This is a genomic window from Luteococcus sp. Sow4_B9, assembly GCF_052116585.1.
In the GTDB taxonomy this organism is placed as follows: Bacteria; Actinomycetota; Actinomycetes; order Propionibacteriales; family Propionibacteriaceae; genus Luteococcus.
Genome location: NZ_JBQKKT010000001.1, coordinates 1 through 113131 on the forward strand (window position 1 = coordinate 1; position 113131 = coordinate 113131).

The 113131-nt window shown below is 66.6% G+C and carries 102 protein-coding genes, 1 tRNA gene and 1 other RNA gene (1 of these 104 cut by a window edge); 63 read left to right on the top strand and 41 right to left on the bottom strand.

Annotated features, from left to right (window positions below; genetic code table 11):
- The first annotated feature begins 68 nt into the window (after positions 1-68).
- The gene (locus ACTQ49_RS00005) at positions 69-2345 is read left to right on the top strand and encodes a DNA translocase FtsK 4TM domain-containing protein (protein ID WP_441826032.1); all 2277 of its coding nucleotides are present in this window, start codon (positions 69-71) and stop codon (positions 2343-2345) included.
- 47 nt (positions 2346-2392) lie between these two features.
- Here the strand turns inward: ACTQ49_RS00005 and ACTQ49_RS00010 are convergent, their stop codons facing one another.
- Positions 2393-2827, bottom strand: a complete 435-nt coding sequence (locus tag ACTQ49_RS00010) for a hypothetical protein (RefSeq protein WP_441825794.1) — start codon at positions 2825-2827, stop codon at positions 2393-2395.
- A gap of 117 nt (positions 2828-2944) precedes the next feature.
- Between ACTQ49_RS00010 and rimO the strand changes: the two genes are divergently transcribed.
- The 4 genes from rimO (at position 2945) to ACTQ49_RS00030 (ending at position 6088) form a co-directional block, all read left to right on the top strand.
- A complete protein-coding gene (gene rimO, locus ACTQ49_RS00015; RefSeq protein WP_441825795.1) occupies positions 2945-4411 on the top strand; it encodes a 30S ribosomal protein S12 methylthiotransferase RimO in 1467 nt (488 codons plus the stop codon).
- Between the two features lie 89 nt (positions 4412-4500).
- Positions 4501-5112, top strand: coding sequence for a CDP-diacylglycerol--glycerol-3-phosphate 3-phosphatidyltransferase (gene pgsA, locus ACTQ49_RS00020; RefSeq protein WP_441825796.1), 612 nt, complete (start codon positions 4501-4503; stop codon positions 5110-5112).
- 20 nt (positions 5113-5132) lie between these two features.
- Positions 5133-5639, top strand: a complete 507-nt coding sequence (locus ACTQ49_RS00025) for a CinA family protein (protein ID WP_441826033.1) — start codon at positions 5133-5135, stop codon at positions 5637-5639.
- 182 nt (positions 5640-5821) lie between these two features.
- A complete protein-coding gene (locus ACTQ49_RS00030; protein ID WP_441825797.1) occupies positions 5822-6088 on the top strand; it encodes a helix-turn-helix domain-containing protein in 267 nt (88 codons plus the stop codon).
- Between the two features lie 133 nt (positions 6089-6221).
- Here ACTQ49_RS00030 and ACTQ49_RS00035 read toward each other — a convergent pair whose 3' ends face one another.
- Entirely contained in the window at positions 6222-6986 is a 765-nt protein-coding gene (locus ACTQ49_RS00035; protein ID WP_441826034.1) for a DeoR/GlpR family DNA-binding transcription regulator, read from the bottom strand.
- Positions 6987-7145: 159 nt separating this feature from the next.
- Positions 7146-11741, bottom strand: coding sequence for a DEAD/DEAH box helicase (locus ACTQ49_RS00040; RefSeq protein WP_441825798.1), 4596 nt, complete (start codon positions 11739-11741; stop codon positions 7146-7148).
- Between the two features lie 118 nt (positions 11742-11859).
- Here ACTQ49_RS00040 and ACTQ49_RS00045 point away from each other — a divergent pair, with 118 nt between their 5' ends.
- The 4 genes from ACTQ49_RS00045 to rny all read left to right on the top strand — a co-directional run bounded on the left by ACTQ49_RS00045 (position 11860) and on the right by rny (position 15992).
- On the top strand, positions 11860-12054 hold the full coding sequence (locus ACTQ49_RS00045) for a DUF3046 domain-containing protein (protein WP_441825799.1): 195 nt from the start codon (positions 11860-11862) through the stop codon (positions 12052-12054).
- A 237-nt stretch (positions 12055-12291) separates the two neighbouring features.
- Positions 12292-13347, top strand: coding sequence for a recombinase RecA (gene recA, locus ACTQ49_RS00050; RefSeq protein WP_441825800.1), 1056 nt, complete (start codon positions 12292-12294; stop codon positions 13345-13347).
- Between the two features lie 2 nt (positions 13348-13349).
- Entirely contained in the window at positions 13350-13910 is a 561-nt protein-coding gene (locus ACTQ49_RS00055) for a regulatory protein RecX (protein WP_441825801.1), read from the top strand.
- Positions 13911-14150: 240 nt separating this feature from the next.
- The gene (rny, locus tag ACTQ49_RS00060) at positions 14151-15992 is read left to right on the top strand and encodes a ribonuclease Y (RefSeq protein ID WP_441825802.1); all 1842 of its coding nucleotides are present in this window, start codon (positions 14151-14153) and stop codon (positions 15990-15992) included.
- A gap of 57 nt (positions 15993-16049) precedes the next feature.
- Here rny and ACTQ49_RS00065 read toward each other — a convergent pair whose 3' ends face one another.
- A complete protein-coding gene (locus tag ACTQ49_RS00065; protein ID WP_441825803.1) occupies positions 16050-16844 on the bottom strand; it encodes an amino acid ABC transporter ATP-binding protein in 795 nt (264 codons plus the stop codon).
- Complete coding sequence (locus ACTQ49_RS00070; protein WP_441825804.1) at positions 16837-17760, bottom strand: aldose 1-epimerase family protein; 924 nt, start codon at positions 17758-17760, stop codon at positions 16837-16839. The genes ACTQ49_RS00065 and ACTQ49_RS00070 overlap by 8 nt, the downstream gene beginning before the upstream one ends.
- Before the next feature lie 96 nt (positions 17761-17856).
- On the opposite strand from ACTQ49_RS00070, the gene miaB reads away from it, so the two are divergent.
- Complete coding sequence (gene miaB, locus ACTQ49_RS00075) at positions 17857-19347, top strand: tRNA (N6-isopentenyl adenosine(37)-C2)-methylthiotransferase MiaB (protein ID WP_441825805.1); 1491 nt, start codon at positions 17857-17859, stop codon at positions 19345-19347.
- Positions 19348-19437: 90 nt separating this feature from the next.
- Here miaB and ACTQ49_RS00080 read toward each other — a convergent pair whose 3' ends face one another.
- Positions 19438-19707 (bottom strand): antitoxin, encoded by a 270-nt coding sequence (locus ACTQ49_RS00080; RefSeq protein WP_441825806.1) that lies wholly within the window; start codon positions 19705-19707, stop codon positions 19438-19440.
- Positions 19708-19823: 116 nt separating this feature from the next.
- Between ACTQ49_RS00080 and miaA the strand changes: the two genes are divergently transcribed.
- The 4 genes from miaA to ACTQ49_RS00100 all read left to right on the top strand — a co-directional run bounded on the left by miaA (position 19824) and on the right by ACTQ49_RS00100 (position 25322).
- A complete protein-coding gene (gene miaA / locus ACTQ49_RS00085) occupies positions 19824-20750 on the top strand; it encodes a tRNA (adenosine(37)-N6)-dimethylallyltransferase MiaA (RefSeq protein ID WP_441825807.1) in 927 nt (308 codons plus the stop codon).
- 71 nt (positions 20751-20821) lie between these two features.
- Positions 20822-21655, top strand: coding sequence for a diaminopimelate epimerase (gene dapF / locus ACTQ49_RS00090; RefSeq protein WP_441825808.1), 834 nt, complete (start codon positions 20822-20824; stop codon positions 21653-21655).
- A gap of 121 nt (positions 21656-21776) precedes the next feature.
- Positions 21777-23267, top strand: a complete 1491-nt coding sequence (gene hflX, locus ACTQ49_RS00095) for a GTPase HflX (RefSeq protein ID WP_441825809.1) — start codon at positions 21777-21779, stop codon at positions 23265-23267.
- Positions 23268-23381: 114 nt separating this feature from the next.
- Positions 23382-25322 (top strand): ATP-dependent DNA helicase, encoded by a 1941-nt coding sequence (locus ACTQ49_RS00100; RefSeq protein ID WP_441826035.1) that lies wholly within the window; start codon positions 23382-23384, stop codon positions 25320-25322.
- 40 nt (positions 25323-25362) lie between these two features.
- On the opposite strand, the gene lexA is transcribed toward ACTQ49_RS00100, so the two are convergent.
- Positions 25363-26169, bottom strand: coding sequence for a transcriptional repressor LexA (gene lexA, locus ACTQ49_RS00105; RefSeq protein WP_441825810.1), 807 nt, complete (start codon positions 26167-26169; stop codon positions 25363-25365).
- Between the two features lie 294 nt (positions 26170-26463).
- Between lexA and ACTQ49_RS00110 the strand changes: the two genes are divergently transcribed.
- Positions 26464-26841, top strand: coding sequence for a hypothetical protein (locus ACTQ49_RS00110; protein ID WP_441825811.1), 378 nt, complete (start codon positions 26464-26466; stop codon positions 26839-26841).
- A gap of 173 nt (positions 26842-27014) precedes the next feature.
- Here ACTQ49_RS00110 and ACTQ49_RS00115 read toward each other — a convergent pair whose 3' ends face one another.
- Complete coding sequence (locus ACTQ49_RS00115) at positions 27015-27779, bottom strand: RDD family protein (RefSeq protein ID WP_441825812.1); 765 nt, start codon at positions 27777-27779, stop codon at positions 27015-27017.
- A gap of 232 nt (positions 27780-28011) precedes the next feature.
- Between ACTQ49_RS00115 and ACTQ49_RS00120 the strand changes: the two genes are divergently transcribed.
- From ACTQ49_RS00120 to ACTQ49_RS00130, 3 genes are all read left to right on the top strand, one after another.
- Positions 28012-28413 carry a DUF2752 domain-containing protein gene (locus ACTQ49_RS00120; RefSeq protein ID WP_441825813.1) on the top strand — a complete coding sequence of 134 codons (402 nt, stop codon included), beginning with the start codon at positions 28012-28014 and terminating at the stop codon, positions 28411-28413.
- Positions 28414-28710: 297 nt separating this feature from the next.
- Positions 28711-29166, top strand: coding sequence for a transcriptional regulator NrdR (gene nrdR / locus ACTQ49_RS00125; protein WP_441825814.1), 456 nt, complete (start codon positions 28711-28713; stop codon positions 29164-29166).
- A 131-nt stretch (positions 29167-29297) separates the two neighbouring features.
- Positions 29298-32189, top strand: coding sequence for a vitamin B12-dependent ribonucleotide reductase (locus ACTQ49_RS00130; RefSeq protein WP_441825815.1), 2892 nt, complete (start codon positions 29298-29300; stop codon positions 32187-32189).
- Positions 32190-32309: 120 nt separating this feature from the next.
- Here the strand turns inward: ACTQ49_RS00130 and ACTQ49_RS00135 are convergent, their stop codons facing one another.
- Positions 32310-33176 (bottom strand): inositol monophosphatase family protein, encoded by an 867-nt coding sequence (locus ACTQ49_RS00135; RefSeq protein ID WP_441825816.1) that lies wholly within the window; start codon positions 33174-33176, stop codon positions 32310-32312.
- A 25-nt stretch (positions 33177-33201) separates the two neighbouring features.
- Positions 33202-33720 carry a ferritin gene (locus tag ACTQ49_RS00140; RefSeq protein ID WP_441825817.1) on the bottom strand — a complete coding sequence of 173 codons (519 nt, stop codon included), beginning with the start codon at positions 33718-33720 and terminating at the stop codon, positions 33202-33204.
- A gap of 82 nt (positions 33721-33802) precedes the next feature.
- Between ACTQ49_RS00140 and ACTQ49_RS00145 the strand changes: the two genes are divergently transcribed.
- From ACTQ49_RS00145 to ACTQ49_RS00160, 4 genes are all read left to right on the top strand, one after another.
- Positions 33803-34750 (top strand): AEC family transporter, encoded by a 948-nt coding sequence (locus tag ACTQ49_RS00145; protein ID WP_441825818.1) that lies wholly within the window; start codon positions 33803-33805, stop codon positions 34748-34750.
- 118 nt (positions 34751-34868) lie between these two features.
- Positions 34869-35828, top strand: a complete 960-nt coding sequence (locus ACTQ49_RS00150; RefSeq protein WP_441825819.1) for a T3SS (YopN, CesT) and YbjN peptide-binding chaperone 1 — start codon at positions 34869-34871, stop codon at positions 35826-35828.
- A gap of 78 nt (positions 35829-35906) precedes the next feature.
- Positions 35907-36305, top strand: coding sequence for a pyridoxamine 5'-phosphate oxidase family protein (locus ACTQ49_RS00155; RefSeq protein WP_441825820.1), 399 nt, complete (start codon positions 35907-35909; stop codon positions 36303-36305).
- A gap of 106 nt (positions 36306-36411) precedes the next feature.
- Positions 36412-37287: a universal stress protein gene (locus ACTQ49_RS00160; RefSeq protein ID WP_441826036.1), complete on the top strand. Its 876-nt coding sequence runs from the start codon at positions 36412-36414 to the stop codon at positions 37285-37287.
- 15 nt (positions 37288-37302) lie between these two features.
- Here the strand turns inward: ACTQ49_RS00160 and ACTQ49_RS00165 are convergent, their stop codons facing one another.
- Both ACTQ49_RS00165 and ACTQ49_RS00170 read right to left on the bottom strand, forming a co-directional pair.
- Complete coding sequence (locus ACTQ49_RS00165) at positions 37303-37818, bottom strand: GNAT family N-acetyltransferase (RefSeq protein WP_441825821.1); 516 nt, start codon at positions 37816-37818, stop codon at positions 37303-37305.
- On the bottom strand, positions 37811-38425 hold the full coding sequence (locus tag ACTQ49_RS00170; protein WP_441825822.1) for a MerR family transcriptional regulator: 615 nt from the start codon (positions 38423-38425) through the stop codon (positions 37811-37813). Before ACTQ49_RS00170 ends, ACTQ49_RS00165 begins: the two co-directional genes overlap by 8 nt.
- 75 nt (positions 38426-38500) lie before the next feature.
- Between ACTQ49_RS00170 and ACTQ49_RS00175 the strand changes: the two genes are divergently transcribed.
- Positions 38501-39088, top strand: coding sequence for a DUF4188 domain-containing protein (locus ACTQ49_RS00175; protein WP_441825823.1), 588 nt, complete (start codon positions 38501-38503; stop codon positions 39086-39088).
- A 2-nt stretch (positions 39089-39090) separates the two neighbouring features.
- Here the strand turns inward: ACTQ49_RS00175 and ACTQ49_RS00180 are convergent, their stop codons facing one another.
- Together ACTQ49_RS00180 and ACTQ49_RS00185 are read right to left on the bottom strand one after the other, a co-directional pair.
- Entirely contained in the window at positions 39091-39618 is a 528-nt protein-coding gene (locus ACTQ49_RS00180; protein WP_441825824.1) for a DUF1697 domain-containing protein, read from the bottom strand.
- 256 nt (positions 39619-39874) lie between these two features.
- Positions 39875-40630, bottom strand: a complete 756-nt coding sequence (locus tag ACTQ49_RS00185; protein ID WP_441825825.1) for a S1 family peptidase — start codon at positions 40628-40630, stop codon at positions 39875-39877.
- 223 nt (positions 40631-40853) lie between these two features.
- Here ACTQ49_RS00185 and hrpA point away from each other — a divergent pair, with 223 nt between their 5' ends.
- Complete coding sequence (gene hrpA / locus ACTQ49_RS00190) at positions 40854-44843, top strand: ATP-dependent RNA helicase HrpA (RefSeq protein WP_441825826.1); 3990 nt, start codon at positions 40854-40856, stop codon at positions 44841-44843.
- Between the two features lie 35 nt (positions 44844-44878).
- On the opposite strand, the gene ACTQ49_RS00195 is transcribed toward hrpA, so the two are convergent.
- A complete protein-coding gene (locus ACTQ49_RS00195; protein WP_441825827.1) occupies positions 44879-45784 on the bottom strand; it encodes a LysR family transcriptional regulator in 906 nt (301 codons plus the stop codon).
- 69 nt (positions 45785-45853) lie between these two features.
- On the opposite strand from ACTQ49_RS00195, the gene ACTQ49_RS00200 reads away from it, so the two are divergent.
- The 3 genes from ACTQ49_RS00200 to ACTQ49_RS00210 are packed head-to-tail and all read left to right on the top strand — an operon-like array spanning position 45854 to position 48340.
- Positions 45854-46837: a YeiH family protein gene (locus tag ACTQ49_RS00200; RefSeq protein WP_441825828.1), complete on the top strand. Its 984-nt coding sequence runs from the start codon at positions 45854-45856 to the stop codon at positions 46835-46837.
- Between the two features lie 19 nt (positions 46838-46856).
- On the top strand, positions 46857-47720 hold the full coding sequence (locus ACTQ49_RS00205) for an acyl-CoA thioesterase (protein ID WP_441825829.1): 864 nt from the start codon (positions 46857-46859) through the stop codon (positions 47718-47720).
- A gap of 5 nt (positions 47721-47725) precedes the next feature.
- Positions 47726-48340 carry a GNAT family N-acetyltransferase gene (locus ACTQ49_RS00210; protein WP_441825830.1) on the top strand — a complete coding sequence of 205 codons (615 nt, stop codon included), beginning with the start codon at positions 47726-47728 and terminating at the stop codon, positions 48338-48340.
- A 146-nt stretch (positions 48341-48486) separates the two neighbouring features.
- Here the strand turns inward: ACTQ49_RS00210 and ACTQ49_RS00215 are convergent, their stop codons facing one another.
- Together ACTQ49_RS00215 and ACTQ49_RS00220 are read right to left on the bottom strand one after the other, a co-directional pair.
- Positions 48487-49407, bottom strand: coding sequence for a sigma-70 family RNA polymerase sigma factor (locus ACTQ49_RS00215; protein WP_441825831.1), 921 nt, complete (start codon positions 49405-49407; stop codon positions 48487-48489).
- Positions 49408-49609: 202 nt separating this feature from the next.
- Positions 49610-51772: a S9 family peptidase gene (locus ACTQ49_RS00220; protein ID WP_441825832.1), complete on the bottom strand. Its 2163-nt coding sequence runs from the start codon at positions 51770-51772 to the stop codon at positions 49610-49612.
- A 149-nt stretch (positions 51773-51921) separates the two neighbouring features.
- Between ACTQ49_RS00220 and ACTQ49_RS00225 the strand changes: the two genes are divergently transcribed.
- Both ACTQ49_RS00225 and ACTQ49_RS00230 read left to right on the top strand, forming a co-directional pair.
- A complete protein-coding gene (locus ACTQ49_RS00225; RefSeq protein WP_441825833.1) occupies positions 51922-53439 on the top strand; it encodes an RNA polymerase sigma factor in 1518 nt (505 codons plus the stop codon).
- An 86-nt stretch (positions 53440-53525) separates the two neighbouring features.
- The gene (locus ACTQ49_RS00230) at positions 53526-54038 is read left to right on the top strand and encodes a GNAT family N-acetyltransferase (protein WP_441825834.1); all 513 of its coding nucleotides are present in this window, start codon (positions 53526-53528) and stop codon (positions 54036-54038) included.
- Positions 54039-54064: 26 nt separating this feature from the next.
- On the opposite strand, the gene ACTQ49_RS00235 is transcribed toward ACTQ49_RS00230, so the two are convergent.
- Positions 54065-55489 (bottom strand): FUSC family protein, encoded by a 1425-nt coding sequence (locus ACTQ49_RS00235; protein ID WP_441825835.1) that lies wholly within the window; start codon positions 55487-55489, stop codon positions 54065-54067.
- Positions 55490-55612: 123 nt separating this feature from the next.
- Here ACTQ49_RS00235 and ACTQ49_RS00240 point away from each other — a divergent pair, with 123 nt between their 5' ends.
- On the top strand, positions 55613-56659 hold the full coding sequence (locus ACTQ49_RS00240; protein ID WP_441825836.1) for a glutathione S-transferase family protein: 1047 nt from the start codon (positions 55613-55615) through the stop codon (positions 56657-56659).
- Between the two features lie 32 nt (positions 56660-56691).
- On the opposite strand, the gene ACTQ49_RS00245 is transcribed toward ACTQ49_RS00240, so the two are convergent.
- Together ACTQ49_RS00245 and ACTQ49_RS00250 are read right to left on the bottom strand one after the other, a co-directional pair.
- Positions 56692-57228, bottom strand: coding sequence for an NUDIX domain-containing protein (locus tag ACTQ49_RS00245; RefSeq protein ID WP_441825837.1), 537 nt, complete (start codon positions 57226-57228; stop codon positions 56692-56694).
- Between the two features lie 10 nt (positions 57229-57238).
- On the bottom strand, positions 57239-57685 hold the full coding sequence (locus ACTQ49_RS00250) for a pyrimidine dimer DNA glycosylase/endonuclease V (RefSeq protein WP_441825838.1): 447 nt from the start codon (positions 57683-57685) through the stop codon (positions 57239-57241).
- An 86-nt stretch (positions 57686-57771) separates the two neighbouring features.
- On the opposite strand from ACTQ49_RS00250, the gene ACTQ49_RS00255 reads away from it, so the two are divergent.
- The 3 genes from ACTQ49_RS00255 to ACTQ49_RS00265 all read left to right on the top strand — a co-directional run bounded on the left by ACTQ49_RS00255 (position 57772) and on the right by ACTQ49_RS00265 (position 61412).
- Positions 57772-58788 (top strand): LLM class flavin-dependent oxidoreductase, encoded by a 1017-nt coding sequence (locus ACTQ49_RS00255; RefSeq protein ID WP_441825839.1) that lies wholly within the window; start codon positions 57772-57774, stop codon positions 58786-58788.
- Positions 58789-58917: 129 nt separating this feature from the next.
- A complete protein-coding gene (locus tag ACTQ49_RS00260) occupies positions 58918-61227 on the top strand; it encodes a carbon starvation CstA family protein (protein WP_441825840.1) in 2310 nt (769 codons plus the stop codon).
- Positions 61224-61412 (top strand): YbdD/YjiX family protein, encoded by a 189-nt coding sequence (locus ACTQ49_RS00265; protein ID WP_441825841.1) that lies wholly within the window; start codon positions 61224-61226, stop codon positions 61410-61412. Before ACTQ49_RS00260 ends, ACTQ49_RS00265 begins: the two co-directional genes overlap by 4 nt.
- Positions 61413-61509: 97 nt before the next feature.
- Here ACTQ49_RS00265 and ACTQ49_RS00270 read toward each other — a convergent pair whose 3' ends face one another.
- Complete coding sequence (locus ACTQ49_RS00270) at positions 61510-61707, bottom strand: DUF7455 domain-containing protein (RefSeq protein WP_441825842.1); 198 nt, start codon at positions 61705-61707, stop codon at positions 61510-61512.
- A gap of 222 nt (positions 61708-61929) precedes the next feature.
- On the opposite strand from ACTQ49_RS00270, the gene ACTQ49_RS00275 reads away from it, so the two are divergent.
- The 3 genes from ACTQ49_RS00275 (at position 61930) to ACTQ49_RS00285 (ending at position 64949) form a co-directional block, all read left to right on the top strand.
- Positions 61930-64026: a DNA gyrase/topoisomerase IV subunit B gene (locus ACTQ49_RS00275; RefSeq protein WP_441825843.1), complete on the top strand. Its 2097-nt coding sequence runs from the start codon at positions 61930-61932 to the stop codon at positions 64024-64026.
- A 96-nt stretch (positions 64027-64122) separates the two neighbouring features.
- A complete protein-coding gene (locus ACTQ49_RS00280) occupies positions 64123-64728 on the top strand; it encodes a hypothetical protein (protein WP_441825844.1) in 606 nt (201 codons plus the stop codon).
- Positions 64728-64949: a helix-turn-helix domain-containing protein gene (locus tag ACTQ49_RS00285; protein WP_441825845.1), complete on the top strand. Its 222-nt coding sequence runs from the start codon at positions 64728-64730 to the stop codon at positions 64947-64949. The genes ACTQ49_RS00280 and ACTQ49_RS00285 overlap by 1 nt, the downstream gene beginning before the upstream one ends.
- A 165-nt stretch (positions 64950-65114) precedes the next feature.
- Here ACTQ49_RS00285 and ACTQ49_RS00290 read toward each other — a convergent pair whose 3' ends face one another.
- Positions 65115-65579, bottom strand: coding sequence for an SRPBCC family protein (locus ACTQ49_RS00290; protein WP_441825846.1), 465 nt, complete (start codon positions 65577-65579; stop codon positions 65115-65117).
- Between the two features lie 126 nt (positions 65580-65705).
- Between ACTQ49_RS00290 and ACTQ49_RS00295 the strand changes: the two genes are divergently transcribed.
- On the top strand, positions 65706-67049 hold the full coding sequence (locus ACTQ49_RS00295; protein WP_441825847.1) for an MFS transporter: 1344 nt from the start codon (positions 65706-65708) through the stop codon (positions 67047-67049).
- 205 nt (positions 67050-67254) lie between these two features.
- Here the strand turns inward: ACTQ49_RS00295 and ACTQ49_RS00300 are convergent, their stop codons facing one another.
- The 4 genes from ACTQ49_RS00300 to ACTQ49_RS00315 all read right to left on the bottom strand — a co-directional run bounded on the left by ACTQ49_RS00300 (position 67255) and on the right by ACTQ49_RS00315 (position 72972).
- Entirely contained in the window at positions 67255-68523 is a 1269-nt protein-coding gene (locus tag ACTQ49_RS00300; protein ID WP_441825848.1) for a cytochrome P450, read from the bottom strand.
- Between the two features lie 142 nt (positions 68524-68665).
- Entirely contained in the window at positions 68666-69160 is a 495-nt protein-coding gene (locus ACTQ49_RS00305) for a beta-class carbonic anhydrase (RefSeq protein WP_441825849.1), read from the bottom strand.
- A gap of 63 nt (positions 69161-69223) precedes the next feature.
- Entirely contained in the window at positions 69224-71833 is a 2610-nt protein-coding gene (locus tag ACTQ49_RS00310) for a DNA gyrase/topoisomerase IV subunit A (RefSeq protein WP_441825850.1), read from the bottom strand.
- An 89-nt stretch (positions 71834-71922) separates the two neighbouring features.
- Entirely contained in the window at positions 71923-72972 is a 1050-nt protein-coding gene (locus ACTQ49_RS00315) for an App1 family protein (RefSeq protein WP_441825851.1), read from the bottom strand.
- On the opposite strand from ACTQ49_RS00315, the gene ACTQ49_RS00320 reads away from it, so the two are divergent.
- From ACTQ49_RS00320 to ACTQ49_RS00345, 6 genes are all read left to right on the top strand, one after another.
- Positions 72971-73606 (top strand): DUF5998 family protein, encoded by a 636-nt coding sequence (locus ACTQ49_RS00320; protein ID WP_441825852.1) that lies wholly within the window; start codon positions 72971-72973, stop codon positions 73604-73606. The genes ACTQ49_RS00315 and ACTQ49_RS00320 overlap by 2 nt on opposite strands.
- Complete coding sequence (locus ACTQ49_RS00325) at positions 73603-74763, top strand: alkaline phosphatase family protein (protein WP_441825853.1); 1161 nt, start codon at positions 73603-73605, stop codon at positions 74761-74763. Before ACTQ49_RS00320 ends, ACTQ49_RS00325 begins: the two co-directional genes overlap by 4 nt.
- Positions 74764-74771: 8 nt before the next feature.
- Positions 74772-75440, top strand: coding sequence for a thymidine kinase (locus tag ACTQ49_RS00330; RefSeq protein WP_441825854.1), 669 nt, complete (start codon positions 74772-74774; stop codon positions 75438-75440).
- Positions 75427-76287 carry a sulfurtransferase gene (locus ACTQ49_RS00335; protein WP_441825855.1) on the top strand — a complete coding sequence of 287 codons (861 nt, stop codon included), beginning with the start codon at positions 75427-75429 and terminating at the stop codon, positions 76285-76287. Before ACTQ49_RS00330 ends, ACTQ49_RS00335 begins: the two co-directional genes overlap by 14 nt.
- A gap of 131 nt (positions 76288-76418) precedes the next feature.
- Positions 76419-79184, top strand: coding sequence for a pyruvate dehydrogenase (acetyl-transferring), homodimeric type (aceE, locus tag ACTQ49_RS00340; RefSeq protein ID WP_441825856.1), 2766 nt, complete (start codon positions 76419-76421; stop codon positions 79182-79184).
- A 237-nt stretch (positions 79185-79421) separates the two neighbouring features.
- Positions 79422-79799: a DUF3052 domain-containing protein gene (locus ACTQ49_RS00345; protein ID WP_441826037.1), complete on the top strand. Its 378-nt coding sequence runs from the start codon at positions 79422-79424 to the stop codon at positions 79797-79799.
- Positions 79800-79825: 26 nt separating this feature from the next.
- Here ACTQ49_RS00345 and ACTQ49_RS00350 read toward each other — a convergent pair whose 3' ends face one another.
- Entirely contained in the window at positions 79826-81619 is a 1794-nt protein-coding gene (locus ACTQ49_RS00350; RefSeq protein ID WP_441825857.1) for an ABC transporter ATP-binding protein, read from the bottom strand.
- A 164-nt stretch (positions 81620-81783) separates the two neighbouring features.
- Here ACTQ49_RS00350 and ACTQ49_RS00355 point away from each other — a divergent pair, with 164 nt between their 5' ends.
- Both ACTQ49_RS00355 and ACTQ49_RS00360 read left to right on the top strand, forming a co-directional pair.
- Positions 81784-81933 (top strand): hypothetical protein, encoded by a 150-nt coding sequence (locus ACTQ49_RS00355; protein WP_441825858.1) that lies wholly within the window; start codon positions 81784-81786, stop codon positions 81931-81933.
- Positions 81926-82714, top strand: a complete 789-nt coding sequence (locus ACTQ49_RS00360; protein WP_441825859.1) for a carbon-nitrogen hydrolase family protein — start codon at positions 81926-81928, stop codon at positions 82712-82714. The genes ACTQ49_RS00355 and ACTQ49_RS00360 overlap by 8 nt, the downstream gene beginning before the upstream one ends.
- A 31-nt stretch (positions 82715-82745) precedes the next feature.
- Here ACTQ49_RS00360 and ACTQ49_RS00365 read toward each other — a convergent pair whose 3' ends face one another.
- The 6 genes from ACTQ49_RS00365 to ACTQ49_RS00390 form a co-directional block, all read right to left on the bottom strand.
- The gene (locus tag ACTQ49_RS00365) at positions 82746-84695 is read right to left on the bottom strand and encodes an amino acid transporter (protein ID WP_441825860.1); all 1950 of its coding nucleotides are present in this window, start codon (positions 84693-84695) and stop codon (positions 82746-82748) included.
- Between the two features lie 90 nt (positions 84696-84785).
- Entirely contained in the window at positions 84786-86387 is a 1602-nt protein-coding gene (locus ACTQ49_RS00370) for a catalase (protein ID WP_441825861.1), read from the bottom strand.
- Between the two features lie 169 nt (positions 86388-86556).
- Complete coding sequence (locus ACTQ49_RS00375) at positions 86557-87936, bottom strand: glycosyl hydrolase family 28-related protein (RefSeq protein ID WP_441825862.1); 1380 nt, start codon at positions 87934-87936, stop codon at positions 86557-86559.
- Positions 87937-87956: 20 nt separating this feature from the next.
- Positions 87957-88033, bottom strand: a tRNA-Val gene (locus tag ACTQ49_RS00380).
- Positions 88034-88100: 67 nt separating this feature from the next.
- Positions 88101-88568 (bottom strand): GatB/YqeY domain-containing protein, encoded by a 468-nt coding sequence (locus ACTQ49_RS00385; RefSeq protein ID WP_441825863.1) that lies wholly within the window; start codon positions 88566-88568, stop codon positions 88101-88103.
- 33 nt (positions 88569-88601) lie between these two features.
- Entirely contained in the window at positions 88602-89738 is a 1137-nt protein-coding gene (locus tag ACTQ49_RS00390; protein WP_441825864.1) for an acyltransferase family protein, read from the bottom strand.
- 159 nt (positions 89739-89897) lie between these two features.
- On the opposite strand from ACTQ49_RS00390, the gene prfB reads away from it, so the two are divergent.
- From prfB to ssrA, 9 genes are all read left to right on the top strand, one after another.
- A complete protein-coding gene (gene prfB / locus ACTQ49_RS00395; RefSeq protein WP_441825865.1) occupies positions 89898-91010 on the top strand; it encodes a peptide chain release factor 2 in 1113 nt (370 codons plus the stop codon).
- A 161-nt stretch (positions 91011-91171) separates the two neighbouring features.
- Positions 91172-91858, top strand: a complete 687-nt coding sequence (ftsE, locus tag ACTQ49_RS00400; protein WP_441825866.1) for a cell division ATP-binding protein FtsE — start codon at positions 91172-91174, stop codon at positions 91856-91858.
- Between the two features lie 28 nt (positions 91859-91886).
- Positions 91887-92789, top strand: a complete 903-nt coding sequence (gene ftsX / locus ACTQ49_RS00405) for a permease-like cell division protein FtsX (RefSeq protein ID WP_441825867.1) — start codon at positions 91887-91889, stop codon at positions 92787-92789.
- A 40-nt stretch (positions 92790-92829) separates the two neighbouring features.
- Positions 92830-94320, top strand: a complete 1491-nt coding sequence (locus ACTQ49_RS00410; RefSeq protein ID WP_441825868.1) for a M23 family metallopeptidase — start codon at positions 92830-92832, stop codon at positions 94318-94320.
- 140 nt (positions 94321-94460) lie between these two features.
- Complete coding sequence (gene smpB / locus ACTQ49_RS00415; protein ID WP_441825869.1) at positions 94461-94940, top strand: SsrA-binding protein SmpB; 480 nt, start codon at positions 94461-94463, stop codon at positions 94938-94940.
- The gene (locus tag ACTQ49_RS00420; RefSeq protein WP_441825870.1) at positions 94937-96763 is read left to right on the top strand and encodes a DUF2207 domain-containing protein; all 1827 of its coding nucleotides are present in this window, start codon (positions 94937-94939) and stop codon (positions 96761-96763) included. Before smpB ends, ACTQ49_RS00420 begins: the two co-directional genes overlap by 4 nt.
- Positions 96764-96811: 48 nt before the next feature.
- Positions 96812-97180 carry an FKBP-type peptidyl-prolyl cis-trans isomerase gene (locus ACTQ49_RS00425; protein WP_441825871.1) on the top strand — a complete coding sequence of 123 codons (369 nt, stop codon included), beginning with the start codon at positions 96812-96814 and terminating at the stop codon, positions 97178-97180.
- An 85-nt stretch (positions 97181-97265) separates the two neighbouring features.
- Positions 97266-97916, top strand: a complete 651-nt coding sequence (locus ACTQ49_RS00430; protein ID WP_441825872.1) for a DUF1707 domain-containing protein — start codon at positions 97266-97268, stop codon at positions 97914-97916.
- A gap of 124 nt (positions 97917-98040) precedes the next feature.
- Positions 98041-98410: a transfer-messenger RNA gene (gene ssrA, locus ACTQ49_RS00435) on the top strand.
- Between the two features lie 81 nt (positions 98411-98491).
- On the opposite strand, the gene ACTQ49_RS00440 is transcribed toward ssrA, so the two are convergent.
- Positions 98492-98950, bottom strand: coding sequence for a cytidine deaminase (locus tag ACTQ49_RS00440; protein ID WP_441825873.1), 459 nt, complete (start codon positions 98948-98950; stop codon positions 98492-98494).
- Between the two features lie 359 nt (positions 98951-99309).
- Here ACTQ49_RS00440 and ACTQ49_RS00445 point away from each other — a divergent pair, with 359 nt between their 5' ends.
- Positions 99310-99570, top strand: coding sequence for a helix-turn-helix domain-containing protein (locus tag ACTQ49_RS00445; RefSeq protein WP_441825874.1), 261 nt, complete (start codon positions 99310-99312; stop codon positions 99568-99570).
- A complete protein-coding gene (locus tag ACTQ49_RS00450; RefSeq protein WP_441825875.1) occupies positions 99563-100780 on the top strand; it encodes a type II toxin-antitoxin system HipA family toxin in 1218 nt (405 codons plus the stop codon). The genes ACTQ49_RS00445 and ACTQ49_RS00450 overlap by 8 nt, the downstream gene beginning before the upstream one ends.
- A 248-nt stretch (positions 100781-101028) precedes the next feature.
- Here ACTQ49_RS00450 and ACTQ49_RS00455 read toward each other — a convergent pair whose 3' ends face one another.
- The 6 genes from ACTQ49_RS00455 to ACTQ49_RS00480 form a co-directional block, all read right to left on the bottom strand.
- Positions 101029-101868, bottom strand: coding sequence for a hypothetical protein (locus tag ACTQ49_RS00455; RefSeq protein WP_441825876.1), 840 nt, complete (start codon positions 101866-101868; stop codon positions 101029-101031).
- 266 nt (positions 101869-102134) lie between these two features.
- Positions 102135-102608 carry a GNAT family N-acetyltransferase gene (locus ACTQ49_RS00460; RefSeq protein WP_441825877.1) on the bottom strand — a complete coding sequence of 158 codons (474 nt, stop codon included), beginning with the start codon at positions 102606-102608 and terminating at the stop codon, positions 102135-102137.
- 17 nt (positions 102609-102625) lie between these two features.
- The gene (locus ACTQ49_RS00465; RefSeq protein ID WP_441825878.1) at positions 102626-102886 is read right to left on the bottom strand and encodes a Txe/YoeB family addiction module toxin; all 261 of its coding nucleotides are present in this window, start codon (positions 102884-102886) and stop codon (positions 102626-102628) included.
- Positions 102887-102889: 3 nt separating this feature from the next.
- On the bottom strand, positions 102890-103144 hold the full coding sequence (locus ACTQ49_RS00470; protein WP_441825879.1) for a type II toxin-antitoxin system Phd/YefM family antitoxin: 255 nt from the start codon (positions 103142-103144) through the stop codon (positions 102890-102892).
- A gap of 219 nt (positions 103145-103363) precedes the next feature.
- On the bottom strand, positions 103364-104227 hold the full coding sequence (locus tag ACTQ49_RS00475; protein ID WP_441825880.1) for a TatD family hydrolase: 864 nt from the start codon (positions 104225-104227) through the stop codon (positions 103364-103366).
- Positions 104228-104254: 27 nt separating this feature from the next.
- Positions 104255-105013, bottom strand: a complete 759-nt coding sequence (locus ACTQ49_RS00480; protein WP_441825881.1) for a tRNA threonylcarbamoyladenosine dehydratase — start codon at positions 105011-105013, stop codon at positions 104255-104257.
- Between the two features lie 128 nt (positions 105014-105141).
- On the opposite strand from ACTQ49_RS00480, the gene ACTQ49_RS00485 reads away from it, so the two are divergent.
- From ACTQ49_RS00485 to hpf, 6 genes are all read left to right on the top strand, one after another.
- Complete coding sequence (locus ACTQ49_RS00485; protein ID WP_441826038.1) at positions 105142-105702, top strand: YqgE/AlgH family protein; 561 nt, start codon at positions 105142-105144, stop codon at positions 105700-105702.
- Between the two features lie 86 nt (positions 105703-105788).
- Positions 105789-106490 carry an MtrAB system response regulator MtrA gene (gene mtrA, locus ACTQ49_RS00490; protein WP_441825882.1) on the top strand — a complete coding sequence of 234 codons (702 nt, stop codon included), beginning with the start codon at positions 105789-105791 and terminating at the stop codon, positions 106488-106490.
- A gap of 37 nt (positions 106491-106527) precedes the next feature.
- Entirely contained in the window at positions 106528-108051 is a 1524-nt protein-coding gene (gene mtrB / locus ACTQ49_RS00495; RefSeq protein WP_441825883.1) for an MtrAB system histidine kinase MtrB, read from the top strand.
- Positions 108048-109787, top strand: coding sequence for a GerMN domain-containing protein (locus ACTQ49_RS00500; protein WP_441825884.1), 1740 nt, complete (start codon positions 108048-108050; stop codon positions 109785-109787). The genes mtrB and ACTQ49_RS00500 overlap by 4 nt, the downstream gene beginning before the upstream one ends.
- Before the next feature lie 252 nt (positions 109788-110039).
- Positions 110040-110636 carry a ComF family protein gene (locus ACTQ49_RS00505; protein WP_441825885.1) on the top strand — a complete coding sequence of 199 codons (597 nt, stop codon included), beginning with the start codon at positions 110040-110042 and terminating at the stop codon, positions 110634-110636.
- A gap of 130 nt (positions 110637-110766) precedes the next feature.
- Positions 110767-111363, top strand: a complete 597-nt coding sequence (gene hpf / locus ACTQ49_RS00510) for a ribosome hibernation-promoting factor, HPF/YfiA family (RefSeq protein WP_441825886.1) — start codon at positions 110767-110769, stop codon at positions 111361-111363.
- A 67-nt stretch (positions 111364-111430) separates the two neighbouring features.
- Here hpf and ACTQ49_RS00515 read toward each other — a convergent pair whose 3' ends face one another.
- The gene (locus ACTQ49_RS00515; protein ID WP_441825887.1) at positions 111431-112129 is read right to left on the bottom strand and encodes a type 1 glutamine amidotransferase; all 699 of its coding nucleotides are present in this window, start codon (positions 112127-112129) and stop codon (positions 111431-111433) included.
- 100 nt (positions 112130-112229) lie between these two features.
- On the opposite strand from ACTQ49_RS00515, the gene ACTQ49_RS00520 reads away from it, so the two are divergent.
- On the top strand, positions 112230-113131 hold the 5' portion of the coding sequence (locus tag ACTQ49_RS00520) for a winged helix-turn-helix domain-containing protein (RefSeq protein WP_441825888.1). It continues 325 nt past the right edge of the window; only the first 902 of its 1227 coding nucleotides appear in the window; its start codon is at positions 112230-112232; its stop codon lies beyond the right edge, outside the window.

Consider the following 113131-nt stretch of genomic DNA (forward strand, 5'->3'; position numbering starts at 1 on the left):
CCCCCCCCCCCCGCCCCCCCCCCCCCCCCCCCCCCCCCCCCCCCCCCCCCCCCCCCCCGGAGCCGGATCTGCGGCGCGACGGTGTGGGTCTCGCGCTGATCGGCCTCGGCATCCTGGTTGCTGCTCGGTTCTGGTTCCTGCTGCCCGGCCCGGTCGGGGGAGGGATCGAGGTGGCCGTTGCCACCGTCTTCGGCGGGCTCAGCTTCACGGTTCCGTTGTTGGCCTTTGCCATGGCGTGGCGAACGCTGCGGCATCCGGAGAACAACGGCAGGGCCGGCCGTCAGGCAGTCGGCTGGAGCTCCTTCCTGCTGGGTCTGCTCGGACTGCTCAACATCGCTTACGGGCTGCCGCGCCCCGGCGAGCCGGACCGGCTGCGGGAGGCCGGCGGAATGCTCGGCTACATCTCGTCGAGCCTGCTGGCTGACCTGCTGACCGTCTGGGTGGCCGTCCCGCTGCTGGTGCTGCTGACGCTCTTCGGCGTCGTCGTGATCGTCGGCGTCCCGCTCTACGAGATTGCTGATCGCTTCCGCGATGCCCGCCTGGCTGCTGCGGAGCGCAGAGCCAGTCGTCCCCGCGGGGACATCGAGTACGGCGTCGACGAAGCCTACGACACCCCCCTCGTCACGGGTGGGACGGATCAGGGGGCCACGGAGGTCTTCGACGTGGAAGCCGTGGAGGAGCGCGAGGGCAAGGGACGAACTGCAAAGGGCTCCAAGGCGCCCGTCACGGCTGGTATGCCCGCAGACAAGGCAGCCGCCGTTCCCGTAGAGAAGACCGAGGAGAGCGGCAAGGCGGCCACCTTTGAGGTCGCCACACAGCTGGAAGCCCCCAACCACAGCCCCATGCCGCAGCGGGTTGAGCAGCTGACCCTCTCGGGGGACGTGCAGTACGTGCTGCCCGACGCAAGCGCCCTCAAGCCAGGCAGCGTGCCCAAGGCACGTTCGGAGGCCTCCGACCAGATCGTCGGCCGACTGAGCGAGGTCCTCGACCAGTTCGAGATCGATGCCCAGGTCACCGGCTACACCCGGGGCCCGACCGTGACCCGCTATGAGGTGGAGCTCGGCAATGCGGTGAAGGTGGAGAAGGTCACCGCCTTGAGCAAGAACATCGCCTACGCGGTTGCCTCGCCTGATGTGCGCATCCTGTCGCCCATCCCTGGTAAGAGCGCGATCGGCATCGAGATCCCGAACCTCGACAAGGAGGTGGTGAGCCTGGGCGACGTGCTGCGTTCCAACAAGGCTCGCAATGACCACCACCCGATGGTCGTTGGCCTGGGCAAGGACGTCGAGGGCGGGTTCGTCATCGCCAACATGGCCAAGATGCCTCATCTGCTGGTGGCCGGTGCCACCGGCTCGGGCAAGTCCTCCTTCGTGAACTCACTGATCACGTCGATCATGATGCGCGCCACGCCCGACGAGGTCCGGCTGCTCCTGGTCGATCCCAAGCGCGTCGAGCTGAACCAGTACGAGGGAATTCCCCATCTGGTCACGCCCATCATCACCAGCCCCAAGAAGGCCGCGGAGGCCCTCCAATGGGTGGTGAAGGAAATGGACATGCGCTACGACGACCTGGCTGCCTTCGGCTTCCGCCACGTCGACGACTTCAACAAGGCGGTCCGCGCCGGTCAGGTGAAGGTGCCGGAGGGCAGTGAGCGGGTCCTGGCGCCGTATCCCTACCTGCTCGTGGTGGTCGACGAGCTGGCCGACCTGATGATGGTCGCTCCTCGAGACGTCGAGGACTCGATCGTGCGCATCACGCAGTTGGCGCGAGCCGCCGGAATCCACTTGGTGTTGGCCACCCAGCGCCCGTCGACCGATGTCGTCACTGGTCTGATCAAGGCCAATGTGCCTTCGCGGCTGGCCTTCGCCACCAGCTCCATGACCGACTCCCGCGTGATCCTGGACCAGCCGGGCGCGGAGAAGCTCGTGGGCCAGGGTGACGGCCTCTTCCTGCCGATGGGCGCAGGCAAGCCCATCCGTGTCCAGGGCTCCTGGGTCACCGAGGCCGAAGTACGCACGGTGGTGGCACACGTCACCGAGCAGCTCAAGCCCCAGTACCGCGAGGACGTCACGGCAGCGGCCGAGTCCAGCAAGAAGGTCGCCGAGGACATTGGCGACGATCTGGAGCTGGTGCTCGATGCCGCCCGTCTGGTGGTTGAGCTGCAGCTGGGCTCCACCTCGATGCTCCAGCGCAAGCTGCGCGTTGGCTTCGCCAAGGCGGGCCGGCTCATGGACATCCTGGAGACTCGCGGGATCGTTGGTCCTTCCGAAGGCTCCAAGCCGCGCGAGGTACTGGTGCAACCCGACGACCTCGAGGAGGTCCTGGCGAACCTCGCTGCGGGCTGAGGCGGAGCCCCTCCGCAACTGGCCCTGACCCGGACGCCGTGGCTGCCTCACGCAGCCGCGGCGTCCTCGTCATCCAGGCGGACGATGCCGGTGGGCGTTGCCAGGTAGCAGCCCAGGTCGACCACTCCCTGCTCCTCGCAGGCGAGTCTGAGCGCACTGCGCCACTGCCGGTCCCAGTGCGCCTGCACCACCATGCCGCGTCGTCCGATGGCCAGGGCGAGACCGCACCCGGGGGCGGCCTCCCTGGCCGCCGCGACGATGGCATTGACGGTCTGGTGTTGTTCGAAGGCATCGCACCCGACGGGCAGGTTGTCCACCTGGAGAGGTTGCAGCAGGCGCAGCTCGTCGTCGGTGACGAGAGCGAGCAATGCGCCCCGGTCCCTGTCTCGCACGCGCAGGAAGAGGTCGATCACGCCGGCTGCGAGGGCGTCATCGTCAAGGGAGAGTGCTGGCCAGTCCTCTGGCAGTTCGTCGAAGTTCATACCAGCCATTCGACCTCGGCCACGGTGACTGGCCAAGGTGTCCAAGGTCACCTGTGGATGGATCCTCGAAATGGACGATTCTGTGCACAATCCCAGCACGGCGATAATGGGTGCATCATGACTGACACCTTCAAGGTGAGCCTCTCTGCTCCCCAACCCCTGACCTCCGTCCATCTGGTGAGCCTTGGCTGTGCTCGCAACGAGACCGATTCGGAGGAGCTCGCGGCTCGACTGGAGGCGGGTGGCTTCCGGCTGGTCGACGACCCCGAGGCTGCCGATGCCGTCATGGTGAACACCTGCGGCTTCATCGAGCAGGCCAAGAAGGATTCGGTCGACTCACTCCTGGCTGCTGCCGACCTCAAGGAGGACGGCAGTGTGAAGGCCGTGGTGGCGGTGGGGTGCATGGCCGAGCGCTACGGCAAGGACCTGGCCGAGGCGCTTCCCGAGGCAGACGCCGTCCTGGGTTTCGACGACTACGGCGACATCTCGGATCGTCTCAACGCCATCCTGAACGGCGACAAACTGATCTCGCACGTACCGCGGGACCGGCGCGAGCTGCTGCCCGTCACACCGGTCAAGCGACGAGAGGCCTCCTCTGACGTCTCCGTGCCGGGCCATGCGGATCTGCCCGAGGGAATTGCCCCCGCGACGGGCCCACGGGTCCTGCGGCGCCGGTTGGGCAACAGCCCCAGTGCGCCGCTCAAGCTGGCCTCCGGCTGTGACCGTCGCTGCGCCTTCTGTGCCATCCCGTCATTCCGGGGCTCCTATCTCTCCCGCCCGGCGGCCGACGTGGTGGAGGAGGCTCGCTGGTTGGCCGACCACGGGGTCCGGGAACTCTTCCTGGTGAGCGAGAACACCTCCAGCTACGGCAAGGACCTGGGCGATCTGCGCAGCTTGGAGAAGTTGCTGGGTGATCTCTCGACGATCGCCGGGATTGACTGGATCAGGGTCAGCTATCTCCAGCCTGCGGAGCTGCGGCCGTCGCTGGTGCAGGCCATGGCGAGCACGGAGAAGGTGGTGCCGTACTTCGACATCAGCTTCCAGCACGCGTCAGCGGCGGTCCTGCGCCGGATGCGACGGTTCGGTGACCCGGACAGCTTCTTGGCGCTGCTGGAGCAGGTGCGTTCGCTGGCACCCACCGCAGGCATCCGTTCCAATGTCATCGCCGGTTTCCCCGGTGAGACTGAACAGGATGTCCAGATCCTCAAGGACTTCCTGCAGGCCGCCCGCCTGGATGTGGTGGGTGTCTTTGGCTACTCCGACGAGGAGGGCACCGAGGCTGAGGGCCTGGACGGTCACATCGACACGGAGGAAGTGGAGGCTCGCCGCGGGGAGTTGGCCGACCTTGCGGCCGAACTGTGCGACCAGCGTGCCGAGGAGCGCATCGGGGAGCGCGTGCAGGTGCTGGTGGAACAGGTCTCCTCCGAGGATGAAGACGGGGTCGTCGGCCGTGCCCAGCACCAGGGGCCGGAAGTCGACGGAACGACTCGCCTGCTGGACTGCGAGGTCGCGGTGGGCAGTTTGGTCGACGCAGTGGTGGTTGGCAGTGAGGGCATCGACCTGGTGGCGCGTGTCCAGTCCTGACCACGGGACAGCCGATAGGCTGGTCGAACACCTCCCACCCCCGGAAAGCAGCTGGGCCATGACGAGCAGCTGTGGAAGAACGGAGAACAATGAGTGCCGAGTCCAAGGCCCCAAGCCAGTGGAATGTCCCCAATGTGCTGACGGGTGTCCGGATGGCCCTGGTGCCGGTCTTTGCCTGGATGCTGCTCAGTCATCCTCACGAGAATGACTGGCGCTGGTACACGACCCTCGTCTTCTGCATCGCGATCGCGACGGACTTCGTCGACGGAAAGATCGCGCGCAAGTACAACCTGGTCACGAATTTCGGCAAGCTCTGGGATCCCATCGCGGACAAGGCGCTCACCGGGATGGCCTTCATCGGGCTCAGCATCCTGGACGAATTGCCCTGGTGGGTGACGATCATCATCCTGGTCCGGGAGTGGGGGATCACCATTCTCCGCTGGGGAATCATGAAGTACGGGGTGATGGCCGCAAACCGCGGAGGGAAGCTCAAGACCTTCATGCAGTCCCTGGCGCTGATCCTCTACCTGCTCTGGCTGCCGCAACTGCCCACGGCGGTGCAGTGGTTGGCCTGGGCCCTGATGGCCGCCGCCTTCATCCTCACAGTGGTGACCGGTCTGGACTACCTGCGGGAGGCAGCGAAGATGCGACGCGAGGCCTTGACGCGTTGGGCCGCCGAGGGACATCCCGGGCGCCCGTGACGACGACGGGCGATCTGGAAATGCCGGCCCCGTGGGGGCGGCTGGTTGCCGAAGCTGGCGAACTGCTCGGTGAACTCGAGCGGCGGGGCCTGACACTCGGAACGTGCGAGTCGCTGACCGGTGGGGGGTTGGCAGCAGCCATCACCTCCGTTCCGGGAGCGTCAAAGGTCTTCCGCGGTGCCCTGGTCACCTATGCCAGTGACTTGAAGTGTTCGCTTGCGGGCGTGTCGGCGCGCCAGGTGGCCGAATTGGGAGTGGTCAACGAGGCGACGGTGGCGGCCATGGCGACTGGTGCCCAGAAGCGGTTGCAGGCGGACATGGCCCTTGCCTGCAGCGGGGTCGCGGGACCGGCATGGCAGGACGGTCAGCCGCCGGGCACGGTCTGGGTGGCCGTGGCTGGCCCCGGTCAGGGACCGATCAGGGTGGAATGCCTCCGTTTGGGTGGTGGACGTGCCGAAATTCGATGCGATACTGGTCGTGCGCTGATCCGCATGGCGCGTGATCTCATCGGGGAATTCCCCGTGTGATCGCGTGCGGCTGCGCCGCTTGACCTAGACCCGCCCCGTCCAGTCTCCAGCCGCACGGCCTTGCCATGGCCGAAAGCTGAGCATCAGCTGAACCAAGCACTTTGGAGCGGAATCGACAGTCCAAGCTGTCTGTTGAATAACTGGAGCCCCAGTGGTTGGGGCCTGGAGAGGCTGGAGGCCGCGTGAAGCCCGTACTGCTCCGAGAGCTGCTTGGTGAGACTCTGCGCGAACAGCGCTTTGCCCAGGGGCGGACGCTCCGTGAGGTCTCCATGGCCGGACGGGTGAGTCTGGGATACCTGTCCGAGGTCGAGCGTGGGCAGAAGGAGGCATCCAGCGAGCTGCTGGCCTCGATCTGCCAGGCGCTCGAACTCCCCATGTCCTCGGTCCTGGCCACTGTCAGCAACAAGTTGGCACTGGCTGAGGGTCAGAAGGTGACCACCGCGGCTTGAGCATGATCTCCAGCGCACAGCTGGCACCCGAGCATCACTGGGCCGGATCGATCTGACGATCCGGCCCAGTGTCGTTGCCGGCCTCGCGCCAGTGCAGTCAACGCGCCAGCACGTCGGCCTATCGCGGGGCGTGTCAGGTTCCGGCGCCCCCGGAGACGACCCGCACGTCGACGCCGTGGTCGCGGATACGTTGCAGCTCGTTGCGATCCGCGGCCCCATCCGTGACCAGGACGTCCACCTCGTCCATGGTCGCCAATCTGGCCAGGGTCACCCGGCCGATCTTCGACCCGTCGGTCACTGCGATCACCTTCTGGGCCCGCTCGATCATCGTGTGGTTCGTGTTCGCCTCGATCTCGTCGTGAGTGGTCAGGCCGCCCTCGAGGCTGATCCCGTCGCAGCCCACGATCGCTGTTCCGACGTTGATCTGTCGGAAGGTGGCCTCGGCCAGCGTGCCGACCAGTTCGAGCGAGTTTGGTCGGAGGATTCCCCCGGCGATCAGGACCCTCGACTGCCCCTGCGCGGCGGCCTCCAGCGCCAGTCCGACCGAATTGGTGATGATCGTGAGGTCATGACGGTGGTGGAGAGCGCGGAGCACTTCCGTGGTGGTGGTACCTCCGGTGAGCGCGATGGCGTGCCGGCCTTCGGGCAACATCTGGAGCACTTCCTGCGCGATGGCCTGTTTCGCAGCCCGGTGGCGACCATCGCGGAGGTTCACGGGCAGTTCTCGAGTGGCCGAGCCCAGAGCCTGCACCCCGCCATGGGTTCGGGTCAGCAGGCCCTGATTGGCAAGGGAGGCGACGTCGCGCCTGATGGTGGCCGGGGATGCACCGAGTTGCTGGGCGAGCTCGCTCAGTTGCAAGTGCCCCTGCTCTGCCAGAGCGGACAGAATGGCCACCATCCGCTCAGAGCGTTTGGCGGAGTGCGCGTGATCGGTGCTCATGCTGTCCTCCACGACGATCGCCCAGTCGGCTGACCCAGCGAAATGAGCATTCGCTCATCGGAGGTGATCATACTGCCGGTGGTTCCGACACTGGACGCCGCCGTCGAGCACCTCAGGTCAGCCCAGACCGGAACCGCGTCGCAGTCTGAAGCCCTGAGGCGTCATCACGAAACCCGCATCCGTGAGCTCCTTGCCCAGCTCCCGTTGCTGGAGTGCTGGTGTCTGGTTGATCCGATCAATCGTCAAGGGCTCCAGGCTCCCGTCCTGAACGGCGCGTGCCAGGCAACGAAGCGCTTTGCGGAGTTCGTCACCGGACGAGGACGTCCCGTCGGACTGCGTGAAGGTGACCATCGTGCGCACACCGCGCTCGAGATAGAGCTGTGGTTGGCCGTCATGCAGCACGACGAGGGCGCCTGCCTTGCGCGTGGGGCGGTGGCCGTCGCTCGACGGCCAGGGCAGCGATGCCCCGAACGGATTCGCCGGATCACACGCCGCCAGCAGGAGCGTCGAGGTCGTGTTGCTCTCGCGCAGCCGGTCGACCGCCCCGGGCAGGGCGAACTGGGCGGCGCCAAGGCCCTCCACGAAGTAGCCCCGTCGCACGGCACCGCTGGTCTCCATCGTCATCAGGGCGCGGTAGGTCTCCGAGAAGTTCCGGCCGAAGGACTCGGTCAGGACACTGCCACGCGTCAACACCCCATAGCGCGCGAGCTGGTAGTCGATCTCGGCCAGCCGGACTTCCGTGGGTTCCGCGAGCGAGGGGCGCACGATTGACCAGCGACCCGGCAGGGTGGCGCCGGGCGTGCGCTGACTGGCCAGTCGAGCCTGTCTCAGGGCGCTGCGCCGGGAAGGGCGCGGCTGCGGGCGGTGTTTCAGGGCACCACGCGTGCTGGACGCCCGCAGGCCCGCCAGGCTGTCGCACGTGACAAGGCCCGCCCATACGAGTTCCCACAGGGCGTCGTGAACTGCGGTCCGGTCTGTCTCCTCGGGAAGCAGGTCACTGGAGCGCCAGGCGCCCCCGCCGGTCAGGGCCTCGAGCAACTCGCCGGCCCGAGGACTGAGTTCCGGTCCGTGCTGCGTGGCAGCGTCCTGTGGATCCGGGGCCAGGACGCAGTCCGAGGGCCACAGGCGAATCCAGCCGTCCGTGCGACCGAGCGCGCCGGCACCCGTCCAGACGACATCTCCATTCGTGATCAGCTCGTCGAGCATGCTCGGTTGGTAGTCGGCAACACGCGCAGGCAGAATCAACGAGTCAACCATCGAGACAGGGACCGGATAGCCAGCCAGCAGCTCCACCGCAGCCGCCACAGCCTCGATGCCGTGGCCGGGTGATGTGAGCTCGTGCCAGTCTGCGAGGAATCGGCTGAACTGGCGTGGATCCACAGCCTCCACACTGGCGCGCAGCCGTGCCAGTGTCCTGCGACGGACGATCCCCAGGATTTGTTGCCCCATGTGCTCCGGGCCTCTGGCCGAGGAGCCATTGGGGTCACTCACCACCAGTCTTCCCCGGGCAACCTGTCGATCGAGGGCACGAGCGACCGTGGATCCGGGTAGTCCAAAACGGACGACGAGGTCCTCGCTGCGCATGACGGGGTGGCTCTGGCTCCATCTGGTTGCCAGACGATCAATGGCGTCGTCGGTCGTCAGCGTCTCGGCGGGTGTGGCGATGCCCGCGGGAACCGGAATGCCAAGGGCGTCGCGCAGGATTGCGAAGTCGTCGGCGACCGCGAACATCTCTTTTCCTCCGATGTGGCATCGCCCCACCCGCCCGCTGGCAAGAAGCTCCTCGAGCCACTCGGAGGGATCGCTCGTACAGCGTTGTGCGCACTCCTCAGCCGTCAGGGGGCCGATGGTTCGCAGCATGTCCCACAGTGGCTCTGGGCCGTGGCTCTTGCGGTCGTCCACGAGGTGCTGCAACTCCAAGGTGAGCTCCTCGATGACGTCGGGGGCGAGCACCTGACGTGCGCCCTCCCGTCCCAAGAGTTCCGCCAGCATCGTCGGGTCGAGGCTCAGCGCGGCCAACTTGCGCTCGGCCAAGGGCTGGTCGCCGTCGTAGATGAACTCGCCCACATATCCGAACAGGAGGCTGCGCGCGCGAGGCGATGGTTGATCCGTCTCCACCTCCACCAGCCGGATCCGACGGGACGCGATCCCGGTCAACAGCTCGGTCACCGCCGGGAGGTCGAAGACATCCTCCAGACACTCGCGCATCGTCTCCAGAATGATGGGGAAGTCCGCATGCTGGCTCGCGACGGACAACAGCTGTGCCGACCGCATTCTCTGCTGCCACAGGGGCGATCGACGGCTGGGGTCGCGGCGGGGAAGGAGCAGGGCGCGGGCGGCGCATTCGCGGAAGCGGGAGGCGAACAGGGCGGAACCGAAGACCTGCTGTGTCACAAGCTCTTCGATGTCTGCCGGATCCACCACGATCAGGTCTGCGCCCGGCGGGGCGTTGTCGATGTCAGGGATGCGCAGGACAATGCCGTCATTGCTGGCAGTGGCCTGGGCTTCGACGCCATGTCGCTCCCGGGCCCTGGCCTCGATGACGAGGGCCCACGGTTGCAGCACCGCGCGCCCGGCGCTGGAGTGGACGCAGACCCGCCAGTCGCCGAGTTCGTCGCGAAAACGCTCCACCACGATCGTCGATGCGTCGGGCACCACTCCCGTGGCTCGTTCCTGTTCGGTGAGATGGGTCATCAGGTTCCACCGCGCCGAGGAATCGAGCCCCAACAGCTCGGGGCCAGCGCTGTCCTTGGACCTGGCCAAATCACCAGCGAACCTGCCGATCGCCTCACCCAGTTCGGCGGGGCGGCGGGGCTGGTCGCCATGCCAGAAGGGGAGTCGGCCCGGTTGGCCCGGTGCTGGCGTGACCAGCACCTGGTTGGGGGTGATCTCGTGGATTCGCCAGGCGCTGGTACCCAGGGTGAAGACATCCCCGACCCGTGATTCGTAGACCATCTCCTCGTCCAGCTCGCCCACACGCCGCCCCGCTTCATGCTTGCCGCTGGCGGACCCTTCGCCCACCAGGAAGACGCCGAAGAGGCCACGATCCGGGATGGTTCCACCAGAGGTGGTCACGAGGCGGCGAGCGCCGGGCCTGCCCTGCAGGGTGCCGTTGACCCGGTCCCAGACCAGCCTCGGGCGCAATTCTGCGAAATCCTCGCTGGGGTATCGGCCGCTCAGCATGTCCAGAACGCCTTCCCATGCCGAATCAGGCAAGGTGCGGAAGGGGGAACTGCGACGAACCAGGGCCAGCGCTTCCTCAATCCTCCAGACCCGGTCGACGCACATGCTGACCAGGTGTTGGGCCAGCACGTCCAGGGGATTTCGCACCAGGCGCACGTGCTCGATCAGCCCGGTGCGCATGCGATCCACCACCGTAGTGGCCTCCAGCAGGTCCTGTCGGTGCGTCGGGAGGACCACGCCACGACTGGTGGCGCCCACCTGGTGTCCCGCCCGACCGATGCGCTGCAGACCACTGGCCACAGATGGGGGAGCAGAAACCTGGATGACGAGGTCCACCGCACCCATGTCAATGCCGAGCTCCAGGGAACTGGTGGCCACCACACAGGGGAGCGTGCCGGCCTTGAGTTCCGCCTCGATCAGCGTGCGCCGATCTTTGCTGACGGATCCGTGGTGCGCCCGGGCGATGACCGGTGAGATGCTGTCATCCACACCACTGCTCTGACCGGACTGGGCCATCATCTGCGCCGGTGGGCGCGATCCCGGGGCAGGATCTCCGGCACCGTCGCCGCCCGTTCTGGCCGCATGGAGCTCGTTGAGGTGGGCGGTGAGTCGTTCCGCGACGCGACGGGAGTTCACGAAGCAGATGGTGGAGCGGTGCTGATCCACCAGCTCCAGGATTCGATGTTCGAGAAAGGGCCAGATGGAGTTGGAGACCGTGGCCTCGTCATCATCGGGCGAACTGCCAGGAGGGTTGCTGAGTTCCGTCATGTCCTCCACTGGAACCTCGACCGTCAGCTCCCACGACTTCTCGCTCGGCGGATCCACGATCGTCACGGGGCGATCTCCCGCGAGAAAGGCAGCAACCTGCTCGGCGGGCCGGACGGTTGCCGAGAGACCGATGCGCTGCGCCTCCCGCCAGTCGGCGTCTTCACCCTGACGCGGGGCGCGGAGGGCATCCACACGCTCCAGGCTGAGCGCGAGGTGGGCGCCGCGTTTGGTGCCCGCGAGCGCGTGGACCTCGTCGACGATGATGGTGTCCACTTCGTCGAGCATCTGTCCGGCCTGACTCGAGAGCATCAGGAAGAGGGATTCCGGGGTGGTGATCAGGATGTCGGGTGGGTTGTTCTGGAGCCGCCGGCGTTCCGCTGGGGGCGTGTCACCCGATCGAACTCCCACCCGGATCTGGGGCCCGGTCTGTCCCAGCCTCGCGGCAGCCAGCTCGATCCCGCGCAGCGGAGCGCGCAGATTGCGTTCCACATCGGCAGCCAGGGCCTTCAGCGGAGAGATGTACAGGACTTTCACCTTGCCAGTCGGCTGCTGGCTGGCGAGGCGGTCGATCGAGTGGAGAAAGGCAGCGAGGGTCTTGCCTGATCCGGTGGGGGCGATGACCAGGCAGTTCTGACCCGTGGAGATGGTCCGCCAGGCGGCTTCCTGGGCTGCGGTGGGGGCCTCGAAGACCGACTCGAACCACGTGCGCGTCACGGATCCGAAGACGGACAGCGAGGACCCGTCGCTCTGCAGATGTGGCATGCAGTCATTCTGGCGCGTCCCTCTGACACTTCTGGCCGGGGGAGTCCCACCGCCTCGGGCTCGGCCGCGTCCCGTGTTGGAGCCTGACGGGCACGGCTGGCGGACTATCGTGGGGGCAATGAGCGAGACTGAACTCTGGCGCCGGATGGGGCGCCACCTGCCGCCCGGACGCCTGGAGGTGTGGTCGGAGACCATCGCTCTGCGGGAACTCGACGGACTGACCGTGCGGGAGGCCCTCGACGCGGGTGTCCCGGTGCTGCGCATCTGGCGAGCCGTCTGGAGCATGTTGGAGCTGCCCGACGAACTGCGGTGAGGTGTCCGCCTGGAAGCCGCTTACAGGTTGATTGAATCGAACGAGTGTTCTACTCTGGTGGTGTGATGGCAGCTGGGGCCGGCTCATGTCCGGCCCCCTCAGTTCTCCACAGGCCAGGTTTTCCACAGTCCCGGTCATGGCATGAATTTTTGTCAGAGGCGATTCCTAGAGTCTCTGGTGTTGGTTCGACGACAAAGTCTCGACCGGGCAGGACCCGGGCAAGGAAGGAAGGCCGTCATGGCTGTTGCAGATCGTCAGAAGGCCCTGGAGGCTGCACTCGCCCAGATCGAGAAGCAGCACGGCAAGGGCACCGTCATGCGGTTGGGGGAGGAGACCCGCCTGCCCATCGCATTCATCCCCACCGGCTCCGTCTCGCTCGACATCGCCCTGGGGATCGGTGGGCTGCCGCGCGGCAGGATCGTGGAGATCTACGGTCCCGAGTCCAGCGGCAAGACCACGGTGGCACTGCATGCCATCGCCAATGCCCAGCGTGAGGGCGGCATCTGCGCCTTCATTGACGCGGAGCACGCTCTCGATCCCGACTATGCCCAGAAGTTGGGAGTCGACACGGACGCGCTGTTGGTCAGCCAGCCTGACAATGGTGAGCAAGCGCTGGAGATTGCTGACATGCTGGTTCGCTCCGGAGCGCTGGCGCTGATCGTCATCGACTCGGTTGCAGCGCTGACGCCTCGCGCCGAGATCGAGGGCGAGATGGGTGACAGTCATGTGGGTCTGCAGGCTCGCCTGATGAGCCAGGCCCTGCGAAAGATGACCGGTGCGCTCAGCCAGGCCGGAACCACCGCCATCTTCATCAACCAGCTCCGCGAGAAGATCGGTGTCATGTTCGGTTCGCCGGAGACCACCACGGGCGGCAAGGCCCTGAAGTTCTACTCGTCCGTGCGTCTGGACGTGCGTCGCATCGAGACACTGAAGGACGGCACGGAGCCGGTGGGCAACCGCACTCGTGTGAAGGTTGTCAAGAACAAGGTGGCCCCGCCCTTCAAGCAGGCGGAGTTCGACATTCTCTACGGCCAGGGAATCAGCCGTGAGGGCAGTCTGATCGACATGGGTGTCGAGCATGGGGTGATCCGCAAGGCAGGTGCCTGGTTCACCTATGGCACCGACCAGCTGGGGCAGGGCAAGGAGAATGCCCGCAACTTCCTCAAGAACAATCCTGAAGTGGCGGCAGAGATCGAGGGCAAGATCCTGGCGGCGCTCGGGATGGGCGAGAATTCAGCCGAGGAAGCGGTGCCGGAAGGCGTCGATCCCGTCACTGGCGAAGTTGCCTTCTGAGGGTGACATTCCAGCAACGTCGCCGTCGGCCTGCGGAGGAAGCCCCTTCGCAGGCCCACGGGCCGGACGCGAACCCGATGGATGTTGCGCGGGAGATGGCGCTGCGCATCCTGACCCTGCGGGACCATTCGCGCCAGGAACTGGGCGACAAGCTCTTGGCAAAGGGCGTCCCCGAGGATGTGTGCGGGGAGATGCTCGACCGCTTTGAAGACGTGGGCTTGCTCAACGATCAGAATTTTGCGGAGCAATGGACCAGATCCCGGCGGAACAGTCGAAAGTTGTCCCGCATGGCGGTGCGCCGAGAACTTCAAACCAAGGGCGTCGACCGTGACGTGATTGACCAAACTCTCGAGGGAATCGGGCACGACGACGAAGTGCAGTTGGCCACGGAACTGGCCCAGAAGAAGTGGCGACAGGTGAAGTCGCTGCCGCGCGAAGTGGCCTATCGCAGACTCGCTGGTGCGCTCGCTCGAAAGGGTTACTCGTCCGCAGTCGTGGGGCAGGTTGTCCGGGATGTGATGGATGAGGGATCGGACGACTCGCTCGGAGACGAGTTCGAATGAATGACCTTGCACGTGGGTGACCTTGCACGCTGGCGAGGGCGGCAATAGCCTCGCAGGTGGAGAAGCGCTTCACTTCGACTGGTGATCGGGCCCGACAGGGTCCGACAGTTCCTTTCCTGCCCACCGCCGGTGAGCAGGACGATATGACTCGGTCCCGAACCGTACCCCCGGGTCACTTGCCCGGGGCAGTCTCGGGCAACCCGTCGCCTTGACGTCGCCTTCCACCGACAAGGAGGAAAGATGACCTGGCTCTGGATTGGGCTTGCCCTGGTGGGGCTTCTGATGATCGTGGTCCTGGGGCTGCTGGTGCAGCTCCTGCGGCGGACTTCGCAGAGCGATTCGTCGCAGGCTGTCATGGCGGCGAACCTGCATGACGAACAACACCGGCGTGAGCTCGCCGAACGGGACGAACGGCATCGAGCTGCGCTTGCAGAGCGAGAGGATCTGCACCGGGCCGAACTGCTGATGCGCGACGAGAGGCACGAGGCGACCGTTGCAGGTCTGCGAGAAGCGGTTGAACGGTTGCAGAACCAAGCGGCAGAGGGGGATCGTGAACTGCGTGCCCTGGGGCGGGAACGCAGCCAGCTGGAGGAGCAGCTCTCAGCAGACCGAGCGCGGCATGACAGCGTCCTGGCCCAGCAGCGCCTGGAGCAGGAGGAGACCCGTCGGCAGTTCCAGGATGCCCAGCACGTCGCCGAACTCGCAGAGGGCCAACTTCAGCAGGAGCGGGAGGAACTCGCTCAGCTTCGCGCGACGCTCGACACGCGCGAAGTGCGGCTCGGCGAACGAGAACAGCGGCTCCTGGCAGAGAGCCAGAGCCTCGAGGCCCGGTCCACCCAGCTGGTCGAGCTACGCGCCCAGGCCCAGGAATGGCAGGACAGGGCACAGGAGGAGCTGGTGGAGGCTCGCCGGGAACGTGAGATGGGCGGTGTGCAACTGCAGACAAAACTGGAGAGGGTCGCCGGTCTCGACGTGGCACAGGCGCGAGCCGAGATGATGGCCCGGGTCGAGCACGAGTCGCGTCTGGAGGCGACAGCACTCGCGCGCGACATCGAGCAGACAGCTCGTCGCGACGCGGAGGCGCGTGCCCGCGGCATCATCGTCACTGCCATCCAGCGTCTGGCGGCTGAACAGACCTCCGAATCAGTGGTCAGCACCCTCGACCTGCCCAGTGACGAGATGAAGGGCCGCATCATCGGGCGCGAGGGCCGCAACATCCGCCATTTCGAGCAGGTCACCGGTGTCAATGTGATGATTGACGACACGCCGGGATCGGTGCTGCTGAGCTGTTTTGACCCGGTTCGCAGGGAGATCGCCCGCATCACGCTGGCGGAGCTGGTCGCCGATGGGCGAATCCACCCCGCGCGCATCGAAGAGGTTCACGAGCGCTCACGTCAGCGGATCGAGGACAAGATCCTCCGCGCTGCCGAGGATGCCCTGGCCGAGGTGGGGATCTCTGACCTCGATCCCGCGCTCCTTCCGATCGTTGGGGCCTTGCGTTACCGCACCAGCTACGGCCAGAACGTGCTGCGACACCTGGTTGAATGCGCCCACATCGCCGGCATGATGGCCGCCGAGCTGGGGCTCGATGTGGCCGTCTGCAAGAGGGCTGCCTTCCTGCACGACATCGGCAAGGCGCTGACCCATGAGGTGGAGGGCACCCATGCCATGGTGGGGGCGGAGCTCGCCCGCCGCCACGGTGAGAGCCCGGACATCGTGCACGCCATTGAAGCCCACCACAATGAGGTGGAACCCAGCACCGTGGAGGCCGTCCTCACCCAAGCGGCCGACGCGATCTCCGGTTCCAGACCGGGAGCTCGACGAGAATCGCTTGAAGCCTATGTGCAGCGCCTCGACCGGTTGGAGGAGATCGCCGCCGCCCATGAGGGAGTGGACAAGGTCTTCGCCATGCAGGCTGGGCGTGAGGTTCGCGTCATGGTGAGCCCGGACCACGTCGATGACAATGCTTCGCATGCCCTGGCCCGCGACATCGCGCACGAGATCCAGGAGGAACTCACCTATCCCGGCCAGATTCGTGTGACCGTGGTTCGGGAATCCAGGGCCACCGAAGTCGCCCACTGAGCGCCCCCAGCACGGGAACAGTGGTGCGCCTGGTCCCGTTGCCTCACGGACCCGTCATCAAGCCTGCAGGTTCGCCAGGAAGTCCCTTGCCCTGGGCGTGCGGGGCGACGCGAAGAAGTCCTCGGGGGCGCCCTCCTCGAGGATCTTCCCGTCGGCGAGGAAGACGATGCGGTCCGCCGCGCGACGGGCAAAGGACATTTCATGGGTGACGGCCACCATCGTCATTCCCTCCGCCGCGAGGCCGAGCATCACGTCCAAGACCTCGTGCACCATCTCCGGATCCAGAGCGCTGGTCGGCTCGTCGAGCAGCATCAACTTGGGCTCCATGGCCAGCGCTCGAGCGATGGCGACCCGCTGTTGCTGACCGCCGGAGATCTCTGAGGGCATCCGGTCTGCCAGAGCGACGAGTCCCACGCGGTCCAGATGCGCGAGAGCCTCCTCTCTGGCCTGCTCTGGCGATAGTCCGCGCACCCTGACCGGGGCCAGGGTGACGTTCTGGAGCACGGACAGGTCGGGAAACAGGTTGAAGGTCTGGAAGACCATGCCGATGGAGGTCCGGACCCGGGCCAGCCCGGCCGAATCGTGGGGGAGAGGTTCGCCGTCGATCAGGATCTGACCACCCTGAATCGGCTCAAGCCCATTGATCGTTCGCACCAGGGTGGACTTGCCGGAACCGGATGGTCCGAGCAACACGACCACCTCACCCGGGGTGATGTCCAGATCGATCCCGTCCAGCACCCGGGTTGGCCCGAAGGACTTGCTCACCCCGCGCAACTGGACCACGGGCTGATTCGTGGTCCTCCCGCCGGCTTCGAGGGAAGCGAATTCCTCGGGATCTGGCTGCTCACTCATCGTCGCCGCCCTCACCATGTGCCTCGTCCCGCAGGCCCCAGGAACAGTGCGCTACTTGACCGGGTGCCAGGTGCACCAGGTCGGCGTGGGTGGGGCCGGGGTTGAAGGCATCTGGTCCGCAGGTCATCGGCTCCACGGCCACGCTGCGGCCGTCGCCCGGCGTGTAGAGCTGGAGCCAGGGCATCGCCTGGTCACCCCACAGGACGGTGCATCGTCGTCTGCCTGACAGTCTGACCTCCCAACGGCCGTCAACCTGCACGGGCTCGGTGAATGCCGTGTCCAGGCGAACGCCCGCCAGCAGCGGTCCTTCTCGCAGGTCTGCGACGCTGCCCTCGACGCTGCGCAGCGCAACGGGCAGCAGCCGCTGGTCCACGGTCAGCAACTGCTCGAAGGGAACCTGCAAGGTGCAGTCATCCAGATTCTCCTCCGGCGCCTGCAGATAGGGGTGCGCCCCGTAACCGAAGGGCACCGTCACGTCGCCCACATTGTTCGCCACAACATCCACCCGCAGCCCTGTCTGGTCGAGGCTGTGCGTCACCAACAACTCCACCACGCCGGGCCAGCCCGGTTGCGGGTGCAGCAGGTAGCGCTGGGTGATGCTGGCGTCATCCTGGGCGACCGTGGTCCACGGCACCCAGCAGACCAAACCGTGGATCGCGTTGTGCCGTTCCGGCTCGCTGAGTGGGAGCTGCAGCTGGACCCCCTCGTGTACCCAACGGCCGTCCCGGACCCGATTGGGCCACGGCATGAGGTGCTGGCCCTGACAGCCCAACGGGGAATGTGTCACGTCGAAGGTGGTGATGATGGGGCGACCGTCCACCTCATAGCTGCGCAGCGTGGCGCCGAGTTCGGTGACGACGGCACGCTGGTTCCCGTGGACGAGCTCATGCTGGATTCCCGTGGGCGACAGTGCCATGGTTCTGCTCCTGGTGTGGACGGCTGGAGTGGAGCCTATCGGCACAGTTCACAGGATTCTGTGCCTCGGGCAGGTCCGAACTAGAGTTGGCGCACCATGTCGAATGCCAGTTCCGCCACCCAGACGCCGCGCACCTACCAGGTGATCACCTACGGCTGTCAGATGAATGTCCACGACTCCGAACGGATCTCCGGCCTGCTCGAGGGCGCAGGTCTCGTGCGCAGCGATCGCGAGGCGGCCGAGGACGGGGGTGCCGACGTCGTGGTCTTCAACACCTGTGCCGTCCGCGAGAATGCCGACAACCGGCTCTACGGAACCCTGGGCCACATGGCGGCCGTCAAGCGCACCCGGCCCGGCATGCAGATCGCCGTCGGCGGTTGCATGGCCCAGAAGGACCGAGATGTGATCATCGGCAAGGCGCCCTGGGTGGATGTCGTCTTCGGGACACACAATGTCGGCAAGCTGCCCGTGCTGCTGGAGCGCGCGCGGGTTGAACAGGCGAGTCAGGTGGAGATTGTCGAGGCGCTCGAGACCTTCCCGTCGAATCTCCCCGCGCGACGGGAGTCGCCGTACTCGGCCTGGGTCAGCATCTCCGTTGGCTGCAACAACACCTGCACCTTCTGCATCGTGCCGCAGCTGCGAGGCAAGGAGACCGATCGTCGCCCCGGCGACATCTTGGCGGAGATCCAGGCGCTGGTGGACGAAGGCGTCCAGGAGGTCACGCTGCTGGGCCAGAACGTGAACACCTATGGCGTCGAGTTCGGCGACCGGGGCGCCTTTGCCAAACTCTTGCGTGCCTGCGGTGAGATCGAGGGTCTGGAGCGGGTCCGGTTCACCAGCCCCCACCCGGCCAGCTTCACCAGCGACGTCATCGACGCCATGGCCGAGACGTCCAATGTGATGCCCAGCCTGCACATGCCGCTGCAGTCTGGATCGGACAAGGTCCTGCGTGAGATGCGCCGCAGTTATCGCAGCGAGAAGTTCCTGCGCATCCTCGACGAGGTGCGTGAGAAGATCCCGCACGCGGCGATCACCACGGACATCATCGTGGGTTTCCCAGGGGAGACCGACGCGGATTTCGAGGACACCATGCGCGTGGTGGAGCGTTCCCGGTTCAGTGCTGCCTTCACCTTCCAGTACTCGATCCGCCCTGGGACGCCGGCCGGTGTGATGGACAACCAGGTGCCGAAGCCCGTCGTGCAGGAGCGCTATGAGCGCCTGTTGGAGCTGGTGAACCGAGTGGCCTGGGAGGAGAACCGGAAGCTCGAGGGGCAGACCGTGGAGGTGATGTTCGCCGCTGGTGAGGGCAAGAAGGATGCCGAGACACATCGGCTGACCGGCCGTGCCAGGGACAACCGACTCGTGCACGTCGCCGTTCCGCAGGAGCCAGCGCTGCGGCCACGTCCCGGTGACATCGCCGACGCCGTGGTGAGCCATGCCGCACCGCACCACCTCAATGCGGACGGCGGGATCACCAACCTGCGTCGGACCCGGGGCGGGGATGCGTGGCAGGCGCGGCACGAAGCTCCAGCAGCAGCGCCGGGCGTCGCGCTCGGGATGCCGACCATTGGGGTGCCGCAGGCCTGAGCCGCCGCCACGGGTCCGGGACAACAGGAACGCGGGTGACAGCCGTGGCTGTCACCCGCGTTCCCGCGATCTCGGAAGAAAGTTCGCGGATCAGAGGTTTCCGGTCTTGTCCTTCAGGAAATCCTGACCCTGGTCAACCTTGTCGGCGTACTGGCCCCCGGTGCGGCCATCGACGGCGTCGCCCGCCTTGTCGATGCCCTGGTCGATCTTGGCCTCGTGCTGGTTGATGGCGTCGCGAGCCTTGTCAGCGCTGCTGCCCTCGCCCCCGTTGAGCGCGTCCTTGGCCTTGTCGAAAATTCCCATGGTGTCGATCCTCTCGTTGGCCACCCCCTCGGGGTGGTTCGTGGTGACCTGCCTCACACTGCACCCCTGAGGAGGTCCGGGCAAGGATCGAGCCTGATTCTCCGCTGGGAGCTGAATCGCATTCCGGACGGAGCTGAATCGCGCCGCGTGAGGATCGAGGGGAGAATGGCGAGGTGAATCCACCTCTGGTTGTCATCAACGGCCCCACGGCGTCGGGAAAGTCCAGGCTTGCGATCGATGTGGCACTGCGTCTGCAGGAGACCGGCCAGCCGAGCGAGATCGTCAATGCCGATTCGATGCTCGTCTACCGCGGCATGGACATCGGCACGGCGAAACCCACCCGCGCGGAGTTGGACCTGGTGCCGCACCACCTGGTGGACACGAGTTCAGTCACGGAGACTGCATCGGTCGCGGACTTCCAGAACTTGGCACGCGAGACCATTGCCGCGCTCAGGAAGCGCAGGATCCTGCCCCTCCTGGTGGGGGGGTCGGCCCTGTACGTCCACGCGATCCTGGACGAGTTCAGTTTCCCCGGGACGGATCCTGCAGTGCGGGCGCGTCATGAGGCGCGCCTCGCGGAGATCGGCTCGCAGGCCCTCCATGCCGAACTGGCGCAGCGCTCAACGCAAGCAGCAGCGGGCATCCTGCCCGGGAACGGGCGAAGAATCGTGCGCGCCCTCGAGGTGCTGGACCTCACCGGGGAGTTCACGCCACAGTTGCCGGAGTGGACCTATGCCCTGGACGGAGTCCTGCAGTTCGGGCTGGAATTGGAGCGGGGGGAGATGGATCGTCGCATCGATCACCGCGTGGACCAGATGTGGCGGGATGGCTTGGTTGACGAGGTGCGCGGCCTGCTGGGTGAGGGCCTGCGAGAGGGGCTCACGGCCTCGCGAGCACTCGGCTACCGACAGGTGGTCCAATTCCTGGACGGTGAGATCTCGGAAGACGAGGCTATGGCCCGAACCAAGTCCGGAACCCGACGGTTCGCGCGCAAGCAGCTGGCATGGTTTCGTCGCGATCCTCGTGTGACATGGCTTTCCGCAGGGGCAGAGGGGAATGTCGATGCCATTGTGGCGGCCGTCAGACAGCATGCTTGGTGAGCCGAGCAAGCGGCTCGTGCAGCGGTCACAAGTTGACCTGTTGAGGGAGTGACTCGCTACCGTGGTCAGCCATGAGGACCTGGAAGTTCGCCAAGGGACACGGGACGATGAACGACTTTGTCATCCTGCGAGACCGGCATGCCATGGTGAAGCTCACTGATGACGATGTGCGGCAACTCTGTGACCGACGCGCGGGAATCGGCGGAGACGGGCTGCTGCGGGTGACCTTGGCCTCTTCCATCCCCGGTTGGCAGGGTGATCCGGATCTCTGGTTCATGGACTACCGGAATTCGGATGGCTCCATCGCGGAGATGTGTGGCAATGGACTGCGGGTCTTCGTGCGCTACCTGCTCGAGGAAGACCTCGCCAGCGGCGAGGAGATCGTGGTTGCCACCCGGGCTGGCGTCAAGCGGGCCTGGCCGCTGATGGACGGTCGGATTCGCACCGATCTCGGCTCCGTCTCGTTGGCCGACGCACCCGTCCGGGTGGTCCTGGGCGCGCTCTCCTGGGATGCAACCGAGGTCAACGTGGGCAACCCCCATGCAGTTTGTTTTGTCGAGGAGTCTCAGCAGCTTGCGACCCTTGACCTCTCGCACGCCCCGCAATGGCAGCCGGCTGAGCGGTTCCCGGATGGGGCCAATGTCGAGTTCGTGGAGGTCCTGGCCGACGACCACATCCGAATGCGTGTGCACGAGCGAGGCTCCGGTGAGACGATGAGCTGCGGTACGGGAACCGTAGCTGCTGCCGCCGCCCACTGCCGACGGCTCGGCATCACCAGTGCCGAGGTTCGGGTGGACATTCCGGGCGGCTGGCTCGAAGTGGGGCTCGATGATGGGCAGGCCACCCTCACGGGGCCAGCAGTGCTCGTCGCCCATGGGGAGGCCCAGCTCGCCGACCTGTCCTGACCGGGGCAGTCGAAGCCAGCTGACGTCCCTCGTCGGCGCGCCGTCACAGAAGGCTCCGTGCGGCTCGCCGTCGGGGAATTCGCTGGTCTGATGCGCAGTCAGGTGACAAGCTTGTCCAACGATGACACGACGCCCCAAGCCCAGCCCTGGCCACGAGCCCGGTGACTTCGACGATTTCGACGACTACGCGCAGGACGAAGCCCTGCTCGATCCCTATGGTGCAGACCCTGAGGAGAATCACGACGGCCTGCAGCTCGACCTTGCCGAGCGGCTCTCGCTCAAACGCGTGGCGGGTATGTCCACCCAGGTGGATGACATCAGCGAGGTCGAGTACCGCGATCTCCAGCTGGAGCGGGTCGTGCTGATCAGCGTCTGGACCACCGGTTCCGAGAAGGATGCCGAGAATGCGATGACGGAGCTGAAGCTCCTGTCCGAGACAGCCGGTGCGCAGGTGCTGGAGGGCCTCATCCAGCGTCGCAAGTCGCCGGACCCTGCCACCTACATCGGCCGCGGCAAGGTGGACGAACTGCGTGAGGTGGTGGTGGCGACCGGAGCCGACACCGTCATCTGCGACGGGGAACTCCAGCCCGCACAGCTGCGAAATCTGGAGGACCGCGTCAAGGTCAAGGTGATCGACCGGACCGCACTGATCCTTGACATCTTTGCCCAGCATGCCAAGAGCGTCGAGGGCAAGACCCAGGTGGAGCTCGCGCAGTTGCAGTACCTGCGGCAGCGACTGCGCGGTTGGGGTGGCAACCTGTCCCGGCAGGCCGGTGGTCAGGCGGCCGGGGGTGCCGGCATCGGTGGCCGCGGCCCCGGTGAGACCAAGATCGAGACGGATCGCCGACGGATCAACACCCGGGTGGCCATCCTGAGGCGTCGCATGCGGGACCTGGACGCCACTCGTGAGAACAAGCGCGCTGATCGCCGTCGCAATCGCATCCCGTCGATCGCCATCGTCGGCTACACCAATGCCGGCAAGTCATCCCTGCTGAACCGGATCACCGATGCCGGTGTCCTGGTGGAGAATGCGCTCTTCGCGACGCTGGACCCCACCACTCGCCGACACACCACACCGGACGGTCGCGTGTACACGCTGACCGACACGGTCGGCTTCGTGCGGCACCTGCCCCACGATCTGGTGGAGGCCTTCAAGTCCACCCTGGAGGAGTCTGCAGAGGCAGACCTGCTCCTGCACGTGGTGGACGGTTCCGATCCGGACCCGGTGGGACAGATCAATGCAGTGCGTACGGTGCTGAACGACATTGAGGCCAATGAGGTCCCCGAGCAGCTGGTGATCAACAAGATCGACGCGGCAGAGCCGGAGACCCTGCAGATGCTGCGCACCCAGTACCCCGATGCCGTCTTCGTGTCGGCCCGAACTGGGCAGGGGATCGCCGAGCTCAAGGCCATCGCCGAGAGTCGCCTGCCGAGCCCCGAGGTGAGCATCACAGCTCTCATTCCCTATGAGCGGGGAGACCTGCTGGACAGGATCCACCGCAATGGGCAGCTGGTGACACTGGAGCACACGGGTGAGGGCACTCGGGTCGTCGCGCGAGTGCACCCGGACCTGGGGGGAGAGCTCAAGCCTTTCGAGGTGCCTGCCGGGTAGTGTTGGCTGGTGCCTGAAATCCAGAAGAACTCCGGTGGCAGCGCCACGTCCACCGACGTGTTGCGGGCGGCAGTGGAGTCGATCGGCGGCACGCCCCGCGCTGGGCAGCAGGCGATGGCCAGCGCCATCGAGCAGTCCATCGAGACTGGCGAGCACCTCCTGGTGCAAGCCGGCACGGGTACCGGCAAGTCGCTCGGGTACCTGGCGCCTGCACTCCTGCACGTCCAGGGGACCAAGCAGCGCATCGTGATCGCCACGGCGACCCTCGCGCTGCAGGCACAGCTGGCCACCACAGACATTCCCAATGCCCTGAAGGCGGTCCGCAAGGTCACGGGCGGTGAGCCTGCCCACGCGATCCTCAAGGGCCGCACGAACTATGCGTGCCTGCTGAAGACCAGGGAAGGGATTGCCAACGAGCAGGACACCTTGTTGGGTGGTGCAGAGCTGGCGGACAACCTCAAGGATTCGAGCGCGGACGCGGAGTCCGTGTTGGGCGCCGAGGTCCTGATGTTGAGGGAGTGGGCCGAGGAGCAACTGGCTCAGGGAGGGCTGGCGGACCGCGACGATGCCCCTGCCCACACTCCTCGAGCCTGGGGGCTGGTCTCGATGCCGGTGCGCGAGTGTCTCGGGGCGCAACGTTGCCCGCACGGTCAGGAGTGTTTCGTCGAGGCCTCCCGGGAGAAGGCCCGAGTGGCCCAATTGGTTGTCACGAACCATGCGCTGCTGGCCATCGATGCCATGCACGGCGGAACGGCCCTGCCGGAGCACGAGATCGTCATCATCGACGAGGCCCACGAATTGGTTGGTCGCGTCACTGGCGCGGCCAGTGCAGAACTCAGCCCCCAACTGGTCGATCGGGTGGCCAAGCGCACACTGCCCTGGCTGAGCGATGATCTGGGACTGGAGTTCCTGGAATCAGCAGACATCCTGCGCGCCGCCCTCGATGACACGGAACCGGGCAGGATCGAGGACCCGGGTGTGATGACCACTGCCTTCGAGTCCATCCGTGATGTCAGTCGACGGGTGGTGTCCGGCCTTGGCGGAAAGGCTGGTGACAAGGGCCGCAAGGACGTTGATCCGGAACAGCAGCAGGCCTCGGCCGCCGCCAAGGAGGTCTTCGACATTGCGGAGCGGATGGCCGATCTGTCCACGAATGACGTGGTGTGGGTCAGCGAGAGCGAGCGCTTTGGTCGGCAGGCACAGGTGGCGCCCCTGAGCGTGGCTGGCCTCATGCGGGAAAGGATCCTGTCCGAGACCACGACGATCATGACGTCCGCAACCCTGAAGATCGGTGGCGACTTCAACCAGGTGGCCCATCAGATCGGCTTGCGCAAGGCAGATCGTCTGGAAGGTGACCGACACGATCCGGACAATCCGCTCGCGTGGCGAGGGCTCGATGTGGGCACGCCATTCGACTACCAGCGTCAGGGGATCCTGTACTGCGCAACCCACCTCCCCAATCCCCGGCGCGAGGGAATCACTCCCGAGGCACTCGACGAGATTGCCGAACTGGTCTGGGGAGCTGGCGGTCGAACGCTGGGGCTGTTCGCGTCCCAGAAGGCTGCCGAGACGGCAGCTCGGCACGTGCGTCAGCAACTTCCCAAGATGACGATCCTGTGCCAGGGCGACGCGCAGCTCTCGGAGCTGACCAGACAGTTCATCGCAGAACCCGAGGTGAGTCTGTTTGGCACTGTCTCGCTGTGGCAGGGCGTCGATGTTCCGGGGGAGACCTGTGAGTTGGTGATCATCGACAAGATCCCCTTTCCCCGGCCTGATGACCCCCTGATGCAGGCGCGGCAGAAGGCAGTGGCGGAGGCCGGCGGAAATGGATTCATGGCGGTGCCGGCGACCCATGCGGGGCTGCTGATGGCCCAAGGGGCGGGCCGGTTGATCCGACGGGTGAGCGACCGAGGGGTTGTGGCCGTGCTTGACCCGCGACTGGTCACCGCGCGCTACGGGTCCTTCCTGCGGGCATCGATGCCGGACTTCTGGATGACTCGCGATCGTGAGGTGGCGGTACAAGCCCTGCGCCGTCTGGGGGAGGCCCGCGGCTGAGGGTGATCGGCCGCGAGACATCCGCCATGGGCGGACCGCGTCAGATGCGACGCATGACTGCGACCACCTTGCCCAGGATGCTGGCGTGGTTGCCGTCGATGGGGGAGTAGGCCTCATTGTGGGGCAGGAGCCACACCTGCCCGGGCTTCTTCTGCAGGGTCTTCACGGTCGCCTCGTCATCGAGCAGTGCCGCCACGATGTCTCCATTGTCCGCATCGGGCTGCTGGCGCACCACGACCCAGTCCCCGTCGCAGATGGCTGCGTCCACCATCGAGTCCCCATGCACCTCGAGCATGAAGGTCGTGCCGCTGCCCACGAGCTGCTGGGGGAGGGCGAAGACCTCCTCGACATGCTCCTCGGCCAGGATTGGGCCGCCTGCTGCGATCCGACCAACCATCGGGACGTTCACCGCACTCGGGAAGGCGTCATTGATCCCAGTGGTGTCAAAGGCGCCCTCCGACGCAGCTGCAGGGGTCGGCTTCGGCTGCATCGAGGGGGGTAGATGGATCTCCATGGCGCGTGGCTGGCCGGGGGTCCGGCTGATGAACCCCTTGATCTCCAACTGCTTCAGCTGGTGGGCCACGCTCGACGAGCTGGCGAGGCCAGCGGTGTCCCCGATCTCTCGAATGCTCGGGGGGTAGCCACGTTGTGCCGTTGTGTCGCGGATGATCTCGAGCACACGCCGCTGACGAGGGGTGAGTCCGTCGACGTCGGCAGGGCCGTCGGGCAGTGCCTTGGGGCGTCCGGGACCGGACAGCTCGCGCCTGACGTCCTCGTCCGAGGGTCGTCCGACCGGTCGGCGCGTCGATCGACGCGGCGTGCTCTGCTTCTTCTCCCCAGTGGCCATGGAAGAAGAATAGTTGGCGCAGGCGCCGCAATCAAACATCTGTTCGAAGTTGCTGTGGGTGTGGGCAGTGATGGGTCGCCGAAGCGACTGGGGGATTGTGGTCGAGCGCACCCCGGGAGCGAAAACTGTCAGAGGCTGCTGGTTGGCTCATGAGTGCTCGAACGATGCCGAGGATCGATCTCATTAGAACAGGGGTTTGATTCAAGTGTTCGGACGGGCTACCTTAGATCCATCGAACATCTGTTCGAGGCGCGGATGGCGTCTCGGGCGGTTCGCCAAGACAGAGGAGCACTCATGAACGCAACGTTGACCAAGGTTGGCACCGTCACCCCGGTGAAGCACCGTCGGCGCGGGCGCAACCAGCTGCGTGGGCCCATCGCCCATCCGCAGCGAGTGGTGTCTCCGGGAGGGCGTCCGGTGGGGGTTCCGGTGCCCACGGGAGTGGGGCTTCCTGTTGAAGGATTCCCCAAGCCCCACCGCGGTGGTGGAGTGCACGCTGCGCAGGGCGGGGTGCGGCTGACGGATCGGGGGGTCGCCGTGGTCGTGGCTCTGCTGGCGGCGATTGCCCTGGCTGCCGTCGTGATCGGTGTGTCGCAATTCCTGTCGATCAGCAATGCGCCGATCCAGGACGATGCGCCATCCGGTGCGGTCGTCTCCTCTCAGCGCGCCTGATCGTCGCCCCGTTCCCATCGTCTGGGCTCGGGGCAGCTCAGTTTCTTCTGGTCGAGGGTGCGGGCCGGCCGGTCCCTGGTTGTCCGGTGAGCGACGAAGGGCCCCGGCGGTATGCCGAGGCCCCTCGTGGTGCAGGAGGGTGGAGCGGGGTCCGTATGTGGTTTCGGGGTAGGTCAGTCGTCGACGACGACCGTCTTCATGATCTTGTCGGCGAAGGTCTGGCGCTTGGAGTCCCAGATCGGAAACAGATAGCCCAGATTGCAGATCACTTCGTCGAGTGTGTGGACGATGTCGCGCAGGAAGGCCTTGCCAACCCCGATCGGCTCGCCGGTCGCCTCGGCGACCAGTCGGTTGTTCATCACCTGACGGCCAATGGACTTGCCCGTCTTGCCTGCGCGGTACCAGCGATTCCAGAAGTTGAAGGCGAAGGCCGCGAGGAAGAAGATCGCCACGATCACCGGGTTGCCCGCCGAGATGACCTCGCCCGTGACCTCGTCGGTCCGGGGCAAGGAGACGGAGCCGATGCCTGCCAGGATGCCCGTGGGGATGGTGTCGATGAGATAGCCCAGGACTCGCCGGAACCATCCGGTGAGGTTCTTGGTTGGGCCCTGCTGGTAGGGGTACTGGCCGTAGTCAGCGTGTCCGTACCTGGTCTGTGCGGCGTTGGCCTCGAAGGGGTTCTGGCCATACGGGTTCTGTCCGTAGGGGCTCTGTCCGCCTGGGGACTGGTCGTACTGGCCTTGCTGATACGAATTCTGGTTGGCCGGGGGCTGCCCGTAGGTGCCCGGTGTGGCCTCTGCGTAAGGGTTCGCGGTCGGCTGCTGCGGAGCATCGAACTGGGGGCCCGTCGACTCACCCGACGAGGCATAGGGATTGCTCGGTGGCTCACCTTGTGGGTTCCAGGGGTTCGTGTCCGGATTCTTCGGGGAATCGGTCATGGTCATCTCCAGTCGGGATTTGGGGTACTTGTGATGGTAAGGGGCTGTGGGGACAGCGGACCGCGGGACGCTCCGTGGGGTGGGCGCTCCACAGGCGCCGAACAGCCTGGACGTGAGCGGGTCCGTTCCTGTGCGATGGTTTGCTGTCGGCGTGGGAGAGGAGGGCAGGATCGACACGAATCCTGCGTCCTGGCCCACGCAGGGCAGGGGCCTCGTCTGGAAGACTGGGTCCGTGGAGACCCCCGGCCAGCCCTTCGAGCCGGCTCGTGCGCTGCGCGGAGTGCTTGGCCTGCTGGCTGTCGGTGGCGTGCAATTGGCGTCAGTTGCGGTCTTCGGGCGAGGCCTTCCCTGTCCCCTGCGCGAGTTCACGGGGCTCTTGTGTCCGGTCTGCGGGGTGACCACCGCGGCAATCCACCTCATGCATGGGGACTGGGTGGCCGCTTGGTGTGCCAACCCCTTCATGATGGTGGTTGGGGTTGTTCTGGGAGCCTGCACGGTCGCCTGGCTCGTCGCACTCGCTGGCGGCCCCGCACTTCGTCCTCCTGCTTGCTGGGGGCGGTTCACCATGGACAGGGTGCTCCTGCTGCTTCTGGGGCCAGCACTCGTCTTCATGGTCATGCGCAACGTCGTCTGATGGGCCGCGGTGGCGGGATTTTCGGTGCTGTGACCACGCTCGTCAAGCAGGCTCGCGGTCAGGCAGCCGAACTCGCCGCTGGCCACCCGACACGCCGCCGAACACGCCCTCGATTGGGTTTGATTGTCCGACGAGCTGGTCCTAGAGTGTCCATATCTTGTGGTTGGGGCTCGGGGTTCTCACCACAACTAGTGGTTCAAGCGTTCGCCTGTCCACGGCGTCATCCACATCGCAAGGCCGCCGACGGGGGGTTCCCGTCGTCCTCGCCATGCCCAGATCCCGAGAGGAGTTCGTAACGTGCACTGCCCTTTCTGTCGGCACCATGACTCACGCGTTCTCGACTCCCGCGCCACTGACGACGGCTGCAGCATCCGACGTCGCCGTCAGTGCCCTTCCTGTGAGCGGCGCTTCACCACCATCGAGCAGATGCAGCTCTCCGTGCTGAAGAAGACTGGCGTGGTGGAGCCCTTCAACCGCGACAAGGTGGTCTCCGGTGTGCGCAAGGCCTGCAAGGGTCGGCCGGTCAGCGAGGCCGACCTTGCCCGATTGGGGCAGCGCGTCGAGGAAACCCTACGGGCGAGCGGACTCGCTGAGATCCCCACCGACGAGGTGGGGGTGGCCATCCTGGAACCGCTACGTGAACTCGACCAAGTCGCCTATCTCCGCTTTGCCAGCGTCTACAGACATTACGCCGGAATAGAGGACTTCGAGGAAGAGATCCGTCGTCTTCGCGACGGTCTGGCCTCCTCCTGATCCACCACGACCCCTCAACGGCTGGGAGCCGTCCGGCCCCCGGCACCAGCAAGACCCGCACCAACCGCCATCAAGCCTCGCCGCCACCAGGCGGCCGCCACAACGATTCGCCCCGAGGATAAGGAAGCAGCATGACCGACAACACCAGGACGGCACGTCGCCAGCCCGCCAAGAAGGCCGCGGGTCTGACCATCGAGCGTGTCTTCTCCACCGAGGGTGTGCACCCCTATGACGAGGTGACCTGGGAGAAGCGCGATGTCGTGCAGACCAACTGGAAGACGGGGGAGACCGTCTTCGAGCAGAAGGGCGTGGAGTTTCCGGAGTTCTGGAGCCTGAACGCCTCCACCATCGTCACCACGAAGTACTTCCGCGGCGCTCTGGGAACCGAGCAGCGCGAGACCGGGCTCAAGCAGCTCATCGATCGCGTGGTCAACTCGTACTCGAAGGCCGGTCTGGAGCACGGCTACTTCGCCACCGCGAACGATGCCCAGATCTTCGAGGACGAGCTGCGCTGGATGCTGCTGCACCAGTACTTCAGTTTCAACTCGCCGGTCTGGTTCAACGTCGGTACCTCCAGCCCGCAGCAGGTCAGCGCCTGCTTCATCCTGAGCGTGGATGACTCCATGGACTCGATCCTCAACTGGTACAAGGAAGAGGGCTTCATCTTCAAGGGCGGCTCTGGGGCCGGTCTGAACCTGTCGCGAATTCGTTCCTCCAAGGAGCTGCTGAGCTCCGGCGGAACCGCTTCCGGTCCCGTCTCCTTCATGCGCGGCGCTGACGCCTCCGCGGGAACCATCAAGTCCGGCGGCGCCACCCGACGCGCCGCGAAGATGGTCGTCCTGGACGTCGACCACCCGGACATCGAGGAGTTCATCGAGACGAAGGCGCGTGAGGAGGACAAGATCCGCGCCCTGCGCGATGCCGGCTTTGACATGGACCTCGGCGGCAAGGACATCACCAGCGTCCAGTACCAGAACGCCAACAACTCGGTGCGCGTCAGCGACGAGTTCATGGAGGCCGTCGAAGCCGATGCACTCTTCGGTTTGAAGGCCCGCGGTGACGGTCGCGTCATCGAGGAGGTCAAGGCCAAGGAGCTCTTCGAGAAGATGGCCCGTGCGGCGTGGGAATGCGCTGATCCCGGCATTCAGTACAACGACACGATCAATGACTGGCACACCAATCCCGTCACCGGGCCCATCACCGCCTCGAACCCGTGCAGCGAGTACATGAGCCTGGACAACTCGTCCTGCAACCTGGCCAGTCTGAATCTGCTGAAGTTCCTGGGAGAGGACGACGTCTTCGACGCCGAGCGCTTCACCAAGGCCGTCGAGATCATCATCACTGCGATGGACATCAGCATCTGCTTCGCTGACTTCCCGACCGAGGCGATCGGCGAGACCACCCGCAACTTCCGCCAGCTGGGCATCGGTTACGCCAACCTGGGCGCCCTGCTGATGGCCCTGGGGCTGGGCTATGACTCCGAGGGTGGCCGCAAGCTGGCCGCTGCCATCACGTCCTTGATGACGGGCACCTCCTACCGTCGCAGCGCCGAGCTCGCTGCCGTCGTCGGCCCGTACAACGGCTATGCGGAGAATGCCCAGGCGCACCAGAAGGTGATGCGCAAGCACCAGTCGGCCAACGATGCGCTCAAGCCGCTGCACACGAACGACAGTGTCGTGACCAAGGCAGCGACCGAGCAGTGGGAGCAGGTTGTCACGTTGGGAGCCAGCAATGGTTTCCGCAATGCGCAGGCCTCCGTGCTCGCCCCCACCGGCACGATCGGCTTCATGATGGACTGCGACACCACCGGTGTCGAGCCCGACTTCAGCCTCGTGAAGTTCAAGAAGCTGGTCGGCGGCGGGTCGATGCAGATCGTCAACCAGACCATCCCGCGTGCGCTCAAGAACCTGGGCTATGGCACCGAGGATGCGCAGCAGATCGTCGACTACATTGCCGAGCACGGCCACGTGATCGACGCTCCGGCGCTCAAGCCCGAGCACTACGAGGTCTTCGACTGCGCAATGGGAGCCCGCGCCATCGCTCCCATGGGGCACGTGCGCATGATGGCGGCCGTCCAGCCCTTCCTGTCCGGTGCCATCAGCAAGACCGTCAACCTGCCCGAGTCGGCCACGGTGGAGGAGATCGCCGACGTCTACATGCAGGGTTGGAAGCTCGGTCTGAAGGCTCTTGCCGTCTACCGTGACAACTGCAAGGTCGGGCAGCCGCTCTCGGATGGCAAGAAGGATGCGGGCAAGGCAGACGTGGTCGAGGCTGCCGCCGCACCGGCACCGGCCCCCGAGGTGCGCGTGGAATACCGTCCGCGTCGCCGTCGCCTGCCCAAGAGCCGCGCCGGACGCACCACGTCCTTCACGGTTGCCGGGGCGGAGGGCTACATGACCTCCAGCGAATACCCCAATGGTGAGCTGGGTGAGGTCTTCCTCAAGCTTGGCAAGCAGGGTTCCACCCTGGCCGGTGTGATGGATGCCTTCTCGATCGCGATTTCCATCGCCCTGCAGTACGGCGTTCCGCTGGAGACCTATGTCCAGAAGTTCACGAACCAGAAGTTCGAGCCCGCCGGCATGACCGACGATCCGGATATCCGCATCGCCCAGTCGATCATGGACTACATCTTCCGTCGCCTGGCGCTGGACTACCTGTCCTTCGACGAGCGGTCCGAGCTGGGCATCTACACCTCGGCGGAGCGTGCTCGCTATGTCGAGACCGGCTCGTACATCAGCGAGGAGGACGAGGCCGCCATGCCTGAGTCCGAAGCGCTCAAGAATGACGCCGGCGACGACATTCGCACCGACGAGGGCGGCCCGGTCCAGCCGTCGCTGATCCAGGCCACCCCGCGGGTTGAGCAGGAGACGGTGGGATCCGCACACACCACGACGGAGATGATGGAGGGCCTGACGGGCCACGCCATCGACGCTCCGCTGTGCATGACGTGCGGCACCAAGATGCGCCCCAGTGGCTCGTGCTACGTCTGCGAGGGCTGCGGCTCCACCAGCGGCTGCAGCTGACCCCGACGCGCCAGGCGCCCGGTCCCCAAGCCAGTGGGGCCGGGCGCCCGACCGTTCGCGCGGCGGGTGGGCGGCCTGCCGGCCGAGCAGGGCGGTTCTGTGGCGACCCCGCGCCGAGAGTCAGGATCCGTGCACCAGGCGGGCGATCTGTTCAGCGGTCCGGACAGAAGCGACGATCGTCGTGCCGTCCGGATACTCGTGGTCCAGACCACGGACCACGGCACCGGCCTCGGTGCATATGAGGGTGGCGGCGGCGATGTCCCAGACGTGCACGCCCCGCTCGTAGTAGGCGTCGAGCTGCCCGCTGGCCACGTGGCAGATGTCCAGGGCCGCCGCACCCGCCCGCCGGATGTCGCGGACCTGAGGCAAGACGCGCGTCAGCACCTCGGCCTGCTGCGCGCGCACCGACGACTCGTAGCCAAAACCGGTCGCCACCAGGCTCTGGTCGAGCGTCTGGGCCGGCGTGAACCGCAGCTCTGTCGCGTGATCGTCGCGCCACTGCCGGGCACCACCGCCCCGGTGGGCGCTGAAGGCCTCGCCGAGCAGGGGAGCGACCACCGCTCCGGCCAGCGGTTCCCACGCGCCGTCAACCGCGGGATCGCCCAGAACGGCCGCCACGGAGACGCAGAAGGACGGGATTCCATAGAGGTAGTTGACGGTTCCGTCGATGGGATCCACCACCCAGGTGACGCCCTCCTGCACGGTGTTGCGCAGACCCTCCTCCCCGAACTGTCCATCGTCGGGGCGCAGCTCGGTGAGCATCTGGGAGGCCAGTTCCTCGCAACGCCGGTCCATGATGGTCACCACGTCAGTGGCCGAGGACTTGGTGGCCGCGACGTCCAGCGCCTCCGGGCGTTCCTCGGTGACCAGCCGGGCACAGGCCTGCGCCACCTCGAGGGCGACGTGCTCCAGCGCCTGCAGGTCGATCGTCGCCGAGTGAGCGCGGCCGTGATCGGAAGGGGTGGGATTCTGGTGGCGATTGCTCATGCCACCATCATCGCCTGCCCGGTGCTCAGTTGCCGTTCTCGGTGCTCTCCACCGGACGCTGCGAGAGCTCCTGGTCGAGACGAAGGAGTCCGGGGCCGTCGTCGTTGATCATCGTGATGCGCCCGATGATCTCGCTGACCGTCGACTCCTCTTCGAGCTGCTCGGTGAGGAACCAGTTGAGCAGTGGACGGGAATCCAGATCGCCCGCCGCCTCGCACTCCCGGTAGAGGTCGCGGATGGAGTCCGAGACCTTGTTCTCGTGGTCCAGAGCGGCTTGGAAGACGTCCAGCGGGCTCATGGACGCCTTGGTCTTGGGAGCTGCCACCGCACCGATGCGAGGATGGTTGTCGCGATCCAGCAGGTGGTCGATGAACTTGTTGGCGTGCACGATCTCCTCGTCGGCCTGGTGCCTGAGCCACGCTGCCATGCCGGGCAGGTCCTGGGCATCCATCTCGATGGCCAGCTGCCGGTAGACCGTGGAGGCCTCCAGCTCGAGGGTGATCTGGGCGTTGAACTTGGTCTCGAGTTCCTTGGAGAGCTTCATGTTCCAAGCCAACCATCATGGTGGGCGCAGGTCGATTGATTCGCCCCAGAGCGAAGGGGCGGCCCTCCACTAGGGTGGAGCAATGGCGAGTGTCCTGGGCGGTTTCTTCACGATCTGGGCCGTGGTCGCCGTCGGGTGGCTGCTGGCCCATCTCCGCGTGCTGGATGCGAGTTCCCAACTGGTCCTGAGCAAACTCAGCTTCTATGGCGGCAGCCCCGCGTTGATGCTCACGATGATGGCCACCGCGGACGTGCGGCGGATCTTCGCCTGGAATCTGTTGGTGACCGTGCTGGCCACCGTCCTGACAGGTCTGCTGACGGTGGCGCTGCTGCAGTGGGTCCTGCGCGGTGAGGACGGCCAACCACACGGGCTGGGGCACCGGGCCATTGCCACCTTCTGCGCCTGTTACGTGAATGCCGGCAACATGGGTCTGCCCATCGCCGCCTACGTCCTGCATGACGTGACGTGGGTCGCGCCCCTGCTGCTGGTCCAGGTGGCGGTGCTGCAGCCCTTTGGGCTCGCCTTCCTGGACATCGATGCCGCCCGACGCGACGGCAACAGGTTGTCACTGATGGCCAACCTCACGCTGCCCCTGCGCAATCCCATGACGATGGGGGTGCTCCTGGGACTGGCGATCAACCTGCTCGGCCTGCGGATCCCGGACTTGCTCAACCAACCGCTGCTGATGCTGGGCGGCCTGACGGTGCCGACCATGCTGATCGGTTTCGGCGTCTCCCTCCGGCTGGGGCCGCTGCCGGGCAAGGGACCGCTGTTCACGGAAACCCTCGTCCTCAGCGGCATCAAACTTTTCGTCCAGCCGATGCTCGCCCTGGTCCTGGCCCGGATCTTCCAGCTGGACCAGACCACGACCCTGGCGGTGCTCGTCCTGGCCGGACTGCCTACGGCGCAGAACGTGTTCAACCATGCCGTGCGGTACCAGCGGTCCGTGGTGCTCGCCCGAGACATCGTGTTCATCACGTCGATCCTGTCCATCGTCACGATCTCCGTCATGGCGCTCCTGGTGGGCTGAGCCCGCCACATTCCGGCGATGCGCTGGCGGGCCAGGCGCCCACCTGTCTGTGCTGGCAGGACAGTGCACTAGGTTGGAGATGGATGGCTTTGTGACGCCGCAGCGATGAGGAGAGGTCATGACGGAAGAACTGGTTCCCGAGGACGCCTTCGACTTCGACGCCAGCACGAACCAGGCCTGGGCGCTGTTCGGGGAACGGCTCGCCGAGGTGGTCTCCGTGATCGAGGACGGTGGCACTCTGGTGGTGGGCACCGGGGCAGCCGACGAAGGGGCTCCGTACGTGCGGTTCACGTGTGGGGTGCGCCCCTCCCGAGAGGAGCTTCCCACCGTGGTGGCAGAGGCCTCGACGAATGCATCGCTGGGCGAGCGTTACCACTTGACCCCATCCCAACTGGCGGAGCTGTTGGACCTGGGCTGGCGTGAGCCGGCTCCCGGTGGACCCGGCAGTCCCAACCTGTGGGCCGAGCACGTCCAGGACGAGACCAGCGATCTGGCTGATCTGGCGCTGGCCACGCTGCGAGATGTCTTCGGGGTGCCGCACCCGGTCTTCCTGGCCCCCGACCAGCTGGCCGAGATCCTGGCTCCAGCGCCGTCCGTCGTGGAGGGCTCCGCTGAGCGGCTGGTGGCTCCCGCGCCTCGGGATGCGGTCGCCGTCACCTGGCCCTCGAATCGTGAGGAACTGGTGGAGCTGGTGCGCGCGCAGTTGGCCGCCATGTTCGGTCATGAACCACTGCGCGACGACGAGGGTGACTTCGCCATTCGCGTGGGTTCCGGCATGGTCTTCGTGCGGTGCACGGCCGATGCCCGCGAGGTGCTGCTGTTCTCCGTCCTGGTTCATGATCTGGAGGGCCGCGGTCGCGCCGTCGAGGTGCTGAACGACCTCAACTGTGAGTCGCGGTTTGGACGCTTCGCCCTCTACAAGGACCGGGTCTTCGTCAGTATGAGCCTGCTCGCACGGCCCTTCGTCGCACAACACCTGGAGGAGGGCGTCACCATCGTCAGTCAGATCACCGACGGCATCGACGACGATCTGGCCGCCAAGCTGCGGGGGCGGGTCACCTTCACCGAGGACGAGTGACCGATAGCATCGTGACAGGACGAGCAGTGCTGCCGTGTCGGCCACGATCGTCACACGACGCCACGAGGGAGGACCACCATGTCAGACGGCCATTTCGAGGTTCTGGAAGCGGATGAGTGCCGACAGCTGCTCACCGAGGCCACAGTGGGACGGCTGGCCTTCGACGGCCCCGACGGCCTGACCATCCTCCCGTTGTCCTACACCGTCGACGGTGAGCTGCTCATCATCCGCACGGCCGACGGCACGCAGCTGTCCCAGCTGGATGACGAGGCCCCGGTGGCCTTCGAGGTGGACGACTTCGACCAGCAGACCACGAATGGTTGGAGCGTTCTGGTGCGTGGACGCCTGGTACACGTCAGCGAGGACCAACTTTCGATGGACTTCACCACACCGACCCCGTTCGTTCCCGGGCTGCGTGAGGTGGTTCGCGGCGTGAGCCTGGACCGGGTGGGCGGTCGCGCCGTCGCGAACGGCTGAGACGCGCCGCATTCTGCACCCCGAAGCTCTTTGGGCTTGTGGGAGTGGGACAATGGCATCAGGACCGCCCGGCACCGTCGCCGGCGTCGACAAGGAGATGATGGCCATGAGTACCTCTGCCAATGACCACACCGCGTCCATCACGGGACCCCGGGTCCTGGTGGGCGTCGACGGTTCCGAGGACGGACTGCGGGCCGTCCGCTATGGAGTGGGATCTGCCCAGCGACGCAATGCAACCCTGCACCTGGTCCATGCCGTGGACGACGCCGTTCTGGCCGGGGCGTGGGGAGTGGTCTACGACCCCAGTGCACTGCAGGCCGCTGGTGAGCAGGCCAACCGGGCCGCGATCGACCTGGCACTGGCCCAGGGGCTGCCCGAGGACAGGATCCATGCCGAGGTGGTGCTCGGCAATGCCGCCGCGGTGCTGAGCCGTCTCAGTGAGGGGGCCGACGTGATGGTCGTCGGGCGTCGGTCCGTGAGCGGTCTGGAGCGCATGTTCATCGGCTCCACCAGTGTGGCCGTCGCCGACGCCGCGCACTGTCCCGTGGTGGTCATCTCTGCGGCGGCGACCCCGGGCCCCACGGGCGGTCTTGGACGCATCGCGGTGGGCGTGGACGCCCAGAACCATTCCCCGGCGACGCTCGAGTGGGCGATGGCGGAGGCCGAGCGTCGCGGTGTCACCCTGGAGGTGGTGCACGTCGCCAAGAATGACGAGACGGCCGTGGTGGGGGAGCAGGTGGCCGTGGCCGCCCAGGATGGCATCAACACCATGCTCGAGCCGCTGCGCGCCAGGCATCCCGAGGTTCCCGTGGAGGTGCGCGTCGCGACGGGCGCTCCGGTGGACGAACTGGTTGACACCTCCGCGAACGTGGACCTGCTCGTCCTGGGTGTGCAGCGGACGAAGCTGCTCGGCATCCATCTGGGTGGCGTGATGCGTGCGACGATGGCGCACGCCCAGTGCCCGGTGGCGCTGGTGAAGTGAGCCTGGCCGGCGTGCTCAGGCCGGTGGGACCAGCTCGAGGATGATGGCCCTGCGCTCTTCACCCGACGGGCTGGTCCACGGCCTCTGTTCGCCGGTGCGTCGATAACCCAGGCGCTCCCAGAAGCCGAGTGCCTGGGCATTGCTGTCGACGACGGCGAGCTGCCAGCGACTGGCCGGACAGCGCGTGAGGAGCGTTTCGTGGAGGCGGCGGCCCACGCCACGACGGACGTGTTCCTCGTGTACCTGCAGGAGCCCCAGCCAGTTGGTGCCGGGATCAGGCCAGTCCAGCAGGACTATGGCGAGGCCCAGCAGGATGTCAGCGTCCCAGCATCCGAACGGGTGCAATTGCTCGGTTGACGTGCCCGGTGGCCGCGAGCTCAACAGGGCGTCGACGTCCCCAGCGCCGCTCGGCCTCCCATTGACCCGCACGGAGAAGCCGCCGTCGTGCAGCAGGACCTCTCCGATCTGGTGCCGGTCCTCAGGGCCCAGGGCTTTGATTCTCAGGTCCGGAACTTCTTCCTTCTCAGGCACGGACGTTCTGCCCGGACTGCCTGATGGCGAGGTCCTGTTGAGCCATTCGGCGCAGTGTTGCCAACAGCGGATCGAGCAGGACGGTTCCCAGGACCACTCGTCGAACCGCTCGTTGGGGATCATGTGGTACCGAGTCAAGGTCCACCCGGGCAATGTCCTCGACGGCGTCGGCATAGGCGTCCAGTCGGATCTCGTCCAGGTCAATTCCGGCTTGCTCTGCGGCCTGCCAAGCAACGGCCAGACTGCCAACCAATGGGTCATCGGTCTGAACCCGCCAGCCTCGGGCCGTGACCCACGCTTGGGCACGAGCGGTGTCATCGACGGGTGTCACGGGCAGTGGTGTGGCTCCAGCTGCGGCCGCCATCACGCCCAGGGATCCGCGGTTGGGCTCTTCGATGGCTTCGAGCACAGCACCCACCTGGGTCAGGGAGAGTCCGCCCACCTCCGTGAGTGCCCGCACCAGACTGGTGCGGTCCACATGGCTCTGGTCGTAGCTGGCCTGTGTCCGGGAGACCGGAGTTCCGGGGTGCAGCAGGCCGGCGCGTTGGTAGTACTTCAGCGTCGCGACGCTGACCCCGGTGGCCTCGGCGAGTTCCGACAGACGCACAGCTGACCTTCCTGTTGACATTGGGAGAGTAGCACTATCCAATATTGGGTAGTGGAGCTATCCAAGGAGTACCTGATGAACATGCAGCGTACTGTCCAGTCCGATCCGCCCCGTCGCACCAGAACGATCCAGTCCACCCACCCCATGACCCATGCCCATCGGGGACCGCTGGTGGTCTTCAACATCGGCATGACCATCCACAAGCCCCATCGTCCGGACCTCTGGCTGCCCGTGGCCAGAGCGATGCTTCCCATGTTGGAAGAGCTGCGCCAAGCGCGTGCGGGAGCCGCGGCGGGGCCGGGGGCGGATCCGGGCTTTCTCGGGGCGACGACGCTGATGGGCTCGCGGGGGCCGTGGGTGACGCAGTACTGGAAGGATGTCGAGAGTTTGTACCGCTACGCCCACGACGCCGAAAGGTCGCACCTGTCGGCCTGGCGACGGTTCAACCAGGCGGTTCGGCGCCATCCCGCTGCTGTCGGAGTGTGGCACGAGACCTTCGTCGTGCCTGAGGCTGGTGTTGAGTCGGTCTATGTTCACGGTGCCCGGGAAGGGTTGGCCCTCGCGGGCGGAGTGATTCCCGTCGAGCATCGCGGCCGCAGTGCCGCCGAGCGAATGGGCCAGGCGACCAGCCACGGTGAAAAAGTGGCCGTCCAGGTGCCCTGAGATCAGGCAGCCTTGTCGGCCACGGCGCGCATCGTCGCCAGATTGCGCAGGGTGATGAAGCTGGGTCGGACCAGCCGAGTGAGCGCCTTGGCGGCCCGGGAGTCATGGACCCGGCCACCGAAGTCGGCGAACAGGATGCCATCGCGCACCTCGAAGCGCTCCCAGTCACGGGCCAGAGGCTTCAGCTCGTCGGACAGCGACGAGGTCAGCGCAGCGGGGGAGAAGCCAAGGTGGACGCTCTTGGGATCGCCGTCGGGGAAGGGGTTGGCGTCGAGGAGCGCGGGCAGCCGACTGCCCTCCACCACGACCACCGGGATCTCGAAACCGAAGCGCTCGGTCAGGGAGCTGGCCAGGAGCTGCTGGTCGGCTCCGACGGTTGACGCACAGCGGTAGATGAGATTGCCCGACTGGAGATGGGTCGACACGTCGGTGAAGCCGAGTTCGGTGGCCAGTTCGCGCAGCTCGGCCATGGCGACACGATGGCTCCGGCCCAGGTTGATGCCCCGCAGCAAGGCAACTCGAGCGCTCATCTTGATCCTTCCGCTCTGGTCGACCCATCGTGGCACAGCGAAAGACGCCCGGAGCACAGTGGTGCGTGGAAGTGCAGATGAGTCGGTGGGTGACCGTGGCCGGCACGGTCACCCACCCTCACCCTGTGGCGGTCAGCAGGAGGGTCAAGCGGGCGGACCCGTCAAGAGACCACTTTGTGTGTCAAACATTCTTGTGTGTCTCGGCTTGCGGGGGATTCCAGGTGCGTCCCCGGCGTCGGAAAGGGTCAGTGCGTGATCAGATGCCTGAGGTCTCGCGGACCCAACCACGAGCCAGGCTGAGGTCGGAGTACACGCCGGTCGCGCGGGTGGAGGTGGCCACGCGAGTCGGGAAGCTGTCCAGCTTCGAGGCGATGCCGACGATCTGACCATTGACCACCAGGGGGCCGCCCGAGTCGCCGGGCTGGGCGGAACCGTCGATCCCGCGCACCATGAAGCCGGGGGCGTAGTACTCGTCGATGCGCGGCCAGTCCGCCAGGAGATCCACGCGTGCGGACTTCAGTCCGTCGCCCCAGATCGGCTGACGAATGTCGTTGTAGCGGTAGCCGACGGTCCCGTAGCCGTAGACGCGGCCCTGCTGCCCCACAGAGGGCGTGAACGGGCGGTCCACCACCTTGCCATAGGACCACAGCGGCTTCTTCTGGGCGAGGTGGACCAGGGCCACGTCGCCCTTGCCGTAGTTGTAGTAGGCATCGGCCTGGACCCTGGTGCCGCCGGTGGTGCGGTTGTAGCCGTAGGAGACCGAGACCTTGTGCCCGGTGCCGGTCGTCGCGCCCTCGCGGGTGCAGTGCTCAGCGGTGACGATCCACTCGTCCGAGATGGCCGAACCGGTGCACGAGAAGCTTCCATCGGCGCGGTCGACGAAGACCTTGACGACCCATGGGGTGCTGTCCTGGGTGCCGCCCAGGATGGCGTTGGCGGGGGTGGGGGTGGCGGCGAGGGTACCGGCGGCGGTGGTGGCAGCCAGGGCGACTGTGATCAGTGTGCGGCGCATGAGGACTCCTTCACGTCATCGGTTCTTGCGTCGACTGGTCGATCGACGCGTGCATCTGTTCCGGATGTTCCCATGGCCAATGGATTTATGATCAGGTGAAGGTTTGCGTCGATGGCACAGCGACCCAACAAGCGTGACCGAATTCCGCTCGTCGACGCCGTGGGGCCGTGCGGCGGCAAGGCGCACGGAATGCGGTTGCGGGGCCGTCTAGGCTGGGACGGCCATGACCGCAGCTGACACCACGCCCCCCACCGCGCCTTCCCGGCAGCCCAGCCCGGCCAGTGAGCCGAGGCTCGACTTCGACCCGGCGCTCCCGATCGCCGAGCACGCCGATGAGATTGCCGAGCTGATCCGCGACCACCAGGTGGTCGTCGTCGCTGGTGAGACGGGCTCGGGCAAGACCACGCAGCTGCCCAAGATCTGTCTGAAGCTGGGCCGCGGGCGCATCGCACACACCCAGCCACGGCGCATCGCCGCCCGCACCGTCGCCGAGCGCATCGCGCAGGAGTGCGACACCCCGCTGGGGGACCTGGTGGGCTACCAGGTGCGCTTCACCCGCAAGGCGGGCAAGGACACCCGGGTCAAGGTGATGACCGACGGCGTGCTGCTCGCGGAGATCACCCACGACAAGTTGCTGCGCCGCTACGACACGATCATCATCGACGAGGCGCACGAGCGCAGCCTGAACATCGACTTCCTGCTGGGCTATCTCAAGCAGCTGCTGCCCAAGCGCCCAGACCTGAAGGTCATCGTGACGTCCGCGACGATCGACACGGCCCGATTCGCGGAGCACTTCAGCGATCGGGCTGGCAGGCCTGCCCCGGTGATCGAGGTGAGCGGGCGCACCTACCCGGTGGAGATGCGCTATCGCCCCCTGACCGACGACGGCGTCGATCCGGACGACGGTGACCAGAACGACGGCATCTGCAAGGCCGTGAAGGAGCTCTCCCGCGAGGGCCTGGGCGACATCCTGGTCTTCCTCTCCGGCGAGCGCGAGATCCGTGACGCCGCCGAGGCGATCAAGGGATTGAAGCTACCCGACACTGAGGTCTTGCCACTGTTCGCCCGGCTGAGCGCTGAGGAGCAGCACCGGGTCTTCACTCCACACACCGGCCGCCGCATCGTCCTGGCGACGAATGTGGCGGAGACCTCGATCACGGTGCCCGGGATTCGCTATGTGATCGATCCGGGAACGGCGCGCATCTCGCGCTACTCGGCGCGCACCAAGGTGCAGCGGCTGCCGATCGAGCCGGTCAGCCAGGCCAGCGCCAACCAGCGAGCCGGCCGGTGTGGCCGTGTGGCGCCGGGCATCGCGATCCGCCTGTACAGCGAGGAGGACTTCCTCAGCCGCCCCGAGTTCACCGAGCCGGAGATCCTGCGCACCAACCTGGCCAGCGTGATCCTGCAGATGGCCGAGGCGGGGTTGGGCGACATCGGCTCCTTCCCTTTCGTGGAGGCCCCCGACCGGGGCCAGATCACCGACGGTTTGCGCCTGCTCGACGAGCTGGGGGCGCTGAAGCCGGGCAACCACTCGCACCCCCGACTCACCCAGATCGGCCACCGTCTGGCCCGGATCCCCCTGGACCCGCGTCTGGGCCGGATGCTTTTGGAGGCCGAGAAGCAGGGCTGTGTACGCGAGATGCTGGTGCTGGTGGCGGGCCTTGCCATCCCCGATGTGCGGGAACGGCCCGCGGAGAAGCGGGAACAGGCCGACCAGCTGCACCGCCGCTTCTGGACTCCGATGATGCCCGACGACTCCGCTGGTGGTGATTCCCGTTCCCCGAGCCCGTCGAGGGGCGAGGAAGGCCCCAAGCGCCACACGGCACACACCCGCGCCGCCGATCGCGTCGCGAGCACCGGGGGTGAACCGGATTCCGGCGGCGACATCATGGCGATGCTGCGTCTGTGGGAGTACCTGCGCCGCCAGCGCCGCGAACTCTCGGGCAATGCCTTCCGACGGATGTGTCGCGACGAGTTCATCCACTTCCTGCGCGTGCGCGAATGGGAGGACCTGCACGCCCAGCTGCGCGACATCGCCAAGGAGATCGGGCTGCAGCGCAACACGTCGCCGGCGCCTGACGACAAGGTGCTCACGGCGGTGCTCTCCGGCCTGCTCGGTCACGTCGGTCTGGCAGACCTGCGCGAGCAGGACCAGCCGAAGAAGGATCGCAATGGCAAGCGGCGCCGCTCCGGCCCCAGGGAATACTTGGGCGCTCGCGGTGCTCGATTCGCCATCCAGCCCGGCTCGGCGCTGGCCAAGAATCCGCCGCCGTTGGTGATGGCCGTCGAGCTGGTGGAGACCAGCCGACTGTGGGCCCGCACCGTGGCCGCGATCACGGCGGAACAGGTGGAGGAGGTGGCCGGAGACCTGCTCAAGCGGCAGTACTCCGAGCCACACTGGTCCACCAATTCGGGCTCCGTCGTGGCCTACGAGAAAGTCACGCTGTACGGCGTGCCGATCGTCGCGGAACGACCCGTCTCCTATGCCCGGATCGATCCGGCGGTGGCCCGCGAGATCTTCATCCGGTCTGCCCTGGTGGAGGGGCAGTGGCGCACCCGCCACCACTTCTTCCACCACAACCGCAAGGTACGCGAGCAGGCCGAGGAGTTGGAGGAGCGCAGCCGTCGGCGCGACATCACCGTCGATGACCAGGCCATCTTCGAGTACTACGACAAGCGCATTCCCGCCGAGATCGTCAGCGTCAACCACTTCGACGCCTGGCTTCGCCAGCTCAAGGACAAGCGCCTGCTGGAGATGGAACTCGACGACCTGTTGGCGCCGCAGGCCGACGAGGTGGACGCCGGGGCCTTCCCGGACCACTGGATCGTGCCGTCGTCCGGTGGCGGGGAGCTGCGGCTGGACATCGACTATGTCTTCGACCCCGGCTCCGGCCACGACGGCGTCTCGGTGACCATCCCGCTGGAACAGCTCAACCAGGTCAGCGCCGAGCCGTTCAGCTGGCAGGTCCCCGGTCTGCGCGAGGAACTCGCGACGGAGCTGATCCGCGCGCTGCCCAAGAGCGTGCGAACCAACTTCGTCCCCGCCCCGAACCATGCCCGCGCCGCCCTGGAATGGCTCGACGAGATGGCGAAGGTGGGACAGGGAGCGGACCACTCCCGTCGCTTCTGTGACGAACTGGGACGTGCGCTGCGCCAGCTCACCAGCGTCACGGTGGAGCCGCAGCAGTGGAATCCCGACGCTGTCCCCGAGCACCTGCGAGTGGCCTTCCGGGTGACCGAGAGCGGACGGGAGACCAGACGCAGCAAGGACTTCGCCGATCTGCGCCAGGATCTGGCGCGCAGGGTGACCCAGACGCTCACGAAGGCCAGTGCCAAGAAGGCCGTCACCGGAGCCACCGGCTGGACGATGGGTCCGATCGACCGGACGCTGTCCGTGGAGCGCAATGGAACCAAGGCAGTGGGATATCCGGCCCTGAAGGACGAGGGGGCCAGCGTCGGAGTGGAGGTGCTCGACACTGCCGAGCGGGCTTCGCAGTCGCACGCCCGAGGGCTTCGTCGACTCCTCGTGCTCACCCTGCCGGACCCGACCAAGTGGGTGGTGGGCCACCTGGACAATGCCGACAAGTTGGCGCTGGGAAATTCGCCCTATGCCAGCGTGCCGGCCTTGCTGGCCGATGCTCGCCTCAAGACCGCCGAGACCCTCGCTCGCAGATGGGCGGCAGAGAATCGCACCAGCCTCGACAACGTCCGTGACGCCGAGGCATACGAGAAGCTGGCCCTCTTCGTCCGGCAGGAGCAGGCTGATGCCATGAGGCAGGTGGTCTCGACGGCGGCCCAGACACTGCGGCACGAGACCGAGGCCCGGATGGCGATGAACGGCTTGTCCGCAGGCGACGTGCTGGACGACGTCACCGCCCAGCTGGAGAACCTGGTCTTCACCAACTTCATCAGCGCCACACCCGACCCGTGGTACCAGTACCTGCCCCGCTATGTTCGGGGGATCACCCTGCGCCTGGCGGGGGCTGCGGCCAATCCGTCGCGCGATCGGCAGGGCGCGGCCGTCATCGACGAACTGGAGTACGAGTATGCGGAGCTCTGCAGGGCGCAGCCACCCGGCCCACTGCCCAGCGCTGTGGAGGAGATCGGCTTCCTGATCGAGGAGCTGCGGGTCCAGCAATTCGCCCAGCAGCTGCGTACCTCGGTCACCGTCTCGCCCAAGCGGATTCGCAAGGCGATCAAGGAAGCCGGCTGACCCGGTTCTCCCGGGTGGTCACGCCCATCGGTGAATCACCGGGCTGTGGCTGCCCGCACCAGCTCACGCACCAGGGGTTCGGGGGACCGGCCGAGCCAGATGGCGCGCAGCTCGCGGGCCAGCGCGTCGGGCTCGGCCATCGTCACCCGGAGGAGGCGTCCCTGCTGCAGGGCACCGTGTACGGCCAGTTCGCTGAGCACGGCAGGTCCAGCTCCTGCGGCGCAGGCCTCCAGGACGGCGGTGTTGCTGCTCAGCACCAGGGTGGGGGAGGCGACCTCACGGCTGCCGAGGGCTGCGTCGAGCGTCTCCCGGGTGCCTGAGCCCAGTTCGCGTACCACCAGCGAGGTGGCTCCGAGCTCGTCGAGCCGGAGCGGTTCTCGTCGGTCTGCCCAGGGATGGTCCGGCGGGACGACGACGCAGAGTCGATCGGTATGGACCGTGCGGGTGGAGATGCCTGTGGGCAGCTCGGGGGTTTCGATGAACCCCACCGGCATCTGGTGTGTGAGGACCTGGGCGATCACGGTGCGGGAATTGGTCACCGTCATGTGCCATTCGGTGTGGGGATCGCGCCGGTGCAGTCTGGCCAGCCAGCCGGGAGCCAAGTATTCGGCGATGGTCTGGCTGGCGGCAAAGTCCAGCTGCTGGGGGCGGTGGCCACTCAGTTCGCTGGTGCCCGCCAGGAAGTCGTGGGCCTGCTGCAGCAGTGGCTCGCACAGCTCGACCACCCGCTTGCCCTGCGGGGACAGGGTGGATCCGCGGTGTGTGCGCACCAGGAGCGTCACCCCGAGGCGGCGTTCGAGCCGCGCAATGGCCCGGCTCGCATTGGGTTGCGCCAGCCCGAGCTCCCGGGCAGCCGCGGTCAGGCTGCCGGTGCGGCCGGTGGCCGTCAGCAGTTCGAGGACGCCGAGCTCCGGCCAGTCCGGATGGGCGTGGGCAGTCATGCGTCGATGATATGACCCGATGGCATCACCGGTCTTCTGCCGGGACGTTCCGCTGACAAGGATGGACGGGTGACTTCCCTGCGACGCCTCCTGCCCGGCCTGCTCCTGTGCGCCGGCGGCGCCGTGCTCGCCGTCCTGGTCAACCGTGCCGTGCCCACGCTGAGCGCCCTGCTGGTGGCGATCCTGCTGGGCATCATCGTCACCAACCTCGTACCCGTCCCACCGCGCTTCCAGCCCGGGGTGGCGTGCAGCGCCAAGCGGGTGCTGCGGATCGGCATCGTGCTGCTCGGCCTGCAACTGGTGCTGGGGGACATCGCCCGGCTCGGGGCGGGCATGGTGGCCGTCATCGTCGCCGTCGTCGCGGGCGGCATCCTCGGCAGCCTCGCCCTGGGACGCGCGCTGGGGATGGCGCGCACCCAGTGCCTGCTGATCGCCTCGGGCTTCTCCATCTGCGGTGCCGCCGCCGTCGCCGGCGTGAACAGCGTGGTCGACGCCGACGAGGACGAGGTGGCCACCGCGATCGCCCTGGTGGTGCTCTACGGCACCCTGATGATCCCCGTCGTGCCGCTGCTGACGCACCTGTTCGGGCTGGGCACCATCCCCTCGGGCCTGTGGGCCGGGGCCTCGATCCACGAGGTGGCGCAGGTGGTGGCCACCGGGGCCGCGCTCGGTCCGTCGGCCCTGAAGGTGGCGGTGGTCGTGAAACTGGCCCGGGTGCTGATGCTGGCGCCCGTCGTGGTGCTGGTGGGCGCCTGGATGCGGCGCTCCGGGCCGGTTGTCCCGGGAGCCAGCCGGCCGCCCGTCGTCCCGCTCTTCGTGGCCGGTTTCGTCGCGATGGTACTGGTGGCCTCGGCGCACGTCCTGCCGGCGGAGTGGCTCCCCGTGGTCAAGACGGTGCAGACGGCGCTGCTGGCGGCGGCCATGTTCGCGCTGGGGCTGGGGGTGAAGGTGGCGAGCCTGGTGAAGGTGGGGCCTCGGCCCTTCCTGCTGGGCCTGGGGACCACCATCTGGGTGGCGGGCCTCGCGCTGGGCGGTGTGACGCTGGTCAGCTGAGAAGTGGAAGACTGGACGGGTGCCACAGACCACCGAAGAACTCGTCCACCTGCTCGACCTCGAGGAGATCGAGATCGGCCTCTACCGTGGGGCGCAGCCGCAGACGCAGTTGCAGCGCACCTATGGCGGCCAGGTCCTCGCCCAGTCGCTGATGGCGGCCTACGGCACCGTCGGCGACGACCGGATGTGCCACTCGCTGCACGCCTACTTCCTGCGCGGCGGCAAGCCGGACAAGCCGATCATCTACGACGTGGAGAGTGTCCGCGACGGGGAGTCGTTCACGTCCCGGCGGGTGGTGGCCCGGCAGGGTGGCCGGCCCATCTTCACCATGAATGCCAACTTCCACATCGAGGAGGGCGGCCTGGACCACTCGGACCCGATGCCGCGCGGGGTCCCCGACCCGGAGCAGTGCCCATCGCTGATGCAGTTGATGCAGGAGCGGCTCGGGGTCTCCGCTCGCCACTTCGCCGAGTGGGATGCCCTGGACGTGCGCTTCGCCGGTGACTCCGGCGAGTCCGCCATGATCACGCCCGGGGCGCACCAGGCCCACATGCGGGTGTGGGTGCGCACCACCAGCGCCTTGCCCGACGACCAGCGGCTGCACCAGGCGGTGCTGGCCTACCTGAGCGACATCACCATCCTCAGCGTCTCCACCGTGCCGCACCAGAACAAGGTGGCCTTCCTGTCCCCGGCGATGAACATCGCGTCGCTGGACCACGCGATGTGGTTCCACCGTCCCGTGCGCGCCGACGAGTGGGTGCTCTACGACCAGGTCTCCCCGTCGGCCAGCAATGCGCTGGGCTTCTCGACGGGTCGTCTGGTGCAGGGCAATGCGCTGGTTGCCTCCTGCAGCCAGGAGGGCATGATCCGGGTCGTGGGGTAGGCACGGTGTCCCGAGGTGATCGTCTCACGCTCCAGTGCGGCGACGCGGTGCTGATCGTCGCCGACGCGGACGACGACGGGCTCCTCGTCTCCTTGATGCCGGACGACTTCGACCACGACCCGACATTCCCCCGCAGCGAGGGCTCCTCCCTGCGGGAGCATCGAGAGGCTTGGTTGCGGAGCTGGTTGGCCTCCTTCCGCATCCTCGGAGCAGAGGGTGGCTGGAACCTGCCCTTCGTGGTCTGGAGTGGGGGTGAGCCGGTGGGTTTCCAAGTCTTGGAAGGGAAGCACTTCGTGACGCGAGCGGAAGTGGACTCGTCGTCCTTCCTGGTGGCCTCGGCGCGCGGGAAGGGGCTCGGGGTACAGATGCGTACGGCAATACTGGCGCTCGCCTTCGACGTGCTCGGGGCCGAGCGAGCCGTGACCGCGGCGCGTCCCGGCAACATCGCGTCACGACGGGTGAGCGAGCGAGTCGGCTACGTCTGGACGGGTCGACGGGATCCGGTTGTTGCCGGTGTGGTGCGGCCCATCGACACCTTCGAGCTGACCCGTGAGCAGTGGCAGCGGCTGGACCATCTTCCCGTGCAGGTGGACGGCATCGTGCCTGTCGGCGTTGCGTGAGCCGAGCGCCTCTTGCAACCTCGCGATACCTGTTCGACGTCGCGACCCCAGTCAGGGCAGCGACGTCGAACAACCATCGCGACGTCGGGTGGTGGTCGTCCCTTTGACGCGCTCAGGAAACGGAGCGAGCCCAGGGAACATGGACCTCAGGCGGCGTCGCGGAGCTGGGCCAGGGCATTGCGCTCGATCTGGCGCACCCGCTCGGCGGTGATGCCCCAGACGGCGCCGATGTCGGCCAGCTTGGCCTGGCGTCCGTCGGCCAGGCCGTAGCGGCGACGCACCACGTCGGCAGAGCGCTCGTCCAGACCATCCAGCATGTCCTCCAGGGCTTGGCGGTCCTCGGCGTCGAGCACCATCTCGTCGGGGCCGGGAGCGGTCTCCTTGGCGATCAGGTCGCCGAGCGACGTGTCACCGGACTCCTCGACGGGTGCATCCAGACTGATGTGTTCGCGGCTGTAACGGATCAGGTCGACGACGCGCTCCTGCTCCAGCCCCAGCTCATCGGCGATCTCGGCCACCTCCGGCTCGCGACCCAACTGGCGTTCGAGGTTGCGGCGCACGGCATTGACCTGGTTCACCTGCTCGGCGACGTGGACGGGCAGACGCACGATGCGTCCTTGCTGGGCAATGCCGCGGCTGATCGACTGACGCACCCACCAAGTGGCATAGGTGGAGAACTTGAAGCCCTTCGTGTAGTCGAACTTCTCGACGGCCCGGATCAGGCCGGTGTTGCCCTCCTGCACCAGATCGAGCAGGGGCATCTGCGCCCGGCCGAACTTGCGGGCCACCGAGACCACCAGGCGCAAGTTGGCCTGGACGAAGCGCTGCATCGCGGCCTCGCCCTCGGCGGCGATCAGCTCGAGTTCCTCGGTGGTCACCTTCTTGCGGGTCTTCTCGGTGCCGTCGAGCAGTGCCTGGGCGTACAGACCGACCTCGATCGTGCGCGCGAGGTGGACCTCGTCCTCGGCGGAGAGGAGGGGAGTGCGCGCAATCGATTCCAAGTACAGGCCGACGGAGTCCTTGCCGTCGATGCCGTCGATGCTGCGGATGCGTCCTCGGGAATCCATGATGTGACCACCTTTCACCGTGCTTCACCCGTGACAACGCACGAGGTTCCAGAAACGATCCAAGAATTTCCCGCGAGTGCCGGAATCACGCTCTGAGCGGACAAGATCATCCCCAGGTCGTAGGAAGCCCGCGGCGGTCTCAGGGACAACCCTGAGACCACCGCGGGCTCCGTGCGGGGTGGAAGACCTCGGTGCCGGCGGATCAGTCGCTGATCTGGTCGATCACCCAGGCCCACTCGAAGGCCTGCTCGCGCCAGCTGTCGTAGCGCCCACTCGCGCCGCCATGGCCCGCCACCATCTCGGTGCGCAGCAGGATGTCCCGCTCGGGGTCCGGCTGGACGATGTCACGAAGTCGGGCCACCCACTTGGCCGGTTCGACGTAGAGCACCCGGGTGTCGTTGAGGCTGGTGGTGGCCAGCACCGCGGGGTAGCGCACCGGCTGGATGTTCTCGTAGGGGGTGTACGACTTCATGCAGGCGTAGACCTCGGGGTCCTCGATCGGATTGCCCCATTCCTCCCATTCGGGGATGGTCAAGGGCAGTTCCGGCTTGAGGATGCTGGTGAGGGCGTCGACGAAGGGCACCTGGGCTTGGACCGCCCGGAAGAGATCGGGAGCAAGGTTCATGGCGGCACCAACCAGCAGGCCACCGGCACTGCCCCCCTGGGCCGCCAGTCGCTGCGGTGAGGTCCAGCCCTGGTCGACGAGGTGGCGGCCGCAGGCCACGAAGTCGCTGAACGAGTTGGGCTTGGTCAGCTGGGAGCCACCCTCATACCAGGCGCGGCCGAGTTCTCCGCCGCCGCGGATGTGCGCGATGGCGAAGATGATGCCGCGCTCCAGCAGGGAGATCCGCATCGTGGAGAAGTAGGGGGGCATGGAGCTCTCGTAGGCGCCGTAGCCGTAGAGCAGGCACGCAGCGGAGCCGTCCGCGACGATGTCCTTGCGGCGCACCATGCTGATCGGGATGCGGGTGCCGTCCTCCGCGGTGGCCCAGAGCCGTTCCATCAAGTAGTCATCGCTTCGGTACGGGCCGTGTTCCGGATGGTCCAGCACCGGCTTCTGCTTCACCAGGCGGGTGCTTGCGTCGGTGAGGTCGAGTTCCAGGACGCAGTTGGGCGTCACCAGCGAGCTGTACTGGAGCCGGCAGGTGGTGCTTCCCCAGTCCGGTTCCGAGTGCGGCATGACCTCGTGGATCGGCTCGTCGAAGTCAACCCATCGCAGCTCGCCCCAGTCGTCTCCCCGGCGGGTCAACACAGCGACGGCGCTGAGGGCATCGCGTCGCCCGCTGACCACGGCGTGCCCGGCGTAGGCGCTGACCCCGTCGAGCCGGATGCCCTCCTGGGCCGGAATGACGTCCACCCACTGCTCGGCGCTGGTGGCCGACAGGGGAGCGCTGGAGAGCGTGAAGTCCTTGTGGTCCCGGTTGTGCAGCACCAACAGTTGCTGGCCGGCCAGTTCCACCTGGTACTCGACGCCCTCGACGCGGCCCGCGATGCTCCGGGGTCGGGCCTCGGGTTCGTCGACGGGCATGAGCCAGCACTCGCTGGTGAGTTTGGAGCCGGCCATGAACTGCAGGTGGGTGCGGTCCCGGGTCTCGTCCACGCCCAGCCAGAAGCGTTCGTCGTCCTCCTGCAAGAGCAGCACGTCCTGTGCTGGGTCGGTGCGGATCGTGTGGCGCCACACCTGGAAGGGGCGCCAGGCTTCGTCGACCAGGGAGTACACGATTGACTCATTTCCGGCCCAGCACAGGCCGGCGGAAAGATTGGTGTGGATCGGGCCGAAGTCCTCGCCGGTGGACAGGTCTCGCACATAGGAGCTGTAACGCTCGTCTCCGGAGTGGTCAACGGACCAGGCCATCAGTCGTCCGTCGGGGGAGACCGCCAGCCCGCCCAGCTGGAAGAAGGCGTGTCCCTCTGCCACCGCATTGCCGTCGAGCAGCACCTCTTCGCCCAGGACCTCGCCGGCAAGGTCCGGTCGTGTTCCGGTGGTGTCGGGCACACGGCAACGGATGGCGTAGTCCTGGCCCTCGACGGTGCGCGAGTAGTACCACCAGCCGGTGCCCACTCCGTCGAGCTCGTGCGTGACGTGCACCGGCACGCCCAGATCGGTTTGCTGGGTGCGGGCTGACATGTCGTCGAAGAGTTCCTGGCGCAGGCCGGCCAGATGTGCCGTGCGGGCCTCCGTCCAGGCGTTCTCGGCCTCGAGGTGGGCGATCACCTCTGGCGAATCCTTCTCTCGGAGCCACTCGTAGTCATCGACGAAGTCGTCGCCGTGGAAGCTGCGGGTCACGGGGCGCCGCGCGGGCCTGGGCGCGGAGGCCGGACTGTTGACCGGAGTGGAGATCGGCGTGTTCTGGGCGTCGGGCATGGTGGCAACCCTAGCTGCGAGCCGGGTTCGGTTTGGTTGCGCGGCATGGGCGTGCCAGAATGACCGGTGGGAGTACTCTTGACTTTCACCGGCCTGAGCACGCCCTGAAATAAGTTTGGCGCACCAAGCGCGAAACCAGTACGTCCCGATTGTCCGTGTCCGCCCGTGCGGCGCGGAGAGCTTTCCCGGACTCCCGAGAGGATCCTTCGTTGACGCCCACTTCTCCCAAGCAGGCCACCGACGACGCCGAGGCCACCCCGGCCAAGAAGGCGCCGGCCCGCAAGACCGCGGCTCGAAAGACCGCCGCCGCGAGCACCGAGGCCCCCGCGTCGAAGACTGCCGCATCCAAGAGCACCGCGTCGAAGACTGCCGCATCCAAGAGCACCGCGTCGAAGACCGCGGCGTCCAAGAGCACCGCGTCGAAGACCGCGGCGTCCAAGAGCACCGCCAAGAAGGCGGCTGGCAAGCGCACCACCAAGAAGGCGGCTGCGGCAGCGGAGGTGGAGACCGTCACCATCGCGGGCGCTGCGACCGGTGAGAATGTGGAGGTGCAGGTCAAGCGCGACGGCGATGACGTCGTCCTCACTGTCGGCGGCAAGAAGCGGACCCTCGACGACGTCGATGAGGCGGACTTCAAGCCGGAGGAGACCGCCAAGGAGGAGGAGGAGCTCGTCGAGGAGTCGAAGGGCTTCGTCGTCAGCGACAATGACGACACCGACGAGCCGGAACAGCAGGTGATGGTGGCCGGTGCCACCGCCGACCCGGTCAAGGACTACCTGAAGCAGATCGGCAAGGTCGCGCTGCTGAATGCCGAGATGGAGGTGGAGCTCGCCAAGCGCATCGAGGCCGGTCTGTTCGCCGATGAGCAGCTCAATGACGAGGCCACCCGTGCCAAGTTGAAGGCCGCGGTCATCGAGGACTACGAGTGGATCGCCGAGGACGGCCGCCGCGCCAAGAACCACCTGCTGGAGGCCAACCTGCGTCTGGTCGTCTCGCTGGCCAAGCGCTACACCGGCCGCGGCATGCTCTTCCTGGATCTCATCCAGGAGGGCAACCTGGGCCTGATCCGCGCCGTGGAGAAGTTCGACTACTCCAAGGGCTACAAGTTCTCGACCTACGCCACCTGGTGGATCAAGCAGGCCATCACCCGCGCCATGGCTGATCAGGCTCGCACCATCCGCATCCCGGTGCACATGGTGGAGGTCATCAACAAGCTGGCCCGCGTCCAGCGCCAGATGCTGCAGGACCTCGGCCGCGAGCCAACGCCGGAGGAGCTGGCCAAGGAACTCGACATGACCCCGGAGAAGGTCGTCGAGGTGCAGAAGTACGGCCGTGAGCCGATCTCGCTGCACACGCCGCTGGGTGAGGACGGCGATTCCGAGTTCGGCGATCTGATCGAGGACTCCGAGGCGATCGTCCCGGCGGATGCGGTGAACTTCACCCTTCTGCAGGAGCAGCTGCACGACGTTCTGGACACGCTCAGCGAGCGTGAGGCCGGCGTGGTCAGCATGCGTTTCGGTCTGACTGATGGCCAGCCCAAGACCCTCGACGAGATCGGCAAGGTCTACGGCGTGACCCGTGAGCGCATCCGCCAGATCGAGAGCAAGACGATGAGCAAGCTGCGCCACCCGTCGCGTTCGCAGGTCCTGCGGGACTACCTGGACTGAGCATCCAGCGGACTCGAACGGCCGTCCCGGGATTCCCGGGGCGGCCGTTTTCCGTGTCGCCGTGACCGCTCGCTAGTCTCACGTGCATGTCGAAGACTCCCTACCGCATCAAGCGCGCCGAGCATCCTGCCGAACTGCAGGGAGCGGTGCAGGCCCAGGCCTTGTCCTGGCAGCAGTCCTATGGCGATCTGCTCGCCCCCGAACTGGTGGAGGCCCGCCAACATGAAGGAGTGCAGGCCAAGCGCGCCATGGACTGGGCGCTGGCCAGTCAGGAGGGGGTCTGGTTCTGGATCCTGATGGACTCCCGGGACAACCGCGTGGTGGGCGTCGCCAATGCCTGCCCGCGCCGCGAGCCCGACGCGCCGGCGATCCTGGAGCTGGCCCAGATCTACCTCACCGACGAGGTGAAGGGCACTGGAGCTGCCGACCGCTTGCTGGAGATGACCGTCGGCGACATGGACTGCTATCTGTGGGTGCTCGAGGGCAATGAGCGGGCCATCGCCTTCTACCGTCGCAATGGCTTCGAGCTCGACGGCGCCCGCCGTACCAATGAGGAGCTGGGAGCCGCCGAGCTGCGGATGGTCCGCCACCAGGACTGAGCACCGTCCCCGGCCCGGGCCGGCGGTCACTGCCTGCGATGCAGGCGCAGGCGGCGAGACGGCTTAGCATCCTGTGGCGGCGGCGCGTCGGGGTCGATCACGGGAATGATCGCGGTGGTCTCGTCGTCGTCCAGGAAGTCCACGACCGTCGTGGGGGTGCGCTTGCGCTTCAGCTGACGAGCCCGCATGCGAGTCAGCCGGGCTCGGTCAATCATCGTCGTGCGGGGGCCGATCTGGCTCTCCGGCAGGCGGCGTCCCAGCTGGGAAGCCTTCCAGGTGTCGCGGACGCGTACTCGGGAATCGATGTCGAGCTGCTCCAGGATCTGGTCAAGCGAGGCGAGCACGCCGCCACTGAGCAGCCACTGGTCGCCCAGGTTGTCGGCCGCGGCCATCAATTCTGCGATCTCGGCGCGAGCGTCGCGCAGCTGACGGTAGTTGGCGACGAAGGTGGCATGGGCCTTCTCCTCATTGCCATTGGCCTCGGCCTCCACCATGGTGCCGAATGCCTCCAGGAAGTCGCCCAGTCTGCGCAGCATCATCGCCACGACGTGCTGGACGTCCTCGTCGAAGGGTTGCGGCACGGTGGTCGTGGCCCCCATCGACGGGTGGACCGGCGGGGGCGCATGCCGCTCCATCACCAGGAAGATGCCGCGCAGGCTGAGCAGGCAGCTGTCCAGGGAGTTCAGGCCAGAGAGCAGGATAGGGGAGATGTCGGCCGTGCCCATGGCCCGGGAGTTGAACCGCCGCAGGTCGCTGTGACGATCAACCAGGGCCTGGGCGCTGGCCACCTGCTTGGTGATCTGGCGTGCCCTGGTCAGCCACCCGGCCACCACCGGGCGGGTCACCTGTTGGTTCTCCAGGGCTTCTGCGGCACGTTCGAGCAGATTGCGCTGTTCGGTGGCCACACCGTGCACTGCGGAGGCGGCGGAGCGGAAGGGGACCGCCGGTGGCAGGATGAGGGGGAAGACGATTCCTACGAGTGTTCCGATCAACGTGGCGATGACGCGCGTCTCGGCGGCCACATCGGTGCCCTGCCCCAGGATGAGCATGGCGGAGATCGGCATCTCCAGAGCCGAGTCGCCCAGCCGCAGCAGGCGGGCCAAGAAGAGAGCGCAGAAGATCACCAGTCCCAGGCTCCACCAGTTCATGCCGAACAGGTAGGTGGTGAGCAGGGCCAGGCTGACGCCTGAGCTGACCGCGACCACACGCAGGGCGCCCTTCTTGAAGGTGCTGGCGGCGCTGGCCTGCATCACGAGCAGGGCGGTGAGCGAGCTCGTCAGGTCGATCGGGCCGTGCACCAGGGCACGGGTCAGCAGATAGGCCAGAGTGGAGGCGATGGCCAGTTTGGCCATGTTCCCGATGATCGGCGCAAGGCGCGCGAGAGCCTCCTTGCGGCCCGTTGGTCGGGTGGGCCACAGGAGGTCGAGGATCCTGCTGCCAAGATTCTTCATCATTTTCCAGTCTAGGTAGCCCTTGCGGTGGCTGCGGCGAGCCAACGGGGCCGTCCTGCTGTGGGTTGCCTGACTGGGTGGCCAGATCTTGTGGGGAATCCCACGACCGGATATTCTTGTTGAATGGTCAACAATGAGCTCCCCGAGCACAACAAGGGCGGGGTCTACTCGTCGAAGGGCAAGCCCTTCGAACGCGACACCCGCTACATCACCACCCGGATCAAGGCGCAGGTGCAGCCCGGTGGGGATGCCGTGCCGGTGGAGGCTGGCCGCTACCGCCTGGTGGCAGCCAGGGCGTGCCCCTGGGCAAACCGCACGCTCATCGTGCGACGACTGCTCGGTCTGGAGGACGCCATCAGCATCGGACTGCCCGGTCCGACGCATGACGCCGACTCGTGGACCTTCGACCTGGATCCGGGCGGCGTCGATCCCGTCCTGGGCATCCCGCGGATCAAGGAGGCCTACCTCAAGCGCGATCCCGAGTACCCACGCGGCATCACCGTTCCCGCCATGGTGGACGTGACCACCGGTGCCGTGGTGACCAATGACTACGCCCAGATGACCCTGGACTTCAGCACCGAGTGGACCGCCCACCACCGCGAGGGTGCACCGGACCTCTACCCGGAGGAGCTTCGTGAGGAGATGGACGCCGTCATGAAGCGCATCTTCACCGAGGTCAACAACGGCGTCTACCGCTGCGGATTCGCCGGTTCACAGGAGGCCTACGATGCCGCCTATGACCGTCTGTGGACCGCACTCGACTGGCTCGAGGATCGACTCGCCACCCGGCGCTACCTGATGGGGGAGTCCATCACCGAGGCCGACGTGCGCCTGTTCACCACCCTGGTCCGCTTCGACGCGGTCTACCACGGACACTTCAAGTGCAATCGCAACAAGCTGGCGGAGATGCCGGTGCTGTGGGCCTATGCCCGCGACCTCTTCCAGACCCCCGGCTTCGGCGACACGATCGACTTCCAGCAGATCAAGGAGCACTACTACGTCGTGCACACCGACCTGAACCCGCTGTCCATCGTCCCCAAGGGGCCGGACCTGTCCGGTTGGCTCAGCGAGCACGGCCGTGAGCACCTGGGCGGACGTCCCTTCGGTGACGGCACTGCTCCTGACCCGGTGCGAGAGGACGAGAAGGCGCCACACACGCTCCTGGGCTGATCGTGCAGCCTGTCGAGGTCAGCTGGCCGAGGTCAGTTGACGCGCCCCAACGCCAGCGCGGCGAACATCAGTGAGGCGATCGATTCGCCGTCGACGATGCGCCCGTCGCGAATGCGCTGCATCACCTCGGACCAGGGCAGCGCCTCGGTGCCGGTGATCCCCTCGGCGTCCTGCTCCAGCAGGCCCTCGACGGGGGACAGACCGGTGGCCAGGAAGACATGCTCTGGGGCCACGGCTACACCGTTGAGGGCATTCATGCCGCCGATCCGCTGCCAGTGACTGGCCTGGAGGCCGGTCTCCTCGGCCAGTTCTCGCTGTGCGGCCACCAGCGGGCCCTGCCCGTCGGTGCCGCCGGCCGGGAGTTCCTGGGACATCCCCGTCGTGTGCCGGTCCACCGTCACCAGCCACACCCGGTCATCGTCGGTCATGGCCACGACGAAGACCGCCTCGCTCTGCACTTCGATCACCCCGAACAGACCCGGGCTGCCATCGGGGCGGACCACCTTGTCCTCGCGGATGCGGATCCAGGGATTCTCGTACTTGGTCTGGGTGCTGGTCACCGGCCACATGGCAGCAAGCCTAGGCCTTGGCTCGCTCCCAGGTCGCCACCGGCCCGTCCACCGTCGTCATGACTGGATGCGGCCTCGGGGGGCGGCCGCCCAGGCGCTCGTCGAGGACCTGCTGCCACTCTGGGGCTCGCAGTGTCATCTTCGTCCGCAGATGTTCCAGCTCCAGACCGAGTTGGCCCGTGGTCACCGTCATGAGCGGCTCAGGGGTTCGCGGGCAGGTGATGCGCGCCCGATCGAAGTGATAGCCGCGGGCATCGGCCTCGTCGGCGATGCCCGCCAGATAGGCGCCGATCGCCGCCGACGGATCGTCGCACTCCCGGAACCTCTCCAACTGGGGGTGTCGGGTGTAGCCACGCGTCTGGCCGGCCAGGACCTTCTGGGCCAGCAGGGCTTCGCGCCAACAGGCCACCAGGGCAGCACGATCGAGCAGTTCAGGGTGCAGGGACCACAGGCGCATGCGCGAACGGTACTGGACATCACGTGGGAGTGGGCGGGCCGAGGTGGGGCGTGGAATAGCACCGTGGGGCGTGGGGTTGCACCAGTATGAGTACCCCGATCCCGCTGAGCGTCCTCGACCTGGTCACCGTCACCGCCGATTCCGACACGCCGGCAGCGCTGCAGCGCTCCATCCGGCTGGCGCAGGCCGCCGACGAGGCGGGCTATGAACGCTTCTGGGTGGCCGAACACCACAACATGCCCGCCGTGGCCTCAACCAACCCGGCCGTGGTGATCTCCGCGCTGGGTGCCCACACCCAGCGGATCCGGGTGGGTTCGGGCGGCGTGATGCTGCCCAACCATGCCCCCTATGTGGTGGCGGAACAGTTCGCCCTGCTGGAGGGCCTCTACCCCCATCGCGTCGACCTGGGGATCGGGCGTGCACCGGGAACCGACCAGCGCACCGCCCAGGCCCTACGCCGCAGCTCCGATGCCCTGGGCGTGCAGGAATTCCCGCAGCACGTGCTGGAACTGCTCAGCTGGCTGGGCGACAACCGGCTGGAGAATCCGATGTCGGCGACTTTGGCCGCCACTCCGGCTGCAGCCACCCATCCGGAGGTCTGGTTGTTGGGCAGCTCGGCATACTCCGCGCAGCTCGCGGGCATGCTCGGCCTGCGCTACTGCTATGCCCACCACTTCGGCCAGATGGATGAGGTGGGCGTCATGGAGGCCTACCGCAGTCGCTTCGAGCCGTCGCCGGCCCTGGACCAGCCGTACGCCATGATCTGCACCTCGGTCATCACCGCCCCCACCCTTGACGAGGCGGAATACCTGGCAGGGCCCGCCAAGCACATGGCGCTGGCCCTGCGCACCAATCGGTTGGAGCCAGTCATCTCGCCGTCGACGGCAGCCGAGCGTGGTCTGTCTCCGCTGGACGAGCAGATGATGGGGCACCTGCCGGCGACGAAGTTCGTCGGTACGCCCGACGTGGTGCGGGACCAGCTGCAGTCCCTCGTGGACCGCACCGGGGTGCAGGAGCTGATGCTGGCCGCCACCACCTACGACGTGGAGACGCGGATCGGCACGCTGCATGACGTGCGGGACATGGGTCTCACTGTGGGGTGATGGGAGTGGGGTGAGGGGAGTGGGCAGGCGCGTTGCAAGCAGGCATTGCGCCAGTATCTGAGACACGGATTCCACAGGTTGGGTTGGTCCTACGCTCCCGGAACACCACCCCCCACCTGGAGGAGACCCGTGTCCACACCCGCACCGCCCTTGCCGGACGACCGCAAGATCCGCATCCGCCCCGACCTGCCGCCAGTGGCCGTCGACGAAGGCCATCGCCTGACTGCCAAGGAGAAGCTGGGATTCGGGGCGATCGCCATCCTCGCTGCCGTGGCCTGGTTCGTGATCGCCTTCCAGCGCGGCGAGAATGTCAGTGCCGCCTGGTTCGTCCTGGCCGCGGTCGGCAGCTACATCCTTGCCCTGCGTTTCTACGGCAAGCTCATCGAGCGAAAGCTCCACATGCCCGACGACACTCGCGCCACCCCGGCCGAGGAGTTCGCCAATGGCAAGGACTTCATGCCCACCAACCGGGTGGTGCTCTTCGGCCACCACTTCGCGGCGATTGCGGGCGCCGGGCCCCTGGTCGGCCCCGTCCTGGCCTCGCAGATGGGCTATCTGCCCGGAACCCTGTGGATCGTCTTCGGCGTGATCCTGGCCGGCGCCGTCCAGGACTACATGGTGCTGCACCTGTCGATCCGTCGCCGCGGCCGTTCGCTCGGTCAGATGGCCAAGGACGAGCTGGGCACCGTCGGCGGGTGGTTCGCGATCCTGGGCGTGACCACCATCATGATCATCCTGATCGCCGTGCTGGCCATCGTCATCATCGGTGCCCTGGCCGCCAGCCCGTGGGGCGTCTTCTCCATCGCGATGACCATTCCGATCGCCCTGTTCATGGGCGTCTACATGCGCTACATCCGCCCGGGCGCAGTGGGGGAGACCTCCCTGATCGGCGTCGTGCTCCTGGTGGCCGCCATCGCCGGCGGTTCCTGGGTCAGTCACCACCCGACTCTGGCCGACTGGTTCACCCTGACCCCGGTGCAGCTCGCCTATGCCATCGCCATCTATGGCTTCTTCGCCGCCATCCTTCCCGTCTGGCTGCTGTTGGCGCCCCGTGACTACCTGAGCACCTTCATGAAGGTGGGCACGATCGCCTTCCTGGCGCTGTCCATCCTCATCGTGCTGCCGGTGATGAGCATGCCGGCGGTGACCCAGTTCGCCCACACCGGCACGGGGCCGGCCTTCCAGGGTGACCTGTTCCCCTTCCTGTTCATCACCATCGCCTGCGGAGCGCTCAGTGGCTTCCACGCCCTGATCAGCTCCGGCACCACGCCGAAGATGATCCAGAAGGAGTCGCAGGCCCGCGTGATCGGCTACGGCGGCATGCTGACCGAGAGCTTCGTCGCCATGGCTGCGCTGATCACGGCCTGCGTGATTGACCAGCACATGTACTTCGGCATGAATGCCCCGCTGGGTCTGACCGGCGGCACGCCCCAGACGGTGGCCGACTACACCAACGGACTCGGTCTGGTCACGCCCGGAGGCGAGCCCCTGCCGCCCGCCTCCCCGGAGATGTTCAGCCAGGCCGCCGAGGAGGTGGGGGAGAAGACGATCATCTCCCGCACCGGCGGGGCTCCGACGCTCGCCTTCGGCATGGCCCAGATCTTTGGGCAGATCCCCGTGATCGGCGCCGCCAAGGCCTTCTGGTACCACTTCGCCGTGATGTTCGAGGCGCTGTTCATCCTCACCACCATCGACGCCGGCACTCGCGTGGCTCGCTTCATGATCAGTGACATGCTGGCCAACATCCCGGGCCTTCAGCGCTTCAGCGACCCGTCGTGGCGCACCGGAGCCTTCATCACCACCCTGGTCACCGTCGTGGCCTGGGGATCGATCGTCGTGATGGGTGTGACCGACCCGCTGGGTGGCATCAACATGCTCTACCCGCTCTTCGGCATCGCGAACCAGCTCCTGGCTGCCATTGCGCTCACCCTGTGCTTCGTCGTCGTCATGAAGAAGGGCCTGTACAAGTGGGCCTGGATTCCCGGCCTGCCACTGGCCTGGGACCTGTTCATCACGATGTGGGCCAGCTACGAGAAGATCTTCAGCAGCAACGTGAAGATCGGCTACTGGGCCAACCACAGTGCCGCCAAGGCCGCCCGTGCAGCGGGAGAGAGCACCTACCTCACCGCCAAGACGCCGCACGAGATCGACATGGTGATCCGCAACACCGCCGTCCAGGGCACCCTGTCCATCCTCTATGCCGGGCTCGTCCTGGCCGTGCTGGCCATTGGCCTGTGGGTGAGTTTCAAGGCGGTGCGTCAGGGCGGCCTGCCCGACGCCGAAGCGCCCCGCGTCGACAGCGAGATCTTCGCCCCGTCCAGCTTCGTCGCCACACCGCTGGAGAAAGAGGTCCTCGCCGAGTGGAAGGCAGCGGGACTGGACTCCACGGGCGAGCACCTGGACCGCTCCGAACACACGCACACATTGGCGACGCGGTGAGCGCGCGGGAGTTCGCCCATGGGGTGATGCGCGTGGTGCGCGGCATGAGCGGTCTGGACGCCTATGACCGCTATGTGGCGCACCACCGCCACGCGCATCCAGGGCAACCCGTGCTGGATCGTGGCAGCTTCTACCGGGCGAAGTGGGATGACGAGACCCGCAATCCGCGGGCGCGCTGTTGTTGACCCGGCCAGCTGGTGAGCGACCAGGCATGACCGGAGGATGACAGAAGGTCCCCACCCGCATCGGGTGGGGACCTTCTCTCGTCGATGCTGCGTGCGGTCAGCTGATCCGCGCAGTCTCGTCCTGGATCTTCAGGGCCACCTGCTGCAGCTTGTCCTGGTGGGCGCGTCCGTGGTGCGCGCAGAACAGGAGTTCCCCGCCGGAGGCGAGGATGACGCGCAGATGGGCCTGGGCACCGCAACGGTCGCAACGGTCCGTGGCGTCGAGCGCTCGGTCCTCGATGACTGTGGTGGTCATTGGGCCTCCTTGGGGTCAGGCGGGCGGGTTGCCTGCACTGGGTGGTTCGGTCATGTCAACGTCTGGCGGACATGCTTTGTTCCCAGCCCCCACCCTACCCAGCCCACGACGGGGTGGGGGCGAACTCGCGTCAGCGTGCCACAAGCCTTCAGCAGACGGGGCCAAGGGGTCCGGATCGGCGTGGAGACGTGCAAAGTCACAGGCGCCGAGTACCCTTTCGGGGTGCCAACCTCAACGACCACTCCTGCCAAGAATGCCGCCCAGTCGGGGCGTGACTACGAGGCGAAGCACCTGCTCGTCCTGGAGGGACTCGAAGCGGTGCGCAAGCGCCCGGCCATGTACATCGGCTCCACTGACACCAAGGGGCTGATGCACTGCCTCTGGGAGATCATCGACAATGCCATCGACGAGGCCCTGGGGGGCAGCGGCGACGCGATCGAGATCTTCCTGCATGCCGACGGCTCGGTGCAGGTGGACGACCATGCGCGGGGCATGCCCGTCGACATCGAACCGCGCACCGGCCTGACCGGCGTCGAGGTGATCTTCACCAAGCTCCATGCTGGCGGCAAGTTCGGCGGTGGGGCCTACAACGCCACCGGCGGCCTGCACGGCGTCGGCGCCTCCGTGGTGAATGCCCTCAGCTCGCGGCTGGACGTGCAGGTGGACCGGGCCGGCAAGACCTACCAGATGAGCTTCCGACGCGGAACGCCCGGCGTCTTCGACGGCGATGGTCCCGATGCCCCCTTCACCCCGCAGGGCGGTCTGCGCGTGGTGGGCAAGGCCAAGCGCGGTGTCACCGGCTCCCGGGTGCGCTACTGGCCCGATCGTCAGATCTTCCTCAAGGACGCTGACCTGAACGTGGACGCCCTGCTGGCGCGGGCCCGGCAGTCGTCCTTCCTGGTGCCCGGGCTGAAGTTCACGGTCACCGACCGTCGCAATGGTGCCGACGACGTGGAGGTCTTCCACCATGAAGGTGGCATCAGCGAGTTCTGTGACTACCTGACCCAGGGCGCCCCGGTGACCGACGTGCTGCGTCTGCAGGGCCAGGACAAGTTCACCGAGACCGTGCCCATGCTGGATGCGGCCACCGGGGCCATGACACCGCAGGACGTGGAGCGCGACCTCAGCGTGGACATCGCCCTGCGCTGGAGCAATACCTACGACACGACGGTCAAGAGCTTCGTCAACATCATCTCCACGCCCAAGGGTGGCACCCACGTGCAGGGCTTCGAACGCGCCCTCACCCGCACCTTCACCAAGGCGATGGAGGGCACCCGCCTGATGAAGTCCGGTGACGAGATCGTCAAGGACGACTGCCTGGAGGGCCTGACCGCCGTCGTGACGGTCCGGCTGGCCGAGCCCCAGTTCGAGGGACAGACCAAGGAGGTGCTGGGCACCCCGCCCGCCACCCGGATCGTGCAGCGCGTTGTCGAACGCGAGCTGGGTGACTTCCTCGGGTCCACCAAGCCCGCCCAGAAGGCCCAGGCACGCCAGGTGATGGAGAAGGTGATCGGCGCATCGCGCGCCCGCGTCGCCGCCCGTGCCCACAAGGAGACCCAGCGTCGAAAGAATGCGCTCGAGAGCTCGTCGCTGCCGCCCAAGCTGAAGGACTGCCGCAGCAGCGATCCCGAGCGCACCGAACTGTTCATCGTCGAGGGCGACTCGGCGCTGGGTACCGCCGGCCGAGCGCGAGACTCAGAGCATCAGGCCTTGCTGCCGATCCGGGGCAAGATCCTCAATGTGCAGAAGGCCTCGGTGGGCGACATGCTCAAGAATGCCGAGTGCGCCTCCATCATCCAGGTGGTGGGCGCAGGCTCCGGTCGGACCTTCGACCTCGACCAGGCTCGCTACGGAAAGGTCATCTTCATGGCTGATGCCGACTCCGATGGCGCCCACATCCGATGCCTGCTGGCCACGCTCTTCTTCCGCTACATGCGGCCGCTGGTGGAGGCCGGGCGCGTCTATTCCGCCGTGCCGCCGCTGCACCGCTTCGAGCTGATCAACCCCAAGCGGGGAATGGAGAAGTACATCTACACCTATTCCGACGCGGAATACCAGCGCAAGTTCGCCGAACTCACCAAGAAGGGGATCAACTTCAAGGAGCCGCAGCGCTACAAGGGTCTGGGCGAGATGGACGCCGACCAGCTGCAGGAGACGACGATGGACCCCCGTCGCCGGGCCCTGCGCCGGATCACGGTCGATGACGCCGAGGCCGCCGAGCGAACCTTCGAGATCCTGATGGGCAATGAGGTGGCTCCCCGCAAGGAGTTCATCGTCGAGGGTGCCTACCGGCTGGATGCGGAACAAATCGACGCCTGATCAGCGGGGACAAATCGACGCCCGACTGGCAGCACTGGACATGATCTCCATATCGAGTATCGTTAATAACGAGATTCGATATGGAGGGGATTGATCATGGCTGGGAACAGGGATGCCGGTAGGTTGCGGGGAAGCCTCGACGCGCTGGCGGGGATCTCCTTCGTGATGGCTGCGGCGGTGCTGCTCTATGGAGTGCTCCAGGGCTGGGCCAGCGCGACAACACACGATGTGTCCCTCAGGGTCGGCAATGCGGCCGGGCAGCTCGCAGCCACCGACCTGCCGGCCGGCGCGAGCCTCGTCACACCCTTCCAGGTCAACGTTCCCGTGGATCTGCTGCCCACAGGTGCCGTGGTCATGGTCAAGCTCGCCGATGCGCTGATGCCCCTGACCTGGGGCGTGGCCGCGCTGTGCATCGGCCTGCTGTGCCGTGAGGCGAGCCATGCCAGCACCATCTTCGACGGCGGCGTCCTGCTGCGCGTACGCCTCCTGCGCTGGGCGTTGATCGCCATCTTGGTGCTGCCCCACAGCCTGCGGGTCTGGGGTTCCACCTGGGCCACCAGCGCCTGGGGCGAAGGCCTCACCACGGCCACCCCACTGGGCAGTGTCTGGCTCCCGCTCCTGGGCATGTACCTCTGCGTGGTCTTCGAGTTCGTGCTGCACCGCGGCGCGCAGCTGCAGGGCGAGTTGGACGAGGTGATCTGATGCCGGCCGACGAGCATCGCGTCGTCTGTCACATTGACGAGCTTCTGGCCGCCCGTGGGATGACGCTCACCGAGTTGTCCGAGAAGGTGGGGCTCAGCGTGGTGAACCTCTCCATCCTCAAGAACAACAGGGCCAAGGCCGTGCGCTTCACCACGCTGACCGCCATCTGCGATGCGCTGGAGTGCACGCCGGGGGAGCTGTTCACCGTCGAACCGGAATGACTGCCCGAGAACCGGCCACTACTGACCGGACCAGATGCCGACGGACACGGCACCGAGGTGGCGGGATCGTGACATGACGGGACCCCGGAGCAGCTCCGGCTCCGGGGTCCCCTGGTGTCAGTGTGCTTGGTGTCAGGGTGCTTGGTGTCAGGGTGTTCAGGTCGCTCAGGCAAGCACTTCGGCGATCTTGGCCAGCGAGGCCTCGAGGTTGGACTCGATGGCGAACTTCTCCTTGGCCAGCGCCTGCACCTGCGGGTTGGTGATCTCGCTCGGGTCATAGGTGAGCGAAAGCTTGGTGGTCGTGGCGTCGACGGGCTCAAGCTCGTAGAGCCACTTGGAGCCGACTTCGACGTCGCTGGTCACATTTTTCAGGTTCTGCCACCCGATGACGCGGTTCTCCACGAAGGCGAAGACCTCGTTGTCGGTCTGGTACTGCGAGCCATCGCCCTTGACCATGTTCATCCGGAAGGTGTCGCCCACCTTCTTCAGGCGTTCGCCCTTGTCGGTGGAGACCACGGAGCCGGAGTGGTCGGTCTCGGCGTGCCGTTCCGGGTTGCTCAGCAGGTCGAAGATGTCCTGCGGCGTGGCGTTGATCTCACGGCTGGCGGTCGTCTTGCTGATCTCGGTCATGGCTCCACGAAACCATGCCAGATCGACAATCCCAAGGGCTTACGCGCTGGGCGGATGCCTGCTGGAAGGGCTCCTGGCACCCGCGATGTTCACCGGGTGACATGTCCAACCGGTAGGTTCGGGCGCGTGACCAACCACCTCGCCGGAAGCTGCGCTGCCGCTGACTCGACGGCCGCCACCTCTCCCGCCTCCGTGATTGACGAGACCCCGGCCCCGCGCCCGGTTGTCGCGGCCTGGAGCGCCTATGACTTCGGCGGCAATGCCTTCAACACCGTCATGCTGAGCTTCGTCTTCTCCGTCTACGTCACCGGGACCGTGGCCGACGACCCAGCCCGCGGGCAGGTGGTCTGGTCCAACTTCCAGACCGCCGCCGGTATCGCACTGGCACTGCTGGCTCCCCTGATGGGGGCCTGGGCGGATCGTGTGCGTCACCGTCGAGTACTGCTCGCCGTCTCGACGCTCATCACGATCGCGTGCATGGCCGCCTGCTTCTTCGTGAAACCGGACGATGCCTACCTGCTGCTGGGGGCCGGGCTGCTCTCCTTCGCCAGCGTCGCCCAGGACATCGCCGGGGTCTTCTACAACGGCATGCTCCCGCACGTGTCCACGCCGAAGACGGTCGGGCGGATCTCTGGCACGGCCTGGGCCCTTGGTTACCTGGGCGGCGTGGTCTGCCTCGTCGGTGCCCTGTTCGGCTTCATCCTGAACGGCGGGATGCTGGGCCTGCCCACAGACGAGGCCTTCAACGTGCGCTGCGTTGCGCTCTTCTGCGCCCTGTTCATGCTGGTCTTCAGTGTGCCGGTCATGATCCTGGGGCCTGACGGGGAACCGCGGCCGGGGGAGCGGTTCAGCGTCGTGGGTGCCTATCGGGAGATCGGCTCTCGGATCGCCCACATGTGGCAACGGGAACGGGGACTGCTGCACTTCCTGGTGGCTGCTGGCATCTATCGCGACGGCCTGAACGCCGTCTTCGCGTTCGCGGGCGTGATCGCAGCGACGGCCTACGGCTTCTCGTCGGAGGAGGTCATCTACTTCGGCCTCGCGGCCAGCGTCTCGGCGGCCCTCGGAACCTGGATCTTCGGTCGACTGGATGACAAACTCGGCCCTCGGCCCGTGATCCTGGGCAGCCTCATCGCCATCGTCGCCGAAGGTCTGGCCATCGTCATCGCCAACCAAGCGCTGGTCTTCTGGGTGTGCGGCATGATGATCAGCTTCCTGGTGGGGCCGATCCAGTCGGCCAGCCGCACCCTGCTGACCCGCATCATTCCACCGGGCGAGGAGAACGAGACCTTCGGGCTCTATGCCACCGTCGGGCGAGTGGTGAGTTTCATCGCCCCCGCTCTCATTGGGGTCTTCACCGCAGCCTTCGGAGTGCGGTGGGGAATCATGGGCATCGTGGTGACCCTCATCTTCGGGCTGGCACTGTTCTGGCCCCTGCGCATCCCGGGAGTCACACACCAGCGGGCCTGAGCACGTCTGCTCGCGCTCCCGGCTTTCGGGAGCCAGTGCCTCAAGGGCTCGCTTCACGGGCCGGGTCCCAGCGCTCGCGTGGCTTGGGACAGCTCGCGTCGGGTACAGCGCACGCAGGGTGCAGAATCCCACGCGGGGTGTTGGAAGCCCCCCGGAGGCCGCACGGGATGTGCGCCAGCGGGCGCGGGGATCCAGATCCGACGCGTCAGCGCTGGACGGAGACCGGCACCACACCGTCCTTCGGAGCGGTGGGCATACGGGTCATGGACCAGTCCACGTCCGCCGGCAGCTGCATGTCGAGCTGCGCCAGCTCGGCGACGGTCAGGGCCAGCTGTCCGACCGCGACCCACTCACCGGGGCAGCGGTGGCCGGTCTGGGCAGTGCCGCCGCCCTGGGGGATGAAGTGGTCCGACTCACGGTGCGAGGGGTCGTCCAGGAAGCGCTGGGGATCGAAGCTGTTGGGCCGGTCCCAGCTGCGCTCGTCGTGGTTGGTGCCATAGAAGTCCAGGAGGATCCGCTGGCCCTTCTTCACCTGCTCACCCTGGAATTCGAAGTCCTTCTTGGCAATGGCCGGGAGCATCGGAACGAAGGGGAAGTGGCGACGCACCTCCTCGGCAAAGGACGTGGCCACCGGACCCTCGATCGTGGTGCCGCGTTCGGTCACCTCGGCACGAATCCGGTCGAGCCAGTCCGGATGCTCGGCCAGCGCCACCGCAGCGAAGGCGGCGAAGCGACACACGGCGATGGTGGGGCGGATCAGGTTCTGCAGCTCCACGCCCGCCAGGTGGTCGTCGAGCTTGCTGCCGTCGGCCTCCACATGGTCCAGCACCATCTGGAAGGGCGAGTCATCGGCAACGGTGATCTCACCGGCACGCGCCTTGCGGACCTGCTCGGTGAACCACTCGTCCATCGTGGTGCGGTCCTTGCGGGTCTTCAGCCAAGCGGGGCCGGGCACCGCGAAGCCGTCGACGATCTCGGCCTGGGTGGTCGCGATCCAGTCCCGGGTCTGGTCATCGACGTCGAGTCCGGCCCACCGGATGATGCTGCGGCCGTAGACCAGGACGGCGGCGTCGTAGACGGACAGCTCCTCACCCTGCGTCCAGAGCTCGATGATCTTCTCCCACTCCAGACGTGCGTCGGCGAGCAGGTTGTCGACGCGGGGGCGGTCCATGGCGGCGCGCACGAACATCGCCTTGCGGACGCGGTGCTGCTCGCCGTCCAGACCGTGCACCGAGCCCTTGCCGAACAGTCCGCCGCCCACCACCGACGGCATGGCGTCGGTGCGCTGCACCTTGTCCTGGTCGTAGAAGAGTCGAACTCCCTCCTCGCCGTTGACGAGCAGCGCCCGGCTGCCCAGCACCTTGACGGGCAGCCGCGTGGCGGCCTGCCCGTCGCCGCTGCCGGCGCGCAGGCGAGTGGTCCAAAGGTAGCCCTGGGAAACGAAGTCGATCGTGCGGTCCTTGGTAGCGCTCATGTCTCCACCCTGTTCGACGCCGGTAGGTGGGGCAAGGGGCAATGCCTGCGCCGGAAGCGAAATGGCCCCACACCGGGGGGGGGTGTGGGGCCATGGATTCGGCTCGCGGCTGACAGCCAGGGGCAGCGCCCTGGACGAGGTCTCAGTAGACGTGCTCGAGCTTGCCGGTGTCCACGTCGTAGATGAAGCCGCCGATCTTGGTGCGCGGCTTGATGGCCGGGTGGGAGCGCAGCAGCCGGGTGTCGAAGTCCAGCGTGCGGTCCTGCTCGGGATTGGCGCCGAAGGTCATGCCGCGCAGATCCATCTTGCTCTTCTCGATGATCTTGTCGGCAACGTCCTCATCGGTGCCGGAGGCCATCGCGCAGCGGGTGTGCTGGACCACCATGATGCGGTTCACGTTGAGCAGGTGGCTGCCCACGATGCAGCCGGTCAGCACGTCCGGGGTGACTCGTCCGCCGGGCGAGCGCAGGATCTTGGCATCGCCCAGCTTCAGGCCGAGCATGGCCAGCGGCTCGATCCGCGAGTCCATGCACGTGATGACGAGAACGCCGGCACGGGCGATGCCGTCGAAACCGCCGTCGTGGAAGTCCTCGGCATAGTGGTCATTTGCTTCCAGAAGGTCGTTGAAGTCACCCATGGGAAAAACCTACAACCGTCCAGCCCCACACGGTGCCGCGATCACGATGGAAAACAGTACCGATCAGAGCAATGTGTCCTGGCCCTCGTCCTCGCCGGCAGCAGGGGCATCGTCGGCGATCCTGTCGTCCTGGCCCGGAGCGGTTCTCGACGAACCGCTCTCGGCAACATCGTCCTGCCGTTCGTCGGCCGCCTCGGCTGCATCGCCGGCCTCGGTGCGCAGGCCGAGTGCCCTGGTGGCGACGGCCGCAACCGGCTGACCCGTCGGGATGCCGGAGCCGTCGCGCTTGCCGGTGGCCGGCGGCAGGCCGATCGCGGCACCGCTGTTGGCGCAGGCGATGGCCGGCTCCGGGCCCACCCAGGCCAGTACCAGCGCGTCCTCCCCGCGCAGGAAACGGTGACAGCGCACGCCACCGGTGGCGCGACCCTTGGCGGGGTACTCCTGGAAGGGAGTCACCTTCACCGATCCGACCTCCGTGCCGGGGGTGGCCGACGAGGAACCGGAGATGGTCACCACCACCGATCCGGACAGGGGAGCGGCGCCGAACCAGATGGCGCGGGCGTCGGAGCCGAGCTTGATGCCGGCCACCCCACCACCGGAACGGCCCTGGGCTCGGACGGCCGTCGCCGGGAAGTGCAGCAGCTGGGCATCACTGGAGACGAAGACCAGGTGTTGGTTCTCGTCGGTCAGTTCCAGGGCGCCCACCAGCTCGTCCTTGGGCGCGAGGCGGATGATCTCCCAGGAGTCCTTGTTGAGCACCTCCGGATTGACCCGCTTCACCACGCCCTGACGGGTGCCCACGGCCAGGCCGAGCGATCGCTCGTCGAGGCTGGTCAGGGCGATGGGGCGTTCACCCTTCTCAAAGGCATAGAGCTCGTCTGCGCGCGAGCCCCCCTGCAGGTTGGGCGAGCTGGCAGTCGGCACGACGGTGGGAAGTTCGATGGCCCGGGCCCGGATCAGTCTGCCCTGGTTGGTGACGACGCCGAATTCCGAGTGACTGGTGGTGCGGATGGCCGAGGCGATGACATCATGCTGCGCCCGGCCGCCGCCGATGGCCACCTCATCGGGCGTGTCCATCCGGGCCAGCAGTCCGGTGGCGCTCATCATCACCCAGCACGGCTCGTCCGGCACCTCGAGCGGCGTCGCCTTGGCGCTGGTGACCTCACCGGAGCTGGCCAGGAGCACGGTGCGACGAGGATCGCCATAGGTCCGCGCCACCTCGGCCAGCTCGTCGCCCACGAGCCGGGCCAGCACCTCGCGGTCCTCGACGATCTCGGTCAGGCGGGCGATGGTCTCGTGCAGTTCGTCGCGTTCCTTCTCCAGTTCGATGACGCTGAACTTCGTCAGGCGACGCAGCGGGATGTCCAGGATGTCATTGGCCTGCACCTCGGTGAGCTCGAAGGCCTCCATCAACTTGGCGCGGGCCTGGGCCACGTCGTCGGATCCGCGGATGATCGCGATCACGTCGTCAATGTCGACGATGGCCAGGAGCCTGCCCTCGACGATGTGCAGGCGGTCCTTGGCCTTGCCCAGACGGAACTGGGTGCGGCGCAGGGTCACGTCGAAGCGGTGGTCCAGGAAGACCTGCATCAGGTCCTTGAGTCCCAGGGTGCTGGGCTGCCCGTCAACGAGCGCCACATTGTTGATGCCGAAGGAGTCCTCCAGCTTGGTGCTCTTGTAGAGCTGCTGCAGCATCGCCTCGGGGTTGATGCCGTTCTTGACCTCGATCACCAGCCGCGTGTGGTTGTTGATGTCGGACAGGTCCTTGATATCGGCAATTCCGGTGATCTTCTTGGACTGCACCAGGGTCTTGACCTGCTCGATGATCTTCTCCGGCCCCACGCTGTAGGGGAGCTCGGTGACCACGATTCCCTTGCGCCGGGGCGAGACCTGCTCGATGCGAGCGGTGGCGCGGATCTTGAAGGAACCGCGGCCGGTGGCATAGGCGTCGGCGATGCCGTCGAGCCCAATGATCTTGCCGCCGGTGGGCAGGTCTGGGCCCGGGATGAAGCGCATCAGCTCCTCGAGACTGGCATCCGGGTGCTTGATCAGGTGGCGCAGGCCCTGCACCACCTCCACCAGGTTGTGCGGTGGCATGTTGGTGGCCATGCCGACGGCGATGCCGGTGGCGCCGTTGACCAGCAGGTTCGGAAAGGCCGACGGAAGGACCGACGGCTCCAGCTGCTTGCCGTCGTAGTTCGGCTTGAAGTCGACGGTGTCCTCGTCCAGCCCACCGGTCATCGCCAGGGCGGAGGGGGCCATCCGGCACTCGGTGTAGCGCATGGCGGCCGGGCCGGCGTCCAGCGAGCCGAAATTGCCGTGGCCGTCGACCAGCGGCAGGCGCATGGACCAGGACTGGGCGGTGCGGACCAGGGCGTCGTAGATGGCGGTGTCGCCGTGCGGGTGCAGCTTGCCCATCACCTCGCCGACGACGCGAGCGCTCTTGACGTGCGACTTGTCGGGGCGGATGCCCATGTCGTCCATCGAGTACAGGATGCGACGCTGCACCGGCTTGAGGCCGTCACGGGCGTCGGGCAGAGCCCGGGCGTAGATCACCGAGTAGGCGTACTCGAGGAAGCTGGTCTCCATCTCCGACGAGACGTCGACATCGACGATGCGCTCCGTGTAGTCGTCGTCCTGCTCGTCGGTGGGGGTGGTCTTCCTGGTCGCCAAGGCGAGTTGCTCCTTCGGGTCTTGCGGGACCCCACATTTTCACTGATCGTGGGGGATGGGTGGCGCGGGGCGCGCCGGATGATGGCCGATCAGTCGTCTGCCTCGGCGAGCACGGCTCGCAGCCTGGGCCACAGCTCGTCGCCGTCCGGGGCGCGCACTTCTGGTACTCGTTCCGGGTTCCAGGCCATGTGGTCGTCGTCGCTGAGCACCGTGGTGGAGCCATGGGCCAAGACCTGCTCGGTCATGGAGAGCTGCCGGATGGCGATTGCCCGAACCCGGTCCGGCTGCAGTTCGGCGAACTCGGCGTACAGGCTCGGGTCGTGCTGACCGTCGTCGCCCACCAGCACCCACTTGATGTTGGGGAAGTCGCGGGCGAGCTCACGCAGGGACTGGCGCTTGTGGTCGGGACCGCTGCGGAACCACCCGGTATTGGTCGGGCCCCAGTCGGTGAGCAGCATGGCGCCCTTCGGAAAGCCGTGCCGGGCCAGGAAGCGGGTCAGGAAGGCATGAGTGTTCCAGGCTCCCGTGGAGACATAGATCACTGGAGCGCCGGGGTGCTCCGCCAGCATCTGCTGGTACATCCGGGCCATGCCGGGCACCGCCCGGCGTCCCTCCTCCGTGACGACGAAGGAATTCCAGGCAGCAATGAACAGACGGGGCAGGGAGGTGGAGATGACGGTGTCGTCCAGATCGCTGACCAGGCCGAAGGTCTCCTCGCTGGACACCACCTGCACCGGGACCAGCGAGACCTGGCCGTCGCGGGTGACCACCTCGGCCTCATGGATGCCCGGCTCCAGGTCATCGAGCTTGAGCCGGACGTCCACATAGCCGCCGCGATCGGCCCGCACCTCCATCCGGGAGCCGCGCATCTGCACCGTCACCTCGGCGCGCGGGACGGGGGCGCCGAAGAAGTTGCGCCAGCCGCGTTGCTGCAGAAATCCCTCCGCGGCTTGCCCCAGATGACTACGGGCGTCACGCGGTGTCAGGACCACGCGTGCGAGGACGCGGATGTGGTCGCTGGTGCCATAGCCGACGTAGGGGATGACCGTGGGGTGCCAGGAACTCTTCTCGAGTCTGCGGTTGACCCGCGTGCGCAGGTATTCCTCGGCACGGGCTCCGACGAAAGGTCTTGTCGACATGCGTCGAACTGTACCGACATGGGAGCATGGGCAGGTGAATGCCTCCATCGTGCTGCCCGCTGACCTGCGCACCCAGATCGCCGACTGCGGCTACTTCCCCGAGTTCGTCGCAGACTCCGTGGCCCTCGCGCTGGGGGGCGAGGAAGTGCTGACGCACCTGGTACACCACGAGGCAACCTTTGCCCACGACGAGATCCATCGCCACGTCACGGTTCTGGTGGTGACGGCCACCCGTCTGTTGGTGGTGCACACCGATGACGGGCCGGCCACGGACGCCCTGGGGCGCCCTGCCGCGGCCGATCGGGCCGTCACCTCCTGTGAGGCCATGCCCCTGCGGCAGGTCTCCCAGGTGGCACTGAGTCGCGTCGTCCAGCACCCGCAGAGCTACGGTTCCCCCTCTTCGGAGCTGGTGGAGACCTGGTTGACGATCGGCTGGGGCACCATGCGTCGAGTGGACCTGGAGCCAGCCGGGTGTGCTGACCAGTCGTGCACCGCCGACCACGGATACACCGGAACCCTGGCTGGCGACGACATCACGATCCGGATGAGTGCGGCCGCAGACGGTTCTGAGCAGGTCGCGCGCCTGGTGGCCTTCTCCACCCACCTGCAGCGTCTGGTGGGGCAGTCGCGGTGACCGGCCCTGCGACGGCCGGGCTGCCGTCCGACTTCGTCCTGCCCGACTACGGGCGCTCGACGCTCAGTGACCTGCTGCCCAGCGTCGGCGCGCACCTGGGAGTGTCCGGGTGCGACCGGGACCGGCTGGGGCTGCCCGTCGCCCAGCGCTATGTTGTCCTGTTGGTGGACGGTCTGGGTGACCAACTGCTGCGCCAGAGCCTGCAGCACACCGAGTACTTCAGCGAGGTCTACGGCGACGTGATCCCGCTGACCAGCGGCATTCCCTCCACCACCGCCACCTCGTTGACCTGCCTGGGCACGGGCTGCGTCCCCGGACGGCACGGCATGGCGGGCTACTCCTTCCTGGCACCCGGCGGCGGGCAGGTGATGAATGCCCTCACCTGGGAGGGCGGACCCGAGGACCCGCACTCCTTCCAGCCGCACGCAACGATGTTCGAACGTCTCGTCCAGGCCGGGGTTGCGGTGGAGTCCGTCGGGCCGGCCAGATTCGCCGACTCCGGGCTCACGACGGCTGCCCTGCGCGGTCCTGTCTTCACGGGGATCGACGAGACCGACGCGCAGGAGCGGATCGATGCCACCGTCCGGGCGAGCCGCGCTGGCTCGCGAAGCGTGGTCTACGTCTACGAGCGCAGCCTCGACCACACGGGGCACGGCAGGGGAGTGGCCTCCAGCGAGTGGCTGGCGACGCTCACCGCCGTCGACGCCTTTGCTGGCCGGCTCCGCGAGGCGCTCGACGACGAGGTCTGCCTCCTGGTGACGGGTGACCACGGCATGGTGGACGTACCGCCGCAGCGTCACATCCTGGTGGAGGACGTCCCGTCGCTGCAGCGGGGCGTCGATGTCCTTGCCGGAGAGGGGCGGCTGCGTCAGGTGTGGACTCGCGACGTGGAGGCCGTGCGCTCCCGATGGGGCGCCGAGCTGGGCGAGCGCGCCGTGGTCACCACCCGAGAGGACGCCATCGAGCAGGGTTGGTTCGGGCCGATGGACGGGCAGGTCAGAGACCGGTTCGGAGACGTCCTGGTGGCGATGCGTGATGACTGGGCGGTCATGTCCCGCGCCCTGCCCGGCGAACTTGGCCTGGTGGGCCAGCACGGTTCGCTGACCGAGCGCGAGATGCGCGTGCCGCTTCTGGTCGACCATCCCGAGAGCTGGTGACGTGACAGGTGGCTGAACTGGTCTTCTTCACCGGGCCGATGGACTGTGGCAAGTCGACCCTGGCGCTGCAGATGGACTACACCCAGAGCTCCCATGGCCGCGTCGGGCAGCTCTTCACACGTTTCGACCGCGCGGGGGAGGCGGTCATCACCAGTCGGATCGGCCTGTCCCGGGCGGCCACCGAGGTGGACGACGACTTCGGCTTCATGGCGCACGTCGTGAACCACCTCACCTCCGGTGGCCGGCTGGACTACATCATCTGCGACGAGACCCAGTTCTTCGTACCTGCCCAGATCGATGAGCTGGCCAGGATCGTCGACGAGCTGGGGATCGACGTCTTCGCCTTCGGCATCCTCAGCGACTTCCGGACCGAGATGTTCCCCGGCTCCAAGCGGCTGGTGGAACTGGCCGACCGGGTGGAGATGCTGCAGGTGCAGCCGTTGTGCTGGTGTGGCGAGCGGGCCACCCACAATGCCCGCACCGTCAACGGGGTGATGGTGGTGGAGGGCAGCCAGGTGGTGGTGGGCGACGTCCAGGGCTCGGGTGACGAGAATTCCGTGCGCTATGAGGTGCTGTGCCGCAAGCACCACCGCCAACAGCTCACCAAGAAGCGATCCGCCCAGCAGCTGCAGCCGGACCAGTTGCCCTTCCAGGAGACCGATGATGACACCGACTGACCACCTCATCTGCGCCGAGGAGCTGAGGGGGCTCATCGCGTCGGACGCTGAATCCCCGCTGGTGGTGGACGTGCGGTATCGATTGGGCCAGCCGGACTTCGGCCGTGAGCAGTACCGCGCAGGGCACATTGCGGGTTCGGTCTTCGTCGACGTCGAGACCGGACTCTCCTCCCCGCGTTCCGATCGAGAGGGCGGGCGTCATCCGCTGCCGGGCCAGGAGAAGTTCCAGGCCGTGATGCGTCGTGCCGGGCTGCACCGCAACCAACCTGTGGTGGCGGTGGATGCCGGAGACCATCTGGCCGCCGCCCGCCTGTGGTGGCTGCTGCGCCACCACGGACACCCCGCAGTGCGTGTCCTGGACGGTGGAATCCCTGCGTGGACGGCCGCCGGGGGAGAGCTCGTGCCGGAGGCAGCGAACCCGTCGGACACCGACGGTGCCGGCGAGGGCGACTTCGTGGCCACCGCAGGGCGACTGCCCGTGGTCACCGCCGACGAGATCCCCGGCCTGTTGGCCGCTGGCCGTCGTCTGGTGGATGTTCGGGCGGCGGAACGCTTTCGCGGGCAACGGGAACCGATCGATCCCGTGGCGGGGCACATCCCCGGGGCCGAGAACCGCCCGGCAGCGGAATTGCTGGCCCAGAGCGGGGGATTCGTGGACCGTGCGGAGCTGCACCGACTCCTCGGGGATCTCCGGGAGGGCGACGCGCTGAGCTGCGGCTCCGGCCTGACGGCCACCCAGGTGATGTTGGCTGCCGAGATTGCCGGTGTGGAGGGCCTGTCCCTGTATGCGGGGTCCTGGTCGGACTGGATCACGAATGGCGCCCGTGGCATTGCCGTCGGCATCTGACAGACTGGACCACGAGAGCCTCAGGACATTGGCAACGCTCCCGCCGTGACAAATGCATCGCGGAGGCGGAAGATGGACTGGTCGTCGGCACCCGTCGTGGTGCGGACGCCCAGCGACAGAAAGGACGCAGCGTGATCCCACGCGAGGAACCCGGCCCGATCATCAACGGCCTTCCGACGAACCTTCCGGATGTCGATCCGCAGGAGACGGCCGAGTGGCTCGAGTCGCTCGACGGCATCATCGACGACCAGGGTCGCAACCGGGCGCGCTATGTGATGCTCAAGCTGCTGGAGCGTTCGCGCGAGCGTCAGATCGGTGTCCCGTCGCTGACCAGCACCGACTATGTGAACACCATCCCGCCCTCGCAGGAGCCCGCCTACCCGGGCGACGAGCAGCTGGAGCGTGGCTACCGCCGCCTGCTGCGCTGGAATGCCGCGATGACGGTGCACCGTGCCCAGCGTCCCGGCATCGGCGTGGGCGGCCACATCGCCTCCTATGCCTCGGCCGCGACCCTCTACGAGGTGGGCCTCAACCACTTCTGGCGTGGTCAGGACCACCCGGGTGGCGGCGATCAGGTCTTCTTCCAGGGGCACGCCAGCCCCGGCATGTATGCCCGTGCCTTCCTGGAGGGACGCCTCAGCGAGGCGGACCTGGACGGCTTCCGTCAGGAGAAGAGCCACATCGTCGACGGCAGGATCCGCGCCCTGCCCTCCTATCCGCACCCGCACCAGCTGCCGGACTTCTGGCAGTTCCCCACGGTGAGCATGGGTCTGGGCCCGATGAATGCCATCTACCAGGCCCAGTTCAACCGTTACCTGCACAACCGTGGCATCAAGGACACCTCCGACCAGCGCGTCTGGGCCTTCCTGGGCGATGGCGAGATGGACGAGCCGGAGTCGCGTGGTCTGCTGCAGCTGGCGGCCAACGAGGAGCTCGACAACCTCACCTTCGTGGTCAACTGCAATCTGCAGCGCCTGGACGGCCCGGTGCGCGGCAATGGCAAGATCATCCAGGAGCTGGAGGCCTTCTTCCGTGGCGCCGGCTGGAATGTGATCAAGGTGATCTGGGGACGCGGTTGGGATCCGCTGCTGGCCCAGGACACCGATGGTGCGCTGGTGAACCTGATGAATGCCACGCCCGACGGCGACTACCAGACCTTCAAGGCCAATGACGGCGCCTACGTCCGTGAGCACTTCTTCAACAAGGACCCGCGCACCGCCGCGATGGTGGCCGGCTGGAGCGACGAGGAGGTCTGGAACCTCAAGCGTGGCGGTCACGATTACCAGAAGGTCTACGCGGCCTACAAGAGCGCCACCGAGTTCACCGGGGCCCCCACCGTGATCCTGGCCCAGACCATCAAGGGCTACTTCCTGGGCACCCACTTCGCGGGCCGCAATGCGACCCACCAGATGAAGAAGCTGGCGCTGGACGACCTCAAGGGCTTCCGCGACCGCCTGCAGATGCCGATCACCGACGCCCAGCTGGAGGAAAACCCCTACCAGCCGCCGTACGTGAACCCCGGCCCCGACGACGAGCGCATCAAGTACATGATGGAGCGCCGTCGTGAGCTGGGCGGTTTCATCCCGGAGCGTCGCCACACGCCCAAGAAGCAGCTCAAGCTTCCGGAGGAGAAGTCCTACGCCGGAGTGAAGAAGGGTTCCGGCAACCAGCAGATCGCCACCACGATGGCCTTCGTGCGCTTGCTCAAGGACCTGATGCGCGACAAGGAATTTGCTCCGCACGTCGTGCCGATCATCCCCGACGAGGCCCGCACCTTTGGCATGGACTCGTTCTTCCCGACGATCAAGATCTACAACCCGCACGGCCAGAACTACACCCCGGTGGACCACGAGTTGATGCTCAGCTACCGCGAGGCCAAGAATGGGCAGATCCTGCACCTGGGCATCAACGAGGCCGGTTCGATGGCCGCCTTCACCGCTGCCGCGACGTCGTACTCCACCCACGGTGTGCCGATGGTGCCGATCTACATCTTCTACTCGATGTTCGGCTTCCAGCGCACGGGCGACTCGATGTGGGCCGTCGCCGACCAGCTGGGGCGCGGTTTCCTGATTGGCGCCACGGCCGGCCGTACCACGCTGACCGGTGAGGGAACCCAGCACATGGACGGTCACAGTCCGCTGCTGGCCGCCACCAACCCGGCGATCGTCAGCTATGACCCGGCCTACTCCTACGAGATTGCGCACATCGTCAAGGACGGCCTGGGCCGTATGTATGGCGACAATCCCGAGGACGTCATCTACTACCTGACGGTGTACAACGAGCCGATCGTGCAGCCGAAGGAGCCGGAGGGCATCGACGCCGAGGGCATCATCAAGGGCATGTACCTGCTCCAGGAGGGCAGCTTCGAAGGTGTCGGGCAGGATGCCCGTCGCGCCCAGCTGCTGGCCTCGGGCGTCGGTGTGCCGTGGGCGCTGGAGGCGCAGGAACTGCTGAAGAAGGACTTCGGTGTGGTGGCCGACGTGTGGAGCGTCACCAGCTGGGGCGAGCTGCGTCGCGACGGGCTGGCCTGCGACGAGCACAACTTCCTCTACCCCCAGGAGGAGAAGAAGGTGCCCTACATCACCCAGAAGCTCGAGGGGCGCCCTGGTCCCGTGGTTGCGGTGAGCGACTACATGCGCGCGGTGCAGGACCAGATTGCCAACTGGGTGCCGGGTGACTTCATCAGCTTGGGCGCCGATGGCTTCGGCTTCTCCGACACCCGGGCGGCTGCCCGACGCTTCTTCCACATCGACGGCCCCTCCATCGCGGTGCGTGCACTGCAGATGCTGGCCGCCAAGGGCGAGGTGCCTGCCGAATGGCCGCTGCAGGCCGCGGAGAAGTACCAGTTGCTGGACGTCAACGCCGGCACCTCGGGCAATGCGGGCGGCGACGCCTGATTCCCGTCGGATGACGTGATTGGCCTGACAGGCCGTCCGGTGATGCCCGTTCCCTGACCAGAGGGCGGGCATCACCGCTTGTTCGTGCCTTCACTACCACCTGTGGTCCTCGATCTGGCAGGCTTGGACCAAGTCACGTGCCGGGCATGGTCCGGCCCAACAGGAAAGTGGGAAGACACGGTGGTAACCGCGGCACAGCCGGGGCAGAAGGTTGATGCGGCCAAGCGCATCGCACAGATGGGCCTCACGACGGGAATGGTCGTCCAGGAGATCGGCTGGGACAGCGATGTCGACGAGGATCTTCGCAATGACGTGATGGATGCCATCGACGCCGACCTGATCGAGGATGCCCTCGAGGCCGTCGACATGGTCCTGCTCTGGTGGCGCGACGAGGACGGCGATGTCGTCGACGGGCTGGTGGACTCCCTGACCGATCTGAGCAAGGGCGGGGTGATCTGGCTGATGACGCCCAAGGTGGGGCGCGACGGCTACATCGATCCCACTGATCTGGCCGAGGGCGTCAAGACGGCCGGACTGGCGCTCACTGCACCTGCAAACCTGACCCCTGACTGGCAGGGGCACAAGATCGTGCGCCCCAAGGGCGGCAAGAAGTAGTCTCCGCGCTGGCCCGTCGGTGCGGGTCAGGCGGTGATGTCGAAATTCTTGAGCTTCTTGCGGTCCTGCTTGCTGCCGGACTGCAGGGCCAGCAGCTCGGCATAGATGCCACCGGAGCGGGCCAGCTCCTCCGGCGTGCCGATCTCGTCCACCTGGCCATCCTTGAGCGTGACGATTCGGTCGACGCTGGCGATCGTGGACAGGCGGTGCGCGATGATGACGCTGGTACGTCCCTTCATGAGCCTGTCGAGTCCCTGCTGGACCAGACGTTCGCTCTTGGAGTCCAGCGCACTGGTCGCCTCGTCGAGGACCAGGATGGGGGCGTCCTTGAGCATGGCGCGCGCAACCGCGATGCGCTGCTTCTGGCCGCCGGAGAGCTTGAGGCCCCGTTCGCCGATCAGCGTGTCATAGCCCTGTTCGAAGCCCATGATGAAGTCGTGCGCATTGGCCTCCCGGGCTGCCTGCTCGATTTCGGCGTCACTGGCGCCCGGATGGGCGTAGGAGATGTTCTCCCGGATGCTGCCGCTGAACAGGCTCGCGTCCTGGAAGACGACCCCCACGCTACCGCGCAGCAGTTCGGCCGGCGTCTGGTCGATGGAGTGGCCCGCCACGCGCACCTGGCCGGAACGCAGCTGGTACAGGCCCAGCAGGAGGCTCACCAGAGTGGTCTTTCCGCCGCCGGATTCGCCGACGAAGGCGACTCGTTCGCCTTGGCGGATGGCGAAACTCACGTCGTGCACCACATCCACGCCGTCCTCGTAGCCGAAGGTCGCGTCGCGGAACTCGATCATCGGCTCGTCGGGGGCCAGCTCGCGTCGCCCGCCCACCACGGGGTCGGCGAGCTCGTCGCGCTCCTGCTCCTCGGCCATCACCTCGAAGTAGTCGCGACTGCCAGCGATGGCACGCTGGGCCGTGTCAACGAGATAGCTCATCATCATGGCCGGTTGCTTGGCCAGGTTGACGAGCTGGATCAGGAGCACCATCACGCCCACGGTGAAGGCGCCCTGCACGGTGCGGACGAAGATCAGCGCGTGGATGCCGAAGAAGATCAGGTTCATCGCACCGCGGCGGGCGGCGTCCATGGAGTGCCAGTAGCGCGACTGGCTCCTGGTGAGGCCGATCGTGGCGTCGTAGTGATCACTGAAGCTGGCCAGCTCGCGCTTCTCCTGCACGAAGGACTTCACGACGCGAATCTGGCCGATGACCTCGGCAAACCGACCGCCAGCGATGTCGACGTGGCTGTTCTTCTTGGCCTCCAGCTTCTGCCAGCGCTTGCTGGTGAGGGTGGTCAGCCACATGTAGGTGGGAAAGACCACCAGCAACATCACAGAGATCCACGGCGAGTACCAGGCCGTGATGGCCAGGGATGCCACCAGGGTGAGCATCATCGGGAAGAAGTTGTTGCTGGCGCTCTGCATGAACTGGGTGGTCTCCGTGATGGAGCGGTTCAGGCGGCTGATCACGGTGCCGGTCAACGCGGTGTCGTAGTAGCGCTGGGGGAGGGTGAGCAGCTTGTGGAAGTAGCGCTGTGACAGCCGGGTGCGCAGGCGAGCGGCCATCACGTCGCCCAAGTAGCCGCCGACATTGCTGATGATGGTGTTGGAGAGGTCAGCAATCAACAGCGCCACGGCCAGCCAGAGCACGACGCTGATGCCTCCGCCACGGCCCTGGAGACTGGCCACCACCTCGTCGGTGGCCTCCTTGATGATGAAGGGGGTCAGCAGGGAGGTCGCCGCCGTCAGCAGCGAGCAGATGATGATGCCCCAGTAGTACCAACGCAGTTCCTTGACGGCGGCAAGGATCTGGACAAGGCTGCGCACAACAGGCTCCTGGATGGTTCGAGATCGCCGGGCTTTCGACGGCAGGCCAGTCTACGCCGACGGGTAGGCTGGATTCCCCGAACCCAGGAGGCATCGGCATCATGGCGAGTACGGATCCACGGACAGGGACCAGTCGATGGCCCTTGTGGGCGACGGTCGTCGCCATGGCATGCACCATCACCAGCCAGGTTCTCCAGCTGGTGGACGGTGGTGGCCTCCGGTCGCTGTCGATCGCACTGATCGTCGCGTCGTCCGGCGTGTTGGTTGCCTGCCTGGTGCTGCTCGCCCGTTCCCGAGGAGGTCGTGATGACTGAACCGATGACCGTGGCGTTGGCACAGGTCCGGGCCACCAGGGACCCCGCGACGAACCTCGACCTGGTGCGTCGGTTCACCGCAGAGGCGGCCGGCCGGGGGGCCGGGCTCGTGGTCTTCCCGGAGGCCACGATGGTGCGCTTCGGCCCGGACCCCCGCGAGGCCGCGGAGGAATGGTCCGAGAGGTGGCTGGCCGCCCTTCCGGAGATAGCCCGGGAGCACGGCGTCGTCCTGGTGGCGGGGATCTTCACCCCCTCCGACGACGGCAGGGTGCGCAACCGCGTGCTGGTGACGGACGGACAGGCAACCGAGACCCACTACGACAAGATCCACTTGTTCGATGCCTACGAGACCAAGGAGTCCGATCACACGGAGCCGGGAGACCAGCTGGTGGACGTCGAGGTCCTGGGCACTCGGCTGGGGCTGACCACCTGTTACGACGTGCGTTTCGCAGACCAGTTCACCAGCCTGGGACGCCGGGGGTGCCAGATCATCTGCCTGCCCACGGCTTGGGCGGACGGTCCGCGCAAGGCCGAGCAGTGGGAGCTGTTGGTCCGGGCGCGCGCGATGGATGCCCAGGCATTCGTCCTGGGCTGTGACCAGGCATTCGATCCGGAGGCCAGGCTGAGCTTCGGCGTCGGGGGTTCGCTGGTGGCCGGGCCCCTGGGTGAGGTGATTGCCCAGGCCGGCTCTGACGAGGAACTGCTCGTCGCAGACCTCGACCTGGCGGTCGTGGACCGCGCCAGGGGTCAGGTTCCGGTCTTGCAGGCCTCCCGGCGCTGAACCCCACCCCGCCGCCACCGGGGCTCACGGATCAGCCGACGTGGAGCTGGGGGCGCCAGCGTTCCTCCGGTTCCGCCTTGCGCAGCACCTCGTGGACCAGCGGAGGAGTGTCCCCCTCTCCGGAGACCAGGAAGCGCAGCATGTTCTGGCCGGGGCTGCGTTCGCTCCACTCGAAGTAGCAGTGGGGCGGTTCGCTGGCCTGCTTGTTCACCTCCAGCAGCACGGCGGCGATCACATTGGGTACGGCGGTGCCTCGGGCCTGGAGCACGCGGTGGCGCCCGACCCGTCGGGCGGTGACGTCCACCGGTGCCTCAAAGTCCGAGGCGTCACTGATGGTGGCCTCCAGGAAGACGACTGCCGCACCCCGGGGGATGTGGTTGTCGAGCCGTACCTCGAGCGCCTTGGCGTCGTATTCGTCCAGGGTGCCGGTGTGCCGTTTGTGGGCGATGAATCGCAGTGGCTGCTCCTGTTGGAGGGCGTCGTGCACCATGCGCCGGGCATCGTCGTCGAAGTTCACCTCGGGTACGCGCAGTTCCGTGGAGCGGTTGGCGCGCGACCAGACCGAGACCACCATGATGGCCGCGACGAAGAGCAGGGCGATCCACAGTCCGCCCGGCTGGGTGAGGACATTCTGGATGAAGGTGTAGATGAAAATGGCGCTGATCACACTGAAGTAGATGCCGACCACCATGCGTCGCCGACGCAGTTCCGTCAGGGCCACGGCCACGGCCGCGGAGGTCATCAGGGCCAGCACGCCGGTGGCATAGGCAGCGGCCTGGTCATCCACGCTGGCGTTGAAGATGATCGTGACCGTGCAGGCGATCGCCCAGATCACGACGGCCAGGGGACGCAGACCCCGCGACCAGTCGGGCGCCATGCCGAAGCGGGGGAGGTAGCGGGGCACCACATTGAGCAGTCCCGCCATGGCCGAGGCGCCGGCGAACCAGAGGATGGCAATGGTCGCGATGTCGTAGGCCGTGCCGAATCCCTCGCCCAGCAAGGCATGGGCCACATAGGCCAGCGCACGCCCATTGGCCTCGCCGCCGGGCTGGAACTCGGCCGGCGGGATCAGCAGGGTGGTTGCGATGGATGATCCGATGAGCAGCACGCTCATCATCAGTGCGGCGGTGGCCAGCAACTTCTTGGTGTTGCGGATACGGCCAGCCGGGTTTCCCTGGGTGTCGCTGTTGGCGCCCCGCACCTGCGGCATGACCAGCACGCCGGTCTCGAAGCCGGACAGGCCCAGCGCGAGGGCCGGGAAGACGAGCATGGCGGCTCCGAAGACGCCCAGCCAGTTGCCATTCTCCTGCACCGCGGCGGCACTCCAGTTGCTGACCAGTTCGGGGTGATGGAGCACTTCCAGCAGACCTCGGGTGATCACGACGACGGACAGCCCCAGATAGGCCGCGACGAGGACCACGGCGACCCCGATCGCCTCGCTGAACCCCTTGAGGAAGACTGCGGCCAGCAGCGTCAGCAGCAGGAGTGTGACGACCACCTGGTGACCGGTCAGGGCGTCCTTGAGCAGTGGATTCTCCACCATGTGTGCGGTCGCGTCGGCGGCGGAGAGGGTCATGGTGAAGATGAACCCGGTGGCGATGAAGCCGATCAGACTGAGCACCAGGATCTTGCTCGGCCAGTAGGTCAACAGCCTTTCCAGCATGGAGAGCGAACCGTCGCCGTTCGGGCTCTCCTCGGCCACGCGGCGGTACATTGGCAGCGCGCCGAACAAGGTGATCAGCACCAGGACGAGGGTGGCCACCGGTGCCAGGCGGCCGGCGGCGATTGCCGCGATGCCCGGTTGGTATCCCAGCGTGGAGAAGTAGTCGACGCCGGTCAGGCACATGACGGCGAACCAGGCCTTGGCATGGGTCTGGTCCAGAGGGGTGTTGGGGTCGGCCCGGTGGCCGCCCGACTGGTCCTGCTCGCGAGCAAGGAACCAGTGCAGGAAGCGGGTCTTGGTGCCCGCGGTCGTACTCACTGCCAAAGCGTAGATCCGCACCCGCCCGGCAGCGAAACGGGGCCCGGCATCACGTGGATGTCGGGCCCCGCGTCGGGACCGGTGCAGACCTCAGTGGGCCGCGTGGGTCTTCGTGTCCTTGATCTGCGACGAGGCGCCCTGCTGCTTGGCGTCGTCCGCCTCACCACCGGGATTGCGGTTCTCGGCCTGGGCCGCTTCCACCTTGGCACGGATCTGGGCGCCCGTGGTCGGGTCGACGGCCATCCAGTAGGCGAAGGCACGCTCCAGGACGTCGCCCTTCACGCCGCCCAGCAGGTGGCCCGCGACGGTGTCCACGAAGCGGGCGCGCTGGGCGTCGTCCCAGACCTCGCGGATCAGGGTGCCGGCCTGGCCGAAGTCGTCGTCCTCGGCGCGCAGCGTGTAGGCCTGCCGCACCATCTCACCGTCGGACTCCCAGCTCTCGTCCACCTGGCCCACCTCGTCGGAGTAGGGACGTCCCATGGAGTTGGGCGCGTAGGTGGCCGCCGTCTTGCCCTGCAGATAGTTCATCTGACCGTCGATGGCGTAGAAGTTGTGGTTCTCCACACCCTTGGGCTGGTTGACGGGCAGCTGCTCGAAGTGGGTACCGATCCGGGCGCGGGCGGCATCCGGGTAGGCGAAGACACGGCCGAGCAGCATCTTGTCCGGGCTGAAGCCGATGCCGGGAACCAGGTTGGAGGGGCTCATCGCGGACTGTTCGATGTCGGCGAAGAAATTGTCCGGGTTCTTGTTCAGCGTCATCGTGCCCACCGGGATCAGTGGGTAGTCAGCGTGGGGCCACACCTTGGTCAGGTCGAAGGGGTTGAACCGGTAGGTCTTGGCCTCTTCATAGGGCATCACCTGCACCGAGAGCTTCCACTGCGGGAACTCTCCGCGCTCGATGGCATCCCACAGGTCCCGTCGGTGGTAGTCGGCGTCCTCGCCGGCGATCTCGGTGGCGCGCTCACCGGACAGGCCCTCGACGCCCTGCTGGGTGTGGAAGTGGTACTTGACCCAGAAGCGCTCACCGGCCTCGTTGATCCACATGTAGGTGTGGGAACCGTAGCCATTCATGTGGCGGTAGCTCTTGGGCAGGCCACGATCACCCATCAGGTAGGTGACCTGGTGGGCCGACTCGGGGTTCAGGCTCCAGAAGTCCCACTGCATGTTGTTGTCGCGCAGGCCATTGCCCGGCAGACGCTTCTGGGAGGCGATGAAGTGGGCGAACTTCTGCGGGTCACGGACGAAGAAGATGGGGGTGTTGTTGCCGACGAGGTCGTAGTTGCCCTCGGTGGTGTAGAACTTCAGGCTGAAGCCGCGCACATCACGCCAGGTGTCGGGGGAGCCCATCTCCCCGGCGACGGTGGAGAAGCGGGCCAACATCTCGGTCTTGACGCCCTTCTGGAAGAGGGCGGCCTTGGTGTACTGGCTGACGTCCTCGGTGGTCTCGAAGACGCCAAAGGCTCCGGAGCCCTTCGCGTGCGGGCGGCGCTCGGGAACATTCGTGCGGTTGAAGTGGGCGAGCGTCTCCACCAGGTGGACGTCGTGCAGCAGCAGCGGGCCATCGGGTCCGACGCTGAGGGAATTGCGGTCGCTGACGGCGGGCGCACCGTTGGAACGGGTCGATCCGGTGGGTTGAGCTCCGGCGGGCAGCGGGCCGAGGGTGGTTTCCTGGGGAACATGGCGATCGGTCATCGTGCGAGTCCTTTCTCGACGGGCGACTGTGGATCAGTGCACTATCCATCCTAACTGGAATCATTCCAGTTTATTCCCGTGTGCCGAGAGTTGTCTCCGTGTCACGAGCTCACCTATCTCGAAACGCCGACTGGCGCGGCTGGGGAGTGTCTTCGCCGTCGGGCAACCGTCAGCGACGAAGCGCTGTGCGAGCGCGTCGGAGGATCCCACGCAGACCGTCGCTTCCGGCGCTCACCAGGGGTCTTGCCGCGGTCTGGAGCTGGGTTGCCATCCGGCTCGCAGCACCGTCCACGGGTTGGCCCAGGGCATCGACCCAGACGCTGCCGGTCCACCAGATGGGGTGGCCCAGACGGGTGTCGAAGAACTGGGCGCCGATGGCGACTTCCTCGGCGCCCGGCCGGGGGCGGGCCCACCCGGCCCCGGTCGATGTCCAGGACTTCCCCAGGCCGCCGATGTTCAGGGTGCTGGCTACCACAGGATCCTCCGGGGCGCCCGGGGCGCCCGACGGGAGCTCAACGAGGCTCCCGCTCGGCAGGGGAGTGCTGTGGTGCTGGATGGCACGATCCTTGCGGACGTCGTGCCAGGAATCACCCGTGACGCGGGCGCGCTGGTTGCGATCGGGCTGCCAGGCATAGGCCGTCGTGGCCTGGCCCTGGACGCCTCCCTTGAATCGATTCCCCGACGCCGTGACCAGGCCACCGTGGCTCTCGGAGATGTCCAGCCACGCCTGGTGGTTCATCACGTAGACCTGGCAGCCTGTGGCCAGCACCTGGGGTCCGCTACCCGTCGCGTGGATGCCTCGGGAACCGACGGTGCGGGTCTCCATGTAGACGCCGAACAGGCTCACCATCATGGAGTCCGACAACGAGATCCCGGTGCTGTACTGCTCGATCGCCCCACCGTGGATGCTCACCAGGCTGCGATCGATCATCTCGATACCGCGACCATTGCTGCTGCCATCGGCCAACAGGCCGGAGATCCGGATGTCGTAGAGGCCCACGTTGTAGCAGTACTCCAGGCGTATGGCGGTCTGGTTCCGCCAGAAGTTGCAGTGGTTCACGTGGGCGTACCAGCACTTGCTCATGGTGAGCGCCAGTTCGGTCTGCCAGATGGTGACGTCGTCCAGGACGACCGCCGACGCGTTTGTGGCGTCGATGCCAATACTGCCGCCCACCTGGTCGCCTGGGCCAACCAGACGCAATTCCCGAACATTTGAGCAAGGGGCGAGCTTCAGGATGGGGGACGAATGAGTGGCGCTGATCTGGGCGCCGCGGACAGTGCCGGAACTCACGCCGCTCGTGGCGCCACTGCCGCGGAAGGTCTGCTGCGGGCGCCCCTGCAGGGGCGCCGAGACTCGGTAGGTGCCCAGCGGGAAGTAGATGGTGCCACCGTCGTCGGCCGCGTCGATGGCCCGCTGGATGGCAGCGGTGTCATCGGTGATGCCGTCGCCGGTGGCTCCGTGCGCGCGGACATCGGTCCATGGCTGCAGGGTGGCTTCGGAGCGATGGCCCGTGGCGGATGCATCGGGCGCCGGCAGGTCTGGTGTCATGCGACGATCCTGTCACGGCTTGGTGGGCGCAGAGGGACTCGAACCCCCGACACCCTGCTTGTAAGGCAGGTGCTCTAACCAACTGAGCTATGCGCCCCGACGTCGTCGCCCATTAAAACACGACAACGCGGTCTGTCGGCCCACTCGGGGCCGACGTCGTGGCATCACGCCATGGCTGCCTTGACCAGTCCGGAGACCGTCTTTCCGTCGGCGCGTCCCTGGGTGCGATTGCTGACGGCCTTCATGACCTGCCCCATCTGGCGCATCGTTGGCTTCTCGCCGTTGGGGCCGCTGGCTGCCGCAATCTCCTCGGCGACAATGGCACGAAGCTCCTCCTCGTCCATCGCCTCGGGCAGGTAGCGCGCGAGGAATTCGGCCTCGCAGGTCTCCTTGGCGGCCAACTCGGGGCGGCCACCCTGTGCGTAGGCCTCGGCGGAGTCCTTGCGCTTGTTGACCTCCTTGGTGACCACGCCGATCTCCTCGGCATCGGTGAGCTCCCGCGCGGCAGCACCGGCCACCTCTTCGGTGTGGATGGCGGTCAGGGCCATCCGGATATTGCTCTTGGCGGCCTCGTCACGTGCCTTCATGGCAACGACGAGATCGGCCTTGAGCTGGTACTTGAGTGCTCCCACGGTGGATTCCTTTCGTCCGAGGGGCAATTCTACTCACCGCTCGACGGTGCCTGACCGTTCGCCAGCTGTTGCGGCCGCGGCACGCCGGGGCGCCGGTCCCGTCCCGGTGGCAGCGCGGGGGTCAGCAGCTTCCCAGCGCTGGAGTGAGGCATTCCATCCGGCCGGGAGCCCGAACAGGGCTTCGACTGGGCCGCGCCGCACAAGACGTTCCAGCAGCAGGGCCGTCGCGGAGATCACGGCGACCCCCAGTGCCGGATACAGGACGGCCAACGGCCCGAGCAGCGTGGCCAGGCGCTGGGGGAATCCGGTCTGCGCGTCGAGCCACATCCACAGGGCCAGCAGGGGAGGGTGCATCACGTAGATGGCCAGGGTGTGACGACCAACCCAGGCGAGCCAGTGCATGGGACGCAGCAGAACGCACCACAGCACCACGGCGCCCATCATGAACAGGCCCTTGCCGAGGTTGCCGAACAGCCAGGTGAGCTGGATCCCGGCGGTCGGGAGGTTTGGGACCAGACCGATCACCTTCGGCACCGCCAGCAGTGCGATGCCGGCCACCAGGAGGGCCCAGGGCTTCTCAGCTGCCACGCGCTTGAGCAAGGGGGCGGCGTAGACACCCACGGCGAAGTAGATCGCCAGATAGGGCACCTTGAGCGCAATGTTCTCGCCTGGGACGATGAACAGGGTCAGGGCGGTCAGCAGAGCCAGCACGATGGCGGGGTGCACGCCCCGCAGCAGGTGCAGGACCACCATGTAGGTTGCCAGGGCAAAGACGTACCACAACGGTGTCTGGGGGGCGACGAGCTGCTGCAGCCAGTCCAGCCCCGGACGGACCTGGCCGGCCTCGGCGACGCCCAGGATCGGCATGACAAGGGCATAGACCGTGAGCCACACCACATACAGCCAGTAATTCGCCGCAGCACCCCTCAGTGCGGCGCGGCCGCGAGTGAGTTTCCCGGAAGCCAGCATGCCGGAGAGCATCAGCAGCAGGGGCATCCGGATGCCACCGACGACGTCATTCAGACGCGTCCACAGGTCGGCCTTCATCGTCGGGGATTCCAGGTGGGGCAGGTGCCACAGGACCACGTGGTAGAGGACGACCAAGAGGACGCAGGCGCCACGGGTCATGTCGATCCACGGCTGTCGCGCGGGCTTCTGGGGGTGGGTCATCGCATGCCTTTCCGCAGCTGTCGAATTCAACATCTCAACCAGCCCGCAGCTATGGCAGCGGTCATATTCTTGGTGCCTTCTCAGCTGGGCAAGGGAATCCTTTGCGCCTCGAAACCGGAATGGGGGCGTCGGGGAGCGGGGGCGGTAGACTCCGTTGACGTGGCTCTTGCAGATCTTCCCGACGTACTGAACTCACTCGAGGCTTCACTGAAGCAGATCGAGGCCGTCCTCGACCCTGAATCCAAGAAGGTCGAGATTGCCGAACTCGAGCAGCAGGTCTCTGCGCCAGACCTGTGGGATGACCAGGCGAACGCGCAGCGAGTCACCTCCCGCCTGTCCGCGCTGCAGTCCGACGTCGAGCGTCTGGACGAGCTTCACACGCGGCTCGAGGAGGCCGCACTGATGGTGGAGATGGCGCAGGAGGAGAGTGACGCCGACGCGGCGGCCGATGTCCAGAAGGAGATCGACAAGCTGACGCAGGACATCCAGGCGTTGGAGATTCGCACCTTGCTCTCCGGCGAGTACGACGAGCGCGATGCCGTGGTGACCATTCGCGCTGGCGCTGGCGGCGTCGATGCCGCAGATTTCGCGGAGATGCTCCTGCGCATGTACACCCGATGGGCCGAGCGCAATGGCTTTGGCGTCAAGGTGATGGACACCTCGTATGCGGAGGAGGCAGGACTGAAGTCGGTGACCTTCGAGATCAGTGGTCCGTTCGCCTACGGCACCCTGTCGGTCGAAGGTGGCACCCACCGCCTGGTGCGCATCAGCCCCTTCGACAATCAGGGGCGTCGTCAGACCTCCTTCGCGGCCGTGGAGGTCATCCCCCTCATTGAGGACACGGACCATATCGAGGTCCCGGAGTCCGAGATTCGCGTCGATGTCTTCCGTTCCTCGGGCCCTGGAGGTCAGTCGGTGAACACCACTGACTCCGCGGTCCGCATCACCCACCTGCCAACGGGCCTGGTGGTCTCCATGCAGGACGAGAAGAGCCAGATCCAGAACCGTGCCGCGGCCATGCGAGTGCTGCAGTCGCGCCTTCTCCTGCTGAAGAAGCAGGAGGAGGACGCCAAGAAGAAGGAGCTGGCGGGCGACGTCAAGGCGAGCTGGGGTGACCAGATGCGTTCGTACGTCCTCAACCCCTACCAGATGGTCAAGGACCTGCGCACCAACTACGAGGTGGGCAATCCGGAGTCGGTCTTCGACGGTGAGATCGATGGCTTCATCGACGCCGGGATCCGCTGGCGCATGAAGGGCGAGGACGACTCCTGAGGTCTGGACTCGTAGGACAAGCAGTGACACACGTCGGGCAGCTGAACTTCGGCTGCCCGACGTGTGTCACTGCCAGCCCACGCACCAGCGCGCCCTAGACTCGTCGGCGGCCGTCCTGAGCACTGGCTCAGACCTTCCCCAAGACGCGGCCGAGGACAATCGTGATCACCTTCGACGACGTCACCAAGATCTACGACGGGCAGAGCAGGCCAGCCCTCAAGAACGTCAACGTGCAGATCGACAAGGGCGAATTCGTCTTCCTGGTGGGCCAGTCGGGCTCCGGGAAGTCCACCTTCGCGCGCCTTGTGCTGCGCGAGTTCCGGCCGACGATGGGCAGTGTGCACGTCGCGGGCAAGGATCTGGGACGCTTGCGGAGCTGGAAGGTGCCAGCCCTGCGCCGGCAGATCGGCACCGTCTTCCAGGACTTCCGGCTGCTGCCCGGCAAGTCCGTGCACGAAAATGTCGCTTTCGCCCTCCAGGTGATCGGGCGCCCCAACAGCGAGATCAAGCAGGTGGTCCCCGAGACGCTGGAGATGGTCGGGCTTTCCGGCAAGGGACACCGGCTTCCGGAGGAGCTGTCCGGCGGTGAGCAGCAGCGCGTCGCGATTGCCCGCGCATTCGTGAACCGCCCGCAGATCCTGCTGGCCGACGAGCCCACCGGCAACCTCGATCCCGCCACCAGCGTCGGCATCATGAAATTGCTCGATCGGATCAACAAGACCGGGACCACCGTGGTGATGGCCACCCATGACTCCACCATCGTCGACCAGATGCGCCGCCGAGTGATCGAGCTCGATGCCGGCACCGTGGTCCGCGACCAGACCAAGGGCGTCTACGGAAGCGCCTGAGCGCGCCCGAGCCCGGAAGGAACCAACGATGCGTCACACACTCCGCGAGACCTGGTCTGGTCTTCGCCGCAATGCCTCCATGACACTGGCGGTCATCGTCACGATGTGGGTCAGCCTGAGCCTGTTCGGGGCCGGCCTGATGACCATGCAGCAGGTCGATCTGATCAAGGGCAAGTGGTACGACAAGATCGAGATCAGCGTCTTCATGTGCGTCAAGGACTCCCAGGGAGGCATGTGCGAATCCGGCAAGGATGTCACCGACGCCCAGCGCGCCGAGATCAAGAAGCGGCTGGAGGCCAATCCGGAGGTCCAGCAGGTCTTCTACGAGAGCAAGGAGGAGGCCTACGAGGAGTTCAAGAAGACCTTCTCCGATTCGCCGATCCTCGAGACGCTCACGGTTGACCAGATGCAGGATTCCTACCGGGTGAAGCTCAAGGACGCGGCCCAGTACGCAGGCGTCGTCGACGAGGCCCGCGTGCTGCCGGGCGTGCAGAATGTCCAGGACCTGCACACGGTGCTTGACCCCCTATTCAACTGGTTGAACGCCCTCAAGTGGGGGACCATCGGCATGAGTGCACTGCTGCTGTTGGCGGCGGCCCTGCAGATCGGCAACACGATCCGGATGGCCGCCTTCAGCCGTCGGCGGGAGCTGGGGATCATGCGTCTGGTGGGTGCGTCCAACACTTACATCATGCTGCCCTTCCTCCTGGAGAGCCTCGTGGCAGGCGTCATTGGAGCTGCGCTGGCGTGTGCGACGCTGGCCTTCGGCTACTGGTCCGTCATCGTCAAGAACGCTGAAGTCTCGATCAAGGCTTTACGGTGGATCACGTGGCAACACGCGGGGATGGCCATGGTCGGGGTTGCATTGGTGGGAATCCTGCTGTCTATCATTCCCACGCTGTTCGCAACTAGGAAGTACCTGAGAACCTGAGGCCCCCGAATTCAGGTCCAGGGCTGGAACGAGGTAGAGCGTGACGAGGCTGACCCCCGAGTGCCGTAGTTCGGCTGTCTTTCGTGGACCCCGACGGGCGGTGGGAGCTGCACGCATCACGGTGGCGGCCCTCGCGGCCCTCACGCTGGGGCTGGGGCAGGTTCCGACGGCGGCAGCCGACGACCTGACCGATGAGCGCGACCGGCTCAAGGGCCAGATCGCCGCCTCCCAGGAAAACCTGCAGGACTTCTCCGCCGAGCTGAACCAGGCCGCCGAGACATTGGCCAGTTCCCAGGCGGAGCTTGGCGCGGCCCAGGCCGCCCTGACCCAGGCGCAGAGCCAGCGAGCCGCCGCCCAGGCCGAGGATGCTCGCCTTGCCGCGGCACTCGAGACTGCTCGTGCGGATCTGGCCGAGGCGAAGCGTGAGGTCGCCGCGAACCAGAAGAAGGTCGACGAAGAGGCCCGCCTGATCGGGGCCAGCGTCCGCGAGACGCACCAGCAGAACACCGAACTGGTGGGCATCGCGGCCTTCGTGACCGACATCAACACCAGTGACGTCCACCAGACCATGCAGTGGTCGATGACGATCTTCAACGCCACCCAGGCCCAGATGGACCGCCTGCAGACACTCCAGATGAAGTTGGAGGCTGCGCGTGAGGCGATGGCAGAGGCCGAGGCCCGCGTTGCAGCCGAGCGCTCGGCCGCTGCGGACCAGTTGGCAGCCACTCGCTCCGCCGAGGCCGCCGCCGACGACGCGGCTGCTGCCGTGGCCACCCTGGTGAAGAGTCATGCCGCCGCAGAGGCGGCGGCCGCCGAGAAGGTGGCGGCCGAACAGAAGCACCAGGCAGCCCTGGCGGCTGAGACCCGCAATGTGGAGACTCGCATCGCCGAGCGGATCGCGGCGCAGCGCGCTGCCGAGGCGCGGGCTGCCGCAGAGGCGAGGGCGCGCGAACAGGCTGCCGCCAAGGCTCGCCAGGAGGCGGCAGCAGCTGCCCGCGCCGCGCAGGAGGCGGCTCGCCGCAAGGCCAGCGATGCGAGCCAGAAGGCCGCTGAGGCGCGCAAGAAGGCCGCAGTTGCCGAACGTGCGAGCAGCACCGCTCGCACGTCGACGCCGAAGACCGCCGTCGATTCCGGCAGGGGTCGCTGGGCAGCCCCGGTGAGCGGGCCGGTCACCTCGCGGTTCGGACAGCGTCTGCACCCGGTGCTGAAGATCTGGAAGCTGCACGACGGCATGGACTATGGCGCGGCCTGCGGTGCCCCGATGGTCGCTCCGAAGTCGGGTGTGGTGACGGAGCGCTACTACAACGCCGGCTACGGCAATCGCCTGATCATCGATCACGGCCTGGTCAATGGCAAGTACATGACCACCAGCTACAACCACGCCACCCACTACGTGGTCTCCCCGGGGCAGCGGGTCAGCGCCGGCCAGGTGATTGGTTACGTCGGCACCACCGGTTACTCCACCGGCTGCCACCTGCACCTGATGGTCTGGGCGAACGGCAATCTGGTGAATCCCGCCAACTACTTCTGATCGAAGACCGTGCGGGGCGCTGTGCCCACGGAGGAAATGACTGGGATCCCGCCTCACCCGCGAGCTAGGGTGTGGCGGGATCGCCGTATCCTTGGCACGATCCAGCACGACCGTCCGGACAACAGCAGCAGGGGAGCAAGGTGCCACGCGAAAAGGGCCGCAAACTCATCGCCCAGAACAAGAAGGCCACGCATGACTACCACATTGGCCAGAAGTTCGAGGCGGGCATGGTGCTGACCGGCACCGAGGTGAAGAGCCTGCGCAATGGCCGCGCCTCCTTGGTGGACGCCTTCGCCACGATCGACGACGGTGAGGTCTGGCTGCGCAATGCTCACATCCCCGAGTACGCCTTTGGCACCTGGAAGAACCATGCGACCCGTCGCAACCGCAAGCTCCTGCTCAACCGACGTGAGATCGACAAGCTGGAACGTGAGATCGGCAATTCGGGACGCACCATCGTGCCGCTGAGCATCTACTTCAGCGACGGCTACGCCAAGGTGGAGATCGCTGTCGGCACGGGCAAGAAGGACTGGGACAAGCGCCAGACCATCGCCGAGCGCGACATGCGTCGGGACATGGAACGAGACCTGGCCGAGCGGAACCGGAAGCAGCGACGATGACCCGTCGGCCCCCACGTCTGCTGCTCGGCACCATTGCGCTGGTCCTGTGGCTGTTGTCAGTGGCCGGGGCAGTGCCTGCTCACGCCCTGTCGGACCAGATCGACTCTTGGAAGATCGACTACAGCGTGGGGCGTGACGGGCGGGTGAAGGCCACCGAGACGCTGGTCTACCGCTTCGGCAATGTTGGCCGGCAGCAGGGCATTACGCGCAGTTTCGTGGTGCGCGAGGACCACGACGACGAGCACGATGCCGTCTACGACATCGAGAACATCCAGGTCAGCAGTCCCGACGCGTCGGCCGAGTTCACCCGCCAGTTGGAGGAGCAGGGCCGGGTGGAATTCCTGACCCTGCGGATCGGGACCCCGGGCCGGTACATCCAGACCAGCACGGCCACCTACACGATCAGCTACGAGGTGACTGGGGCGATTCGCAGCTCGTCGGGCTACGACGAATTCTACTGGGATGCCATCAGCGGCGAGACACCACCGGTGCGCGACATCACGGTGACCGCGCAGGTGCCCGGCGGTGTGCAGGACGTGTCCTGTTCCAGCACCGCACCGGGTCAGCGGAGCGAGTGCTCCTCCTCGCAGCTGGCCGATGGTCGGGCCACCTGGACTCAGGACTTCAAGCAGCCCGGCGAGGTCCTGACCATCGCTGCCAAGATCAAGCCGGGGTTGGTGGCCGACAACACGCCACACCTGGTGACCCGCGGTGATGCGGCAGAACGGCTTGCCCAGCAGGCGGGCATGGGGCTGACGGGTCTCAGCGCGCTGCTCTCCCCGCTGTTCGGCTGGCTGTGGTGGCGCCGTCGGGGTCGCGACCTGCGCTATGAGGGACTGCCGCCGGGCGTGATCCCCGGACCGGGGGAACGAGTCCGGCAGAAGCCGTCGGGGCCCATCGAGATCCCCGTGGCCTTCTCCCCGCCGAAGATCAGTGTGGCCGAGGCCGGATTCCTGGCCGACGGCCAGATCGACACCAAGGAGACCACCGCCACCCTGGTGGACCTTGCGGTCAGGGGCGCCGTCTGGCTCTCGAATGATTCGGGCTCGACGCGCGTCGGACTGGTGGACTACTCCAAGGCATCGGAGCCGCATGAGCAGGTACTGCTGCAACGGCTCTTTGGTCGCCGGGGTGTCGACGAGGTGGACCTCTCCCGCCAGGGAAGCCTCTACCGGGCCCACACCGCGATGGTGTTGAGCGTGCGCAACCAGGTGGCTGGCCGCCGCTGGTTCACGTCACATCCGTCGCCGGCCGGTGCCGGACTGGGGTGCTCCGGCTTCCTGGTACTGGCCTTCGGCTGGTTCTTCCTGGGGGGTTCCCTGGGCGGTCTGTGGCTGCTGGCGCCCCTGGTGCCGATCGCCCTGACCTCCATGGTGGTGCGCTCCCGGATGCGACGGGGACAGCGCACCGGCGAGGGGCGCGCCTGGACCGACCAGATCGAGGGCTTCCGCACCTACCTGGCCACGGCCGAGGCAGACCAGCTGCGGTTCGAGGAGGGCGAGGACATCTTCTCCCGCTACCTGCCCTGGGCCATCCTGTTCGGGCTCGCTGAGCGATGGGCGGACCTGTGCGCCGAACTGGTGCGGATGGGTCGGCTGAGTGCCGAGCCCCCGGTCTGGTACTACGGCCCCTATGACCAGTGGAACTTCTACGTGCTGACGAATTCCCTGAGCACCATCGACCACTCGGCAGCACCGCCGATGTCGATGTCCCCGTCGATCGGCACCTCCGGAACCGGTTTCGGCGGGGGTTCCGCCTTCGGCGGTGGTGGCGGCGGCTTCTCCGGCGGTGGCGGCGGTGGAGGCGGCGTCGGCAGCTGGTGACGTGGGCGCAGGAGGCTGACGCGGCCGCACCTGTGGCAGGCTTGCACCATGACTGAAAAGCCTGAAATCGACTTCCCCGAGGGTCCGGCCCCCACCGACCTCGAAATCACCGACCTCGTCGTGGGCGACGGCCCCGAGGCCAAGGCCGGCATGGCCGTGGCCGTGCACTATGTGGGCGTCGCCTACTCCACCGGCGAGGAGTTCGACTCCAGCTACGGCCGTGGCCCGCTCCAGTTCCACCTGGGTGCAGGCCAGGTCATCTCCGGCTGGGACACCGGCATCCAGGGCATGAAGGTTGGTGGCCGACGCAAGCTCGTCATTCCCGCCCATCTGGCCTACGGCGATCGTGGAGCTGGCGGCGTGATTGCCCCGGGCGAGACCCTCATCTTCGTGTGCGACCTGCTCGGCGTGCGCTGATCCAGCCCTCCTTGAGCAGAAGATCGGGGCCGGTTCAGGGCCGGCCCCGATGTGCTCGGCGGCTCTCGCGCGTCAGACTGGGGCCATGCCCAGCACAGCCACGAAACCCGGAACCAGACTCATGTCCGCCTTCGAGCACCCGTCCCTCAACCTGCCCGTCACCCAGGAGCAGCGCGAACGAAGCCTGGAGTACCTGCAGGGCGCCTATGCAGAGGGCCGGCTGACCATCTATGAGTTCGACTCCCGCGCCGGAACGGTGCTCTCCGCCACCACACGTCGAGAACTGAACCAGGCCTTCACCGGTCTGGCCCGTGTGCCCGTGGGCACCGGGGCAACACTCCTTGGTCGGCGTCGCTCCTCGGGGCCGGGAGCCGGGGCCAGGGTCGGTGCGACGGTGGCCCACCTGAGCGGTCTCGGCAGCTTCGTCGTCGGGCCTGCAGTCGTCTATGCGATGGCCCCGCACGGAGGTTACGCACGCCGGGAGGCCGCCAAGGCCTTCAACTTCCAACTGGTCTCCCTCGTGGTGCTCGCAACGCTGTCGATCTTCCTCGACGGCTTCCTGGGTGGAGCCCTTCTGGGCGTGGCCGGCTTTGCCTGGCTGATGCTGACCATCGCGGGCGTTGCCCATGCCGGTTCTGGCGATGACTGGCGCAACCCCGTCTCCAGGGTCGTGCCGCTGCGCTTGCTCGACGAGGGCGATCCGGTGGGGCGTGGCCCCAAGCAGCTCGGGCGCTGACCATCCGCTGGGCATCCGTGCCGCGTCGGCACGGGGTCACAGGAATATTCGGTGGCGCGGGCAGCGTTCAACGGGTAATCTTGTACAACCGGCTTGTTGGTGCAGGTCGGCGTACAACTCAACAGGGGGTGACTGGTTTCGACTTGGGACGGTAGTTCCAGGGGAAGCGGGCCGTGAATCCAGGGTCAACACGTAAATGTTCCCCGGAAACCTATAACTGCCGACACCAATCGCGCAGACTTCGCTCTCGCTGCCTGAGCAGTGACCGAAGGGTCAGCCCGGATGTAGCCTTCCGTCCGGTTCCTGGCCTCATCAAGGAGGCTTGCTGATCGACCTGTGTGTCAGGGGTCGATCGGGACTCAACTGATACTGGGCCTGTCCACGACGTGCTGCAGAGAGCGTGGGGGCCGAGAAAAGCATCAACCGCAGCTGCGCCCGGAGAAGACCTGGTTCGCCTCTTGAGGACGCGGGTTCAATTCCCGCCACCTCCACCAATTCCCGTTCGCGGGAATCCGATTCATCCTGTTGTCAATGATGGCCGCTCCTTCTGGGGGCGGCCATTGTTGGTTTTGGTCTCACACCTGTGGCAGCCAGCCAGCAGCCTCGTCAGGTTCCATGAGAGGAGTCACCCAGTAGTCGAGATGGACGTCCTTGAGCTTCTTCCAGATCGGCTGCGTGGGGTCACGCGGGCTCGCGGTTGCCACCAGGACGTCGGGGCCGTGGATTGCCAGGCGTTCACGGCAGACGCCGCAGGGGCTCAGCACCAGGTATCGCCCGTCTGTGTGCCGTGACAGACAGATCGAAGCGACGATGCGCTGGCCCAATCGGTACGCGGCGCAGAACGGCTCCGTTTCATGGCATAGTTCGACGCTCGAGTTGACAACATCGGGCGCGGTCCCGATCAGGATGGTTCCGTCGGCCAGCAACATGGCAGCTGCGCCTAGATAAGGCTGATCGGCGGGGTAGCGGGTTTCGATGAAGTCCTGACACCGGTCCCGCAGCTCGTCGAGGGAAAGATCGAGATGGGGGCTCATGAGTCTTGATGCTACAGAGCCCTCGCTGGTAGCGAATCAGCACCCGCGCAGCGAACCGTCCATCGAATGATCGGGTGCGCGCGCCGCCACGAGTTCGACACAGGCGCCTTGGACTCCACCATTCCCGTTCGCGGGAATCCGATTCAGCCTGTTGTCAACGATGGCGGCTCCTGCAGGAGCCGCCATTGTTGCACCCGGCCCGGGTTGGGATGTGAGACGGCTGAGCGTCGTGTGTGTCAGTCAGGCGAGAGTACTTCGAGTCTTTGACGTCGATATCACCGTCGGCATGATTGACGTCGATATAGAAGTCACGTACTATGACTTTCATATCGGAGTCATGTTCGTGGGTGGAGTGCTGCATGCGATACGAAGGCAGGGTCTCGAGTCGGGAGTCGCTGGGGCGCATGCTGCAGCAGGCTCGCCTGGTGGCTGGCCTGACGCAGCGTGAACTTGCGGCGCAACTCGGGACCACACAGAAATACATCTGGGAACTCGAGGCGGGTAAGCCGTCCATCCTCATGGACCGGCTGTTTGCCGCCATGGAGGCGACAGGCTTGGAACTCACGGCCACCATCACCGTTCCTGATGATGGTGCCTCCGGTGAGGTCGGCCATGGGTGACCTCGTCATTGAGCTCTATGGCCAGCGTCTCGGCTGGCTGCGCGGTGACTGGCGCACCTTCGATCTGATCCCGGATCCTGCTGCTGCGCTGCATTTCGGCCTTGATGCCACCGTGATGTCGCTCGCCGTTCCCCTTCAGTTGCGCCCGACTCGATCGCGGGCGGCACTGCGGCGCAACTTTTTCGCAGAGCTGTTGCCGGAAGGGAGAATGCGCACGCGACTGGCGCAGATCGCCGGTGTGCAGGAACACGACGTGATCGAGTTGCTCCGTCGCTTCGGGCGGGATGTGGCCGGCGCTCTCCAGATCTGGGATCCAGAGGTGCCCGGTGAGCCCAAGAGCCCCCGGCTCGAGCCGGTCGAGGAAGCCGACGTGGCTCGCATGCTGGCCGCTGTTTCGGAGGAGCCGCTCGGAAACAAGCCGATCGGTGGCAAGACGTCGCTGGCCGGTGTCCAGGATAAAATCGTCTTGGCTCGCAGCGTCGACGGTGTGTGGAATCGGGTGGTCGATGGAGCGCCATCCACTCACATCCTCAAGCCGCTCCACGCTCGGTATCCCACGTTGATCTACGACGAGGAGTACGGGGCTCGCCTGTCGCGCGCCCTCGGCTTGACCAACTACGCCACGTGGGTCGAAGAGTTCGAGGGCATCCCGGCCGTGGTGATCGAGCGCTATGACCGTGACCCTTCGGCTCCTCAAGGGCGTGTGCATCAGGAGGATGGCAGCCAGGTCCTTGGTGCGTCCGGTGTCCAAAAGTATCAGCGCGAAGGTGGCGTGGTCACCTTGGAGCGGCTGGCGAAGGCATTCCGTGGTGCGGGCGGTCCCTCGATGGTGGAGGCGCTGTTCCGGCAACTTGTGGTGGCAGTGGCCGTCGGGAACCTCGATATGCATGCCAAGAACATCTCGGTGCTCCATCCGCCCGACGGATCCTGTCGGGTGGCTCCGGTCTACGACATGGTGCCGCAGACCCACTTGCCCACCGATGGGGAACTGGCCCTGGCTGTGAATGGCGTGTATCGGCATGCCTCGGTGGCAGGCGCTGATCTGGTGGCCGAGGGCGAGGGATGGGGGATCATCGACGCCGCCGCGCTCACAGCGACGATGCTCACCGACCTCGCTGCTGCAATCAACGAAGAAACGCCGCTGCCGGGAGCTCACCCCGGCTTGGTCGACGAGATCGGTAGCTTCGTCGAGAAACTGCGCCGGGGGTGATGTACGGCTTCCTGCTGACCGTTCTGCATCGCGGGGCGGGCGATCAGGAGCAGATGCCCGCGTGCCACCACGAGTTCGACTCGTGCCCCCTGAGCTCCATAAATACCCGTTCGCGGGAATCCGAATCATCCTGTTGGCTGCGATGGCCGCCCGATTGTGGGTGGCCATCGTTGCGCTTGCACGCGACACCCTCCGTGTGAAGCGCGAACTGTTGTCTCGGTGCTACTCGATCAATCTCTTGGCAGACGTCACAAGGGGCGGTAGTCACCTAAGGGGTGGCTATGGCGTGGGCTCGCGGTGCCAGACGGCTGGCGTCGTGGTCGTGATAGGCACCAGACCAGCGCGCTGAAGGATCGGGCGCGAGAATTCCGTGCAATCGGATTGCAGGAATCGGTATCCCCGCTGTTGGGCGGACTCGGCGCGGGCCGCGGTGAGGGCACGGTACAGGCCCTTGCCTCGATGTTCTGCCTCGCACGCTCCGCCCCAGAGACCAGCGAACTCGGTGCCGACGACGAAATCGATGCGACCGAGCAGACGATCTGCCCCTCCGGCCCACGGACGAACCACATCTCAAAGGACTCGGGGTCCTTCTCCCATCGGGCGACCAAGGCCTCGCCGAGCGTCGCCGAATCCGCGGGAGTGTCGCCAAAGACCCGCCCGGCGAGCGCCTCGGCTTCGCGGATCTCGTCGGCGGAGGTTGCCCGGATGACGCCATAGCCGGCGGGGATGGGATCGGCAGCCTCGATCGCCGACTCGACGGTTCCGGCCATGACTGTCTCCTGCTCTTCGAACTCGAAGCCGCGCTGCGTGAGCAGGTCCACCAAGTCGGGAAGATCGTCGTGTCCGCGGGTCTTCCACTTCACCTGGGTGATGCGTGTGTCGTCGACGTAGTGGGCCAGTGCCGCGTCGATCAGCGCCGCCAGGTCCATCTCCTTGGGAATGGAGCGATAGGTCAGAAAGCCGCGTCCCCGCTCGGGCCAAGTCGCTGCCAGCAGCGGTCCGATGCGTGACACTTCAGGCGCCTCGGCCACCTCAGCTTCATCGCGCAGCTGGGTGTCGTACAGGTGGAGCAGCGGTTCGGAATCCATGCGGCTGAGCATAGGAGCTCGAGCCATCAGGCGCGACGGAGTTTGCGTCTCCCAAGCTGCGAGGCCGCCAGCGGGCCCGGCAACGCAGCAGCAGATGCTCGCGTAGCGCCAAAAGTTCGACACATACCCCCTGAGCTCCACCCCTGTGACACCAAGGCCGGGGCCGCTGATGCGGTCCCGGCCTTGGTGTGTTTGCGGGGGTGAACCACGACAGCGTATGCGTGATCATGTAGCCGGTGGACGAGTCGATTGGATGCCCTGCTGGCTCACAGATCGATGTGCATGTCGAAGTTGGGTACGGCCACTGCGTGGACTGTGTTCTCCAGATTCTCGGCGTCGACGACGAATCCGAGGCGCTCGAGGGCTGGGCGGGCAGCTCGGCTCGCATGGGTCGTGATGGAGCGGAACTCGCGTCTGCGTGCCTCAGCCAGGATCGCAGCCACGAGCTGGCGTGCGACACCTCTGCCCCCTGCCTGGGGATGGACGAAAAGCATGTCCAGCTCGCCATCCGCAGTGAGGTCGGCGAAGCCTACGATGATTCCGTCCTGCTCGGCGACCACGGTCCAGGCGGCGCTACGGTTGTGGTTCCACCGCGCCAGATCAATCTCTGTGCCCGCCCAAGCCTGGACCTGGTCATGGTCATAGTGCTGCGCGGCAGTGACGCGGATGGCTGCTTGGTACACCCCAGCAGTCGATCCAGCGTCGTGGGGGCGATAGGGTCGAAGCGCGAGCGTTGTCACGGGGACATCGTCGCGGATCAGCGCCCGTAATGGTAACGGCAAGCGGCGATGCGGATCTCTTCACCAACGACCTTGTAGACCAAGCGGTGCTCGTCGCTGATCCGTCTCGACCAGTAGCCGGACAGGCCATGCTTGAGCGCTTCGGGTTTTCCGATGCCCTCGTTGCCGTTGCGGGCTATGTCCTTGATGAGCTGGTTGATGCGCCTCAGCGTGCGGCGATCCTCTGTCTGCCACCACAGGTAGTCCTCCCAGGCAGTCTCATCCCAGACGAGGATCACTGCTCAGTCCTCGACGAGGTCGCGCTGGGTTCCGCGGCCATGCTCCAGGTTGTCGATGGAATCCAAGAGACGACGCGCATTGGCGGGGGAGCGGAGGAGGTAGGCGGTCTCGCGCAAGGACTCGTAGTCGGCCAGGGAGACGATGACGACGGGCTCGTGACCAGCGCGCGTGATGATGGTCTCCTCGCGGTTGTTGACGACGTCGTCGAGAACCTGCGCGTAATTGGCGCGTGACTCCGTGTAGCTGAGTGTCTTCATGATCCGCCTCCTGTACGTAAAACTGTACGCTGACAGTGATCTGAGATCAACCGTCCTGGATCAGGCAGCGTAGGAGCAGGTGATCTCGTAGGGCCAGGAGTTCGACACATGCCCCCCTGAGCTCCACTGATTCCCGTTCGCGGGAATCCGAAACCTCCTGCTGATGACGATGGCGGCTCCTTTGGAGCCGCCATCGTTGCGTTCCGCCCACCCCCGCGGTCACCGGATGCCGTAGAGCCGAGCCTGGGTCTGAAGGACCACGGCGCGCATGTCGCCCCGACGCAGTTGGGAGAGGGTCTCGATCGTGCTGGCCAGAGCGTCGGCCACTTCTCGGGCCGCACTCATCCCTGTTGCTTGGGCAGCCCTCGCGGCTGCGGACTCGTCACCGTCCAGCGGGGGCCGGTGGGAAGGCTCGACGGGCAGGTCGGTCTCCAGCAACAGCCGGTCGGCCGGCACCTGCCGTACATAGGCCCTACCGCGTTTGGCCTGCAGCATGTGGGGATGGACGGAGAGGTAGCCGCCCAGCTCCACCAGGCGGGTGAGCTCGTCGCTGGTGCCGGAGAAGCGGTGCACCACTGGCACGATCGCGGCGCGGGCCGCATCCAGCTCGGTGAGCAGGTCAAGCACATCGCTGGTCGAGCGGACCGCGTGGAGTGAGAGCACGTATGGCTCGTCGCCGGAGCCCTCTCGGGCCGCCTGCAGGACCAGGCCCAGGATCTGCCGGAGTACCCGTCGTTGCTGTGCGGGCGGGCAGTCCGTCGCTCGTCGTGGGCTGAAGTCCAGACCGATCTCGCCGACGAACCGGGTGCGGTGGATCTCCCGGGCGAAGAGGTCGAGCTGCTCGTCGGCGAACTGCTCGGAGCTGAGCTGCCACGGGTGGAGGCCGAGCGAGCAGAGCGGTGGGGAAGCACCCGCGGCCTCCAGCTCTGGGACCACGGCCATCAGCTCCTTGAAGGCGGATGGCGTCAAGGTCTGGGCGACGATCCGGACGTCGTGCCCGGCCAGGGCTGCCAGGAAATCACGTCGCAGCTGGACCCCGTCGAGGAAGTCGAAGTGGTGGTGGGTGTCCAGGAGAACGGGCATGGGACCAGTCCACCGGTCAGGGCCGGATCAGTCCAGCGGGACTCCCAGCAGGGGAGGGGCCGGGACCGGCTCAAGTCCAGCCAGACGCCGGATGACCAGCCCTGCCAGCATCTGGCCCATCACCGGCGGCATGTAACTCATGGACCCCAGCGTCTCGCTCTTGACGCGGCTGGTGGCGCGGTCCAACGGCACCGGTACTTCATTGGAGAAGAGCACTTCCAGGCTCTCGATCCCGCGCCGTCGGCACTCCTTGCGCATCACGCGAGAGACCGGACAGTTCCGGGTGCGGTGCACGTCGGCGAATTCCAGCGTGGTCGGGTCCAGCTTGTTGGCCGCCCCCATGGAGGAGACCAGCGGCACCCCACGTTCTGCACACCAGCGGGCAATCGCGAGCTTCTGGGTGATCGTGTCGATGCAATCGATGACGTAGTCGGGACGAGGGCAGGCGTCCAGGGTTGCGGTGAGGTTCTGGGGATTGAGGAAGACCTGCTGGGCAACAGTGGTGCAGTCGGGATTGATCTGCGCCACCATCTCACGCATCACGTCCGCCTTGACCCGCCCCACCGTGGAGACGAAGGCGAGCGCCTGACGATTGATGTTGCTCTCCTCGATGACATCTCGGTCGAGCAGGACCAAGGAGCCCACGCCACCGCGGGCGAGGGCCTCGGCGGAGCTGGACCCCACACCGCCCAGTCCCAGCACCATCACCGTGGAATCGCCCAGGGCCTCCAGCCCCGAGGCGCCCAGAACCAGTCGGAGTCGGGAGAATCTCTCGCTCTGCGTCACTCACTGCTCCCTGCGTCGTGTGCTTGTTGCCAGGGGAAATCTAGTGCTTCCGGCCGCTGTCGCCGTCCACTGTGGGTGCCCGGCGCCCTGATTGCTGCTGAACTGCATGCAAGACTGGAGTGGTGAGGATGCCCAACCGCCCCCGTGCCGGCGAACTTCTGGTGGCGCGTGCAGGAGCGATGGACGACGACTGGCACCAGGCCGTGGTCCTCCTGCTCGACAGCGACGAGTCGGGTGCCCTTGGGGTGGTCCTCAACCGGCTGTCCAGCACCAGCCTCGAGGAGGTCCTCCCGCAGTGGCAGGAACTCGTCTGCCCGCCCCAGGAGCTCTTCGAGGGCGGGCCGGTCTCGCCCGGCGGTGCGGTCTGCGTCGCCAAGCCGGCCGACCCCCGAGAGGATCCACCCGGGTGGCGACGCGTGCACCAAGACCTGGGGCTGCTGCATCTGGACACACCCGTCGAGCTGGTCCGGGGAGCGTATGCGGACCTGCGAATCTTCGCCGGATACTGCGGTTGGGCTCCCGGCCAGCTGGAGACTGAACTGGTGCGCGGAGACTGGCACCGCGTTCCCGTGCGCGACGAGGACGTCTTCGGCGTGCGTCCGCACGACCTGTGGCGGCGCGTCCTGCGTCGTCAGGGCGGCGAGCTGGCCACATTCTCCACATGGACTGAAGATCCCGCGCTCAACTGAGGTCAGGCGGTCGAGCTGCTTTACCAAACCGTTACGATGGCGGCTGACGACCTGCCCGGTGGATGGTGCGGTCGGGGGGAGGGACCATGGTCGAGAGCAGTCATACGACGCCGCGGATCCTCGTTGTCGACGACGACGTGGCGCTGGCGGAGATGCTCCAGATGGTGCTGCAGAACGAGGGTTTCGAGACGAGCTGGTGCGCCACGGGCGACAAGGCTCTGGCTGCCTTCCGCGAACACTCGCCGGACCTGGTGCTGCTCGACCTGATGCTGCCGGGACGCGACGGGGTGGAGATCTGTCGCGAGATCCGCGCCGAGTCCGGCGTCCCCATCGTCATGCTGACCGCGAAGAGCGACACCGTCGACATCGTCACCGGACTGGAGGCGGGGGCCGATGACTACGTCAGCAAGCCGTTCAAGGCCAAGGAACTGGTGGCACGCATCCGAACCCGGTTGCGGCGCATGCCCGAAGGAGCCGGGATCGATCGGATCCAGATCGGTGACCTCAGCATCAGCCCATCGAGTCACGAGGTCTCCCGAGGAGACCAGCTGATCCAGCTCACCCCGCTCGAATTCGACCTGCTGCTGGCACTGGCCCGCAAGCCCCGGCAGGTCTTCAGCCGGGAGACCCTCCTGGAGGAGGTCTGGGGCTACCGCAATGCCAGTGACACACGTCTGGTCAATGTGCACGTACAGCGCCTGCGGGCCAAGGTGGAGCGTGATCCGGAGCATCCCCAGATCGTCGTGACGGTGCGAGGCGTCGGTTACCGTGCCGGCCATCCGAAGTGACTGCCGGCCATCTGCAGTGAATGAAGGTCAACCCGTCATGGGCCGGCTCTCCCGGTGGTGGTGGTCCTCACTGCCGCTGCGCGTGATTGCCCTGACGATCACCGGTTCCGTGGTGGTGCTCGCGCTCGGCGGTCTGTTGCTGATGCGCCAGGCCAGCGGCGGGGTGCTCGACGGGAAGAAGCGCAGCGCCGTGGCGGAGGCGTCGAGCGCGGTGGAACGAATGCAGACCCAGCTGCGCACCAGCGATCTGCGTACCGCGTCGCTCTACGAAAGACTCAACCAGCTCGCCGACGAGGCGGGTGCCCAGCCTGGCCAGTACCAGGTCGTGATCCAGGGTCCGGTCTCGCGCTTCGTCTCACCGGCGATCTTCGAGCACAGCGTGCCGGACTCCCTGGTGGAGGCCGTGACCGGCAATGACGGCATGTACGTCACGCCCACCACGGTCGACTGGACCGACCCCACCCGGGCGGATGAGCCCGGACTGGCGATCGGGGCCACGCTTCAGGCACCATCCAGCACGGAGCGCTATCCCATCTACTTCATCTTCCCGCAGAGCAACGAGGTCCGTACCCTCAGCCTGCTGCGGGGCGCCATCGCGTCGACGAGTCTTTTGCTGCTCTCACTTCTGGGGCTGATTGCCTGGCTGGTGGCGCGCCACGTCGTGCGCTCGGTCCGGGAGGCCTCCGTCGCTGCCTCGCGCATCGCTGCGGGGAATTTCGACCAGCGCATCCAGGTGCGCGGAACCGATGACCTGGCCAGCCTGGGCACCTCGGTCAACAACATGGCGGCCGAGCTCACCAGCCAGATCGGCCAGCTGGAAGATCTCTCCCGGGTGCAGCAACGGTTCGTGCAGGACGTCTCGCACGAGCTCCGCACGCCGCTCACCACCGTGCGGATGGCCGCAGACCTGCTGCATGACTCACGCGACGAGATGCAGCCCTTCGCCGCCCGCTCCACGGAATTGCTGCACCATGAGCTGGAGCGTTTCGAGTCCTTGCTGGCGGACCTGCTGGAGATCAGCCGCTTCGACGCCGGGGCGGCCGTGCTGGCAGTGGAGGAGACAGACCTGGTCCCCCTGGTGGAACGCGAGATCGACGCGCAGCGGGCACTGGCCGAGTCGCACGGCTGCTCCGTCAGCTTCGAGCACCCACCGACCGCGCTGGCCGAGGTGGACTCCCGTCGGATCACGCGAATCCTGCGCAACCTGTTGACGAATGCCATTGAGCACTCGGAGGGCAAGCCGATCGAGCTGCGGCTGGCGATGGACGGCTCGGTGGTGGCCCTCACGGTGCGCGACCACGGAGTGGGTTTCTCGCCCGAGCTGGCGGAGCAGGTCTTCCACCGCTTCTGGCGAGCCGACCCCAGCCGCACCCGCCAGGTGGGCGGCACCGGACTGGGGCTGGCGATCGCACTCGAGGATGCAACGCTGCACGGTGGTCGGCTGGCCGCGTGGGGTTCGCCGGGCAGGGGAGCCCAGTTCCATCTGGTGGTGCCTCGCACGTCGGGCGCGTCGGCAGCATCGAACCCGCTGCCAGTCGTGCCCGTCGAGGAGGCCCGATGACTCGTCGACGTCAGCCAGCTCTCCTGCTGGTCGCCGTGCTGGCCGTCAGCGCCTGTTCCACCGTGCCCTCCTCTGGGCCCGTCGAGCGGGTCAACCCGCCGGTACAGGCGCCGCTGGAGGGTGGTGTGGATGTGCATCCGGTGCCTCCCCAGCGGGATGCCTCGCCGGATGCGGTGCTGGCCGGCTATCTGGACGCAATGGCCTCGCTGGAGCCGGGTTTCACCGTCGCTCGGCAGTACCTCACCCCGGCTGCGGCCCGACGCTGGGACCCGTCGACGGGCGTCACCGTCTTCGACGGTGACACGCGTAGCAGTCTGCCGGGCAGCACCAAGGCCGGTATCCAGGCACGGGTGGTGGGCAGTCTCGACGCCCAGGGGCACTATCGAGCGGAGACCGGACGGATCCTGCGGCAGGACTTCACCATGGAACAGGTGGCGGGCCAGTGGCGGATCAGCAATCCACCGTCGGGACTGCTCGTCAGCCACTACACCCTCCTGCATCGCTTCACGCCGACGCCCGTGTGGTTCTTCGTCCCCGGGAGCAGCACCCTGGTTCCGGAAAGGGTGTGGTTGGCCCGCAATCCCGCGGGGCCTGCTGAAGCCGTGCGAGCGTTGTTGGCAGGCCCGTCGGAATGGATGGCACCGGCGGTCGACACGGCGGTACCGAACGGCACTCGGCTGGCCGAGCCGGGGGTGACGGTCATCGATGGCATCGCGACCATCCCACTGGAGGGGCGTCTGGGCAGCCTGCCGGATCCTCGGCGCACCCAGTTGCTGGCCCAGCTGGGCTGGACACTGCGTGCCTTCCCGGAGCTGCGAGGCCTGCGCGTGGTGGTGGACAGTCGGCAGTGGGGCACCCAGTCTCACGGACTCAGTGCCCCGGTGATGCTGGAGGACCTGCCCGGGCTCCCACCGGTTCCGATCGATGCCAACGAGCAGCCCTTCGCCGTGGTGGACGGGGCTGTGGGCAGGCTTGACGAGCAGGGTTCCTTCTCTCCGTTGGGCGGTGTGCTGGGAACCCGGGGCTGGGGCGGAAGGGCCGGTAGCCTCGCCGTCTCGTCGAGCAGTTCGGTGATCGCGGTCGTCAACCAGGAGGGCACGCAGTTGCACAGCACCCGCCTGGGACGCGACGAGCTGGCCCTGCGCCTGGTGGCCAAGAAGGTCGAGAATCCAGTGGTGACCAGTTCCGGGACGGTGTGGGCCAGTACGGGAGGGGACGCCGCATCGGCTCTGTGGCGCAGCTCGGACGGCGCCACCAGGCTCAAGCGGGTGGCGATCCCGGAGCTGTCCGGTTCCACCTTGGTGGCCTTCGCGGTCTCTCCGGAACAGACCCGTCTTGCCGTTGTGCTGCGCCGGGGCCAGCAGACCTCGCTGGGTCTCCTGCGCATTCGGGCTGGCACGGTGGACGGTCTGCGGATCCTGCCCCTGCAGCAGGGCCAGATCCGGCTGGAAGAGGTCAAGGACGTGGGCTGGACCGGCGCGGAACAGTTGATGGTGCTGGCCTCACAGGGCGACGATTCGCCGACGAGCGCGTACTTGGTGGGCTCCGACGGGTCCCACGTCGAGGATGTGGGACCCGCGGGTGAGTTGGACCTGGTGCAGTTGGACACCAGGCCCCAGGATGACGGGGCGGTGGCCCTGCTGCGCTCGGCAGAGGGGCAGGTGCTGCGCTACCAGTCCGCCTGGCGCTGGCAGAGCCTGCCCGGCCGCGTCTCGTGGCTGGCCGTGCCCTCCTGACGCCAGGCGGCGTCCACAGCACGGGACCATCCGAGGAGTTGTCCACAGCGGACCAGCGGCGACTGCCGCCCGGCACCGTTGGGGAGGGATGCTGGGCGCGTGATGGACGAGCTGGCGGACCTCTTGCTCGGGGCGTGTTGCCCAGGCTGCGGCGCGCCCGGACTGACCCTGTGCCCTTCCTGCCGAGAGCTTCTGGATCGGGATCCTTGGTGGGCCGATGACCTGGGAGGCTTTCCCGACCTGGAAGGCTGGGTGGCTGCTGCGGGCGACTACCGTGAACCCCTGCGCAGTGTGCTGAGTGCGCACAAGGATCGTGGCGCCTGGGGGCTGTCCGGTGTCCTGTCCACCCAACTGGCCCGTGCCGTGCGGTTGGTCCTGGACGACGGGCCGCAGGCACCGGGCTTCGTGGGCGGCGAGGGGCCGATCTGTCTGGTCCCCGTCCCGTCGTCGCCACGACAGGTCAGGGCGCGGGGCTATGACCATGCGATGGCACTGGCACGTCGAGCCGCCAGGAACCTGGGCCAAGGACCGCACTCCGTGCGCGTGCGTGCCAGGGCGGTTCTCCGTCGGGTGGGTTCGGTGGCCGACCAATCGACGCTGGGGCGCGGCGCAAGGATCCGCAACCAGGCCGGGTCCATGCGTGCCAGGACGGCGCCGCGCGGGGCCAGCGCGGTCGTCGTGGACGACATCTGCACCACCGGATCGAGTCTCGCCGAGGCCTTTCGAGCCCTGGACGAGGCCGGCTGGAGGGTGCTCGGAGGGGCCGTGGTGGCCCATCCGAGCAGAGGCGGACAGCAGTGTGGAAAACCACCCTGTGAAATTGTCCAAGTTCCCTTGGATTGCCTCTGATAAGCGGTAACGTATGGACATGGCACGACATGCAGGATTCTCGGGGGTCATTCTTCGGGAGCCTTGTGGGTCGTGCCGTGCTCATTGCTGAGGCCCATCACTGGTGGGTCACCGATCAAGGAGGATCACCATGGACATTGTTGTCACCGGACGCCACTGCACGATCAGCGACGCCGTGCGCGAACAGGTCGCCGAACGCCTGGCCAGCGTGGAGAAACTCAGGGATCGAGTGATTCGGACCGAAGTGGAGTTCACCAATGTGGAGTCCAAGGGCAATCCCAACGACAACATGCTGTGCGAGATCACGCTGCGCAGCAAGGGTCCGGTTGTGCGCGCCGAGGCGTACGCGGAGGACAAGATGGTTGCCTTCGAGAAGGCCATGGACAAGTTGAAGACGCAGCTGCGCAAGGCCAGCGACCGTCGCAAGAACCACCGTGGCCTGCGTCCGCACCACGTGGTCAGCGTGATCGATCCCTCGCCCGAGACAGTCGACCCCGGCCCCGAGACCAAGAATGTCGCAGGTCTGCAGGTGACGGGTGAAGGGCCGCTGGTGGTGCGGGAGAAGGAGTTCACGTCCACTCCGCTGAGCCTGGCCCAGGCACTCGACGAGATGGAACTCGTGGGGCACGACTTCTTCCTCTACGTCGACGAGGAATCTGGCCGCCCCAGCGTGGTCTACCGGCGCAAGGGCTATGACTACGGTGTCATCCACCTGAACCAGTCCTGACCCCACGACGAGGCCCGTCGCCCCAGCACCAGAGGCGACGGGCCTGCATCCGTCAGGGGGAACCTGCTCAGGCGTTCTCCACCACCTGCTGCGCGAAGCCCAGGGCAATGCTGCGGGCTGCGGGCTCCACCGCGTGGTCCACGGCGCGCATCCGGTCGAGCATCGTCGTGGCGCGGCTTCGGTGCTCCTGGGCCCACCAGTACTGCATGAGCTCGGGGCTGGCCTCGGGATGGAACTGCACGCCCAGCGCCGAGCCCAGGCGGAAGGCCTGGTTCGGGTGGGTGGCACTGCGGGCCAATTCCACGGCTCCGGCGGGCAACTGGTCGACGGTGTCATGGTGGCTCATCGGCACGGGTGCGGCCAGGCGAGCCGCCTCGGCCAGAACGGGATCCTCGCGGCTGGCCGGGAGCCACTCGAGGACCACCGGGCCTTCCTCGGCGCCGCGTGGATCACCGACCAGCACCGTGCCACCCAAGGCGCGGGCCAGCAGCTGGTGACCCAGACAGATGCCGAGCACCGGAAGATCGATTGCCTGCGCGTCGGCCATCAGGTCCTCCACCTGGCCGATCCATCGCAGGTCTGCCTCCACGCTCATCCGGCCCCCCAGAACCACCAGCCCGTCGCCGATGGTCTCCAGATTGGGGACGTCCTTGGTCGCCAGATCAATCAGGGTGATCCGGACTCCTTCACGCAGCCACGTGTCGAAGCGCTCGAGCGGAACGTCGGCCTCCGGCTGCAGGACGGTGATGCGGGGTTTTTTCGCCATGCGTCGAGCCTACTGGCGGGGGCGGATCGTCCCGCCCAGCACGGCAGGTCGGACACCGTCTCCGCGGGTCGGTGTCAGAGCTCGACGCTAGTCTCTGACCATGCGTGAACTGAGTCTCGCCAGCGCACGGCGGGTGGCGCTCGCGGCCCAGGGATTCGGCCGACCCCGTCCCCAGCGACCCATCACGATGCGTGACGTCCAGGGGCAGATTGACCGGCTCGCCCAGTTCCAGGTGGACAGCATCAATGTGCTGGCCAGGGCGCATCAGCTGCCGTTGTACAGCCGGCTGGGCGCCTACGACACGGCACTGCTGGACCGTGCCGCGGGACAGGCCCCACGTCGCCTCTTCGAGTACTGGGGGCATGCCGCCAGCATGGTGGACGTGCGGCTGGAGCCGGCGCTGCGATTCCGGATGGCCCGGGCCCGGGACGAAGCCTGGGGCGGGATGCGTCGCATTGCCCAGGAGCAACCAGATCTGGTGGCGCGGGTTCGTCGGGAGGTTGCCGAGCGGGGGCCGGTGACGGCGCGCCAGCTGGAGGCACCACGCGCGAGACAACGTGACCACTGGGGATGGAACTGGTCGGACACGAAGCGAGCCCTCGAATGGCTCTTCTGGTGCGGTGAGGTGACCGCTGCCCGACGAAATGCCTCCTTCGAGCGTGAGTACGACCTGCCCGAGCGGGTGCTCCCACCGGCAGTTCTCCAGACTCCCACCCCGTCCTCCCAAGAGGCGCACGTGGTCTTGGTCCGCCGTGCGGCGCGTGCACTGGGAGTGGCCAGCGAGCGCTGTCTTGCCGACTACTTCAGGCTGGGCCGTGCGGAGACGAGGCGGGCCATCGCCACTCTGGAGGAGCTCGGTGAGATGGAGCCGGTCACGGTCGCCGGGTGGTCGACCCGCGCATGGCTGTGGACGGGCGACGGCCAGCCCCGCATTCCCCGTCGGATCCATGCGCGGGCCCTGATCAGCCCGTTCGACCCGCTCATCTTCGAACGCTCCCGCGC

Excerpts from the sequence above, each read along its gene's own strand:
- ACTQ49_RS00185 (WP_441825825.1), bottom strand. The coding sequence starts at position 40,630 with ATGCGCCGCACACTGATCACAGTCGCCCTGGCTGCCACCACCGCCGCC.
- ACTQ49_RS00445 (WP_441825874.1), top strand. The coding sequence starts at position 99,310 with ATGCGATACGAAGGCAGGGTCTCGAGTCGGGAGTCGCTGGGGCGCATG.
- recA (WP_441825800.1), top strand. The coding sequence starts at position 12,292 with ATGGCTGTTGCAGATCGTCAGAAGGCCCTGGAGGCTGCACTCGCCCAG.
- pgsA (WP_441825796.1), top strand. The coding sequence starts at position 4,501 with ATGAGTGCCGAGTCCAAGGCCCCAAGCCAGTGGAATGTCCCCAATGTG.
- ACTQ49_RS00255 (WP_441825839.1), top strand. The coding sequence starts at position 57,772 with ATGAGTACCCCGATCCCGCTGAGCGTCCTCGACCTGGTCACCGTCACC.
- ACTQ49_RS00315 (WP_441825851.1), bottom strand. The coding sequence starts at position 72,972 with ATGTCGACAAGACCTTTCGTCGGAGCCCGTGCCGAGGAATACCTGCGC.
- ACTQ49_RS00485 (WP_441826038.1), top strand. The coding sequence starts at position 105,142 with ATGCCCAACCGCCCCCGTGCCGGCGAACTTCTGGTGGCGCGTGCAGGA.
- ACTQ49_RS00475 (WP_441825880.1), bottom strand. The coding sequence starts at position 104,227 with ATGCCCGTTCTCCTGGACACCCACCACCACTTCGACTTCCTCGACGGG.
- ACTQ49_RS00220 (WP_441825832.1), bottom strand. The coding sequence starts at position 51,772 with ATGCCCGACGCCCAGAACACGCCGATCTCCACTCCGGTCAACAGTCCG.
- ACTQ49_RS00425 (WP_441825871.1), top strand. The coding sequence starts at position 96,812 with ATGACTGAAAAGCCTGAAATCGACTTCCCCGAGGGTCCGGCCCCCACC.
- ACTQ49_RS00135 (WP_441825816.1), bottom strand. The coding sequence starts at position 33,176 with ATGAGCAATCGCCACCAGAATCCCACCCCTTCCGATCACGGCCGCGCT.
- ACTQ49_RS00320 (WP_441825852.1), top strand. The coding sequence starts at position 72,971 with ATGCGTCGAACTGTACCGACATGGGAGCATGGGCAGGTGAATGCCTCC.
- ACTQ49_RS00345 (WP_441826037.1), top strand. The coding sequence starts at position 79,422 with ATGGGCCTCACGACGGGAATGGTCGTCCAGGAGATCGGCTGGGACAGC.
- ACTQ49_RS00160 (WP_441826036.1), top strand. The coding sequence starts at position 36,412 with ATGAGTACCTCTGCCAATGACCACACCGCGTCCATCACGGGACCCCGG.
- ACTQ49_RS00440 (WP_441825873.1), bottom strand. The coding sequence starts at position 98,950 with ATGAGCCCCCATCTCGATCTTTCCCTCGACGAGCTGCGGGACCGGTGT.
- ACTQ49_RS00290 (WP_441825846.1), bottom strand. The coding sequence starts at position 65,579 with ATGACCGAGATCAGCAAGACGACCGCCAGCCGTGAGATCAACGCCACG.
- ACTQ49_RS00065 (WP_441825803.1), bottom strand. The coding sequence starts at position 16,844 with ATGAGTGAGCAGCCAGATCCCGAGGAATTCGCTTCCCTCGAAGCCGGC.
- ACTQ49_RS00045 (WP_441825799.1), top strand. The coding sequence starts at position 11,860 with ATGAGCGAGACTGAACTCTGGCGCCGGATGGGGCGCCACCTGCCGCCC.
- ACTQ49_RS00245 (WP_441825837.1), bottom strand. The coding sequence starts at position 57,228 with ATGTGGCCGGTGACCAGCACCCAGACCAAGTACGAGAATCCCTGGATC.
- ACTQ49_RS00155 (WP_441825820.1), top strand. The coding sequence starts at position 35,907 with ATGTCAGACGGCCATTTCGAGGTTCTGGAAGCGGATGAGTGCCGACAG.
- ACTQ49_RS00515 (WP_441825887.1), bottom strand. The coding sequence starts at position 112,129 with ATGGCGAAAAAACCCCGCATCACCGTCCTGCAGCCGGAGGCCGACGTT.
- ACTQ49_RS00130 (WP_441825815.1), top strand. The coding sequence starts at position 29,298 with ATGACCGACAACACCAGGACGGCACGTCGCCAGCCCGCCAAGAAGGCC.
- ACTQ49_RS00215 (WP_441825831.1), bottom strand. The coding sequence starts at position 49,407 with ATGGATTCCCGAGGACGCATCCGCAGCATCGACGGCATCGACGGCAAG.
- ACTQ49_RS00235 (WP_441825835.1), bottom strand. The coding sequence starts at position 55,489 with ATGAAGAATCTTGGCAGCAGGATCCTCGACCTCCTGTGGCCCACCCGA.
- hrpA (WP_441825826.1), top strand. The coding sequence starts at position 40,854 with ATGACCGCAGCTGACACCACGCCCCCCACCGCGCCTTCCCGGCAGCCC.
- hflX (WP_441825809.1), top strand. The coding sequence starts at position 21,777 with ATGACACGACGCCCCAAGCCCAGCCCTGGCCACGAGCCCGGTGACTTC.
- ACTQ49_RS00270 (WP_441825842.1), bottom strand. The coding sequence starts at position 61,707 with ATGACCACCACAGTCATCGAGGACCGAGCGCTCGACGCCACGGACCGT.
- ACTQ49_RS00040 (WP_441825798.1), bottom strand. The coding sequence starts at position 11,741 with ATGCCACATCTGCAGAGCGACGGGTCCTCGCTGTCCGTCTTCGGATCC.
- ACTQ49_RS00100 (WP_441826035.1), top strand. The coding sequence starts at position 23,382 with ATGGCCAGCGCCATCGAGCAGTCCATCGAGACTGGCGAGCACCTCCTG.
- ftsX (WP_441825867.1), top strand. The coding sequence starts at position 91,887 with ATGCGTCACACACTCCGCGAGACCTGGTCTGGTCTTCGCCGCAATGCC.
- ACTQ49_RS00025 (WP_441826033.1), top strand. The coding sequence starts at position 5,133 with ATGCCGGCCCCGTGGGGGCGGCTGGTTGCCGAAGCTGGCGAACTGCTC.
- ACTQ49_RS00500 (WP_441825884.1), top strand. The coding sequence starts at position 108,048 with ATGACTCGTCGACGTCAGCCAGCTCTCCTGCTGGTCGCCGTGCTGGCC.
- ACTQ49_RS00035 (WP_441826034.1), bottom strand. The coding sequence starts at position 6,986 with ATGGTGGCCATTCTGTCCGCTCTGGCAGAGCAGGGGCACTTGCAACTG.
- ACTQ49_RS00070 (WP_441825804.1), bottom strand. The coding sequence starts at position 17,760 with ATGGCACTGTCGCCCACGGGAATCCAGCATGAGCTCGTCCACGGGAAC.
- lexA (WP_441825810.1), bottom strand. The coding sequence starts at position 26,169 with ATGGCCACTGGGGAGAAGAAGCAGAGCACGCCGCGTCGATCGACGCGC.
- ACTQ49_RS00420 (WP_441825870.1), top strand. The coding sequence starts at position 94,937 with ATGACCCGTCGGCCCCCACGTCTGCTGCTCGGCACCATTGCGCTGGTC.
- rimO (WP_441825795.1), top strand. The coding sequence starts at position 2,945 with ATGACTGACACCTTCAAGGTGAGCCTCTCTGCTCCCCAACCCCTGACC.
- ACTQ49_RS00355 (WP_441825858.1), top strand. The coding sequence starts at position 81,784 with ATGGCATGCACCATCACCAGCCAGGTTCTCCAGCTGGTGGACGGTGGT.
- ACTQ49_RS00360 (WP_441825859.1), top strand. The coding sequence starts at position 81,926 with ATGACTGAACCGATGACCGTGGCGTTGGCACAGGTCCGGGCCACCAGG.
- ACTQ49_RS00115 (WP_441825812.1), bottom strand. The coding sequence starts at position 27,779 with ATGACCGATTCCCCGAAGAATCCGGACACGAACCCCTGGAACCCACAA.
- ACTQ49_RS00455 (WP_441825876.1), bottom strand. The coding sequence starts at position 101,868 with ATGGATTCCGAACCGCTGCTCCACCTGTACGACACCCAGCTGCGCGAT.
- ACTQ49_RS00175 (WP_441825823.1), top strand. The coding sequence starts at position 38,501 with ATGAACATGCAGCGTACTGTCCAGTCCGATCCGCCCCGTCGCACCAGA.
- ACTQ49_RS00140 (WP_441825817.1), bottom strand. The coding sequence starts at position 33,720 with ATGAAGCTCTCCAAGGAACTCGAGACCAAGTTCAACGCCCAGATCACC.
- ACTQ49_RS00280 (WP_441825844.1), top strand. The coding sequence starts at position 64,123 with ATGGCTGGGAACAGGGATGCCGGTAGGTTGCGGGGAAGCCTCGACGCG.
- ACTQ49_RS00430 (WP_441825872.1), top strand. The coding sequence starts at position 97,266 with ATGCCCAGCACAGCCACGAAACCCGGAACCAGACTCATGTCCGCCTTC.
- mtrA (WP_441825882.1), top strand. The coding sequence starts at position 105,789 with ATGGTCGAGAGCAGTCATACGACGCCGCGGATCCTCGTTGTCGACGAC.
- ACTQ49_RS00180 (WP_441825824.1), bottom strand. The coding sequence starts at position 39,618 with ATGAGCGCTCGAGTTGCCTTGCTGCGGGGCATCAACCTGGGCCGGAGC.
- dapF (WP_441825808.1), top strand. The coding sequence starts at position 20,822 with ATGAGGACCTGGAAGTTCGCCAAGGGACACGGGACGATGAACGACTTT.
- ACTQ49_RS00110 (WP_441825811.1), top strand. The coding sequence starts at position 26,464 with ATGAACGCAACGTTGACCAAGGTTGGCACCGTCACCCCGGTGAAGCAC.
- ACTQ49_RS00010 (WP_441825794.1), bottom strand. The coding sequence starts at position 2,827 with ATGAACTTCGACGAACTGCCAGAGGACTGGCCAGCACTCTCCCTTGAC.
- ACTQ49_RS00335 (WP_441825855.1), top strand. The coding sequence starts at position 75,427 with ATGACACCGACTGACCACCTCATCTGCGCCGAGGAGCTGAGGGGGCTC.
- ACTQ49_RS00240 (WP_441825836.1), top strand. The coding sequence starts at position 55,613 with ATGGTCAACAATGAGCTCCCCGAGCACAACAAGGGCGGGGTCTACTCG.
- rny (WP_441825802.1), top strand. The coding sequence starts at position 14,151 with ATGACCTGGCTCTGGATTGGGCTTGCCCTGGTGGGGCTTCTGATGATC.
- ACTQ49_RS00470 (WP_441825879.1), bottom strand. The coding sequence starts at position 103,144 with ATGAAGACACTCAGCTACACGGAGTCACGCGCCAATTACGCGCAGGTT.
- ACTQ49_RS00300 (WP_441825848.1), bottom strand. The coding sequence starts at position 68,523 with ATGAGCGCTACCAAGGACCGCACGATCGACTTCGTTTCCCAGGGCTAC.
- mtrB (WP_441825883.1), top strand. The coding sequence starts at position 106,528 with ATGGGCCGGCTCTCCCGGTGGTGGTGGTCCTCACTGCCGCTGCGCGTG.
- ACTQ49_RS00195 (WP_441825827.1), bottom strand. The coding sequence starts at position 45,784 with ATGACTGCCCACGCCCATCCGGACTGGCCGGAGCTCGGCGTCCTCGAA.
- ACTQ49_RS00285 (WP_441825845.1), top strand. The coding sequence starts at position 64,728 with ATGCCGGCCGACGAGCATCGCGTCGTCTGTCACATTGACGAGCTTCTG.
- hpf (WP_441825886.1), top strand. The coding sequence starts at position 110,767 with ATGGACATTGTTGTCACCGGACGCCACTGCACGATCAGCGACGCCGTG.
- ACTQ49_RS00250 (WP_441825838.1), bottom strand. The coding sequence starts at position 57,685 with ATGCGCCTGTGGTCCCTGCACCCTGAACTGCTCGATCGTGCTGCCCTG.
- ACTQ49_RS00230 (WP_441825834.1), top strand. The coding sequence starts at position 53,526 with ATGTCGAAGACTCCCTACCGCATCAAGCGCGCCGAGCATCCTGCCGAA.
- miaB (WP_441825805.1), top strand. The coding sequence starts at position 17,857 with ATGTCGAATGCCAGTTCCGCCACCCAGACGCCGCGCACCTACCAGGTG.
- ACTQ49_RS00370 (WP_441825861.1), bottom strand. The coding sequence starts at position 86,387 with ATGACCGATCGCCATGTTCCCCAGGAAACCACCCTCGGCCCGCTGCCC.
- ACTQ49_RS00305 (WP_441825849.1), bottom strand. The coding sequence starts at position 69,160 with ATGGGTGACTTCAACGACCTTCTGGAAGCAAATGACCACTATGCCGAG.
- ACTQ49_RS00390 (WP_441825864.1), bottom strand. The coding sequence starts at position 89,738 with ATGACCCACCCCCAGAAGCCCGCGCGACAGCCGTGGATCGACATGACC.
- ACTQ49_RS00150 (WP_441825819.1), top strand. The coding sequence starts at position 34,869 with ATGACGGAAGAACTGGTTCCCGAGGACGCCTTCGACTTCGACGCCAGC.
- ACTQ49_RS00375 (WP_441825862.1), bottom strand. The coding sequence starts at position 87,936 with ATGACACCAGACCTGCCGGCGCCCGATGCATCCGCCACGGGCCATCGC.
- ACTQ49_RS00450 (WP_441825875.1), top strand. The coding sequence starts at position 99,563 with ATGGGTGACCTCGTCATTGAGCTCTATGGCCAGCGTCTCGGCTGGCTG.
- ACTQ49_RS00145 (WP_441825818.1), top strand. The coding sequence starts at position 33,803 with ATGGCGAGTGTCCTGGGCGGTTTCTTCACGATCTGGGCCGTGGTCGCC.